We start from the raw sequence: 107,395 nt of genomic DNA, 5'->3' as shown, positions 1-107,395 counted from the left end.
CGGCCAAAAATACGACGGCATTCGGCCGTTGAAAAAAGAAACTCAACTCGCGCTTTGGATCAGCCTGGGCACCTTGTGCCGGATTGGCGAGTTGCTGCAGGCCGAATGGAAAAATGTCGATCTGGACCGGCAAACGTGGTTCCTCCCCAGTGAAAACGTCAAAGGCTCCCGGGGCAAGAAACAGGACCACCATGTCTTCCTCTCCCCCTTCGCCCTGCATTTCTTTCAGGAGCTCAAGACCCTCACGGGAGACTCCCAGTGGTGCTTCCCCAACAAGCAGGATGATCAGCATGTGGATGTGAAAGTGGTGAGCAAGCAAGTAGGCGATCGTCAGGCCCGGTTCAAAAACCGTAGGGCTCTCTCCAGACGGCGTCACGACGATACGCTGGTCCTGGCCGACGGCCAGAACGGTGACTGGACACCGCATGACTTACGCCGCACGGGCGCGACCATGATGCAGGCTTTGGGTGTCAGCCTGGACGTCATCGATCGTTGCCAAAATCATGTGCTGGCCGGCTCCCGGGTAAGACGCCATTACCTGCATCACGATTATGCCGAAGAGAAAAAGCGTGCTTGGAATCTGTTGGGCGATCGACTCAGTACCGTGTTGTCCTCAACCTACGAGCACCCACCGACCGAGTCGATGCTGTCTTTTCCAGCGTTCGCGACTACAGAGTCGCGGCCACTTTCATAGGGCTGTTGCACCCAGAGCACTCTGGAATTTACACCCGCGACAACCCGTGTTGTGACCTAAAACTCATTGAAACCGAACTATTTGGAGTGGAAAAAGGCGCCTACACCGGAGCTCAACAATCTCGCATGGGCCGCTTCGAGCGGGCACATGGCGGCACGCTGTTACTCTATGAAATCGTCGAGCTGACGCGTTTTGCAGGAGGGGGAACTTGAACGGGTGGGCGATAGCCAGACCCGCAGTGTCGATGTGCGCGTCATCGGTGCTGCAAGGTGCTATGGAGCGCACTGGGCAAAATGTCTCAGAAGCTGCGCGTCTGCTGGGTATGACCCGGCCTGCACTAGCCTACAGGCTGAAGAAGTTGCCTGATGACCCGGATCTCCGAGGCCCGCATCAGGTAAGTCACTACCGGCTCCTTGATCGGAGGCAACTGCGTGAGACGCTTGCCAAACATGGCGCTACAAACTGGCGCCCAGACACAATGCCCGATGGAGTGCATCAGGCATTGTGGTGGAACAGGTGCATACCTGTTTCAGGACTAGACAAATGTCTTTATTGAGGACCGTCCAGTAGAACCCATTGCTGGTTTTGCACGCTGACAAGCGCACGGGCGCGTTCATCGTGCCCGAAGTGGTCAGTTGGGCTTAAGTTGTAAACTCCATGGGTGCCGGCAACGTTGTCGGTTTTTTCAAGCTGATCACGCAAGCTTTGACGGAACTCGGGGCTTCCGGGCTGCGCGGCTTGCAGTGCACCCGGAACTGCGGCTTCCACCAGGCGCATGGCGTCATACAAATAGGCGCCAAAAGGAGAAAGGCTATTGGGACCAAACTGTGCTTCATAGCTTTGGGCGTATTGGCTCGCGATAGCCTTGGAGGGATGATTGGCCGGTAGCTTGTCCCACACCACTACCGGACCGACGGGCAGGATGGCCCCATCGAGGGCTTTGCCCCCGATCCGCAGGAAGGCGCTATTGGCAGCGCCATGAGTGTGGTAAATCGCGCCCTTGTAGCCGAGCCTGCGCAGTTCGGTATGGGGCAGCGCAGCAGGAGCGCCGGCAGCACCGATCAGCACTGCGTCAGGTCGTGTGCCGATCACTTTCAACGCCTGGCCACTGACAGAGGAGTCAGTACGGTTGAAACGCTCATCGCGCACCAGTGTGATACCGGCTGCGGGAGCCAGTTCGCCGAGGGCCTTGAACCAGTCCTCACCCCAGACGTCGTTGAAGCCGATGTAGCCCAGTGTTTTTACGCCGTTGTGCTGCATGTGCTCGATGAGCGCCTTGGCCATGAGGGTATTGGTTTGAGCGATCGTGAAGATCCAGCGATTTTCGTTGTTTGGCGGGACGTAAGGAGCAAGGGCGATCTGCGCTGTGCTGCTTTCCTTGGCGACTTGGGCGACCGCCGAGGAGGTTGGCACCGTGGTGGAACCGATCAGCAGGTCAACCGCATTTTCGCTCACCAGTTTGCGAGCGTTTTTGGTGGCCGCGGTACTGTCGCTACCGTCGTCAAGGACGATGTAATTAACGGTTTGACCGGCGATCTGTTTGGGCAGTAGTTGCACGGTATTACGTTCTGGAATGCCCAGAGAGGCACCGGGTCCGGTTGTCGAAAGGATGATGCCGATCGAGAGGTCGGCATGAGCGGCTGTTGTCATCGATGCAGCTAAAAACAAGGCGATGTGGCGTTTCATGGAAGCTCCAGGTGGTTTTGTTGTTGTTCTATGTGCGGGGGACTTTGATCAGCAGGTTTTTGCTTTTATCAAGCATCGACCGCCTCGGTTTTTGGGGGGCCGAATGTAGTGGGTTTACGGCCGAGGTAGGTCTCAACGACTTTTGGATTCTGCGCCAGGTCTTCAGCTCGACCTTCCAGAACCAATTCGCCTAGTTCCATGACATACCCGTAGTCCGAAATCTTGAGCGCAGCTCTTGCGTTTTGCTCCACCAAGAGAATCGAAACGCCGCTGCGCCGCAGGTTCTCGATAATCGAGAACGTCTCGTTGATCACCCTCGGAGCAAGACCCAGGCTGGGTTCGTCGAGCATCAGCAATCGGGGTTTGCCCATCAATGCGCGCCCAATGGCAAGCATCTGCCGCTCGCCGCCGGAGAGGGTGCAGGCTGCCTGCTGGCGACGTTCATGCAGTCGCGGAAATAACCCGAACACCTCATCGAGGCCTTGGGCGTGATCCCGCAGCCCGCGACGATGGCGGCTGAACGCGCCCAGTCGCAGGTTGTCTTCCACGCTCATCGGGCCGAACAGTTCGCGGCTTTCCGGCACCAGCGCCATGCCCATGCCAACACGTTGCGCAACGCCCTTGTGGGCCAACAGCGGTTGGCCCAAGTAGCGCACTTCGCCGGTAGCGGGCAGCAAACCCATAAGGGCTGCCATCAAGGTGGTTTTACCCGCTCCATTCGGGCCGATCAGGCTGACGATCTGGCCTTCCTCGACATGCAGGTCGAGCTTGCGCACGGCTTCGACCTTGCCGTGACTGACCGATAGATTACGTACTTGCAGTAGATGGCTCATTCCACCCCTCCGAGATAAGCGGCCAGCACCGCCGGGTTGTCCTGTATTTCATCGGGGGTCCCGGCAGCAAGACGCTGGCCGAACTCCATCACTACGACGTGGTCAGCCAGACGCATGACGAAGTCCATGTCGTGCTCCACCAACAGCACGCCCAGGCCTTCGCGGCGCAGTTGTTCGAGCAGACCGGCCAACGCTTGTTTTTCGCCATATCGCAGACCCGCCGCGGGTTCGTCGAGGAGCAACAGCAAGGGATCGCTGCACAGGGCACGAGCGATCTCGACAATGCGCTGCTGTCCCAGAGCGAGGCTGCCAGCAGGGGCATGAATGAATTGACCCAATCCGACGCGTTCGATTTGGCGCGCAGCTTCGGTCAGGATCCGTTTTTCCTCCTCGCGCTCTGTGTGCAGCAGTGAACGCAGCAGCCCTGCGCTTGCCCGGCTATGGGCGCCCAGCGCGACATTTTCCAGAACACTCATTTCCGGTAGCAGGCGCACGTGTTGGAAGGTGCGGCTCACACCCAGCCTGGCGATTTTGCGTGGCGGGAGGCCGTCGATGCGTTGACCCAGAAACAGGATCTCTCCGGCAGTGGGAGGCAGTACCCCGGACAACAGATTGAACAATGTGGACTTGCCTGCGCCGTTCGGGCCGATCAGCGCTGTGATTTCGCCTGATTTGACCGATAGGCTCATATCATTATTTGCGACAAGCCCGCCGAAACGCTTTACCAGGCCTTCGGCTATCAGCAGCGGGGAGCCATTCGTGGGTGGCTGGCGCCGCGGCAATGCAGTTGCATCGGCGAGGGGCAGGATGGAAGCGCGAAGTGTCGGCAGGCGATTGCGCAAAAGTGGCATCAAACCTCCTCGGGCATACTGCAGTACAAGAATCACCAGCAGACCGAAGAAAATCATTTCGAAGTTGTCGGCATGCCCGAACAACATCGGCAACACGTCTTGCAGCACCTGCTTGATCAAAGTCACAAGCGCCGCGCCAACCAGCGCTCCCCATAGGCTCGCAGTGCCACCCAGGACGATCATGAACAGGTATTCGATACCCATGTTCACCGAAAAAGGTGTGGGATTGACCACTCGTTGCATGTGCGCATAGAGCCAGCCGGATAGCGAAGCAAGCAGCGCTGCCAGCACGAATGCGATCAATTTGCTGCGTGCCGTGTCCACCCCCATCGCCTCGGCCATGCCGCCAGCTTCCTTGAGACTGCGGATGGCGCGCCCCTGACGACTGTGCAGAAGATTGTCGAGCAGCCAGATGCAGGCGATCAGCAAGACTCCGATCAGAAGGCTGAAATCCGCTGCGCTGTCGATCCGCCAGCCAAACAAAGCGATGGTTGGCAGGTCTTGAATGCCGCCAAAACCTCCCAGCCCCGGCAGATTGCCAAACAGGTAATAGATCGCCAACCCCCAAGCCAGGGTGCCAATGGGCAAGTAGTGACCCGCCAGGCGCAAGGTCAGCAGGCCGAGTACCAAGGCAACAACAAGGGTCATACTCAAGCCGGCCAGAAGCCCTAGCCAGGGTGATAACCCCAGTGTGGTACTGAGTACTGCGGTGGCATAAGCCCCGATGCCGACGAATGCTGCCTGGCCGAACGACGTCAGGCCGCAGACCCCCGTCAATAACACCAGGCCCAACGCAACCAGGCTGTACAAGCCGATGTAGTTAAACAGGCTGACGTAAAAGGACGGCAATATCTGAGGGGCGATACCGGCCGCCAAGAGCAGAAGAAACAGCGGTATGAGACGACGGGCCATTAGTGTTGCTCCTCAATGTTGGGGTGTTTCAGCGAGAGCCAGAGCAACACGGGTATGACCAGTGTAAAAACGATGACCTCCTTGTAAGCCGATGCCCCGAAGGTCGCGAAACTTTCTAGCAGGCCTACCAGGAAGGCACCTGCGGCGGCCAATGGATAGCTGATCAGACCGCCAATGATTGCGGCAACGAAGCCCTTGAGGCTGATGAGGAAACCGGAGTCGTAATACAAGGTTGTCAGTGGGCCGATGAGGATTCCGGAAATTGCCCCAATGAAGGCTGCCAGCGCAAAAGCGCTTTTGCCGGCGAGTTGAGTGGGAATGCCCACCAGTTGCGCGCCAGTGCGATTGAATGCGGTGGCTCGCAGGGCTTTGCCATACAAACTGTGGCCAAAGAAAACGTAAAGCAGGCCGATCAACAGCAACGCACAACCAACCACCAGCAGACTTTGCAGGCTGATCGAGAGTTCACCGAGCATCAGACCGGCATCACTGTAGGCCTCAGTTCGTACCCCTTCAGCACCGAACATCCACAGGGCGGCCCCGATCAGCACGATGTGCACAGCGACCGAAATGATCAGCAGCACTAATACCGAACTTTGGGCAACGCGCTGATAGACCAGCCGGTATAGCAGTGGTCCCAACGGTGTAACGATCGCCAGTGCAACAATGATTTTTATCAGTCCTGGAAGGCTTTGCAGGTCAAAAGTGCTGAGTATTACAAGCAATGCAAGTGGCAGTGCCAGGTAGCTGAGCGCGATTCGTGGCAATTGCCATGGTTGCCGCTGTTTCAATGCGATTGCACTGTCGAGCAGGCATGCCGCGATTGAGCAACCGATCAACAACCACAACGTGCCGGGCAAAAGTCCGGACTGGAGCGTGGCTAGTGTCAGGGCGCTGAAGGTCACGAACTCGCCCTGGAAAACCAGGATCGTGCGAGTAACCGAAAACACCAGAACCAGTGCCAGAGCCACCAATGCATAAATAGCGCCTGTGGTCAGCCCGTCCTGGGTAAGAAATGCCAGAATTGAAAAGTCCATGAGTGACCCTCAGTGGAATGCGAGCAGGACGGATGTGGCTTCGGAGTGCGGAGCGCTGTAGGTGCAATAACCGGAAGGACTGTTAGGGAGAGGCGCCGCGGCCATTCGATTTCGATGTGTCGGAACGTCGTATCCACGCTGCTGCATGATCAGTAATCCAATGTTGTTGTTCTTGTTGGGGTGGGCGGGCGCGGCCAGGCGCCGTTCGGCCAGGCGCTGCCTGGACTACCAGAGCGCCAAGGTGTAATCGATGTTCACCCGTGTCTCGTTGTCATCGCGGAAGGAAGCCGCCGGGGCGAAATCGTTGCGATACCAGGCATGACGCAGACGTACGCTGACCCCTTTGAAAGTGCCCGACTGCACGACATAGGACAGTTCGACATCTTTTTCGCTTTCACTGAGGCCATCGCCACCCAAAGCCGTCGGCAGTTGGATATTGCTGCCTTCCAGGTAGCGCACCATGCCTTTGAGGCCCGGCACTGCGACGCCCGCAAAATCGTAGTCGTAGCGCACTTGCCAACTGCGCTCCTTGGGGTTGAGGAACTCGGAACTGAGCGACCCTTCGGACACTACCAGGGGTTCGGTCCCGGTCAGATAAGGCATGGCGGTAGCGCCGTTGAGTTGCATATAACCGGCCCCCAGGCTGTGGGCGCCCACCGAATAAGTGAACATCATCCCCAGATTGCGGTTGTCGACATGCCCAGCCTTGGCCGCGCCGTCTTCCCCTGTGATGAAATAGCGCACATCCGTCTTCAGCTTCCCGGGACCGATAGGCTGTATCTGCTCAAAGCCGAAGTAGTCCTTGCGATACATTTCGTCCAGCACAGCGTGGTAGTACTTCAGGGTCAGGCTATCGGACCATTTGTAATCACCGCCCAGAAAGACGAACCGGTCCGATTCTGCGGTGGGGTTGAAACGACCGTTGGGCGATGCGACGGTCATTTTTTGGTAACTGGTGGAATCGCGCAGATTAATGCGGTCCAACCAGCCTGCATTCAACGTCAGGTTGTCCAGATCCTGCGAGCGCAAATAGGCACCACGAAAGGTCTGCGGCAACAAACGCGTGGGGCTTGCGAAGGCGATTGGCAGAAACGTACTGATGGTCCCGGCTTGCAGTTCCGTCTTCGAGATTTTCATTTTTCCAGTCAGGCCAAGCTCCGAGTAATCGTCGCGAGGTTCTCGGCTGGGCACGTCGTACGGCAGCAAACCTGTGCCAGTACGATCCGGCGATGAATCGAGCTTGACGCCCAATAGCCCCACGGCATCCATACCGAAACCCACATGTCCCTGGGTGAACCCTGAACTGTATTTGAGAATGAAGCCTTGGGCCCACTCGCGGGCTGCCGATTGCGCGGACGTGCCTTTGTAGTCGCGGTCGAAGTAGTAATTGCGCATCGTCAGACTGGCTTTACTGTCTTCGACGAAACCGGCTGCCCTTACTTGCCCAGCAAGAACGGAGAGAACAAAACAAACAGCGATACTCGAGGGAACGCGAACTTGAGCTTTCATGGTTTTCTCTATTTTTATTAGTATTGAACGGGTCCTTACTGCTGGCGTGTACCTGCCCCCGAACCTGTTGAGCGACCACGCAGGCGTGCCCAATAAAGTTCGGGTGTTGCTCGTTCTAATCCGTTAGTTAACGTTGTTGCGGTTATACGAATGCATCAGCGTAGAAATTGGTTTCCAGCAACTCTCGCTGCCCGATAAAGTCTCGACGGGCGGAATCCACGACGATCGGTGCTCCACAGGCATACACTTCAAAACGCTTCAACGAAGCAAAGTCGGACAGGACCTGCTGGTGTACAAATCCGCAAGCGCCTTGCCACTGACAGGCATCATTCGGTTCCGAGAGCACCGGGATGTAGTTCAACCAGGGTAATTCGGCCTGCCACTTGAGCAACTGCTCGTGATGGTAGAGATCCTTGCGCTGCCGGCCACCCCAATAGAGATAAACCGGACGAGTGTTATTACCCTGTTCACGCAGTTGCTCCAGCAACGCCTTGATCGGCGCAAAACCGGTACCACTGGCGAGAAAGATCATCGGTTGATCGTTCTCACGCAGATAGAAAGAACCATAAGGGCCTTCCAGACGAAGCAGTTCGCGCGGTTTCAATGCATTGAATACATGCCCGCTAAAACTGCCCCCTGGCATATGACGGATATGCCACTCAAGTTGATTGTCCACTGTCGAACGTGTCGCCATCGAATAACTACGACGGGTGCCGTCCTTGAGCAATACTTGCGCATATTGGCCGGGGTAATAATTGAACGTGACCGTCGGCGGCAACATTAGTCGCACGACGATGACATCGTCGGCGACCTTTTCGATGCTGGCCACGCGGGCGGCCGTCTGCTGAATCGAAATACCGCGCAGTTCGGTTACTTCCGGAGCATCGATGACCAGGTCCGAGGTCGCCTTGGCACAGCAGAACAAGGCGAGTCCGGCAGCACGTTCCTCTTCGCTCAGAACCTCCAGCGGACTATTGGCATGATCGACACTGCCGCTTACCACCCTGCCCTTGCAACTGCCACACGTCCCTTCACGGCAGCTGTGCTTTAGCATCAGCCCGTCCGCCAACGCACCATCCAGGATGGTCTTGCTCGCATCCAGATCGAATTGTTGCCCAGCTGGTTGAATATCTATGTGATAGGTCATGGCATTTGCTCATTCACTGTGTGATGAAAAATTAACGGCGCTGGGCCGTCAGCAGGTCGAGCGCGACGTCGACGATCATGTCTTCCTGGCCGCCGACCATCCGGCGTTTGCCCAGTTCGACGAGGATGTCGAGGGTCTTGAGGCCATACTTGGCGGCGGCGATTTCAGCGTGGCGCAGGAAGCTGGAATAGACGCCGGCGTAACCCAATGCCAAGGTCTCTCGATCGACCCGAACCGGACGGTCCTGCAGTGGGCGCACGATGTCGTCGGCCGCGTCCATCAACGTGTAAAGGTCGGTGCCGTGGTTCCAGCCCAGACGCTCGGCGGCGGCAATGAACACTTCCAGCGGCGCATTACCGGCACCGGCACCCATGCCGGCGAGGCTGGCGTCGATGCGGTCGCAACCTTCCTCGACGGCAGTGATCGAGTTCGCCACGCCGAGCGACAGGTTGTGGTGAGCGTGCATGCCGGTCTCGGTTTCCGGCTTGAGCACGGCTTTGAAGGCACGGAAACGGTCGCGGATGTCCTGCATGTTCATCGCGCCACCGGAGTCGGCCATGTACACGCAGGTGGCGCCGTAGCTTTCCATCAGCTTGGCCTGCGCGGCCAGCTGCTCGGCCGGGATCATGTGGCTCATCATCAGGAAGCCGACGGTGTCCATGCCCAGCTCACGGGCGTACTCGATGTGCTGTTTCGACACGTCCGCTTCGGTGCAGTGAGTGGCGATGCGCACCACTCGCGCTCCGGCGTTGTACGCGGCTTTCAGGTCGTGCACCGTGCCGATGCCAGGCAACAACAGGGTGGTGATCTTGGCGTGGCTGATGACGTCGGCGGCCGCTTCGATCCACTCCAGGTCGGTGTGCGCGGCGAAGCCGTAGTTGAAGCTCGACCCTTGCAGACCGTCACCGTGGGCGACTTCGATCGAATCAACCTTGGCCTTGTCCAGGGCGCGGGCGATGTCCTGCACGTTCTGCAGCGAGTACTGGTGACGCACCGCGTGGCTGCCGTCGCGCAAGGTCACGTCGGAGATGTAGAGTTTCTTGCCGGGATTAATAGTCATGTCGGTTTCCTCAGGCGTTCAGCATCGACTGCGCCATGCGCTCGGCGGTGGCCAAGGCTGCGGAGGTCATGATGTCAAGGTTGCCGGCATACGCTGGCAGATAATGGGCGGCGCCTTCGACTTCGAGGAACACCGAAGTCTTGAGCCCGGAGAATGTGCCCAGGCCGGGAATGTGCAGCGGAGCGTCTTCAGGGATGACGTCGAATTGCACTTTTTGCTTCAGGCGATAACCCGGCACATAAGCCTGTACGGCTACGGCCATCTCGAGAATGGACGCCTCGACCTCAGCCTGATCGGCTGCCTCGGACAACACAAACACCGTGTCGCGCATCATCAACGGCGGTTCGGCCGGGTTCATCACGATGATTGCTTTGCCCTTGGCCGCACCGCCAATCGCTTCGATGGCCTTGGAGGTGGTTTCGGTGAACTCGTCGATGTTGGCGCGAGTGCCGGGGCCGGCAGATTTGCTGGCAATCGAGGCGACGATTTCCGCGTAGTGCACCTTGGCCACGCGCGACACGGCCGCAACCATCGGGATCGTCGCCTGACCACCGCAAGTGACCATGTTGACGTTGAGCTGAGCGAGGTTCTGCTCCAGATTGACCACCGGCACGCAGTACGGGCCAATGGCCGCGGGCGTCAGATCAATCAGGCGGATGCCGGGTTTGATCGAGCGCAGGAACGCGTCGTTCTTTACATGGGCGCCCGCCGAAGTGGCATCGAAGACGAAGTCGATGTCCTTGAACACGTCCAGGCGGGTCAGGCCTTCGACGCCTTCGTGGGTGGTGGCCACGCCCATGCGCTGGGCGCGGGCCAGACCATCGGAGGCCGGGTCGATACCGACCATGACCGCCATTTCCAGGTGTTCGGCGTTACGCAGGATCTTGATCATCAGGTCGGTGCCGATGTTGCCGGAGCCGATGATGGCGACTTTCATTTTTCTGGAACTCATTTTCTTTCTCCATAAGCTTCGTCGAGAAGGATCACGGCCGGGTCCAACGTCTCGGCATACAGACGCTTGACCGCATCAGCACGCAGGCCCAGTGCAGCGCGTTGGTTGATGTAACCTTTGTCAGTAATCTCCCCATCATCGAGGCTCGGCGGTGAGTCGAGGATGACCATGCGCACGGCATGCTGCGAGGACGCAGGAAACTGCTGGGCCAGTGTTTGCAAGCCCGCACTCAGGGCCCTGCGAACGGCAGGTTCCAGAGCCAGTTGCTCAGCGGTCATGCGCTTGCCGGGGGCTCCGGCCAAGGCGCGCAACGCCGGCGTCGGATAGATCAATGCGCCGATCACGTCTCGATCGTGACCGCAAATGACAGAGTCAGAAGCGTAAGGCGCCAAGGCACTCACCAGCCGTGGGCGCAACGTGCCGACGGAAACCCACGTGCCAGTGGTCAACTTGAAGTCTTCAGTGACCCGACCATCAAACACGATGCCTTTCTCCGGGCGCTCGGGATCGAGCAGTCGACCGGCATCGCCAATCTGATAGAAGCCCTGTTCATCGAACGCTTCAAGGCTGCCTTTCGAGTCATTGAAATACTGCTGAAACACTGAGGGTCCGCGCACACGCATTTCCAGCTTGTCGCCGCTGGGCACGAACTTGATCTCTACGCCCGGTACTGGCAGGCCGATGTTGCCTGGCTTGTCCAAACGGTAATGAACATTGGTGAGCACTGGAGAAGTCTCGGTCGCACCCCATTCGCTGGTAAAGAACAGGGGCTTGTCCCGCACCTTTTCCGCACAGGCCATCAACCGGTCCCACGTGTTCTGTGGCAAAGCCGCAGCGGCATAGAACAGCATGTCCAGGCGACCGAAAAGTGCTTGCGCCAACTCCTCGTCGCGCTCCAGATAAGGCAGTAGCGCTTCATAGCCACGAGGGACGTTGAAGAACACCGTCGGCTGGACGGATTTGATATTTTCCACCGTCCGCTCGATGCGCCCGGTCACCGGCAAACCATCATCGATATAGAGCGTGCCGCCATTGCGCAGCACCATATTGAAGTTATGGTTTGCGGCGAAGGTATGACTCCATGGCAGCCAATCCACCACGACCATTTCGCTGCCTTCGAGGAAGCGCCAGCACTGGGCGATCGATTGCTGATTGGCGCACAGCATGCGATGGGTATTGATCACCACCTTGGGCGTGCCAGTGGAGCCGGAAGTCAGCATATAGCGGGCGGGGACATCGCCATCGAGGCGCAGATAGGTCTCCATGACCTGCGCACTTTCGACCCGGTAAATCAGGGGCAGCGGCAGCGCGCCAGGAACGGCCTGGGCGTTGCGCGCAACCACCACGGGACAGTCCGGTTGAATCAATTCGATGGCGCGGCGATAGGTGTCGCCATCGTTGATGAAGATCAACGCCGGTTGCAACTGCGCCACGATAGACTTGAGCTTGCTGCAGCCGCTCTGTGTATTGCGCGAATAAGCGACCGAAACGGTGGCCACCGCAATTCCGACATGCATGGCCGCCAGTGTAATCAATGCCTGGTCGATGTCGTTTTCCGACAACACCAGCACCGGTCGACCGGGCACCGTATCGAGCTCCAGTAAACCCTGAGCCAGGGCGCCGACGCGTTGGCGAACCTCGCTGTAGTTCAAAGTGAACCAGACGCCATTGCGACGCTCGGCCAAATATGGGCGCAGTGGAGCCTCGCGCGCCCATTGCTCCAGCCACTCGCCGATACAACGCGCATAGGGTTGCAGTTGTTCACCGGATCTCAGTATGAAACTGCCCGCCTCTCCTGGCTCGAGAATCACGTGAGCAGGGGCCAACTTGGCAGGATCGTCAAAAAAGTCGTACACGGCACGCCCTCACGAGATCAACAGACAGGGCTGCAGTCTCATCATCATTATTTTTGTTGTTACGAGTACCGGTTCAACAACCCGGCCCCCTGTCGCATGACACCAAACGGTCAGCGCATCACGCTCATACGAATCGGCAGTTCACTTCACCCAGTCGGGTCAGTTTCAAGCGCAGGCTGTCACCGGCAGTCACCGGCACCATGGGGCCCAGGGCTCCGGATAAGAGCACGTCGCCTGCGCGCAATGGCCGGCCAAATTCGGCCATGGTCCGCGCCAGCCACAGGCAGGCATCCAGCGGGTTGCCGAGGCAGGCTGCGCCCACACCGATCGACGCCTGAGTGCCATTTTTTTCCAGCAGCATGCCTTCCAGCGCAAGGTCCAGATTGGCCAGGCGCACGGGACTCTTGCCCAGGACGTAGAGGCCAGAAGAAGCATTGTCGGCCACCGTATCGACCAGGGTGATTTTCCAGTTCTCAATTGCCGAATCGACAATTTCCAGCGCCGGCACCAGGTACTCCACTGCGCTCATCAGCTCGCCCAGTGTTGTGTCCGGATTGGGCAAGTCACGCCCCAGTACGAAAGCGATCTCACCCTCAGCCTTGGGCTGAATCAGGCGAGAGCTGTCAATGGCCTCACCATCGCCGTATTCCATATCGGCAAACAACATGCCGAAGTCTGGCTGATCGACGCCCAACTGCTCTTGCACGGCCAGCGAGGTCAAACCGATTTTACGCCCGCTGAGACGGCGACCGGCGGCCAGCGCGACCTGGGTATTGAGTTCCTGTACGGCATAAGCGTCAGCCAGAGTGGAAATCTGGAAGCGCTCGGAGATACGACCGCACGGGGTTCGTGTCATGCGCGCTTGCGCCAGAACCGAGGCGGCAGCCTGGATGGAATCGTGGCTCACGGAATAACTCCTCAATAGATGGTGATGGACGCTCAATGCGAGCGGTGCTGACTTGCCAGGTAACCCTGATGCAGCTCATCGACCAACTCGACGACGCTGTAGCTGCGCTTTATCTGCCCTACTCCCTGACCGGCCGACCACACGTGTTTCCAAGCCTTGTTGGCAGAGGCGATGTCACCGGAAAAATCGATGGCGGTACGGTTGTCGGCGGCTGGGTCGATACCGGCCTTTTCCAACGAGGGTTTCATCCAGGTGGCGAGTACGCCACTGACCGCTTTGGTTGTAGTTACGTCATCCATGGAGCAGTCCACCAGCATGTCTCGGTAGGCGTTTTCGGCCAGGCTCTCGTGGGCCGCGACCAAACGGGTGCCCACCAGAGCGAAATCGCAACCCAGGACTTGCGCCGCATGGATGTCGCGCCCATTCGAAACAGCACCGGCCAGACCGAGTGGCCCGTCCCAGAACTCACGGACTTCTGCGACAAAGGCAAAGGGGTTGTAGCTACCGGTGTGGCCGCCAGCACCGTTACAGACCAATACCAGACCATCGACACCCGCATCGACTGCCTTGCGTGCCAAGGCCGGAGTGATGACGTCAGCGATCACTACGCCGCCATAACCATGGACACTGTCCAGCACACGCCTGGGGGTGCCCAAGGCCGTGGAAACGATCGGCGGCTGGTAGCGTTTGACCAGTTCCAACTCGGATTCGAACCGATTGTAGGTGCTGTGCACGATCATGTTCAGCATCCAGGGTGCCCAGACCTGGCCTTGTGTTTTGGCGGCCGCACGCTCGACAACAATCTGCGCCAGCCACTGGTCCAGTTGCTCTACGGTACGCGCATTGGGTGCTGGCATGCTTCCGACAATACCTGCCTGACAACAGGCATTGAGCAGCTGCGGCCCGGAGACCAGGAACATCGGAGCGGCCAGGATAGGCATCGGTAAACCAGCGAACAGATCCAGCAACTTCTGTTGGGGGGCGCTCAAGGAACGGCTGTAGACGCTCATCGGTCATTTCTCTTGTTATGGGTACAACTACACGTCTGTCTTCAGACCTTTCTGTGACTGGCCGCGCCCGGGCTGCGAACTTCCCAGCCACCATCGCTATGGATGATGTTGGCGGTGGTCAACCCGGAGTTTTCACTTGAGGCCAACAGCACATAGTGCCCCGTGTGATCCTCGGGTTCAGCGATGCGCTGAAGCGGAACCGCCTGCGCAGCGCCTTGCTCGAAACCCGGGATCTGGTTGAGCGGAACACTTCGCGCATTGAGCCCATCGAGACTCTTCATAGGCGTATTGGTCGCCCCTGGCGCTACGCCATTCACGCGGATATCCGGTGCCAGTTCGTAGGCCAGCTGACGGATCATGCCGACCAGCGCATGTTTGGCGGTCACATATAGAATGCCTCCACCGCCAGCGTAGAAAGCACTGTTGGAGAGGGTGAAGATCATGCTGCCGCGACTGGCGCGCAAGGCATCAGTACTGCAACGTGCGCCCAGCATGTAGCCCTGAACATTGATGGCGAACAAGCGCTGAAATGCACTTTCAAAATCTTCAGGGGCGATGCGGTCCAGGCAAGTGAAGTAATCAAACACCGCCGCATTGCCGACAAACGTGTCGAGCTTGCCGAACGCATTCAGTGTGGCCGCCACCGCGCGTTGATTGTCTTCATATTTCGAGACATCGCCCTGCACCGTGATGATGGCGTCGCCCAGTTCGCTGCGCAGTGCGCTCAGCTGTTCGTCGTCACGCGCCATGACGCACACCCGTGCACCTTCGTTCACATAGCGCCGAACGATGGCGCTACCGATGCCGCCGGTACCGCCAGTGACCAATGCTGCTTGTCCTTCGAGCCAACCCATGTGCGTGCCCTCAGAGGAAAGTGTTGATGTTCTTGCACAACAACATCGCGTTTGGAATCAGGATTTTGCGCTTCAATAACTTCAGCCCGTCGGCCTCGCGACGCAGCACATCCTCACGGCGTCCGACCAGTTGATGGGACTCGTCCAGACCTCGGCTGCGGATGTTCATGAAGCACGAGAACGCAATGAACTCGCCTTCCTGTTCACCGGCAAACACCTCGATATTGCTGATCAGGTGAACGTTGCGCGTCGGTGGGTTTTCAGCCCAGGCCGACGGCTGCTTGAACCGCGCCACCCGACGCTGCAGATCACGCATGCCGTCGTCGAAGAAGGCCATGTGTTCCAGCCTGTAGGGGCCCGACTTGTCTTCGCGTCGGCGGTTCTCGATACCGGGCATCCAATAGTGGATGGTCTCGCTGAGCGACTGCAGCCACTCATCCCAGCACTCGTTGTCGAGCAGGCGGGCCTCACGCAACAAGAAGGCCTCGACGGCGCGTGTGTCTTCTAATGCAACGGGTTGTTCCATTGGCAAAGCATTCATCTTCGGTCCCCTCAACGCATCTTGCCGTTACGATCTGGTACGTCCGCCCAGGTGGGCGATTGCAACAGGTCTTTCCAGCGCTGGTAGAACGCACGGGAGTTGCATTCGTTGAGTTGCCCTTTGAACACATTGCCGGGCAGTTCGCTGTTTTCGATGCGTGTGTCCATGCCAAGGCCGACGTACAGATCCTGATAGCGCGTGACCATGCCGCGGCTGGTCTTGGTGCAGTATTCCCAGTTCTCGCCATCGTCCATTTCGAACACGCCGGTTGGGGAGAAGGTCATCATCGCGCCACGGCGCCATTTGTCCTTGATGTCCTGCGGCGCATTTTTGTTGACGATGACCCAGGTAAACAGCTCGATCTTGTGTGGCCCGCGCGGTTGCCAGATGCGAACCGTGTTCTGCCCCGGCAAAAAGGAGAAGTTGGGGAACACGGTGAACGATGAAATCGAACCGATCAGCTTGGAGCGGAACTCGCCCAGACGCTCCGCCACTTTCGGGCGCAATACGTGCAGGTATTTGTTGATGTCTTTCTCGCCCAGGGTAGCGGCGTTGCCCACCACATCGGTGGCGAATTCGTAGCCGTGGCCATTCCAGTTCACCGAGTAGGACTCGGGAAGGTCGCCGACATTGGCCACCGGCCCACCCAGCATCGCCTTGGCCGCGGAATCGTGAGTCCAGCCACCGTGGAGAATATCGCCGACGAAATTTTCCGCCGCGACTTTCCAGTTGCATTCGATGGTGGAACGAATACAGCCACCGAGGAACTCACTGCCGCCCTCGTCCATGTCGAGCATGACATCCAGGTACCAGGTCATCGGCCCCAGGTAGTCTTCAAGTGTCGGTGCATCGTCGGCAAAAGTGGCAAACACCAAGCCCTTGTAAGTCGCAACACGCGCTTCGCGTAGTCCATGTTTGGACTTGTCGAAATTACTTTCCTCATAGCACTTGGATTCATGCATACCCAGCAACCGGCCGCCATCGGCGCCGAATGACCAGCCGTGGTAGTTGCAGATAAAGCCCCGTGCATTGCCCGCCTCGGCGAAACAGATCTTGTTGCCACGGTGTGGGCAGGCATTGAGGAACACCTTCAGCGATGCGTCCTTCTGACGTACCACCAGGACCTCGTCCTCGCCCATGCTGGTGGCGAGATAGTCACCAGACTTCGGCAATTGCGATTCATGGGCCACGAACAGCCAGCAACGCGCGAAAATCTTCTCGAGTTCCTGTTCGTAGATGGCCTGGTCCCAGAACACCTTGCCGGACAAGCGGCCTTCCTCCATGTCGCACACCCGATCAAGGTTCGGCAGGCTGGGTGTAGGCTCAATGGTTCTGAGTGGTATGTGTTTGCAGTTATCCATTGCTCTAGACTCACAAGGAATACGGTGGGAAAGACAGGCCTTGGTACTGGGCGTCAGGCGTCGGCCAAGGCGGCATCGCTGGCATGTTCGATATCGGCATAGACCTCTTTGTCAGTGACGATGATCCGATACGTGCGAAGGTGCTTTTCACAGGGAAAAGTCACTGCCTTGCCCGTTGGAATGTGAAACTGCCCCCAATGCACCGGACAGGTGATCAGGTCGTCTTCCAGATCGCCTTCTGCCAGGGAGGCCGTGGCGTGTGTGCACATGTCCGAGGTGGCATAGAACGTGCCGCCCAGGTTGTACACGCAGATAGCTTCGGCAGCGCCATGGCTGACTTTTTTCAACTCGCCCGGCGACAGTTCATCGCGCTGGCACAGCAATACACGGCTCATGACCACTCCTCCGCGGAAAACAACTGCAAGAAACCCAACCCGGTGACCCAGGCAGGTACGGCTTCATAGGCGATGACTTCACCGGCCGGATTGGCGACGGCAGCCATGGCACAGGCGAAATTGCGGATTTCCATGGCGCCATTGCCGGCTCGACGCAAAATCTCTTCATCGGAATAGGCGCACAGCGCTTGCAGATCGCCGTTGACGCCATGGGCGAGAATCTCCCGGTCGAAGTCCTCGGCAACCCGGCCCATTTCCGCTGTCCCTACCCAGTGACTGATTCCGCCGCTACCGATAATGACGACGCGCTCGTCAGCATCGAACGACTCCACCGCAGCACGGATCTGGCGACCCAGGTCGGCAGCTCGCTTAAGCGAAATGTAAGGATCCACGCCACAGGCCAGGTACACAGGAATAGTCGGCAACTCTCGACCGAGAAGTTTCTCTGCCGGCTTGACCGTCAGTTGATGTGGAATCGAGAACGAGTGATCCACAGTGAAGCTGCGTGCCACCGTCCAGTCGATGCCCTGCCCCTCGCCATGCGAGACGATATGCCCGGCCAGTTTTTCCTGGTTGCGTACCACTCCTCGCTCCAGCCCCGGCAAGCGATCCAGTGGACCATCGACATCACCGGTACCGATGACATAACGAGGCAGGCACTGGGTGCCGAACAGGATGTAATGATCGCAGCCCACGATGATCACCGAGGTCGGTGCCAACTGCGCCAGGCGCTGAGCACATTGCTCGTATGCACCCCAGACAGCATCACCCTGGGCCGGCGACGGCGCGTTGGGGGCGACGAACATGACCGGGTCATGGGGCATCCAGAACCCCCCTACTATCTTGCCCATCGGATCACCCCTTGAGTGCGGCGGAGAAAGCCGCGCGTTGTTCGTCGGTTGCACCCAGGCGCTGCTTGTACAGCGACATGCTTCGCTGAGGTGCCAACTCCTGCCAGAAGCCCATGGTCAGCATCGGATTGACCCCGACCGCTTGCAGAGCGGCGACATCGAAGCCCACGACCATTTCAACTTCTTCTTCACTCAATGCGAAACGCCCGAGAAAGCCTTTGGGGTCTTCGCGAAAACGCTCTTTGGAGGCGCGATCAACTGAGAGTTGCCACAGCGCTCGCTCCAGAAGATTTCGGCTCATATCGATCACTCGCTCAGGAAGTCGCGAACCAGCGCCACGAAGCGGCGCGGTTGCTCGCTCTGCACCCAGTGGCCGCAACGGCCAAACAGATGCAAATCGGCATTCGGTACGCTATTGGCGATCAGCATTCCGCAGGATGGCGGCACCACGCGATCTTCACGGCCATGCACAACCAGAGTCGGCGCGATGATCTTGGCCAATGCCGCGGCAGGGAAACCCTTGACCAGCGTTTCGCCCTCGGCGGCTGGCTTGGGAATGAGCTTGCGCAAGGCTTCCTGGGAACCGGCGCGGGCACTGGCTTCGTAACGCGCCTTGACCAGCTCGGGTGTGATCAAGGCCTCGTCGTATGGGAACAGCGCCATCAGCCGCTGCATGTTTTCCAGGGATGGTTCGTACTCCCATGCACCGCGTAGCCCCGGCGTCTGCACAAATTCACCGGCAGGCGTTCCCAACAGGACCAGCTTGTCGACCCGCTCCGGAGCGAACACCGCGAGGCCAATGGCGACCGCGCCGCCAAAGGAATTGCCGACGAAAGAGGCCTTGGCAATATCCAGCGCATCCATGATGCCGACCAGGTGGTTGACCCACAATTTGATGTCGTACTTGGCCTCTTCCTGGAACTCGGTGAAACCGAAACCGGCAATGTCCGGCACGATGATCCGCCATTTGTCAGAGAAGGCCGACATGCTCCGGGACCAGTTGGTCCAGCCCGAAACGCCAGGACCGGAGCCATGGAGCAGAAACAGAGCATCGCCCTGACCTGCTTCGTGATAGTTGGTCTTGTGTCCTGCTGCCAGCAGGGTTTTTCCAATGCCGTCCATAAGGCCTCCGGTTGTTTTTATTTATGAAGATACAGATGTGTATCTGTATGCTAGAGAGGAAACCCGGACACGTCAACACGCAAAATACAGACATGTATGTCAGTGCTGGGCGCAGAATCAGGTGCTAGAGCGGAAAAATGGTTTTCCTGATAGGATACATTTCTGTATCTTTATGATGGACGGTCAGCCGGATACAAAAAAGATCTGTTCAATACACCTGTGAATTGCGGCTGCCTGGGCAGCCGCCAGGCGTTAGAATGTGTTTCCTTGCCCGAGGCGCCTTACCCGCCCCCGGCACTCATCCAGTTGGTTGGACAAGGCCCTAGCACAATGTCAACACGCACCAGTCTCACTCGAGAAGATTGGATTCATGCCGCACAGCATGTCCTGGTTACCAGCGGCGTAGACGCCGTTCGGGTCGACACTTTAGCCAAGGAGTTGAAGATCACCCGTGGCAGCTTCTATTACCACTTCAAAAGCCGTGGTGAATTACTCGAAGGCATTCTGGGCAACTGGCGGTCCCGTGCGACCGAGGATGTAATTCTTCAACTGCGTACCGCGCATACTTCACCGCTGCAGCAATTGCAACGCCTGTTGGAGCTGCCATCCCACGGCCAGACGGCTCGCGACGCCGCCGCCATTGAATTGGGGATTCGCGCCTGGGCACGCCGGGACGACAAAGCCCGACAAGCCATCGACGAAGTCGACCGCTATCGCCTGAACTATATCGAGGGCCTGTTGATACAAGCGGGCGTGACGCAGAGCGAAGCCTGCGATCGCGCTTATCTGATCTATGCCTATCAAATTAGCTTGTCATTGCTGTACTGCGACGACACTGTGCAGGATCGCAAGGATCGCAGCGCTCGCATGGCAAACATTCTGATTCCTGAATTACTACCTGCGTGACATGGACAGCGGTGGCCCCCCACACATTCAGGCACTCATAGGCGCTCCCCCCTAAAACCCAGGGAAGAATGAACCCTGCAAATACCTCTCGCGCGCCCGGCAGAAACGACGTTGCGGCCGGACCAGCAAGTCAGCACCGGCAAACATGTGATGAGGAATTATCGACAGGCAGGCAAGGCCCCGGATAGGCGCTGGTGGCGAACGGGCTTTTCAGCAAAACCGCAAAACAGAACCCTGTGAGTTGACTGTCAGACGCAGGCGACATCAACCCAATTGAACCTGGATCTGTTTCACTACGCCCTGCATCGCGGGCAGATAACGGCGCGCAGCTTCCTCAATGGGCATCGCCTTGGCGATGTAGACCAGATTCAGGCAGCCCATCACCCGTTCCTCGTGCATGACCGGGATCGCAATGGCGGCGATCTTGCGCTCCTGGCCCCAGTGTGAATTGTTTTCGCCATACCCCTTGGCCAAGGTGTGTTCCACCAGTCGCTCGACAAAACGACGGTCGGCGGCCAGCGGTGATTGTTCATCTTCGCGGCCGATCATCAATTCGATCAGCTCTTCCCGCTCGGCGGGTGGGCAGAACGCAAAGTATGCACGTCCGGTCGCGGTCATCAGCAACGGCAGGCGCCGGCCAACCATGGATCGGTGAAACGACAGGCGGCTGAAGCGATGGGTGGTCTCGCGAATGACCATGGCATCGCCGTCCAGCGTGCACAGGTCGGTGGGCCAGATGACTTCCTGCAACAACTCGCCGAGCAAGGGGGCGGCGATGGAGGAAATCCATTGCTCATCGCGAAAACCTTCACTGAGTTCGCGAACTTTCAACGTCAATCGATAGCTGTCATCCGACTCGCTACGCCGTACATAACCTTCAGCCTGCAAGGTCTCCAACAGCCTGCGCACGGTGGTGCGGTGCAGCCCGCTCTGCTCCGCCAGTTGCGCGGTGCTGGCGCCGCCGTCGAAGCGGTTCAAGCCGTTGATCAGTGCCAGACCTCGCATCAGACCACGCACGGCTTTGTATTCGGTCTCGCTCATGGCTGGATCCTTTGTTGTTGTAAATCAATCATGTGCACTCAGTGCACACTAACAAGGGTTGTCGTTGTCGACCAGCCTTGTGATTTCCATACTGCGCCCAACAAGAAATCCAAAAGCGCTGTACGGAGATGACCATGAGTTCTGCACCCACTCCTTCCACATTGGACCTGACCACCGACGTCGCCATCGTTGGTGCCGGACCTGTCGGCTTGATGATCGCCAATTACCTGGGCCAATGTGGTGTGAACGTCACCTTGGTGGAAAAGCTCGACAGCCTGATCGACTACCCCCGCGCCATCGGTCTGGACGACGAAAGCCTGCGTACTTTCCAGGCCGTCGGTCTGGCCGACAACGTGCTCCCGCACACCACTCCCTGGCACGCCATGCGTTTCCTGACCCCAAGGGGTCGCTGCTTTGCCGATATACAGCCCAAGACCGATGAGTTCGGCTGGTCGCGCCGCAACGCCTTCATCCAGCCCTTGGCCGACCGCGTACTGTTCGAAGGCCTGCAGCGTTTTGACAACGTCAAGGTGCTGTTCGGCCGTGAGCTCGAAGGCTTCGAACACAGTGACAGCGGCGTAGTGCTGAACCTCAAGGATCACAACGGTCGCGGCGAGCGCCTTCAGGCCCGTTATCTGATTGGTTGCGACGGTGGCAACAGTCTGGTGCGACGCAGTCTGAACATCAGTTTCGAGGGTAAGACCGCGCCTAATCAGTGGATCGTTGTCGACATCGCCAACGACCCGCTGAGCACGCCCCATGTTTACCTGTGCTGCGACCCGGTGCGCCCTTACGTTTCAGCCGCCCTGCCCCACGCTGTTCGCCGTTTCGAATTCATGGTCATGCCTGGCGAGACTGAAGCCGAACTGAGCAAACCCGAGAACATGCGCAAGCTGCTGGCCAAGGTGCTGCCAAATCCGGATCGCATCGAATTGATCCGCAGCCGCGTCTATACCCACAACGCTCGCCTGGCCGGGCGGTTCCGTGAGGGCCGGGTGCTGCTGGCCGGCGATGCCGCGCACATCATGCCGGTATGGCAGGGACAGGGTTACAACAGCGGCATGCGCGACGCCTCCAACTTGGCCTGGAAACTGTCACTGGTGATCAAAGGCCTGGCCGCCGACAGCCTGCTCGACAGCTATGAACAGGAACGCCGTGACCACGCCAAGGCGATGATCGACCTTTCGGTGCTGGCCGGCCACGTGCTGGCACCGCCAAAACGCTGGCAAGGCACCTTGCGTGATGGTGTGTCGTGGCTGCTCAACTATGTGCCGCCCGTCAAACGCTACTTCGTGGAAATGCGCTTCAAGCCGATGCCGCAATACACCGAGGGCGCCTTGATCGTACCCGGCGAAAAAGGCTCACCCGTGGGCAAGATGTTCATTCAGCCCCCGGTACTGACCGAAGCTGGCGAAACCGTGTTGCTGGATGAGGTGATCGGCGAGAACTTCGCGATTATCGCCTGGGGCTGCGACCCGACCTGGGGCCTGACGCCTGCACAGATCGATCAATGGCAAGCACTGGGCACGCGTTTTATCCAGGTACTACCGGACGTCCAACTCAAAGCCGCCAGTGACGTCAGCCAAGGGGTGATCCGCATCGGTGACAGCACCGGCCGCCTCAAAGAATGGTTCGCCCGCGGCTCGGCCTCGATTGCCCTGGTGCGTCCGGATCGCTTCCTTGCCGGCCTGGCCATACCGCAAACCGTCGGCCAGGCCTGTGATGAATTGGCCCTGGCAATCAAGGCCCTGCCGCAACCCGAAGTGGCGATCCCCGCCAGCAAGGTGGCCTGACATGAGCGCTTATCTGCATTGCCTATCCCATACGCCGTTGGTGGGCTACGTCGATCCGACGCCCGACGTGCTGGCCGAGGTCGATGGCATGATCGCTGATGCCCGTGAGCGCATCGCCCGCTTCGAGCCGGAGCTGATCGTGCTCTTCGGCCCCGACCACTACAACGGCTTTTTCTACGACGTGATGCCGGCCTTCTGCATCGGCATGGCCGCCCACGCCATCGGTGATTTCGACACCGCCGCCGGCCCCTTGGATGTGCCCAAAGCGCTGGCCGAATCCTGCGCCCAGGCGGTCCTGGATGCCGGTGTCGACGCTGCCGTTTCCTATCGCATGCAGGTCGACCACGCGTTCGCCCAACCGCTGGAGCTGTTGCTGGGCGGTTTAAGGGAATGCCCGGTGATTCCGGTGTTCATCAATTCGGTCGCCGTGCCGTTGCCCGGCTTCAAGCGTGCACGCCTGCTCGGTGAAGCGATCGGCCAGTGGGCGCAGTCGCTGAACAAGCGCGTGCTGTTCCTGGCTTCCGGGGGACTGTCCCATCAACCTCCGGTGCCGGAACTGGCCAAGGTCGATGCGCGTATGGCCGATCGACTGATGGGCAGCGGTCGCCAATTGCCGGCTGATGAGCGACAGGCGCGCCAGGAGCGCGTGATCCAGGCCGCCCGGGATTTCGTTGAAGACCAACGCAGTCTGCATCCGCTTAATCCCACGTGGGATCAGCAGTTTCTCGACACCCTGGAACAGGGTCGCCTGAGCGACCTCGATGCCCTGGGCAATGACGAACTGTCGTCACTGGCCGGCAAGTCCACTCACGAAGTGAAAACCTGGGTCGCCGCCTTCGCGGCCCTTTGCGCCTTTGGCCCTTATCAGACCGAAGGGCGCTACTACCGTCCGATTCCCGAATGGATCGCAGGCTTCGCCGCCCTTGGCGCCCAGCCGCTGAACAACAACCACTGAATCCGAGGAACACTGCCATGACTGCCACTGCGCCAGCTTTCACCGAAGCCTCTACCAGCCGTTTTGTCGACATCAGCGAAGGCGAGTTGAAGCTGCGACTGCATTACAACGACGTGGGTCAGGGAGCCGAAACCGTGGTCATGCTCCACGGTTCCGGACCCGGTGCCAGCGGTTGGGCCAATTTCCATCGCAACATCGAACCGTTGGTTACCGCCGGTTACCGCGTGATCCTGATGGATTGCCCGGGCTGGAGCAAAAGTGACCCGATTGTTTGCGACAGCTCGCGCTCAGACCTCAACGCCCGTGCCCTCAAGGGGCTGGTTGATGCACTGGATCTGGACCGTGTGCACATCATCGGCAACTCCATGGGCGGCCACAGCACCGTAGCCTTCGCCCTCGCCTACCCTGAGCGCATCGGCAAACTGATACTGATGGGCGGCGGCACCGGCGGCCCAAGCGCCTTAGTGCCGCAACCTACCGAAGGCATCAAGCTGATCGGCGCGCTGTACCGCGAACCGACCATTGAAAACCTGAAGAAGATGATGAACGTCTTCGTCTTCGACGCCAGCAGTCTGACCGAAGAGTTATTCCAGACCCGCCTGGACAACATCCTGGCGCGCCGCGATCACCTGGAAAATTTCGTCAAGAGCAGCACCCTCAATCCCAAGCAATTCCCGGACTTCAGCCACCGCCTGCACGAAATCACCGCCCAGACGCTGCTCGTCTGGGGCCGCGAAGATCGCTTCGTGCCCATGGACACCGGCCTGCGCCTGCTGGCCGGCCTGCCCCAGGCACAACTGCACGTGTTCAATCGCTGCGGCCACTGGGCCCAGTGGGAACACGCCGAGACCTTCAACCGCATGGTCCTGGACTTCCTGACCCACTGATCACCGAGGCTGACATGAACCCTATTCAAGACACCCTGGAACAGCTCGCCGCCGACCTGCGTCAGGCCGAAGCCCGCCACGAAGCCATTGCGCCCCTGCGCGAGCAGATCGGCGAAGACAACGCCGAGGCCGCTTACACCATCCAGCGGCTCAACGTCGCCCACGGCGTGGCCAGCGGCCGACGTGTAGTCGGGCGCAAGATCGGCCTGACCAATCCCAAGGTCCAGGCGCAACTGGGCGTCGATCGGCCGGACTTCGGCACCCTGTTCGCCGACATGTGCTACGGCGATAACGAAACCGTGCCGGTGGGCCGCGTGCTGCAACCGAAGATCGAAGCTGAAATTGCGCTGATTCTGGAGCGTGATCTACCGCGTGCCGACACCACGTTTGCCGACGTGATGGCGGCTACCGGCTGGGTCGTCCCGGCATTGGAAATCGTCGGCAGCCGCGTCCAGGGCTGGAACATCCGCTTCGTCGATACCGTCGCCGATAACGCCTCCAGTGGCTGCTTTGTATTGGGTGGCCCGGCGCGGCGTCTCGACGGCCTGGACCTGCGCCAGGCCAGCATGCGCATGACCCGCAATGGTGAGGAAGTGTCCAGCGGCAGTGGCGCCGAATGCCTCGGCCATCCACTCAATGCCGCCGTGTGGTTGGCGCAAACCATGGCGCGCCTGGGCGATCCGCTGCGGGCCGGCGACATCATTCTGACCGGGGCACTTGGGCCGATGGTGGCGGTGGCGGCGGGTGATCGGTTCGAGGCCGAGATCGAAGGCATCGGTCGTGTCGGTGTTCAGTTCAGCGCCGAGTGATCGGCGACGTGCGTGCAAATGAGGCAACAACAATGAACAAACTCAAAGTCGCCATCATCGGCTCCGGCAACATCGGCACCGACCTTATGATCAAGATCCTGCGTAACGCCAAGCACCTGGAAATGGCGGTCATGGTCGGCATCGATCCGGCCTCGGATGGTTTGGCCCGCGCATCGCGCCTGGGCGTGGCGGTGACCCATGAAGGCGTTGAAGGCCTGACCCGCATGGACGTATTCAAGGACATCGACTTCGTGTTCGATGCCACCTCGGCCGGTGCCCATGTGAAGAACGACGCGTTCCTGCGCTCGATCAAACCCGGCATCCGCCTGATCGACCTGACGCCTGCAGCCATCGGTCCGTACTGCGTGCCGGTGGTGAATCTGGAACAGAATCTCGGCCAGCTCAACGTCAACATGGTCACCTGCGGTGGCCAGGCGACGATTCCTATGGTCGCGGCCGTGTCGCGCGTGGCGAAGGTGCATTACGCCGAAATCGTTGCTTCGATCGCCAGTAAATCCGCTGGCCCTGGGACTCGTGCCAACATCGACGAATTCACCGAAACCACCTCCAAGGCCATCGAGGTCATTGGCGGTGCAGCCAAGGGCAAGGCGATCATCGTGATGAACCCGGCCGAACCGCCGCTGATGATGCGCGACACGGTACTTGTGTTATCCGAAGCGGCGGATCAGGCGCTGGTCGAGGCCTCCATCGTCGAGATGGCGGCGGCCGTGCAGGCTTATGTGCCGGGTTATCGCCTGAAGCAAAAAGTGCAATTCGATGTCATCCCCGAGGACGCGCCGCTGCACATCCCCGGCCTGGGCACATTCTCCGGGCTCAAGACATCGGTGTTCCTCGAAGTCGAAGGCGCCGCCCATTACCTGCCAGCGTATGCCGGCAACCTTGACATCATGACCTCCGCTGCCTTGGCCACCGCCGAGCGCATGGCGCAGTCGATGCTCACCGCCTGAGGAGACCGACATGACTATTAATCCCGGCAAAAAACTCTACATCTCTGACGTGACCCTGCGCGACGGCAGCCACGCGGTGCGTCACCAGTATTCGCTGCAGAATGTGCAGGACATTGCTCGCGCTCTGGACACGGCCAAGGTCGACTCGATCGAAGTCGCCCACGGTGACGGTTTGCAAGGGTCGAGTTTCAACTATGGCTTTGCGGCGCACACCGATCTGGAATGGATCGAAGCGGCGGCCGATGTCATCAGCCACGCCAAAATCACAACGCTGTTGTTGCCTGGCATCGGCACGGTGCATGACCTCAAAGCCGCCTACAACGCCGGAGCGCGAGTGGTGCGCATCGCCACTCACTGCACCGAAGCGGACGTGTCGAAACAGCACATCGAGTACGCCCGTGAACTGGGCATGGACACCGTCGGTTTTCTGATGATGAGCCACATGATCCCGGCCGAGGAGCTGGCCGCTCAGGCCAAGCTGATGGAGAGCTACGGCGCGACGTGCGTGTACATGGCCGACTCGGGTGGCGCGATGAACATGCAGGATGTGCGCGAGCGCTTCCGTGCGTTCAAGGCGGTGCTCAAACCGGAAACCGAAACCGGCATGCACGCTCACCATAACCTGAGCCTGGGGGTGGCTAACTCGATCACCGCGGTCGAGGAAGGTTGCGACCGAATCGACGCCAGCCTCGCCGGCATGGGCGCTGGGGCTGGTAACGCGCCGCTGGAAGTGTTCATCGCCGCCGCTGAACGTCTGGGCTGGAACCACGGCACCGACCTTTACACGCTGATGGACGCGGCGGACGACATCGTGCGCCCACTGCAGGACCGGCCGGTGCGGGTCGATCGAGAGACCTTGGCATTGGGTTACGCCGGCGTCTATTCGAGCTTCCTGCTCCACGCTGAAATCGCCGCCGCCAAGTATGGCCTCAAGACCCTCGACATCCTCGTCGAACTGGGCAGGCGCCGGATGGTCGGCGGCCAGGAAGACATGATCGTCGATGTCGCGCTGGACCTGCTCAAACGCTGACCGAGCACCACACCGGCTGACCGCCCACGCAGCGGTCCGTCCGCCCTGTTTTGCCCATACAACAATAAAACGGGTACTGCCCATGACAACGCTCAACCTGACAACACCGCTACACATGACGCGGACCATCGGTCTGTGTTTCCTCGTGGCCCTGATGGAAGGCCTTGACCTACAGGCTTCCGGGATCGCTGCCCAAGGCATGGCGGCCGCGTTCGAACTGGATAAATTGCACATGAGCTGGGTGTTCAGTGCCGGAATTTTCGGCCTGCTGCCCGGTGCATTCGTGGGCGGCTGGCTGGCCGATCGCATCGGTCGCAAGCTCGTGTTGATGGCGTCGGTGGCGCTGTTCGGAGTGTTTTCTCTGGTCACCGCCCAGGCTTGGGACTTCAATAGCCTGCTCGTCGCCCGGTGCCTGACTGGCGTTGGTTTGGGGGCCGCCCTGCCAAACCTGATTGCCTTGACCAGTGAAGTGGCCGGCCCGCGCCTGCGTGGCAGTGCGGTGAGCCTGATGTACTGCGGCGTGCCGTTAGGCGCGGCGCTGGCGGCGACGATGGGTATTGCCGGCTCTTCGGGCGACTGGCAGGCAGTGTTCTACGTCGGCGGCCTGGTGCCTCTGTTGATCGTGCCTCTGCTGGGGCTTTATCTACCGGAATCGGCGCAATTTCGCAGCGTCCAGGACGTCGCTCCCATCGGCGTGGTCCGAGGTCTCTTCCGCGAAGGCGCGGCCCTGCCGACTGCGCTGATCTGGGTCAGCTATTTCTTTACCCTCATGGTGGTTTACATCCTGATCAACTGGCTCCCAAGCTTGCTGATCGGTCAGGGTTTCAGTGGCCGCCAGGCCAATTGGGTCATGCTCGCGCTTCAGATTGGCGCGGCAGTCGGTACCTTGATGCTGGGCTGGGTGATGGACCGCTTGCCGGCTTGGGCACTGTCCGCACTGATCTATGTGGGTATTCTCGCTTCGCTGACCGCTCTGGGTATGGCCAGCCAGCTGGAAAGCATGCTGGCGGCCGGTTTCGTCGCCGGCTTTTTCGCCACCGGCGGGCAATGCGTGCTCTATGCCTTGGCACCGCATTTCTATCGCCCGTCTGTGCGCGCCACGGGCGTGGGCACCGCGGTGGCTATCGGCAGACTCGGCGCAATGAGCGGCCCGCTGGTGGCCGGCAAGATGCTCGCTTTGGGCACCGGCACCGCAGGGGTGATGCTCGCCTCGGCGCCGGGAATCGTCATCGCCGCAGTGGCGATGTTTTACCTGTCGGTTCGGCGCAACGGCGCTCGGTCTGACTGACAACTCCCGCGTAACAACCCGTGCCGGAAACGGTGCGGGGTCACCTCCAACAACAATAAAAGTGAACACCGGCATGCTCAAGATTTCTCTTCGGGCGTTCAGCGCCTGCACCTGCGTTTTATCCCTTGGCCAGGCGTGTGCCAGCGGTTTTGTCGAAGACAGCCACGCCGATCTGACGATGCGCAACTTTTACTTCGATCGTAACTACGTGAACGCCACCCCCCAGACCGCCGCCCGCGAGTGGGCCCAGGGTTTCATTCTCAACGTGCGTTCAGGTTATACGGAAGGGCCAGTGGGGTTCGGCCTCGACGCCCAAGCCTTGCTGGGGGTGCGCCTAGATTCTTCACGCGCTCGCACCGGCACCGGCCTGCTGCCGTACAGCGCCACTACCCGCGAGCCGGCCGATGAATATTCGGAGCTAGGTCTGACGGCCAAGGTCAGGGCATCGAAAAGCGAGCTGCAATTGGGCACTATCAGCACGTTTCTGCCGATCGCTTTCGCCAGCCCTACCCGCCTGCTGCCACAGACCTTTCGCGGCGCGTACCTCAAGTCCCAGGAAAGCGACAACCTGACCCTGCACGCTGGCTGGCTGGATCGCATCAACCTGCGCGACTCCACCGATTACCAGAAAATGTCGGTCGGTTCACCTAACGGACGCTTCAATGGCGCCGCCGAGTCGGACCGTTTTTCTTTCGTCGGCGGAGACTATGCCTGGTCGCCGCAACTGACGCTGAAGTACTACCACGCAGAACTCGCTGACCTGTACCGCAAGGACTTCTACGGCTTTGTCGACAATCGCCCGATGGGCCCCGGCAGCCTGAAAAGCGATTTCCGCCTGTTCGTCACCGACGAGGATGGCGCGGCAAAAGCCGGCGCGGTGGACAACCGCAATGCGGCACTGATGCTGACGTATGCCCTGGGCGCCCACAAATTCGGTGCCGGCTACATGCAACTGACAGGCAAGACAGCCATGCCATACCTGTTCGGCACCGAACCGTTAGTGATCACCGAAGGCACTCTGAGCTCTGAGTTTCTCAACCCCAAAGAGCGCAGTTGGCAGGTACGGTATGACTACAATTTTGCAGGCCTAGGCGTGCCGGGACTGAATGGCATGCTGCGCTACGTAAGTGGCGACAATATCGAACTGGCTAAGCTGGGAGGCTCCAACCTGACAGAGAGCGAAAAGGATATCGAGGTGTCCTATGCGGGTTCTGATGTTTGTCGAAGTTCTCGACCTGGATGAAGCGCTTCCCGCCGACGGTGTAGCGAGTGATGAAACCTTCAGATGCGAGCCAGGCCAGCAACCCTTCGGTATCGATGCCATCACGATAGGGAAACAGTTCACCCTTGATACGCAGAGGGCGATCCTCAAGGCGCCCTGCTTTGTCAGCGAGCAGCCAGAGCCCTTCGAACAACAGCGTCAGCATTGGATCGGCTACGCCCAGGACTTCGTTCTTGAAGAGGGCCGGTTTTATGTTTCTTGCGCGGGCCATGATCAGTGCCCTCCGAAAATAGGGACTGAACAGAAGCGCGACACGTTTTCAGAATTCGAAAAACGTGTCGCGACATTGTTGGGGGTATTGATAAGTGGCGCGGTTTGCATATAATCGTTCCCACAGCGTGTTTTAAGAGAGCCGGGTCACTACCCCGGCTTTTTTTCGTCTCGGATTTGGCAGAGGCCCTCTCAACTACCCTGAAGAGTCCCTGCAAGAGGCCCTGATTGGGGTCACCAACTGAAGCACCTTGGCCTTCCTCCGCCCAACGACCGAAAGCGCCCCAGCTGCAATGGACGCTTCCACCATTTCGTTCAATGCCCGCTCAAGGCTCCAGCCGTTGTTGTTCATCAACCTCTGGATTTCTTGCCTGTGAGCCGGCGGCAGTTTTTCAAGAATTACGGTCATTCGGCCCTCCAAAGGGGCTTCACCCCGCGATATCTTCTTGTTTGTCCTGCATGAGTTCGTCGATCACGCCGTTGGCAACGGCCCACTCGATGATTTCGTAGAGGTAGGTCGCGTGCTGCATGCGGGTTTTTGTGGCGGCCTTGCGTAGGATCCGATCCAGCACAGGTTCGAAACGAACCTTCACCGGAATGGCGCGCTTTTGATTGGGGTCCATGTACATACGGGTCGTGCTCCTGGCTGTTGAAATTGGGTTAAGCGGCAGATTTTTGGGAGGGGAACGGACGCTGCTCTTGGGCCGACAGGCTGCCGTCATCCTCGAGGGTCACGTACACATCGCGGCCTACTCGGATCGCCTTACTCAAGGCGCCTTGCGTACAGCCGAGCAACTGCGCGGCTTTCGTATGGCCGTGCTCTTTTGCAAATTCGGTAAGCGGGATACGGCGCATGGCGTCGTCCTCTACATAGATTTTCACGCCAAGTATGACCGCCGGTATTGTTGATAGTCAATACCGGCGATATTGGTTAAGCAAATACCGCAGGTAATATGATCCGCTGATGAAAAAAGACTCCCGAAGGCTTCCTCTCTCTGATTGGCAGCTGCAAGACAGCGAGCGGCTCAAGGCGATCTTTCAAGAGAAGCGCGGCGCCCTCAAGCTCACCCAGGAAAAGATTGCCGCCGAACTTGGTGACGGCGTCACCCAGGGGGCTGTCAGCCACTTCATGAACGGGCGAACTGCTCTGAGCATCAAGGCAGCAACAGTCTTCGCCAGAATGCTTCAGGTTCCGGTATCAGAGATCAGCCCTACCCTGGCTACTCAAGTGCAGAAGATGGCGTCCTCGCTGGATGGAGGTCGAGATGTACCTCCATCGACTCTCACGTCAAAAGAGGCCGCAAATACGCCCCTCCCTGCCGGCGAAGATATTCACGAGCCAACCGATGAGCGTTATGCGTTTATCCCTCAATACACGGCTCGCGCGGCTGCGGGGGGCGGGCACGATAATCCGCACGTCGAGATTCGAAGCACCCTGGCTTTCAAAAAAGAATGGCTACGCGTTAAAGGGCTAAATCCCAAGAGCCTGAAGGTTATCTATGCCGACGGCGACAGCATGTGGCCGACGGTAAGCGACCATGACGTGCTGCTGGTAGACGAATCACGGATCGAGCCCACAAGCGGCCATATCTACGTGCTGGCGAGCGCTGACAAAGGCGTGATAGTAAAACGCTTGATTCAGGCCGCGCTGGGCAACTGGATCATCCGTAGCGACAACGAGGATAAGGGCGAATTCCCTGACCAGGTGCTGTCTCGCAATGAGATCAATGAGCATCGAATTATTGGTCGAGTGGTTTGGCGTGGCGGGGATTTGTAACGCCTGTTTTGAATCACGAATGAAAAGAACGTGGTTTTTAATGAAGGGAATCTGTCGAGGTTTTAATGAGTAAGAGACCAACAAACCGCTTGCAGACTGAAAGCGAAAAAAACGACATACGAGCAGAATTGCTTGTGACACCACTACAGCTTCATGAGTTCTTGAATGCTAAGAACGCGGATGTTAAGTGTTCCTTTTGCGGCGTCGGCGACTATGGAATTGCTGCGGATCCTACCGGCGAGATGGCTCCTTTGGTTTCCACGCCAGTCCCCCATGTTAAAGGGCTGGGCCTCTGGCTTTACACTGCGGCGTGCATGAACTGCGGTCATGTCGTTTTCTTTCATGCCCCATTCGTGGCGTCCAAGATCCAGGGTAAGTGAAATGGCCATTGAAAAGTGCATGGATGCTAGTGTTTTTTTCAGCCCGGCGTTCCACACGCAAAAACCGAGATCGCAGGTGGTAAATGCCGACGTAGCAATGACAGCGCTGGGTGGGCAGGATCAACATTTGCTGCCTTTCTTTGCTAAGATCACAAATGTAGAAGTGAACGTTCAGGTCATAATGCCAATCTATGTTTATGACCACGCGCAGAATCGGAGGGTGCTAGACATGAGCAAGCTCTTGTCGTTTGATCTGCATGACGTTCCAGTCATGCTTGGATCTGCGTCTTTTGTTGGGTCCGTGGCGGGCGTTTTCTGGAGCATCGCATTCTCTTCACCCGCTCCCTCGTCACTGATCATCGTTGCTGCCACTGCTGGCCTTGCCTGCGGGCGAATGATTTCGCTTAAATCCAAGGCGCACCGATGACCCTAGCTGAGGCGGCAAGCTTATATTTCGAGTTTCTACAGCCAATCAATATCCTTGCTGGAGCACTTGCATGCGGCATTTCGTTTTTTAAACGCAAAGGATCCGAAGCCTTTGCGATTGACTCCATTGCAAAGGGCGCCACGTTTTGCTCATTTCCCAGTGGCGTGGCATTTCTAATATGTGCAGCCTTTCCTAGCTATGTTCCGTCGGTAGCAGACGCGACCCTGGCTTTCTTTGTCGGAGGATTGGCACTGATGATGATACCGTTTCTCGACATGCGAAAATTGTTTCAATCGCCATAGCTGGAATCAGACTACCTGCCACAGCCCGCCACTGAGCGGGCTTTTTGTTGTCTGTGTGATGGCTGGTAGCCAGAGTGGTAGAGTTGGGGTTTTCTCAGGGAGAGCCTCATGCGGAAGTCCTTCTACGCCACCCTCGTCGCATCGACCATCACTGCAACAATCTGGTCTGTACTCGCTAACGCCGAACCTACCTACATACAGAAAATGAATGGGTTGCCGGCTGTATGCAGCATTGAGGATGCCTACCAGCAAACTGAGGTAGACGCGGCCGCCAAAAAGTATGGTGAAGGTAAACCAGGATGGTCAAAAGCCTTCCAGGCTCGCCTGGATGCCGTGCGAACGTGTCTGGATAGCGCGCGAGATAAAGGCAAGGCCTTCTATCGAGATGAGATTGCGAAGCACCCAGACCTCAAGCCTCAACTTTCCGATATGTATGTCGCATGGCTCGCTCATCTGGACCACTTCATTGATGATGAGCAGGATGATTACGAGCGTGCATACGAGAAGTCAGCGAATCGCTTGCAAGCGGAAATTGACGCCAGATAAGGCCTAGGGAAATCGCAACATGGAATCATCAGAAAGGAAATGCCCATACTGTGCCGAGGACATCAAGGCCGAAGCGATTCGATGCAAGCACTGCCAAGCCGATTTAACGCAGAAGATCGTCCTCCCACCAGGATTCGTCGATAAGCCGCAAGGTATGGGGGTTCTTTCCAAGCTTTCAATCATGGCTGTCGCTCTAACGGTGGCGTTCTTGTCCTTCGGTGCCTATGTGGGCAGTACGCCGGAGGGGAAGGCAAAGGCAAAAGACAGAGCTGCTATTGACCTTTGCCATGATCGTGAGTCTGAGTTTTTGGGATCGGCAGAAGCCCGCAACATCATAAGTGGCGCCTGCAGAATGCTCGAAGCTGACTTCCGAAAGCGCTTCGGCCACGCACCATAACTTCGCCCTACCGCGTAGAGCCCGCCATTGAGCGGGCTTTTTGTTGCTCGCCCATCGCAAGAGCACAAATGTACTCCGCCCACTGTTGCCAATTTCGACTCGCTAAAATACTGTACGCACATACAGCAAAGGAGCACTGTGATGGCAAAGGCAAAGCAAGCACCAAAACCCCCGACCTCTTATGAGTTGCTCGGTATGCGAATCCATAAAATCATCAACACCCCTCGATCGCAGGCATCAAAGTCTGCCCTTTTGGAACGAGCTGCGAACGACTCGCCCGAGGACTGGGATCGCATCCTGGAAGAGATCGCCGAAAACGATAACGTGACCATTGCCCACCGCGATGATGGTGCAGTGCATATTTTCTGGACGGTACCCAAGGAAGACTGAATTCACCCACCCCTCTTTGCCCGCCGCTGTGCGGGCTTTTTTTGGATCGTCGAAAATAATATGACCGGAGGTATTGACCAATACACAATACCGGCGGTATTGCTCACCCATCGCAGCGCTACAGGGACTGCGAAGGACCTCAACAGGCCCGCCACACGACTGGTGAAGCCGCCAGGTAGCACGGGATCAGCGAAGTGATCTCCCAGCCCCCAACCGGGGACCGACTGGAACAAAGATCTTTAAGCAAGACGGAGAGTTGAGCTGGGGCGAATCGAGGAATCGGCGCCAATGGTGAGACGGGATATTTGATTCAGTCCGGAGACCGACGCCAGTAGCGGGTCACGGCGGAGAGCATCACTGGAGCGCCTTGGTGACAGGGCGTTCTGGGATGACTACCAGGAGGTAACTGAAAGGTGTTTTCTACTTGCGCTTACCAAGTCCTGGGGCTCCCCCAGGGACAATCGTTATATCGGTGAACATCGGTTCCCTCGAAGACCTAAGCCCCAAGTCGAATTGCCCATCGCGTGATCTGCACCGTTCGCACCGAAGTGGTGATAGCGAGATGTGTTCGCCAACAAGAACTGGCCGACCGCACTCTCTGCAGTCGCGATACTTAGCTGCTAACGCCTTGTCCGCTTTCAGCCGTGCCCTGAGTTTTTGAGTTTCAAGAATTTCTTGCCGCTGCTTCTTGTGACTGGCGGGGTGATTTATCGGCTTGGGAGTCGGCTCCTCTGGAGGCTTGGCCTTCGAGGTTTTTCTCTTCTTTGTCTTATTTGATTTTTTTGGTTCGGGATCGGTTAACGATCTGGCAAGACTTTTAAGCCATGAAACTGAAAGCGGTGTTCCAGACGGATCAGCGGCCACTTGCGCCTGCATGCTTTCGCGCAACTGCTGAAGCACTGCGAGATTCTTATCGTCCATGCCATGAGATCTCTTGTTGATCTGGCCGAGATTATCAGTAGTGACCCGTCGGCGCCATGCCAGCTCTGGAACTGGCCGGGCTCCCTACAAGGGAGAACGCGAAACCACGCAAGCCAGCCAGGAAGAACACCGAACACGAAATGTGTGACCTGGCCAGAGATATGAATCGGGCGATGCGCGTGGTGGAGATGAAGCACCAACAGATTTACTGATGCCGCTTCTATGAGGCGGCATTGGAAATCAACGGAGGGCAGGACGATGACGCAAACATTTGAACAGGGCTGGGCTGCTCGATCGTTCGCCGAGCAGTTCCCGAGCATGGATACAAAAGAGGCTGAGCGCCTTGATCGCCTGAATCATGCGATTACAGATCTGTACATGGCGGACATGCTGACGGATAGCCAAATCAAGGCGATCAGGGAGAAGAAAATGCCCAAAGTCGTCAGCAAAGCGGTGGCAAAGATGAAGGCAAGCGCCACGTCAGCCTGACGATAACTGCCCGAGCACCTGGTACTCCCCAGCACCAGGCCGCATCGGAGTGTGATCTGAATCCTGCCGCCAAGCAGCGAGCTTCCACGCAGCGAAGTCCGAGCAATGAACAGGGCTGATGCAGAGATTGGCACCTGCCAGATCACACCCCGATGCGGACGATTCTGCACCGCGCAACGCGGCCCCCTGCAATCACAGCTTGATAGGTGGCCGCTGCCTTCCCAGTGAGCGAACAACGGAGATCACCACCATGGACTAGCCCAATTCCTGCCCGACGCCCCATGCGCCCGGCAGGCTCGTCATGAAAGAGAGGTAAGCCCGGGTCGCACCGGGCTTTTTATTACCCGCCTTTATCCGCCAGCACTCACCCCGCGCCCAACGGCAATCAGCGGGAGGCATGAGTGCTGACGAATGCAGGTGAACCAACGAATGGAGAAAGTCATGAGTGAGCAGCGCGCTCCACTTCCACGCTCGGCGGACAACGCTGACCAAATGAATTTGCCAGATGGCAAGACCTGCGGCGACTGCGTGCATTGCCGCCGCTGCACGCTGATGTTCGGCCACATCCCGGTTGATGAGTCTTGCGACTGGAGCCCGTCTCGTTTCCGCGAAGCCTTACCGGCCGCTCCTGCCGCATAACCCGCCGCCACCGGAGGCGACCATGACCGTCACATCATCACAGGCTGTCGTCTTCAAAGGCGGCGGTAGGCGCTACCTCACGCTGAAATCAGCATGCAAGGCCGAAGCCCGAGCGCTGATCAACACCCGCTGCGATTGCGAGTATATGGATCACGGCTCGATGGGTGGCGAATGGCTCACCTGCTGGCACCACGAAGAAGAACGCAACGCCGTACTCATGCGGCGCCTGACCGGCGGCTATATGCGCCGCTACCGAGCGCAAAACCCGAGGGTCAAGCCATGAACGCAGCACTGAATATCTGTCAGGCCATGCACGAAGCGAAGTTGCCGCCTCCAGTGAGCGAGAGCAGCCGGGAGCGTGCTCGATCCGAATGGCTGTACAACGCCGCCGAAGACCTGCTTCGAGGCTCTGGCGTGGCCTTCCAGCGCCGCATGCGCAAGCCTCAAGGTGTGACCGCCGAACAGTTCGCCCTTGCTGTCGATGAGCACGTGAACAGGCGCCTTGCTGATTGCGAGGTCGAGACATCGGCACTGGGATGGCTGCTCATCACCGCGGAGCGCGGCAACGTCGACAAGACATCGACGGCGGAACTGCTGGGCCGCAGCGGACACCCACTGGGCATTCTCGGTGAAATTGCAGAGGGCCTACTTCGGCCCCTTGTCGATGATGCGCTGATTGCCCAGGCAGAGGACGAAGAGCTATGAGCCCGTACATCCTCATCGATGAGGCCCTGGCCGGGCTTGAGCATCCCGATTGCCCGCCCGGCAACAGCATTCTGGTCCAGCAGATCATCACCAACCTGATGACCGACCAGTTGATCACCCTCGAAGAATTCAGCCACTACTGCCAGCGTCTGCTGAAGCATTGCAGGCAGCGCAAGGAGTTCGCATGAGTACGCCACCGGTTAAAACGCTGATCGACGAGCAGATCGAAGAGCTGGCCGCCGACCGCATGATCCTGGCCTTTACCCACACCAAATGGCTGGGCGCCCTTTCGCTGGCTCATGACGCTGGCATCCCAAACGTTCACGCCTGGAGTGGTCGGGCCTGCATGTGCGGTGAGTGGACTGTCGCGTACAAGGTGAAGGCGTGAGCTTTTACGAAGACAACATCGAGGACGGCAGCCACTGCATGAGCTGCTGCCAGCTCATCGGCGAGGATGTTGGTTATCCGCGCTGCTGCCGGAATTGTGGCGGCGAAGGTAGCGAGCCGAACCCCGAAGGTCATAAAAAGCGCATGAAGGCCGAAGCCATGCAGCGCTTTGAAGGCTGGCTATCCCGGACCGGCATTGCCCACAAGAAGCACAACAACGGCTACCACGTCGTGCTGACGCTTCCCGACGGGCGAATGATCGACTGCTGGCCCAGCACGAAAAAGTGGCAGCTTCGTGGGCAACGCATCAGCCGCGACGGAAAGGCGCTTCATGAACTGGTGCTTCAGCAACTGAGGCCATGGCCATGACCTCCTACCAGCGCGCCAAGCGCTACTGCTTCTGGCGAGGCTCAGCCATCACCCTTCTCCTCTTCACTGCCTGGATGCTGGCAAGCGCCTACTCCGGCCAGCTCACCCAATAACTCGAACTCATACGCCGCCTGCATGGCGGAAGGAATCCCCGTGTCTGATCTAACCGTCAAGCAAAGCTTCAGCCTTACCCCTTCGTCGCTGAGCGAGGCCATGCAGTTCGCTGAGATCCTGGCCAAGTCGACCATTGTGCCGAAGGAGTTCCTCGGCAACCCGGGCAACATCCTGGTGGCAATCCAGTGGGGTTTGGAATTGGGACTGCAGCCACTGCAAGCGATGCAGAACATCGCGGTCATTAACGGGCGCCCGGCGCTCTGGGGTGATGCAGTTATTGCCCTGGTGCGCGGCTCGCCTCTTTGCGAATACGTGTACGAGGAAGACGACGGCCACACAGCCACTTGCCGAGTGAAGCGCCGCGGCGAGAACGAGCAGGTGCGGATCTACACCATGGATGACGCCAAGACTGCCGGCCTCGTCGGTAAGGCTGGCCCATGGACGCAACACCCAAAACGCATGCGCCAGATGCGCGCCCGTGCCTTCGCCCTGCGTGACGTGTTCCCTGATGTGCTGCGCGGCATGCCGGTCGCCGAAGAACTGCAGGACATGCCGAAAGAGCGGGATAACGGCCAGCCGCTCGCCAGCGTAGCCAAGATCGCTGCGCCGACCAAGCTTGAAGCATATCCGGATGAGAAGCTGACCGAGAATCTGCCGAAGTGGCGCAAGGCGATCGAAGACGGCAAGTCATCGCCTGAGCACCTGATCGCCACCGTCAGCAGCAAATACACGCTTACCGCCGAGCAAATCGACGCCATCAACCAGCTGAAACCACTCGAAGGAGAAGCAGCATGATCATCCATAACGTAGCCCAGGGATCAGCCGAGTGGCACGCCCTGCGCGGCCAGCACTTCACCGCATCCGAAGCGCCGACAATGAAGGGGGTCTCGAAGTACCAGACTCGCACTGACCTGCTGACGCTGAAAAAGACCGGCATTGCTCCTGACGTGACCCCGGCGCAGCAGCACATCTTCGACAGAGGGCACGCCACTGAGGCACTGGCCCGGCCGCTGGTGGAAGCGATGATCGGCGAAGAGCTTTATCCGGTCGTAGGTACCCTGGGCAACCTGCTTGCCTCGATGGATGGCGCGACGATGCTCGGCGAGACGCTGTTCGAGCACAAGCTCTGGAACGAATCGCTGGTGGCTCAGGTGAAGGCGGAAGACCTGGCCCCGCACTATTACTGGCAACTCGAGCAGCAGCTTCTGGTGAGCGGCGCCGAGCGCGTGATCTTCGTGTGTTCCGACGGCACCGCCGAGAACTTCGTCAGCATGGAATATCGCCCGGTTGCCGGCCGCGCCGCGCAGCTAGTCGAAGGCTGGAAACAGTTCGAGGCGGATCTCGCCGGCCACGAATTGGCAGATGCCCCGTCTATCGTCGTCGGCAAGGCCCCGGACGAGCTGCCAGCGTTGCGCATTGAACTGACCGGCATGGTTACCGCCAGCAATCTGAAAGTGTTTGAGGAATCGGCTCTGGCGGTCATCGATTCGGTGAAAACCACGCTGACCACCGACCAGGACTTCGCGGACGCGAAAAAGGCTGTGAAGTGGTGCGGAGATGTTGAGGACGCGGTCACGACGGCGAAGAAGCAGGCGCTGTCACAAACCCAGACCATCGACGAACTCTTCTGCTCGCTGGACCGCATCAGCCAGCACGCCCGGGAAACGCGCCTGAAGGTCGACAAGCTGGTGAAGGCTCAAGAGCTGCTGGTGAAGACCAACATCAAGCAGAAGGCCGAACACGCACTGACGGATCACGTCGCAGCCATCAACAAGACCCTGGGTAAAGTGACCCTGCCTGCGGTGACCGCCGACTTCGCCGGCGCCATGAAGAACAAGCGCACCATCGCGAGCCTACAGGATGCCGTTGATACCGAGCTGGCCCGAGCGAAGATCGACGCCAGCCAGATGGCCGACCACATTCGCCTGAGCCTCGAAAGCCTGCGCACCCTGGCCGTCGACCATGCCTTCCTGTTCGTCGATGCTCAGCAACTGGTAATGAAGGCCAACGACGACCTGGTCGCGCTGATCAAGGTTCGGATTGCTGAGCACCAGAAAGCCGAAGAACAGAAGGCCGAAGCCCAGCGTGAGCAGATCCGCAAGGAAGAACTGCAGAAGATCGAGGATGCCAAGGCGAAGCAGGTGGTAGAGCCTGTCACTGAGCCTGCGCCAGTTGTGACGCCGGCCCCGATCAAGTCCGCACCGGTGGCACAGTCGGCACCCAAGTCGGTGACCGCGCCAGCGCACCAGGCGGTGAACCTTCAGGCCGAAGTATTCGACCTGCTGGATCTGGTCAAAGCCGTGGCCTATGGGCAGGCGCCTATCTCTGTGCTGACCGTCAACTGGGAAGCGCTCGATGCGATGGTTGCTGATCAGGGTCAAAACTTCAGCATGGCCGGCGTGAGGCTGGTGCAGGCGGCAGCATGATCAGCAACCTCAGATCGGATATCGAGTTCCGGCGCGAGAAAGCGCTGGAGCTTTCTTTTCAGGTCCAGCAACACCTGGCAGCGGGCGGGAAATACACCATCGGTAAAAGCCCGGTGATTAATCCAGATCCCGCCAAACGCTCGGAAAAGATCGACCCCGAAACCATCCTCAAGCGCCGCAAGCCTCCAATTTCAAGGGCTGAGCGTAACGCGCTGCGCAAACTCGCGGAGGCATTATGAGCAAGCGCAAACCCCACAACCTAAAAGCCCGCATTGACCGGTCCTGCCGGTCGCTGCTGGCCGCCAATCACGTCGCAGTGGTGAACATCGACCCCAGCGGCCGCCAGGGCATGATCAATTACAAGTCACTGAAGAACATCGCGCCGGGGAAGATCGGCCAGGCGGTTTGCGGCATTGCCCATCGGTGGACGATCTACCTCAGCGCTCTCTGCATTGATGTCCGCGGCGACCGCTACAGCAAATCCATTGAGGTGGCGCCCGATGGCGTCTACCTCTCCGACCACCTGGAAGACGTGATCGAGCATTGCTACAAGAATCTGCGCGACTCGGCCAATCAAAGCCAGATGGTGGCTTCTGGCTGGATCGCCATTCCCGAATCAACGTCGCTCGACGAGGATCACGCCGCACGGATATTTGAAGCGGTTGGTGCCTGGAACCAGCAGAAGGTCGCGGCATGAAGCGATTCGCCCGCATCCAGCAACGCAAACGACAAACCTGGCTCGCACTGCCGGCCAGCGATTTACAGGAGGCCGGACATGGCTGCCGCACAGAAAGACCGATCAGCTAAGACTGCGGCGAAGCGAAAGAGCCGCGGCGAGGAAGAAATCCGGCTGCATTGCATGGCCGGCACCCGCCAGGCCCTGGCTGAGCTGATGGCCTGGAGCGGCATCGAGGAACAGGGCGAGGCCATCACGCTGATGATTCACCGGCTACATGAGTTAGGGCCTCAAAAGTGCCTGCCGATGCTTGATCCGCCGCGACACGTTATTGAGGTGTCCCAAAACGTGTCGCTGGCTTTTCACCGGAAGAGCCTGCAGATGATTCAGCAAGATCCTGGCGATGAGGTGCTTCCACCTACGCATTACACATTTTCAGTATCTGAACAGAGATAGCTTCGCTCATTCTGCTTTCTTTCAATGTATTTGATGGTCAAAACAGCTTCATCGAAGAGAGTGTTGACCGCAGTTTTAAACATTGGCGCAGTCATTCTCGAACCATCCAGAAGCGATTTCCAACGAGGCAAAGATCTTTTGAGGATTCTCAGGGAAACAGGAAAATACTCAGGAAAGTTTCTCATCTCGAACACTACGGCCAGCTGCCTATCAATGAACGGGGCATCACCTTGAGGGCTAATGTTCAGGTCTTCTAACAACTTGTGGTATCGGTCGTATTGCCGTCCGCGCTCCTCTGCTCTTTTGATCGAAAGGTAATGAAATAGCCCTATCAGGCCAATCGCAATCGTGACGATCACGCCGACTATCCCACTGTACTTCTCACTGAACACCACTAAATCCACTCACAGTTCCTCTTATCCGGCCCCATACCGGCCACCCGTAATACCCCAACCCAAACCAAATTGCCACCACCGGTCACGGGGGGCGGCGCCTGACTGGAAATCACTTATGACCATCACCGCACCGGTCATCCGCTACCACGGTGCCAAGTTCCGACTTGCGCCCTGGGTGCTGCAACACTTCCCGCCGCATACCTGCTACGTTGAATCCTTCGGCGGCGCGGCCGGGGTACTGATGCAAAAGCCTCGAGCGTATGCCGAGGTGTACAACGATCTGGACGGCGACATCGTCAATCTATTCCGTGTCCTGCAGGATCCGGTTACGCGATCGGGACTTACAGAGCGCCTTGTCTTCACGCCCTACTCCCGCGAAGAGTTCGAATTGTCATGGGAGATGAGCGCCGAACCGATCGAGCGAGCGCGGCGAACGATCATCCGAGCACAGATGGGTTTCGGGTCCGCCGGCGCAACCAAAGGTGTTACAGGCTTTCGCATCGACACGAAGCGGCAGTACGGCACAGCCCAGGCACTGTGGGCGGCGTACCCAGAACAGCTTGCCGAGGTTGGCCAGCGCCTCAGCGGTGTTCTGATAGAGAACCGACCGGCGATCGAGGTCATCACCGCCCATGATGGCCCGCAAACCTTGCACTACGTCGACCCGCCCTACGTGCACGAAACCAGGTACAAAGGCGCGTCGAGCGGCCGGTACTACAAGCATGAGATGGACGATGCGGCACACCGCGACCTGCTCGGCGTTTTGCTCGATCTAGAAGGAATGGTCGTACTGTCCGGCTACCCCAGCGAGTTGTATGCCGAGCTGCTACCGGGATGGACCAACTACAGCACATCAGCACGGATATCTGCTGGACGAGGAACTGCCAACCGAACGGAATGCATCTGGCTGAACCCGGCTTGTGTCAATCGGGTCAGCCAGATTGGCTTGGATCTCGGCCTCGAACATGAGCAACTCGCGTGTCCTAGGCCCTAACTCGCGGCGGAAGCTCAACAAGAGTTTTGACGTAGTCCCTTAAATCCGTGACGAAGTGAGACATGGTGCCAACTGAGTTTTTGTGGTCCGCAGGGTTAATAAATTCAAAGAAGGCCGTGTTCTCACCTAAGGTCGATCCAACAAGGTTATTGAACAAACGATTGCCATCGTCATACGTATAGTTACCAAAATCATCGAAGTTATGCGCTGCAAACTTGCTCCGGATCGTAAACAAGCTCTTTTCTGCTGCGTAGCGCCTAAATGCTTTAATTTCCGCCTTAAGCTCGTCAGGAAACTTGGAGATTGCGCGACCATTATCCCTCAGCGCATCATGAAGCTTGCATAACGCGATGATGACTGAAAACTTACACATCCTCGCGACCCCTTGGAACATCAGCCCATTCTTCGGAATAGCCTCATGGCTCAGATAATCCCTGAACACCACCGCCGCTACGGATAGATCATAAATTAAATCAACTAACAACCAGCCAAAGTGCTGGAGCTTCTCTTCTTCAGTCATACAAATCTCACGTCGATAGATCGCATTGCCGTAATACCTCATCTCAACGAATCACGGCAGCCGGCGAGGTCGGCGTCTGACCCGCCTCACCTATTGAGCTGAGCTTGATGCTTACTTCGGTCTGGCTCCGCGAGCCAACCACTCACCATGACCGATACCGTGCTGGATCGCCTGATAGTCAGAATCGTCCGAGATATCGAAAACATGCTCCGAGTGTTTTGCCCCACTGGGATGAAACAGCTGGGTCAGCATAATGCCTTCATGCTTGCTCTGGCGTCTGAGCCTTACCGTGATGACAAAGCCACGCTCTGCGTCGTGCTTATGGCAAACGTCCGAAGGATCATCGCCCCAAAGCTCTGACTGCCAATACTTGTTGGACATCTCCGCTCCTTGAACCGGCCCTGTGCCGAGTTATCAAGCAATAGCCCACAAATTCAAATCACGCCACCGCCCGGGCATGCCCCGGCATAGGACGCCCCATGAGCAACTTGAACCAATCGAAAGAGGAACTGGATGCATTGCTGCACTGGCGCGGCAAGCATGCCCAGGCAATCCGCGAGCGTGACGCCCTGCAGCTGCGCCTGAACGCAGCGGATCAGCGGATTGATGAACTGGAACGCGACAAGCACCGGCTGGACGCGCTGGAATCGAATTGCTGGGATGTCCGCTTCGACAGCAGCCCTAACGGCGACGCCGGCGATAGCAACATCAACATCGAGGTCGTCGGCCATTGGATGGATAAGCCGTTCGAGCGCGTCATTGGCGAGAACTACAGCGAGAATCTTCGCGCAGCCATTGACCAGGCGATGACCGCTCCTGCCTATCCGCCGGCCCGCCCTGAATATCCAGAACCAGAATCCATAAAGGATGATGACTGGCATATGAACCCGTGCAAATAAGGGCACCGCGATGTCGGCGCCTCTGGCGGTGTGGCGGCGTGCAACCAGTGCGACGAGAAGATCGAAGCAGCTACGACGTAGGAAGCCTTCGAACGTTGGAACGAGACACACCCAGCCATCGAATCGGCCTAATCCCGACAAGAGTACATCTGTACTCCACCAGCAAATCTACTCCCTCCCCCTTCAAAGTCAGCCGCTATAGCGGCAAAGGACGAAGTCATGCCTGAAGAAAAAGTGGTGATGTATGAATCCCAGGAAGCAGCCAGCATTCAAACCGTCACCGGCTGGGTTGGCGCCGACGGCCGTTTCTGGGGGAGCGATGAGCATATGGCCCGCTGGTGCGGCGCCACCCATCGCCGCTGCGAGAAAAACCCGGATCACCCGATCTACGAAATACGCAGCTACTGCCAGCAGTGCTACCAAGAAAGTCGCCAGGCGAAGTTCGCGGGGATGCCGATCAAGGAATGGGCTGGCGAGCCGCTGGTTATCTTCGACGGCGATGAGTACTTCTTCGACGAAGACAGCCTGCGCGACTACATCCTGGACAGCGACATCGACCTTGCCGACCTGAAGCTTTGCATCTGCGAGCCGAACATGCCCCGCGAGATCGATCCGTCTGACGTTTTCAGCGACGACCTGCCAGAGGATGGCGAGGTCCGTGATCAGCAGTTGGTGGCGGCGTTCGAACTGCTTAACGAAATGATCCGCCAGTCAGAGCCACTGTCATGGTCGGAGGGGAAGTTCGCCGCCTCGCTGCCGCAGCCATTCATTGATGGGGTCATGGCTGCACGGGTGGCGGCATGAAGCTGACAGAGAAACAGCAGAGCGTCCTAGACGAGTTGCGCAAGATCGGCCGGAAAAATGCCTACCTCTATCGCGACACCCAGCCATATCTGCACCAGAAGGATTGCGAGAAGTTGGCACTTGGTGACCAGGCGTGCGTGTTCGGCATGGGCGGCCTTACCTTTCAGGTTGGGCACCGCCTGGGCGTATCGGCACCATCTGTGCTTAGCATCTTCAAGGCTCTTCGGCGTAAAGGGCTGGTGATTCGCGAAGAGAGCTATCCGGACTACCAGCGAGCGCGGTACTGGTGGCCAGTCGGTTTGGCTGCGGAGCTGGCCGGCGAGCTCTTGCCTGCCAGCGAGGTTAAACCATGATCGCCCTCGCCTGGTTCGCCTACGTGTACTGCTACAAGGGGCCGCGGCGATGACACATCAACCCAAAGGCGGCATGTGTCGCACCTGCACCCATGCCCACCGCAACTGCAGCCACCTTCCATTCAGCACCATGCCGGCGCTCGCCCGGGACGCTCAAACCGTGATCGTCCGCTGCACTGACTTCCAGCGCCGCAAGTAACCCCTCTTCCCCCTACCAGCCTGCCGGTGAACGGCGGGCGAGGAATCCCTATGTCCAATCGAAGCGCGGCCCAGGTCGCGCCCATCCTCCCGCGCTTCATTCGCGCCGGCGAAGCCTATGGCTACCTTGGCATGTGCCGGGATGAATTCAACAAGACGGTCAGGCCAAACGTTCGGGAATTCCCGATCGGGAAACAGGGCATCGGCTTTGACCGACTGGAGCTCGACGCATGGGCAGATGCCTACGTCGAGAGCAAGTCGATTGAAAAGGCGGCCAATCAGGACAACAATCGCCCTCGCAGCGAGCGCCAGGGCAAGAAGCAAGGAGAAACGCCGTGGCCCAAAAAGCAATCACCGGCCTCCAGCAAATGCCGAACGGCATCTGGAAGATCGACAAAAAGTACAGAGGAGAACGAATTCAAGAGAGTACTGGCACTTGTAACCGCGCCGAAGCAGAGCAGTACCTGATCCACAAGCTGGAGCAGTTGCGCCAGCAGAAGGTCTACGGCGTTCGGCGGGTGAGGACTTGGCGGGAAGCGGCAACGCGCTTCCTGCTTGAGGTGAAGGATCAAGCCTCAATCCACATCTCGGCCACTTATATGAAGCAGCTCGACCCGTTTATTGGGGAAATGCCGCTCACCCATATAGATGACGACGCGCTCGCCCCTTACATTCGGTCCAAGCTTAATCCGGCCGAAGGGAAGCCTGTCACGAATCGAACGGTGAACATTGCACTGCAGCGAGTGATCCGGGTTTTGAACCTGTGCGCCCGTAAGTGGCGTGACGAGGAACGCCGGCCACTGCTCGACGTCGTACCGATGATCTCTTTGCTGGACGAGAAAACGAATAGCCGAAAGCCCTACCCGCTTTCGTGGGAAGAGCAGTCGATTCTGTTCGCGGAGCTTCCGGCGCACCTTCAGACCATGGCCATGTTCAAGGTCAACACCGGGTGCCGCGAGCAGGAAGTTTGCAAACTTCAGTGGAATTGGGAGATTGCGGTACCGGAACTGGGGACGAGTGTGTTCCTGATCCCAGCTGGATTTGGAGGGAGGAGTGCCAGGTCTGGCGTGAAAAACCGAGACGAGCGTCTGGTCGTGATGAATGACGTTGCCAAGTCAGTGATCGAGAAGCAGCGCGGCAAGCATCCGCTCTACGTGTTCCCGTTTGGCAAGCCAGATGGCGAGGGGGATGAAACGACTGTTCACCGTATGAATGACTCGGCCTGGAAGAAGGCGCGGATCAGAGCGGCAAAGAAGTGGCAGGAGAAGTTCTTGCGGCCGGCACATGACGGCTTTACCAGGATCCGCATTCACGACTTGAAGCACACCTTTGGGAGAAGGCTACGTGCGGCAGGTGTGACAGAGGAAGATCGGAAAGCGCTGCTCGGCCACAAGAACGGAAGCATCACCAGCCACTACTCGGCGGCGGAACTAGATCAGCTTATTGCGGCGGCAAACAAGGTTTCAGCAACCGACTCGCGCGCACCAGCGCTGACGATTCTGAAAAGGAGGGAAGCATGAACGAAAACGCCAGGGTCACTCGGAAAGTCACTATGGCAGAAACAACAAAGCCGCTCGAAAGCGGCTAAGTCATTGAAAAATATGGTCGGGACGGAGTGATTCGAACACTCGACCCCTAGCACCCCATGCTAGTGCGCTACCGGACTGCGCTACGCCCCGACTAGGCGTGTTACCTGTTGCTGTTCTCGACGAACGCTCAAGAATATAACGCAAGCTTTTGAAAACTGGAAGTATTTAAAAGCAGAATTTTATTTCTTGAGGACCACCAGCACATCTTCGAGTTCGGAGATCATCTGGCGGATCATTTGTTTGTACTGGGTGGTGTCGTCTTTGGCTTCATCGCCGGACAAACGCAAGCGTGCGCCGCCGATGGTGAACCCCTGGTCATAAAGCAACGCGCGGATCTGCCGGATCATCAGCACGTCTTGGCGCTGATAATACCGGCGGTTTCCGCGGCGTTTGACGGGGTTGAGTTGAGGAAACTCCTGCTCCCAATAGCGCAGTACGTGCGGTTTTACCGCACATAACTCGCTGACTTCACCAATGGTGAAGTAGCGTTTGCCTGGGATGACGGGAAGCTCGTCGTTATGACTTGGTTCCAGCATAAGCCTCAACTCGGGCCTTCAACTTCTGCCCTGGACGAAAGGTGACCACACGGCGAGCCGTGATCGGGATTTCTTCTCCCGTTTTCGGATTGCGGCCAGGCCGCTGGCGTTTGTCCCGAAGGTCGAAGTTGCCGAAACCGGACAACTTCACCTGTTCGTTGTCTTCAAGAGCGTGCCTGATTTCTTCAAAAAACAGTTCGACCAATTCCTTGGCCTCCCGTTTGTTCAGGCCCAGCTCTTCATACAGACGTTCCGCCATTTCAGCTTTCGTCAGAGCCCCCATACGTCACTTCCTTAACGTGGCGTTCAACCTTTGTTCGAGCGAGGTGAGGATGTTTTGCGTCGTGGTATTCACCTCATCGTCATTAAGAGTGCGCGATGGATGCTGCCAGGTCAAGCCAACTGCAAGGCTTTTTCTATGAGGATCAATGCCTTTACCCTGATAAACGTCAAAGAGCCTGAGGTCTGTCAGCCATTCGCCTGCATTTTCACGGATTACATCCATGACGGCACTGGCGGCAACGCCTGCGTCGGCCAGCAACGCGAGGTCACGGCGTACTTCAGGAAAGCGCGATAACTCGTGGAATTTAGGCATTTTGCCCAAGGCCACTTCGCCCAATACCAGCTCGAAGACGAACACCGGACGGTCGAGACCGAGGGTTTTCGACAGTTCGGGGTGCAGCGCGCCGATGAAACCGACTTCGCGACCTTCACGCTCGATGCGCGCGGTCTGACCCGGGTGCAATGCCGGGTGGCTGCCAGGGGAGAAGGTGAACGAGTCCAGTGCACCGGCGAAGCCCAGCACTGCTTCCACGTCTGCCTTGACGTCGAAGAAATCCACCACGTCGCGACCCTGTGCCCAGCCTTCCGGCAGACGGCTACCGCAGACTACACCGGCGAGCATCGGCTCTTGCTTCAGGCCTTCCAGCTGACCGACAAAACGCAGGCCGCTTTCGAACAGGCGCACGCGATCCTGCTGACGGTTCAGGTTGTGCTGCAGGGCTTTGACCAGACCAGGCCACAAGGACGAGCGCATGGCTGCCATGTCGTTGGAGATCGGGTTGGCCAGCAGCAGCGGTTCAACGCCCGGATTGAACAGTTCAAACTGTTTCGGATCGATGAAGCTGTAGGTGATCGCTTCCTGGTAGCCACGGGCTACCAGCAGACGACGTAACTCAGGCAGGTCGCTACGGGCTTCGGCCTTGGCTTGTGGTGCCAGGCGCGCTTGTGGGTAACGGACCGGCAGGCGGTTATAGCCGTACAGGCGGGCCAGCTCTTCGATCAGGTCGACTTCCAGGCTGATATCGAAGCGATGGCTTGGCACTTCAACGCGCCACTGCCCTGCCCCGTCCGCCGCGATGGTCAGGCCCAGGGCGCCGAGCAGACGCTCGACCTCGACCGGATCCATTTCCATGCCGAGCATCTGGGTGATGCGCTGGGCACGCAGAGTGATCGGCGCGATCGACGGCAGATACTGCGCGTTGAGGGTCTCGATGATCGGGCCGGCATCGCCGCCAGTGATGTCCAGCAGCAGGCCAGTGGCGCGCTCCATGGCTTCACGGGCCAGTTGCCAGTCCACGCCGCGCTCGTAGCGGTGCGAGGCATCGGTGTGCAGGCCGTAGGAACGGGCCTTGCCAGCAACCGCGATTTGGTCGAAGAACGCGCTTTCCAGGAAAATGTCCCGCGTCGTGGCGGATACGCCACTGTGTTCGCCACCCATCACACCGGCGATTGCCAGGGCACGGGTATGGTCGGCGATGACCAGGGTGTCGGCGCGCAGGCTGACTTCCTGACCGTCGAGCAGGACCAGTTTTTCGCCTTCTTCAGCCATGCGCACGCGGATCCCGCCGTTGATTTCGGCAAGATCGAAGGCATGCAGCGGTTGGCCCAGCTCGAGCATCACGTAGTTGGTGATGTCGACGGCGGCATCGATGCTGCGCACATCGGCGCGGCGCAGACGCTCGACCATCCACAGCGGCGTTGGCTTGGACAGGTCGACGTTACGGATTACCCGGCCCAGATAACGCGGGCAGGCGGCGGGTGCCAGCACTTCTACCGAGCGCACTTCGTCGTGCACGGCAGGCACGGCAGCAACCACCGGACGAGTTACCGCAGCGGCGTACAGCGCGCCCACTTCACGGGCCAGGCCAGCCAGGGACAGGCAGTCGCCGCGGTTCGGGGTCAGGTCGACCTCGATGCTGGCGTCTTCCAGGCCCAGGTAGACCCGGAAGTCTTCGCCCACCGGCGCATCGGCCGGCAGTTCCATCAGGCCGTCATTGCCCTCACCCACCTGCAGTTCGGCTTGCGAGCACAACATGCCGTTGGACTCGACGCCACGCAGCTTGGCTTTCTTGATCTTGAAGTCACCTGGCAGTTCGGCACCGATCATGGCGAACGGAATCTTCAGGCCCGGGCGCACGTTCGGCGCTCCGCACACGACCTGGAAGGTTTCGGCACCGTTGCTGACCTGGCACACGCGCAGCTTGTCAGCGTCCGGGTGTTGCTCGGTGTTCAGCACCTCGCCCACTACGACGCCATTAAACACACCGGCGGCCGGGGTAACGCTATCGACCTCAAGACCGGCCATCGACAGACGAGCAACCAGCTCGTCGCGACTTACCTGCGGGCTTACCCAGCCGCGCAGCCATTGTTCACTGAATTTCATCCTGCTCTCCTAAAAATTCGTTACGACTAGCGAAATTGCGCAAGGAACCGCAAGTCGTTGTCGAAGAACAGACGCAAGTCGTTCACGCCGTAACGCAGCATGGCCAGACGCTCCACGCCCATGCCGAAGGCAAAGCCTGAGAACTCTTCCGGATCAATGCCGGACATGCGCAGCACGTTCGGGTGCACCATGCCGCAGCCCATCACTTCCAGCCAGCCGGTCTGCTTGCAGACGCGGCAGCCTTTACCGCTGCACATCACGCATTCCATGTCGACTTCAGCGGATGGCTCGGTGAACGGGAAGTACGAAGGACGGAAACGCACGGCCAGTTCTTTTTCGAAGAACACCCGCAGGAACTCTTCGATAGTGCCTTTGAGGTCGGCGAAGTTGATATCGCGATCGACCAGCAGGCCTTCGACCTGGTGGAACATCGGCGAGTGGGTGATATCCGAGTCGCTACGGTACACACGGCCTGGGCAGACGATGCGGATCGGCGGCTGTTTCGACTCCATGGTGCGGACCTGTACCGGCGAGGTATGGGTGCGCAACAGCATGTTGGCGTTGAAATAGAAGGTGTCGTGCATCGACCGGGCCGGGTGGTGGCCTGGGATGTTGAGCGCCTCGAAGTTGTGATAGTCGTCTTCGACCTCAGGGCCTTCGGCAATGCCGTAGCCAATATGGGTGAAGAACTGTTCGATACGTTCCAGAGTCCGGGTAACCGGATGCAGACCGCCTGAGGTCTGGCCGCGGCCAGGCAGGGTCACGTCAATGGACTCGGCGGACAGTTTGGCAGCCAGGTCGGCGGCTTCAAACAGCACCTTGCGCGCATTGAGAACCTCTGTGACACGCTCCTTGGCAACGTTGATCAGGGCGCCGACTTGCGGACGCTCTTCTGCTGGCAAATTCCCCAGGGTCTTCATCACCTGAGTCAATTCGCCCTTCTTGCCAAGGTAGTGAACCCGGATTTGCTCCAGGGCATTGATATCTTCAGCGCTTTGCACAGCCTCTAGTGCTTGAGAGACGAGCGCATCCAGGTTTTCCATGTACAGACTCCAGATACAAAATAGGGGAAGAGCTTGAAGGCTCTTCCCCTATTTATGACGTTTACCACCTTGGGCTACAGGAGTAACCCAGGGTGACTGTCGGGGGTACTTAAGCCAAGGTGGCTTTAGCTTTCTCGACAATCGCAGCAAACACCGCTTTTTCGTTCACGGCCAGTTCAGCCAGAACCTTACGGTCGATTTCGATGGACGCTTTTTTCAGGCCAGCGATGAAACGGCTGTAGGACAGACCGTTAACACGAGCACCAGCATTGATACGAGCGATCCACAGAGCGCGGAACTGACGTTTTTTCTGACGACGGTCACGGTAGGCGTATTGGCCAGCCTTGATTACCGCTTGCTTGGCAACACGGAATACGCGTGAACGCGCGCCGTAGTAGCCTTTAGCAAGTTTCAGAATTTTTTTGTGACGCTTACGGGCAATGACGCCACGCTTTACACGAGCCATGAGTTACTTCCTCTATTCTTGACTAAAATTAACGAAGGCGCAGCATGCGCTCGACTTTTGCCACGTCAGACGGATGCAGCAAGCTGCTACCGCGCAGTTGACGCTTACGCTTGGTCGACATTTTAGTCAGGATGTGGCTCTTGAAAGCGTGCTTGTGCTTGATACCGTTAGCAGTTTTCAGAAACCGCTTAGCAGCACCACTTTTCGTTTTCATTTTTGGCATGTTCGGATACTCCGCATTCAGTTGATAAACATAATCAGAAGGCCTGCCGTGCCCTGATGATTACTTCTTCTTTTTCGGGGCGATGACCATGATCAGTTGGCGTCCTTCCATCTTAGGATGCTGTTCGACCGAACCGTACTCGAGCAAGTCACCTTCAACTCGCTTGAGGAGTTCCATCCCCAGCTCCTGGTGGGCCATCTCACGGCCGCGGAATCGCAAGGATACCTTGGCCCTGTCCCCATCACTCAGGAAACGTACCAGGTTGCGCAGTTTTACCTGGTAATCCCCTTCCTCCGTCCCTGGACGAAACTTGATTTCTTTAACCTGGATCTGCTTCTGGTTTTTCTTGGCCGCAGCAATCTGCTTCTTCTTTTCGAAGATCGACTTGCCGTAGTCCATCAGCTTGCAGACAGGAGGTACTGCATCGGCGGAAATTTCCACCAAATCGAGCTTGGCTTCTTCAGCCTTAAGAAGCGCGTCTTCAATTGACACAATCCCAAGCTGCTCGCCCTCAGCCCCAATTAACCGAACCTCGCGTGCCGAGATATTCTCGTTGATCGGGGCTTTCGGTGCAGCTCGTTTATCTTGTCTCATTTCACGCTTAATAATAATTACTCCGAATCTGGGCGACCACGCCGGGAAACCGCTTGCGCGAGAAACTCAGCGAACTGGGCGACGGGCATCGAGCCCAGGTCAGCACCTTCACGAGTACGCACAGCGACAGTCTGCATCTCGACTTCCCGATCTCCGATAACCAAGAGATAGGGAACCTTGAGCAAAGTATGCTCGCGGATTTTAAAGCCGATCTTTTCATTTCTCAAGTCGGACTTGGCACGAAAACCGCTTTGATTGAGAGTTTTTTCAACTTCAGCGGCAAAATCTGCCTGTTTATCAGTGATATTCATGATCACTGCCTGGGTCGGAGCCAGCCACGCAGGGAACGCACCCTCGTAATGCTCGATCAGAATCCCGACAAATCGCTCGAAGGAACCCAGGATCGCCCGGTGCAACATGACCGGGTGCTTGCGACTGTTGTCTTCGGAGACATATTCGGCTCCCAGACGGATCGGCAGGTTAAAATCGAGCTGCAAGGTACCACATTGCCAGACGCGACCGAGGCAATCTTTTAGCGAGAACTCGATTTTCGGACCGTAGAACGCACCCTCACCCGGCTGCAGATCGTACGCAAGGCCCGCGCTGTCTAGCGCTGCGGCCAGTGCCGACTCGGCGCGATCCCACAGTTCGTCGGAACCGACGCGTTTTTCCGGACGAGTGGACAGTTTCATTTCGACTTCGGTGAAGCCGAAATCGCGATAAACGTCCATGGTCAGCTTGATGAACGCAGCGGACTCGGCCTGCATCTGCTCTTCGGTGCAGAAGATATGGGCGTCGTCCTGAGTGAAGCCGCGCACCCGCATGATGCCGTGCAGCGCACCCGATGGCTCGTTCCGGTGGCAGGCACCGAACTCGGCCAGGCGCATCGGCAACTCGCGGTAGCTCTTCAGGCCCTGGTTGAACACCTGCACGTGGCATGGGCAGTTCATTGGCTTGATGGCGTAGTCGCGGTTTTCCGACTGGGTGGTGAACATGTTGTCGGCGTAGTTGGCCCAGTGCCCGGATTTCTCCCACAGGCTACGGTCAACGACCTGCGGAGTCTTGATCTCCAGGTAGCCGTTGTCACGCTGCACCTGGCGCATGTACTGCTCGAGCACCTGGTACAGGGTCCAGCCGTTCGGGTGCCAGAACACCATGCCCGGCGCTTCTTCCTGGAGATGGAACAGGTTCAAGCGTTTGCCGATCTTGCGGTGGTCGCGTTTCTCGGCTTCTTCGATACGCTGGATGTAGGCTGCCAGTTGCTTCTTGTCAGCCCAGGCAGTGCCGTAGACGCGCTGCAACTGCTCGTTCTTTGCATCACCGCGCCAGTAGGCGCCGGACAGCTTGGTCAACTTGAAGGATTTCAGGAAGCGGGTGTTCGGCACGTGCGGACCGCGGCACATGTCGACATATTCTTCGTGATAGTACAGGCCCATGGCCTGCTCGTTCGGCATGTCCTCGACCAGGCGCAGCTTGTAGTCTTCGCCACGCTGGGTGAACACGTCGATCACACCGGCACGCGGGGTGACTTTCTTGATTACGTCGTAATCTTTCTCGATCAGCTGGTGCATACGCTGTTCGATGGCCGCCAGGTCGTCCGGAGTGAAAGGACGCTCGTAGGCGATATCGTAATAGAAGCCTTCGTCGATGACCGGACCGATCACCATTTTCGCCGTCGGGTACAGCTGCTTGACCGCGTGGCCAATCAGGTGCGCGCAAGAGTGGCGAATGATCTCCAGCCCCTCTTCATCTTTGGGCGTGATGATTTGCAGGGTGGCGTCGCTGTCGATGACATCACAGGCGTCGACCAGCTTGCCGTTGACCTTGCCGGCCAGGGTGGCCTTGGCCAGCCCAGCACCAATGGATGCGGCGACTTCAGCTACGGATACCGGATGATCGAACGAACGTTGACTGCCGTCGGGAAGAGTAATAGTGGGCATGGCGCCTCCTCTCCTAGTGGTGACCCCTACCAAAGGTCACGTGGGTTGGGATGAGCAGCCAGTACGCGATTCAGTCCAGGCCATCCAATGATGAACGCCTGCCTTACAGCGGCAGGAGCCTTGCGGCCAACCGGGAACCGAACCAGAGTGACTGGAGATCAAATCAGGGTTCTTCGGGTATCAACCGCGCCTGGCGAATACATCGTCCAGGGCCTGAAAATTCCCAAGCGTGGGATGCTAGCACAGATGAACGGTCATCGCCGCGCGCTTGTTGCGTTGCCGCGGATTTGCGCGGATTTGCCACCACAAGTGAACTTGAGATGTACGAACCCCCTCAAATGCCCTGAGAATCGCGACACCTTACTGACCCACAGGAGTTCCCGTCATGCGCCTTAACCGTCTTTTTGCCCTTGCCGCGCCATTGGCCATGCTGCTTCCGCTGAGCGCCCAAGCAGCCTGGCCTGCAGGCGCGCGTGATGCCTTCATGAAGGATTGCACCCCGGCTGCCGCCCAAACCATCGGCGAGGCAAACGCGAAGAAACACTGCGCCTGCGGTGCCGACGAGTTGAACAAGAAGTTCACCACCCAGGAAATCACTCAACTGATGAGCAAGCAGACCCCGCCTTCACCTGAACTGGTGAAAAAGGCGCAAGTCGCAATTGCCGCCTGCAAGGCCCAGTAAACAGCGTTTCGAGGGGGTGTTTTTACCCCGAAAAGTGGCCTGAAACGGCGAAAAAACTGCCAGAACCAACAATTTATGCAGGTTTTACAGCTTTTTTTATCGCTTTTATTTTTGGCTGAAACCCTTGTAAACCGGGGCTTTCAGGCAATTTCAGCGAGAAAGAAAGCGCAACGGCAGAGCAAACCGTGCTGCTGGGGGGGTTCCAAGTCGAACATTTCGACTATGATACCCCGGTGTGCCCAGTTGGCCTGAGCAGCACAGTACTACTGAAAATATATGTTTCTTGGAGATACACCATGTCTAATCGCCAAACCGGCACCGTTAAATGGTTCAACGATGAAAAAGGCTTCGGCTTCATCACTCCTCAAGGTGGCGGTGACGACCTGTTCGTACACTTCAAAGCTATCGAAAGCGACGGTTTCAAAAGCCTGAAAGAAGGCCAAACCGTTTCCTTCGTGGCTGAGAAAGGCCAAAAGGGTATGCAAGCTGCACAAGTTCGCCCAGAGTAATTTCCAGGCGCACTAAAAAAACCCCGTCCATGTGACGGGGTTTTTTATGGGCGTTATTCCAGCCGCTGCGCTGTCAGCCGCAGTTGACCCGGGTAATTACCAGGCCAGCATCGGTGTTCAGGTTCAAGCGATCGGAACGGTATTCCAGGGTGATCATGTCGTTTGGCCGCAGGATCCGCGCGCTCTGTGAGCCGGAACGGGTGCGAGCCTCTTCGAGCAATTGTGGCGAAGCTTTCTTGCCGATGGTGAATTCGGCGGCTTTGGCCTCACAGCGACCGCTGCCCGCCCCTGCCACTACGGGGTCTTTTGCCGACTCGGTGGTGCTGCTGCAACCTGCCAACATGACCGCGGCCAGCACAGTACCCAATGACGCGAGCTTCCAAGGCATGAAGCCTCCTTACAATAATTAAGCTGAATTCGTGCGACAACCGACCACCATTGAGACGTTTGGTTCATGGTTGCGGCCATCACCTTGCCCTCAAACGCGTCGAGCGCGCAAGTTTGCACGAGCCATAGAGCGCTGTTCAGCGCACAATCGTCACTGAATATGAACAGGTCTCAATAGACGTCGATGTAGTCGTAGGGCGGATTGGGCCAGTTCTCCTTCAGCGCGTTGAAGATCTGCATGACCCACACTTCATCGCTGGCGGCGATTCGTCCGACGTAACCCGAGCCCTTGGCCCAGGTCTCCAGGCGAAACAGCAGGCCGTCGATCTCGCTGCCGCCGACAACGCCCGAGGAAATGTAGGCGATACCGCCCTTGGTCACCCGCAATTGGGTGTGCTCATCGTCGCTGGCAGCCGCGAGCAACTGGCGTACCGCCTCCAGGCTCAAGCCGTCCGGGGTGTTCAAATCAATCTGCACAGCAGGGTCCTTGGACAGTGATCAAAGACCAAGTGTCGCATAGCCCTCCTTTGATGCCTAAGTCGGAGTGCCAAATGCGCGGCAAAATGGTTAACTCCTCTCTCAGACTTTTCCGACTTCACGAGCGCCATCATGACCACCGTAAGTATCGACGCCGACATCAAAGCCAAATGGCCACAGGGCCATAGCTCCTACAGCCCTGGCAGTCCGGAAGAGCTTGCAATCATCAGTATCGATCTACTGGTCAAGGAACTGGGGGCCGACGCGGCCCACACCTTCATCGCCCAGATTTTCGAGAAGTACCCTTCCGAGCACAAGGGCAGCAGCGCCTTGGAGCGCGAGTAACCCCCGCAGGCGGGTACCCACGGGGACAAGCCTTATTTCAGGCGCGCCAAACGCTCGGTCAACAGATCGAAGAAGCCCTGGGCATCGCCGCTTTCCACCCAGAAGGCATTTTTTGGCGCCTTGAGGCCGTCATACCAGTCGACGATGGTCTGGCCGAAGGTCGGGCCTTCGCGGCTGTCGACCACGACATTCACGGCGCGCCCACTGAACAGCTCAGGCTTGAGCAGGTAGGCGATCACGGTAGCGTCATGCACCGGGCCGCCCGTCATGCCGTAATGCTCCATGTCGCCCTTGACGTATTCATTGAGAATATCGCCCACCAGCTTGCTGGCCTTATTGTTCAGCGCGGCAATCTGCTGCAGGCGCGCCTCGCTGGTGAGGATCTTGTGGGTCACGTCCAGCGGCAGGTAGGTCAGCTTCACGCCGCTCTTTTGCACCACCTCGGCCGCCTGCGGGTCGGCGAACAGGTTGAACTCGGCCACCGGGGTGATGTTGCCGCCATTGAAGTGGGCACCCCCCATCACCACCACTTCCTTGATGCCCTGCGTGATGTCCGGAGCCTGGATCAGTGCCAGTGCCAGGTTGGTCTGCGGCCCCAGCATGGCGATGGTAATGCTGTGAGGCTTGGCGGCACGCAGGGTGTCGATCAGGTAGTTGACCGCATGGCCTTCGGTCAGCCCGGCCTTGGGCTCATGCACCGCCACCCCGGACAAGCCTTCCTTGCCATGAATGTCCTCGGCATAGATCGGCGTGCGCAGCAGCGGCTTCGGCGCGCCGGCATACACCGGCACCTCTTCGCGCCCTGCCCACTCCCGGGCCAGCCGCGCGTTGCGCGAGGTCTTGTCCAGGCGCACGTTACCGGCAACGGTGGTCAGGGCGCGAATGTTCAGCTCCTCGGGCGATGCCAGGGCAAACAGCAGCGCCACCACATCGTCGGCACCCGGGTCGGTGTCGATGATCAGGTCAATCCGGGGTGCCGCGTGAGCAGCTGTAGCGGTAAGCAGGGACAAAAGCAGCAGGCTCCTGAGCACATGATGAATCTGTTGAGCATAGCGGTGCATGGCGCACTCCTTGTGCGTGAATGAAACGGATCAGGTTCAGAACGTCACCCCGGCCACCAGCACGATGTTGCTGTACGGCTGGCATTCGCCGGTGCGCACAATCGCCCGTGCCCGGCGGCTGAGTTGCTTGAATTCTTCGTGACTGAGCAAGCGCCGCTCGCCGATCGCTCCCTCGGCCGTCAACGCCTCGAGCACCGGCAGTGCCAGCGGCTGCTTGAGCAGGATTTCTTCGGCCAGCACGTGGCTTTCGACCTGCATCTCGCTGAGCACCACCTTCAAGGTGCTGACAAAATCAGGAATGCCCTGGGTCAGGGCCAGGTCGATCAATTCGACACCGGGCGGCACCGGCAGACCGGCATCGCCGATCACCAGCATGTCGCCATGCCCCAGCGAGGCGATCAGCCGTGACAGGGCGACGTTGAGCAGTGGGGTCTTTTTCATGGCGCGACAAATCCTTGAACGTCGGACAGGCGAGGAATCGAAGGTTGCGCGCCGGCACGGGTCACCGACAGCGCAGCCGCCACTTGACCAAAACCAATGGCCTCGGCTTCGCCTTTGCCGCTGGCCAATGCCGCGGCAAAACCACCGACAAACGTGTCGCCGGCTGCCGTGGTGTCGAGCGCCTTTACCCGCGGTGCCGGGAAGTGCTGAAAACCCTGGCCATTGGCAAACAACGAACCCTCGGCGCCGAGGGTGATGATGACCTTGCCGGCCCCCATGGCGATCAACTGGGTAGCCGCGGCCTTGGCGGTCTGCAGAGAATCCACGGGCAGCCCGCTGAGCGCCGCGGCTTCGCTCTCGTTGGGAATCAGGTAGTCGATGCTCGCGTACCACTCCGCCGGCAGCGCACCGCTGGCAGGTGCCGGATTGAGGATCACCGTCTTGCCCAGTTCGCGACCACGGCGCAGCACGTGCCCCACCGTGTCATACGGCACTTCCAGTTGACAGATCAGCACATCGGCCGCCTGCAGGACCGCGTCAAACTGATCGACCACGGGCGGCGTCAACGCGCTATTGGCACCGGCTACTATCACGATTGCGTTCTGACTGAGGTCGTCGACCACAATCAGCGCCACGCCACTGCTACCCTCGACAGTGCTGAGCGCCTGGCAATCAATCTGCTCGGCCAGCAAAGCCTCGCTCAGCTCCCTGCCATAGGCATCGCTGCCAACACAACCGACCATCGCCACCTGCGCCCCCAGGCGTGCCGCGGCCACCGCCTGGTTGGCGCCCTTGCCGCCCGAGACCGTGGCGAACGACTGCCCGATCAAGGTTTCGCCGCCACGGGGCAAGCGCGGCGCACGGGTCACCAGGTCCATGTTCAAACTACCTACAACCACTACTTTCGCTGGCATGTATCGATACTCATCAAGTCGCTTCAGCGCAAAGAGTCGAAGACGCCAGACAACGGCGCAGTCGACTCTCGCAGGACAATGCTGGGCGTCACGATCTGCTGATCGGTCGCCAATTGGGGGGCCGCGATCCGGCGCAACAGCACTTGCGCCGCCATCTCTCCCAGTTGCAGGATCGACTGGCCGACCGTGGTCAGCGCCGGATAGACGTAGCGGCTCATTTGAATGTCGTCGAAACCGATCACCGACAGCTCGCTCGGCACCCGGATGTTGCGTTCAGCAGCCGCGCGCAGCACGCCGATGCCCATCATGTCGTTGCCGGCGAAAATCGCCGTCGGTGGGTTGCTCGCCAGCAGCGTGGCCGCCGCGTTGTAACCGCCGGTGCTGGTGAAGTCGCTTTCGAGCATGCGCTCGGTCGGCACCTGCACCCCCGCCTCTTTCAGCGCCCGGCAGAAACCGGCCAGGCGCATCTGGGCCACGCTGGTGTGCGCCGGACCGCCGATGCTGGCGATGTCACGATGGCCCAATTGCAGCAGGTGCTGGGTTGCCAGGTAGGCTCCGTACTCGTGATCGATGCGCACCAGGTCCGCATCCAGCCCTTCCAACCCGCGGTCGATAATTACCATCGGCGTACGCACGCCCGCCAGGCCCTGGGCCAGCCCGCTGTCACCACCGGCGGAGGCGACGATCAGGCCGTCGATGCGCTTTTCCAGAAGCACCCGCAGGTAGCTGCGCTGCTTGTCCGGGTTATCGTCGGAATTGCACAGAATCACGCAGTAGCCATTACGCTCGCAGTAGTCCTCGATGCCCCGGGCCAATTCCGCGAAGTACGGGTTGAGGCTGTTGGGCACCAACAGGCCGATGGTCGCGGTGGTCTTGGCCTTGAGCGAGCGAGCCACGGCGCTGGGCACGTAGTCCAGGCGCTGGATCGCCGCCTCGACTTTCAGCCTGACCTCCTCGCTCACCGGACGGGTCTTGTTCAGTACATGCGACACCGTGGTGTAGGAAATCCCCGCGAGCGCCGCCACATCCTTGATCGTTGCCATGGTTAGCTCCGGCGCCGGGCGCGTTGGCTGCGATAGGTGTCGAGCACCACCGCGATCACGATCACGGCACCGGTAATGATGCGCTTGGTCGGTTCAGTGGCGCCAATCTGCGCGAGCCCTGCTGCCAGTACGGAAATGATCAGCACGCCGAAGAAGGTACTGATCACCGAACCGCGCCCGCCCATCAGGCTGGTCCCGCCGATCACCACGGCCGCGATGACTTGCAGCTCCAGGCCGGAACCGGCATTCGGGTCAGCCGCCTCCAGGCGCGATATCTGGAACAGCGCCGCGACTCCAGCCAGCAACCCCATCAGGCTGAACACCAGAATCTTGTACGGCTTGGGATTGATCCCCGCCAGGCGCACCGCCTCTTCGTTGGTGCCGATGCCAATCAGGTAGCGCCCAAACACGGTACGAGTCAGCACCGCCTGGGCGATGAAGATGATCAGCAGGGCGATGATGAACGACGGCGAGATACCAAAGGCTATTGGATTGGACAGCCAGGCGAAGGCATCGCCGATGTAGGCGGTACGCGAGCCGGTCATCTGGTAGGCCACGCCGCGGGCCATTTCCAGCACCCCCAGCGACACGATGAACGAGGGAATGCGCCAGGCTACGGTGATCGAGCCGGTAATGGTTCCGGCCAGTGCCGCAGCGGCCATGCCCAGCAGCGCTGCCGGCAGGACACTCCAGCCCCAGCCGAGGATCGCCACGCTGACCGTGGATGCCGCCAGGGCCAGCACCGAGCCCACCGACAGGTCGATCCCACCGATGATCAGCACGAACGTCATGCCGACCGCCAACACCATCAAGTCGGGAATCTGGTTGGCCAGGGTGCTGAAGGTGTCGTACGACAGGAAATGACTGCTCAATGCCGAGAACAGCGCAATCATCGCCAGCAAGGCACCTGCCAGGCCCAGATAGGTACCCAGACCGTAAAAGTTGCCACTACGTTTGCCAGCGGACACTGCAGTTTTCATGGAAGATCCCTAGGCGCTGCTTCGTTGAGCAACGCATCACGTTTTTGGTAGCCGGCAAAAGCGGCGGCAAGCAAATCATCCTGGCTCCAGCTGTCGCGCTCGAAGGTCTCGACCAGCCGCCCCGCCGACAACACGCCGATACGGTCACAAATCAGCATCAGTTCACGCAGGTCGCTGGAAACCACCACCAGCGCCTTGCCTTGACGCGTCAGGTCGCCGAGCAAGGCGTAGATATCAAACTTGGCCCCTACGTCGATACCGCGAGTCGGCTCATCGAACATCAACACCGTACACTCGCGCTCGAGCCAGCGGCCGATCACCACCTTCTGCTGGTTACCGCCGGACAGCTCGCCCACCAGTTGGGTCGGGCTGGAACTGCGAATGCGCATGGCATCGATCTGCCGTTGTGCCAGCGCGGTCTCTGCGCCCGGATTGACGATCCCGCCCCTGGAAATCTCCGGCATGTTGCCCAAGGCGATGTTGGCACTGATCGACTGCGTCAGCAGCAGGCCCTCACCCTTGCGGTCCTCGGTGATCAGCGCGATCCCGTGGCCCACCGCATCGGCCGGCGAGCGGATGCTCACCACCTGCGCAGGAGAGCCCAGGGCCACCGTGCCGCTGTCCGCCGCGTCGGCGCCGAAAATCAGGCGCAGCAACTCGGTACGCCCGGCCCCGATCAAGCCGGAAATGCCGAAGATTTCCCCGGCGCGCACCGTGAAAGACACATCCAGCACCTTGTCCGCCCGACTCAAACCGTTGACGGTGAGCGCCGCGGCACCCATCTGCCGAGGCCCCAGGTCAATGTGCTCGCCCAGCTCGCGGCCGACCATCAGGTTGACCAGTTGCTCGCTGTTGTAGTTGGCCATCGGCTCGACGCAGACCAGTTGACCGTCGCGCAACACCGCAATGCGCTGGGCCACCCGTGCCAGCTCTTCGAGCCGATGGGAGATATAAATGATCGCCACGCCCCGGGCTTGCAGGCGACTGATCTGTTCAAACAGCATCTCGACTTCACGGGCCGTCAGCATGGCTGTCGGCTCGTCGAGAATCAGCACATGGCAGTCGCCAATCAGGTTGCGGGCAATTTCGACCATTTGCTGATGACCAATGCCCAACTCCCCCACCAGCGTGTCCGGGTCGATTGCATCGAGGCCGACCTGCGCCATGGCCTCGATCGCCGCACTGCGCAGGCGCTTGCGACTGATCCAGCCGCCGTTGCTGGGCAGGTTGTCGAGAAACAGGTTTTCCGCCACCGACAAGGTTGGTAGCAGGTTAAGTTCCTGCATAACCATGCGGATCCCCAAGGCTTCGGCCTGGGCACGACTGCCCGGGCGATACTCCTGGCCCTGGAACTGCATATGCCCGGTAGTCGGGGTGACCAGGCCGCCGATAATCTTCGACAGCGTGCTTTTGCCGGCACCGTTCTCACCGGTCAGCGCCAGCACTTCGCCGCGCATCAGCGTCAGGTCAATGCCGGCCAACACCGGTTGCGCATACGTCTTGCCGATACCGCTGACCGCAAGGACCGCGCTCGAGGCACTCACTGACATAACAAACTCTCCATGCGCTCGCCCGCACGGGCGAGCGCTATTGTGATGCCAGACGGGTTATTGGGTGACCAGTTCAACCGGCGTTTCGATCACGCCTTGTGGGCCACTGTCGACCTTTTCGCCCTTGAGGATTTTCAGCGCGGTTTCGATGCCAAACACCGCCTGTTTCGCTGCGAACTGGTCGGCGGTGGCCAGGACACGACCGTCCTTGAGCATCGGTTTGATGGCATTGATGTTGTCATAACCCACCACTTGCACCTTGCCCGCCTTGCCGGCTGCTCGCACTGCGGAAACGGCGCCTACCGCCATGCTGTCGTTACCGGCCAGCAGGGCCTTGATCTGTGGGTATTCGCTGAGCATCGAGGAGGCAACCTGATTGCCCTTGTTGATCTCCCAGTCACCGGATTGCAGAGACACCACCTTGATCTGCGCCGCCTCCATCGCATCCTTGAAGCCCGCGGTACGTGCCTGGGCGTTGGTGGTGGTGGAAACCCCTTCGATGATGCCGACTTCGTCACCGGCCTTGAGTTGCTTGGCCAGGTATTCCCCAACCAGGCGTGCGCCCTTGCGGTTGTCCGGACCGACAAAAGGCACGCTGATGTTCTTGCTCTTGAGCACATCCGGGTCGAGCTGGTTATCAATGTTGATCACGGTGATACCGGCGTCGACGGCCTTCTTGATCACCGGCACCATCGCCTTGGAGTCGGCGGGCGCAATCACCAGCGCATTGACCTTGGAAACGATCATCTGCTCGACAATACGAATCTGGTTGGCGGTGTCGGTTTCGTCCTTGATCCCGTTGGAGACCAGGTCAAAATCGCCAGGGTGTTGTTTCTGGTAGGCCTTGGCACCATCTTCCATGGTCAGGAAGAACTCGTTGGCCAGGGATTTCATGACCAGGGCGACCTTGGGTTTTTCAGGGGTGTCGGCGAAAGCCGAAGAGAGGGGCACAGCGGTGGCGGCGGCAGCCAGCATAGCGACAGCAAGAAGACGTCCAGCGAATGGCAGCTTCATGGGTTCACTCCGATCTTATGATTATTGTGAGCAACGCGTGCATCGCCCGCAGCACCACAGCCATTGCTGTTCTTCACAGGCACCGCTGCGCAAACGTTTGCGTAGACCGAACTATGCGAACCCTGCCGCTATTTGTCAACGACTGGCCAAGGCCTGGACACTCAAGCGGTGGTGTTGACCAATCCGCCGGACGAACCTTTGCCCAGCTCCTTGGCCAGGGCCGCCGCGGTTTGCATCAGGGCTGCGCTGGTTGAGGCAATCTGCCCTTGAATGCCCGCGACCATCGTCGCCTTGGCTTCAGGCGCCAGGTTGGACGCAGCCTGGGCAGCAGCCAACTGCTCCTGTTGCTTTTGCAACAACGCCTGCAATTCCTTCATGCGCTTTTGCAGAGCTTGCACCAGGACATTGCCACCGGACTCTGCGGAGGACGGACTTGGCTCGGCCTGCTGCCTGGAGCTGACCACTGGTTTACCAGCGCCCTCCTCCTCGACCGGCAGCACTTCGCCCGAGGCGTTTGCCAGTGCCTTGTCGGACGTCTGGACAATCACCAGGGGTTTGTCGCTGACACGAACCGTCAGGCCAGGGGTTGAACCGATTGCAATGGTCATCTGAGCTCCTTGGAAAAATGATCCTTCAAGGAACATCGGCCGGCGCAGCGTTTTCTTGAGAGTCCTTCATTGCCAGTGACGTAGGAAGATTACCCAAACTCAGTAGGACTTTTCGGACAACCGAACGCCGTTCGCAGATTTCGTCGGAATTCCGGACATGCCTCGTTACATTGCCCTCGAGGATCTATATTTAATCGTTATAAATCAATTATTTATAAGTTTATTGAGTCTTCTTCACGGCTGGTACAAATCCTGCTCTAACCCCCTACCCCCGGCATACAGATCGGCCTGGGGGAATCTAGATGAACCTGCATCAGCACCGTCATCACTATTAGAGAGAAAATAATGAAATCTGCCTTCAACACCCTTGTTCCGGGCGCCTTGGCCCTCCTGCTGCTTCTGCCGACAGCCCTGCAGGCAAAAGAAGTCGCCAACCAGCAAAAACTGGCGAATGTGGTGATCCTCGCTACCGGCGGCACCATTGCCGGCGCTGGCGCCAGTGCCGCCAACAGCGCGACCTACCAGGCCGCCAAAGTCGGGATCGAGCAACTGATCGCCGGCGTACCCGAGCTGAGCCAGGTGGCCAATGTTCGTGGTGAGCAAGTGATGCAAATCGCCTCCGAGAGCATCACCAATGAAAACCTGCTGCAACTGGGCCGCCGCGTGGCCGAGCTGGCTGACAGCAAGGACGTCGACGGCATCGTCATCACCCACGGCACCGACACCCTGGAAGAAACCGCCTACTTCCTCAACCTGGTGGAAAAAACCGACAAGCCAATCGTCGTGGTCGGCTCGATGCGCCCAGGCACTGCCATGTCGGCAGACGGCATGCTCAACCTGTACAACGCCGTCGCGGTAGCCGGCAGCAAGGACGCACGCGGCAAGGGCGTGCTGGTGACCATGAACGACGAGATCCAGTCGGGTCGTGATGTCAGCAAAATGGTCAACATCAAGACTGAAGCGTTCAAGAGCCCATGGGGCCCGCTGGGCATGGTCGTCGAAGGCAAATCCTACTGGTTCCGCCTGCCGGCCAAGCGCCACACCATGGATTCGGAATTCGATATCAAGACCATCAAGAGCCTGCCTGACGTAGAGATCGCCTACTCCTACGGCAACGTCAGCGACACCGCGTACAAGGCCCTGGCTCAATCCGGCGCCAAGGCGATCATCCACGCCGGCACCGGCAATGGCTCGGTATCTTCGCGCGTCGTGCCGTCCCTGCAAGCCCTGCGCAAGGATGGCGTGCAGATCATCCGCTCTTCCCACGTCAATGCCGGCGGTTTTGTCCTGCGTAACGCAGAGCAGCCAGACGACAAATACGACTGGGTCGTGGCGCATGACCTGAACCCGCAAAAAGCCCGGATCCTGGCCATGGTTGCCCTGACCAAGACATCCGACAGCAAAGAGCTGCAACGGATGTTCTGGGAATACTGATTGAGTGCGTGCGACCCGCCCGGGTTGCACGCTTGCCCTCCTGACTCGCCCGCCCGGGCGAGTCAGCGCCAACCCTGGCGCCAGCACTGCAAAAAAAACCTGCCGACGCACACTAAAACGCAAAACCTGTGGTCTGAGAGATCTTCTTGAATTTTAAGCAGTTGCGAAAATGCTTACAGTTAAATACTGTATGCACGTACAGCTTAATAAGGACTATCCCGTGGCCACCTCCCAAGCAAACAGCAACCCACCTGGTTCTTACGAACGCATGGGTCTACGCATTCAAAAAATCATCAATTCGCCGAACGCACAAAAAGCCAAGGCTGCACTGATCTTCCGTCTCCCCGATGAGCCGATTGATGAGTGGGAACGCCTGCTTGAGGAAATCGCCGAGAACGACAACGTCACCCTCGCCCACCGCGACGACGGTGGCGTGCAGATTTTCTGGGTAGTGCCGAAGGAAGATTGAGTCGATGATGGTTCGTTGTTTTGCTTTGCTGCTACTCCTGGTGGCGGCCAGCGCACACGCGCAGGCGCCACGTACGTTTAACGAAGCGAAAAAGATCGCCTGGACGCTCTACGCGCCGCAGTCCACCGAGTTCTACTGCGGCTGTAAGTACACCGGCAATCGGGTCGACCTCGCGGCCTGTGGCTACGTGCCACGGAAAAACGCCAACCGCGCGGCACGTATTGAATGGGAACACATAGTGCCGGCCTGGCAGATCGGCCATCTGCGCCAGTGCTGGCAGGAAGGTGGGCGGCAGAACTGTACCCGCCATGATCCGACCTACCAGCGCGCCGAGGCCGACTTGCACAACCTGGTGCCCAGCATCGGCGAGGTCAACGGCGACCGCAGCAATTTCAGTTTCGGCTGGCTGCCGGTAAAAAGCGGGCAATATGGTTCGTGCCTGACCCAGGTCGACTTCAAGGCCAAGAAGGTCATGCCGCGCCCATCCATCCGCGGCATGATCGCCCGCACCTACTTCTACATGAGCAAGCAGTACGGCTTGCGTCTGTCCAAGCAGGATCGGCAATTGTACGAGGCCTGGAACAAGACCTACCCGGTGCAAGTCTGGGAGCGCCAGCGTAACCAGAAGGTGGCTTGCGTCATGGGTCGCGCCAACGAGTTTGTCGGCCCGGTAGACATGAAGCTCTGCAGTTAAGACAAGGCCCGGGGCATAGCGCCCCGGGCCCCTGACAAGCTAGCTTCCAGCCTTGTTGTAACGCCAGTACCCCATGAGGTTGAGCATTTGCGCTCACCGACCAAATACTTGCGCACACTCATGACAGCAGCAGTTGCCCCAACTCCATCGGCGGCATCCCTTCAAAACCACCGGCTGCTCGGCAGTGAAACGCTGGTCCGATGCCCAGGTGGCCATGCCGGTCACCATGGGGCCGGCCAGCGTCACGCGCTTCAGATGCGGGCTCAGCTCCTGCTTTCGTTGCAGGACGGCGTCGAACACTGTGTAAGGGGCAGCGCGGGCCATGGGGACCTCCCTGAGGGTGATGAGTCGTTATCCCCTATAGACGGATAACGTCGCTCACCCTTTAGGCAGGCATTACTTGAGGCTGTTGTGCTCGATGACCAGGGTCTCGATGTTCTGTTTCTTCGCCTTGACCAGGGCGGCGGCCACCTGGGCCTGGCGTGACTCAGCCTCAGCCTTGGAATTGAATGGCCCTACCAGCACACGTTGTTTGCCGTCTTGCGTGACGACGTAGGAAACAAAGCTATGCTCGATCAACCACCCGGTCAGATCGCTGACAGCCTGCGGAGTCGAACCTTGCACCAACACATCCCACTGCGGTACAGCGACCTCTGCCGGACTGGCCACAACCGCCGCCTGGGGCTTCTTCGGCCCTTGCCCGGCCTGCTCACCGCACCCGGCCAGCGCCAACACCGCGATCACCCACATCAATTTGCGCACAGCTTTTCCCCCTGAATACCAAAGGCGCAGATCTTATCACTCAAAAAAGCCTCTCAACCCAAGCAAACAGGGGATAAAACAACGAGAATGATGATTGCAGCCTCTGTATAGTCGCACCCCGGGAATTAATGCAGCGTCTACGCGTCAGAAAGAAGCACCCAAACCGTGACACTTCGCACTAATCTATACGTATTACCGACATCTGCACGTGTGTCAGGTGCCCTACAAAGCTATCAAGGAGAAGATCATGCTGATACTCACCCGCAAAGTCGGTGAAAGCATAAACATCGGTGACGACATTACCATCACCATTCTGGGCGTTAGCGGCCAGCAGGTCAGAATCGGCATCAATGCCCCGAAAGACGTTGCGGTGCATCGAGAAGAAATCTACCAGCGCATCCAGGCAGGCCTGACTGCCCCGGAAAAACCGCAAACCTGAGCCTGAACAGCAATCAGTAGCCAGCCTGCTTTTTAGAGTAATGGCTGGCTAAAGATTCTGCGCCTCACCAACAACGTCGATACTAACGGGATCTCCCCAGACGACGCTGTCAGCCGATTCTCTTTTCTCCCGTCGAAACCGACGCCCGCCCAAGCCGTCAGCCGAACGTCACTGCGCGCGCCATGCCCGTGGCCGCTACCACCATCAGCACAATCAACAACGCCTCGACATGACAGATACGGGCAAACAGCGCTGTGCGCCCGACATCGATCGGAGCCTGCCGGCCCAATGCGATCCGCCATTTGATCAACGCCAGCATGGGCGCAATTTCCAGCAGCAAAATGATGATGAACAAACTCATTTTCAGATGGAACAACGGCTGATGCAGATAGTAGTCCGTGCCCTTTTCATAGCCGCCAAAGGCCCGCAGCCCTCCCGTCAGCAACAGGACGATCGCCGAAACGCCCCAGAAGTTGTCGGCCAGCAACACGCTGCGGGCCCCGCCGCCATCGGCCGTCACTCGTCGAAAAGCCGTGGCACGGGCCAGCACCGCCCACAACGCGAGGCCATAGGCCAACAGATGAACCGCCGCAAGCAACCAGTGAACAGCCATGGGTTTGACTCCCCTTTCAGGACGGAAAAAACAGCTGCGTCAGTAGTAGTTCATCGCGTCGGACTTCGCTTGCCAGGCGCTAATCGCAGCCCGATTAAAATCAACACCAAAAATAAAATCCTCCGAACAAAACGACTTGTCCTACATTCTGAGATGGCGTAATGGAACTACGCTTGCCGGACCACCCCTGCAAGGATTTGCAACACTTGTGATCATCTACGCTGCCACCGCATTTTCCACCCTGGTTGTCATCACGCTCGGCATGGCCGCCTGTGGCTGGTACCGCCATCTGCATCATCACGAATACGAGCCGCTGCCTTCCAGCAGCGAACAGGTAAACCTTCGGTAAAAACGGTTGCCCATCGGAATTTCAGCCCACGACCTTGATCTAGTGGCAAGTTGCCGCTATTGCTTAGACTCACGTTCACGCGGGTCAGAGGAGGCGAGCATGGTTCCAAGATTTGTTGTAGTGCCGGCGATTCCTGCCCAGACCCATTCCTTGCGCACAGGCAAACGCTCCTACTGCAAGGCATCCCCCACAGGATTTAACCTCTACGACAACCGGGACAAGCTGCGCTTGCAACACACCTACCCCAGCCGCCTGGAGGCCGAGGCCGCATGCCAGCGACTCAACGCCGAACGCCTACCCCACCTGACGTCAGTGCCACTTAACTGTGACAAAGGCTGTCCGCCAAACGCCTGACCTGCTCAGTCGCAGCCTCGCGAGCCGGTAAATCCTGCGCCTCGCCCAAGATGGTTTTCTCGATAATCACTGCGTGGGAATCACTGATCCCGATAAATTGCAGCCAAGCCGCCACGTAAGGCTCCTGGAAGTCGAAGTACTGTGCCGGCGTGCTCGACTGCGACGAAAAATCCAGGCCGCGGGCGTAGACCACCACGGCCTTCTTGTTATGCAGCAAGCCATACAGGCCACGCTCGGGGTCGAACCCGAACAACAGGTCTTTCTGCGACACCAGGTCGATGAAGTGCTTGAGCTTGTAAGGGATACTGAAATTCCACAACGGCACGGACAGCACCAGCAGGTCTGCACGATGCAGCGGCTCGGCCAACGCCCTCAAGGTGCTCCAGGCGACTTGCTGCGCGGGCGTCAAGGCTGTGCCCGCGAGCCCGGCGTACTTGGCGTCCATGGCATGCTGGTCAAACTCCGGGAGTGCCATGGCCCACAGGTCGAGGGTGACGATTTCGGTGTCCGGGTGATGCTCCTGATAACGCGCGATGAAACTGCGGGCAACCTGCAGGGATGCCGAACGCTGTTTACGGGGCGAACACTCAATATGTACAAGCCTAGCCATGGATGACCTCAAGGATGGGAATCTGGAGGGCATTGCAACATAGCGCCACTTGAAATATAAATCGTAATTAATTGCTCAATTGATCACGAATACAACTATGTTCGACATCCTGCTACTCAAGACTTTTGTCACTGTGGTCGATGAAGTCGGCTTCAGCCGCGCCGCCGACAAACTGAGCCTGACCCAGTCCGCGGTCAGCGGTCATTTGCGACGCCTGGAAGAGCAGATCGGCAAACCGCTGCTCAAACGCACCACCCGCTCCCAGCAATTGACGCCCGACGGCGAACGCCTGATCGGCTATGCCCGCACGATCCTTGCGCTGAACCGGGACGCCTGGGCGGAGCTGACTCGCACGCCCTTTCACGGGCGACTGCGAATCGGGTTGTCCGAGGATTTTGTCGAGGCGCGGCTGTTGCGCACGCTGCAAGCTTTCGCCGCGCAGTACCCGGGCCTGGAAATCGACATCCAGGTGGGCATCCCCGGCACCTTGCTTAACCAGATGAAACAAGGTCATCTGGAGCTGGTGATCGGCTCGGTCTGCGAAACCGACGAACCGGGCCAACTGCTGTGGCAAGAACCCCTGGTGTGGGCAGGTCCGGCGCAGCCCGTGACCTCGCTACCCAACCCCCTGCCCCTGGCGCTCTTCCCAGAGCCGTGCCCTTATCGCGAGGTGGCGCTGACACGCCTGGCCCAGGCGGGCATCCCCCAACGTACGGCAATGTCCTGCACCAGCACTGCCGGATTGCGAGCTGCGGTGTTGGCAGGTTTTGCGCTGGCACCGATGGCGGCCAGTCAATTGGGCCAGGGGTTGGTGGCGCTGGGTGCCGAGCATGGCTTGCCGGACTTGCCTGATGCGCAGTTCCGGCTGTTTGCCGCGCCTGAAGCGGATCAACCGATAGTGGCTGCGATTTCGGCACTGATTGTCGAATATTGCGCGACGCGCAGGGAACCGTAACAGCCCAGGCTTGAGCCCTACAGGGTGATCGACGTTGCCGGATAAAACAGCGTATTGAGCACTAACAGGATCATCCAGAAACCAATCTCCAGGGTTTCGGTAATGGGCTGGATACGCTTCATCGCACCATACACATGCACCACAAACATCAGCGTGAACACCACAAACAGCATGTCAAACGCATAGCTGAAACTGGTGCCGGTAGTTGCAGAACGCAACATCGCCACTTCCACCACCAGGATGAACGCCCCCAGGCAGCGGCCAAAATAGATCGCCAGGTGCCGCTGCTCGGGAATCGTCCAACGCATCGCCCGAGCCCAGGCAATGGGCGCGATAAAGATCGGCAGGGCAAAAAACAGCGTGGTGACGATCATCAAGGTAGTGATGTAGTGCTGACTGTATTGCGCGTAGTGACCGAGCATGACCGACTCCTTTTCCTTGAGGGCAGCCTCTGCGGGCTGAAGCGCAGAATTGCAGCCACCAAGACGGGCGTCCAATGTGAAGTGGTCGCTCAAGACCAAAGAGAATGGGCTTGGGTAGAAGGGATTAGTACTGAAGTCGCTCGCTCTTGTATTCGTCTGCCTCTCCCGGTATTGATCAGTATCAACCCAATGCAGGAAGCAGGCAGTGATCACCATTCGAGAAGCCACCAGGGAAGACATCCACGTACTTCGCAACCTCGGTATCGAGACGTACCGAGAGCACTTTTCTGACCTGTGGACCGCCGCAGGAATGCAGCACTTCCTCAACGAGGACTTCTCAATCTGCGAACTTGAGAAATCCATCGAAGCATCCACCCACCACAACTGGCTCCTGGTATTCGACGAGGAAGGCCGAGCCATAGGCTTTTCAAAGGTCAACTGGTCCAGAGCGATCCCCGTGTCTGGCGAGATTGGCGCTGAACTGCAGAAAATTTACTTCCTCAAGTCTCAGGCGGGCAAAGGCTACGGCAAACAGCTTCTGCAGTTCATTCAGCAGTCAGCAAAAACCCGCAAGGAAAGCGCCCTATGGCTGGATGTGCTGAAGTCCAACAGCCATGCCCAGCGTTTTTATGAAAGTTGCGGATTTCAGGCACTGGGCGAAATTCCCTTCCGTACTGACAAGGCTGACATCGGGATGGTCGTGATGCGCTGCGCGCTTTATCAGTCGGAATGACTAGCTGGCATTAATCACAGACAACAAAAAAGGGCCCACCTTTCGGTGAGCCCTTCTAGACCGCCCAGCAGAGCGGATTTTGTTTGGTAGGCGCGATTGGACTCGAACCAACGACCCCCACCATGTCAAGGTGAACCTTAAACAGGTATAACTTATTGATCTACAAGGAAAAATAGATGATTGTCGCAAGTTACAAAACACCCACATGGTCCTATAAGAATCAATAACTTAGCGTTGTATATTCCTACAGTAGTACTCCCGCCCCAGCGCCCTGCCGAACGACCACCACTTCCAATCTCCCTACTGCGCCGATAACCCCACGGAGGAGGATAAATTCAGACCTGCTCCCCTCCGCACTGTACAAGATCATCGAAAACCAGCTCGCTTCCTAAGAAACCAGGAACGGTTCATATTGGCTAGGTAGAGCCTATATGACCGAGGCCAACCTCACCTTGATCGAATCCGCCAATTGCAAGAGTCACCAGACAATCCCGCACAATAAAATATGGCTCGAGCCCGTATGGGCCTGCTTGCGGTCCCTCCCGGTAGCGTGGCATTTACAGTTCATGAAGATGTGCGCAGCTGACCGGCAATCGTTCGCCGCAGCGGTTGTCAGGATTTCTGAAACGATAGCAGCGCCTGTTCTAGCTCACCAATTGCAGCTTCGATCCTGGCCACAGCCTCCTCCAACTGCTCAAATGTCGCCTGCGGGTCCAGGCACACGGCCTCCAGGCGCTGACAGCATTCGACTAACAACTCACCCTTGACCACCCGCGCAGCACCTTTGATGCGATGCGCTCGCTCATTCAGCTTTTCGACATCACGCTCCTCAAGCAATGCGTTCAAGGTCTGGCAGTCTTTGCGATTGTTATGGATCAGTTCGTCGAGGATCTGCCGGAATTTCACCGGTTCACTGCTGATCAACAGTTCCAGAGGCCCCAGGTCGAGCAGTTTTTTGTGTTCAGATGGTGCAATCAATTGCCCTTGCGGGCGATGCTCAAGCGGTACTGGGTCAAATTCCGCCTCTGGCCCAAGGGCTAGCAGGCGGGCGTCCAGTTCATCCAGGCCGAGCGGCTTGATCAGGCAGTCGTTCATGCCGGCCTGGATGCACAACTCGATCTCTTCTGGCAGGGCGTCGGCAGTCAGGCCGATGATCACCGAAGCCTCTGCGCACCGCTCCCGTTCAGCCTGACGTATCGCCCGAGCGAGATCGGCCCCAGTCATCACGGGCATGTGGCAGTCGGTAATAATGATATCGAAGGGCTGCTCGTTCCAGCGCTCGTAGGCCATCTGGCCATTTTCCGCCTCGCAGACGTCATGCCCAAGAAAATCCAACTGCTCGTGCAACACCTGGCGATTAACCCGGTGGTCATCCACTATCAGTACTTGCAATCGGTGCCTTGACTTGGCCTGGATCAACGCAGGCACCTGGCGCACAGCAATGTACTCAAGGACCTGCAGGCGCATCGCCACATCAACCCGGGTGCCACGCCCCAGAGTGCTAGTCAGCTCCACTCTCCCCCCCATCATTTCGCACAACGAACGGCAGATCACCAGGCCCAAGCCCGCGCCTTCGGTCTGTTGTACATTACGTTGCGCCTGGACGAAGGGCGTGAACAAACGCTGCTGGTCGGCCGGGCTGATGCCAACGCCGGTGTCTTCGACACTGAGCTGGACATTGAGCAAGCTGGCAGGGTCCAGAAGCCCGGAAATACTGATCTTGATCGAGCCTTCTTCTGTGAACTTGATGGCATTGCTGATCAGGTTAGACAGTATCTGCTTGAACCTCAGGGCATCAATCAATACATCGCAATTGATGCTCGAATCGATGTCGAGGAACAGGTTCAGGCGCTTTTGCCTGGCCAGCCCCTCGAACACCCTGGCCACCGACTCGACCAGCTCGCGCAAATTGGCACGCTTGGGCGACAGACTCAGACGTCCCGACTCGATGCGGGCGATGTCGAGGATATCGCCGATCAGCTCCAGCAGACTCTTTGCCGAGGTATGGGCGATTTCAATGCTGGCGCGGTCGATCGGCTGGCTTTCGGCGCGTTTGAGTGCAAGCTCGAGGATGCCGATCACGGCGTTCATCGGTGTGCGAATTTCGTGACTCATGGTGGCTAGGAAACTGGTCTTGGCCCGGCTGGCGTCGTCCGCATGGGTCTTCGCCTCTTGCAACTGTTCCACTAGTTGACGGTGCTCGGTGATGTCCAGCCAGCCGCAGATCACCCCTTTGATCACGCCCTTGGAGTCATGAAAAGGTTGCACCCAGTGGTTGATCCACGCATCCCTGCCCTGCAGCACAACAGCGTGCACTGACTCGATGGTCTGGCCGTCGCGCATCGCCTGCAGGTAGTACCGATGAAAGTCCGGGTGACTCTCAAAGTTCTCTCTGGGTAACTGGCGCACAGTTTTGTTCAGCACCTGGTCGGCGCGCAGGCCGACGCTGTCAAGGTAGCTGCGGTTGCACGACAGCATGCGCCCCTTGATATCGCGCACATACAACGGTGGGGGCATGCAGTCGGTCAGTGTCTCGACAAACTGCAGTTGGTCATTGAGCATGCGTTCGGCCTTGAGCCGAGCCTTGATCTGCCGGCGTAAATAGAACACCCAGACCAGCAACAGCAACAGCAGCAACACGCCACCCGCGACAATTTCGCGGATCAATCGCTCGTAATCGACCCAGGTCTGGCCGCTCATGCCCGGTGGCGAGCGCCAGCGACTGGCAATCGCATTGATCTCATCAGGTCCCACGCTCTGCAAGACCTGGTCGATGATCGATTGCAGCTCAAATTCCCCGCGACGCATCGCAAAATTCACCGTCGCCGGTCCGACATCGAGCACCTGGTTAATGACCAGCTTGTCGCGAAACAATCGCTCAATGTAGTAGCGCGCCGCAGGCATCGACACCACGGCCGCATCGACCTTGCCTTGATAGAGCAGGTTCATTGTGTCCAGTGAGCCGCCGGCCTCTACCACTACCGCTTCGGGGTAACGCTTGCGCAGTTGCTGGATGGCGACGTGCCCGGTGGGAATCGCCACCCGCTTGTCAATCAGACTCTCGAGTTTGCCTTGCTGGTCGACACTGCTGAGTAGCACAAAGGGGCTTGAAAGAAACGGCCTGGAAAAGCGCAGGGTCTCTTCACGCTCGGGGCTTGGGGTCATCAGGGCCAGATCGGCCTCTCCCTTGCGCAGCGCTTCGATAATCTGCGGGAAACCACCACTGCGCGACACCACCTGGAAATGCAGCCCGGTACTCAGGGTTACGACTTCAAGTATGTCGGCGACGCCACCGGAAAACACCCCGCTCGAATCGAAATACGCACCGGGGGCCAAGTCGTCATTGATCACCAATCGAGCGACTGGGTGTCGTTCGATCCAGCGTAGTTGCTCGGTAGTGAGTACGAGGGGGTCTTCGCTGGGAATGAAACTGTTGCCAATCCAGCGCTTGGCAAGATTACGTAGCTGATCTTCACCGATGGCCTTGATGGCGACGTTGATAAGCCGCTGCAGACGCGTGTTGTCCAACTGCAGGGCAAAACTGTAGCCGCCTACGTCGAGGTCGCTGAAACGCTCAAATTGCAAATAGCCGTAATAGGCGCGATTGATGCGGTAATAGGCGCTGTACAGATCATCCAGATAGACATCGGCTTGACCAAAAGAGGCAGCAGCAATCGCCTTGTCATGGTCGGCATATACCCGCAAGTCGGCCCGTGGGAAACGCTGTTTCAACTCCTCGCTGTGCTCTTCGCTAACCGCCACGCGTAGGCCTGCAAGGTCAGCGGGTGAATGCCGTGGTTCAACACTGCGCTTGAACAGGGCCAGGCGGTCTCGTGCGTAGGGCACGCTGAACAGGAGATCCTGGCGCGGCTCAAGACTGCCGTGGCGGCTGATCACATCGACGCGGCCATCTTGCACGGCCTTCTCGGCGTCGCTATCGCTGGCGAACGGAACGATCTTCACTTGCAAGCCCAGCAACTGTGCAACCAGAGCTGTGGTATCAGCGCTGATGCCCTCGTATTGATGGTCTTGGGAATTGACCGAAAACGGTGCTGACTCACTAGGCGAGATACCAACCTTTAGCTCAACCTTGTGTCGCAGCCAATGCCAGTCTTCTGCGGGAATCGGCATATCCTGGCGGTCGATACGCAGTTGGCTGGACAGCACCTGCGGAGCCAGGGGTAAGGATGCAGCCACCGCCGGCGCATTGTCCAACAGTACGCTGACGGAGAAAAAGAAAAGAAATAAATACATGCGAGATCAGAGACCAAAGGTACCTAGGATAAGGGAATCGGTTGTTTGCCTACGGATCATCTAAGAGTAAAAGCGTGATGTAGGCTAGCCGAGTTGGCTGGGGCAATGATAGTTCAAAGCCGTTACGTTGATTCCGTCACATTTACTTGTTCGGTACCTATCTGCCGCTCCAGACAGAAGGCGACAAAATGATTTGCTGGCATCGGTCGGGCAAACAGGTACCCCTGGGCAATGGTGCCACCCAACTCAATCAGCCGCGCCTGCTGCTCGACAGTCTCCGCACCTTCGATAACCAGCGAGATATCAAGGGCCCGCGCCAATGCCACTGCACAACTGATAATCGCGGCACACTTGGGCTGGCTTTGCATCTTATGCACGAATGTACGATCAAGTTTGATTTGACTGAACGGAAGGTCACTGAGCCGACTCAATGAAGAGTAGCCCGCCCCAAAATCATCCATGGCAAGGCCGCAACCGAGCATGCGCAACCGCACCAGGTTTTCCAGACTACTGGCCGGAGCACTCATCAGATCCGACTCAATGATCTCGAATGTCACGCTGGCAGGCGGCACACTGGCGCGCTTGAGCAGCTCAGGTATGCGCTCGATCAACGCAGTGCACGCCAGCTGTGCGGGGTGCAAGTTGAATGCTAGGCCGATCGCTCGGCCTTGCACCGCCATCTGTTGATACAGGACCAAGCCCTGTTCAAATAGTTGCCAGAACATCCTGTCGATCAGGTTGTGCTGCTCCAGTACCGGTAAAAAATGCGCGGGAGCCAACACCCCCCACTGCGGATGCGCCCAGCGAGCAAGCACCTCGGCTCCAACTAACAGTTCCCCCTGCAGCATCATTTTAGGCTGGTAGTAAGCCTCAAATTCACCGTTGTCCAGACCACGCTGCACATCACTCAGGGTTGGCAGTTCAGCGGCTGACAGAGACTTGGGCGGCGCATTGGACCCTTCTCTGTAGCGTTTGACCAGATGGCTGAAGCCCTCTAGATTGAAGGGCTTGCCCAGATCACCGAGGAAGTTCAGCCCCAGGCAATGAATCATCGCCACCGTGGCCTGACGCAGAACCGGTTCCAGCTCGCTGCACAACACTACGGAGCGCACTTTACCGCTACTGCTCGCCTGACGCAGAAATCCCAGGCCATCCATGCCTGCCATTTTCAGGTCGCAGAGAACAATGTCCACGGCACTGCAGTTAGCTAGGACAGCAACCGCTTCATTGCCATCCGCCGCTTGTAAAATGGGGCCTGGCAGGAGTTTTTCCAGCGCAGTCACGGTAACGAGGCGCTGGAAGGGCTCATCTTCCAAGACCAAAATAGTCAAGTCTTGCATTGTTGTTCTACACGCAAAGGGGTGGTCAGTGTGTGTGCGTGTGCAGGCTAGATCCATACGAAATTTCCCACGCCACCCGCAGAAAACTCTGAAATTTGGGTATGGGAAATCAAGACTCCGCTCAATACCGTCAACGGTGTTAATCTTTCACAGCCAATGTAGTCCTGCCCCAAGACAATCTAGAAAAAAGGTTGAATCAAACTATGCATAGCGTACTGATCGTCGATGATCATCCGGTGATTCGACTTGCCGTCAGGGTCCTGATGGAGAAACACGGTATGCGCGTGGTCGGCGAAGCCGACAATGGCCTCGACGCCGTTCAGTTGGTTCAAGAGTTGAACCCGCAGGTGGTCATTCTGGATATTGGCATCCCCAAACTTGATGGCTTCACTGTTATCAGCCGTATCAAGGCGCTTAAAGTGCGTAGTGAAATTCTGGTGCTGACATCTCAAACCGCTGAAGCCATCTGCCGCCGTTGCATCCAGCTAGGTGCCCGTGGATTCATCAATAAAGAAGAAGACCTGGGCAGCCTGGTTACTGCGATCAAGGCTGTAGAGTTGGGGTACAATTTCTTCCCCCCATTGACATCCGACAGTGTCAACTCGGCCGAACAACTGACTGAGCGTGAACAGATACGCTCACTGACTGATCGGGAATTCACAGTATTGCAGTATCTGGCCCAGGGATACTCCAACAAGGAAATTGGTGAAAAACTTTATCTCAGCAACAAGACTGTCAGCACCTATAAAATCCGCTTACTGCATAAACTCGGCGCTACTTCGCTCGTAGAGCTTGCCGAGCTCGCAAAGCGTAACGCATTGATCCCTTAATCGCAGGACATCCCCAGCCCTTCGTAGTTAACACCCTACTGACCAACCCCCCTCTTAGTCTATAGGGTAGCTTTGAAGGTACAGCGCCCCCCCCCAAGTAGCTCGAGCCTATGAATCAGCAAGAACATGCTGATCGCGACATACAGACTGATAACCACCAGATGAGCATGGCCAAGGCAACGCCCTGATCACGAAGTACGCTACCACCCTCATTCACTTTACCCATCACTCAACGCTGATCGCCTCGTGTTTCTTTGCCCAAAACCGAGCAGAAACCGTTGAGCACCTAGGTCTGTATTAGATCAGCAGTACCCGTCACTACCGCTCGTGGGAACTGTGGAAAACTCCATTTGTGTTGCTTCACAATTTTAATTGTGAACGCTTTGCTCGTCAGAAATTTCCTACTCACTATAAGAAATTTCAGCAGGAACTTTGGGAAGTCGGCTATGTGATTCACTAATCGGAAACCCTATAGTTGATGTGTGAACTCGCTCCACACCAGAGCTAATGGTTCACTCATAACAACCCTTCAAAATAGATGAGCAAATCGATGAAAGCTAGCAAACTTCTTCTTGCCCTTGGTATCGCGGGAACCCTTATCAGCGCCGCCCATGCTGCGCCTACAAATACTGTTTCAAAAAAAATCACCTTGACCGCGCAAATTAACGACGCATTGTATGTCTCCAAGCCTGATGGCTCAACTTGGTACAGCACTGAAGAGCTGGAACCAACAAATTACACACAGTCCGAGTTCAAAAAGACTCTGCCGGTCCGAGTATTCAGCAAGAATAGTGAGTTCAACGTCAGCCTTGGCCAGCAACTTAAAATGTCCAACGGCAACTACGAAATGGTCTCGCCAACAGTAACCTTCGGCAGCGCTGCAGGTGACAAGGCTGTAACTTTCGGCGCTCAGCAAAAAATCACACAAAGCACCAAAGTCGGTTCAGATTATGACGAGGTCCACGACCTCAATATCAGTGTGACCGCTCCGACAAAGGTTGGCACGAATAGCACCAACGGTAGTTACAGTGGTGACCTAGTAATGATCTTTGAACCAGTTGCAGCTTCTGGGGGTTAACCTAGTAGCTTTACTTGATCACACTAGCCTCGACTTACCTCGAGGCTTCTTGATGGCGAAATATAAGAAATCTTAGTATGCCCGCCTTTAAAGCTCGATGCTTATTTAGCAGATTTCTGCTAACTACACTACTTGTGGCTTCATCTCCAGCTTTCGCGAAAGTCAAATTTTCATATGGCGTGCCTGAAGGCTTTAGCGAGGCAGAAATGGAACAAGGCGCCAGCTATGTTGGCATTTACAACGGCAGAACTCTTCCTGGAGTAATCACTTACGAGCCATTAAAAAAATCGCTAGTATTCGACGAATATAAATACGAGCAAAATGGAATCTCAAATGAAACGATTCGAAACGTTTCTGCAACGCTAAACAAGTTAGATTACAGCCGCTGCGTAGGTGGATGTGATCTAAAACTCGATGACCACTATATAACCATCGACAAAGTCAAACGCTCAATCAGCATTCGCGATTCATTAAATGATTATCTTGTACCCGACACAGATTGGGGCGTGGTTAATAACCAAACCGTAGATCTACGCGCTTCTTCAGAAGGCTATCGCGCCACAAACATCAGTGGTAATACATGGCTCGGCATGCCTGCGCGCACGTTCGGCTATATGAGTTGGTATGGCGGACACCAGAGCTCGAAAAATTACAGCAGCAACAACTACGACATTTCTACTTTCTATTTACAAAAAAATTTAACCAGCACTTACTTGCGAGCCGGCAAACAGAACAGCATCGACTACACTTCTGGTTCTGTAAACACTCTACTATCTCCCAGCTTTGACAAATTTGTCACCTTTGGGAGTCAAAACCATTTACAGGCCGATCGCAGCGCGAAATCTCTGGTGCTTTACTCCACCGCCGAGGGCAACTATGAGTTTTACCGAAATGGGCGATTGATTCTAAAACGGCCCGCCGCTCTTGGACGCAACGAAATTAGCGAAGCCGATCTCCCCGGCGGTTATTACTCTATGGACGTGCGACTGGTAGATCGAAACGGTAATTTGATTAGCCAGATAACTCAAGAGATCAACAACCTTAACTTTGCGGGCGGCGGAGAGAATTCATGGCACTTGACCGCTGGTGAAAACTTGGACGCGGGCGGACATCTGCTGGAAGGTGGGGTAAGCCGCAACCTGCGACAACTTTTCTTGAATGCCTCTGTCATCAGCGGAAGCGGTGGGCGAATGGCGAGTGAAGTGAACGTCACTCGCCCTGGGCAGATAGGAAAGACGGTATACACCCCAACTGTCGGTTTGCTGAGCGGTGAGCAGTCCACTGGTGGTTACGCAAGTTTTTCTCTAAGCCATCAGAAACTAGGCAATCTCATGGCCAGTCGGTACCAGAACAATAACATATCGCACTTTTACAGAAGTTCGCCTAGTTCGAGTCTTAGCTACAGTCAAAATTTCAGGGGCACCACACTCGCATACAACTATCAAAAATATAGAAGCGGAGAATCACAACAACTCGAGACACGCTGGAACTATCGCCCGAATGGGCTCTGGTCGACCTTCTCTGTAGGTATACAAAAAGGTGGATATCAGCAAAACGGTAACGATTATGGCATTTACGTGAATACTTCCTGGACTTTAGACCGATCACAAGCCACCTTCAGCGCTACCCATTCAGGTGGGCAAACGCACTTAAGTGGAGATTACCGAAAAGACTATCAGGACACTTATGGAACGACAACTGCTGGAGTTACCGCCAATCACATTGATGACCGAAACAGTTTCAACCTCTATGGCGCTCGTTCGGGGACACGAGGTGAAACGTCTATCAATTTGGGACACGACAACCAGGCCAGTAATGCCGACTTTAACTATCGAGGGATGGTCGCGGCTAATACACAAGGTATAGCGATGGGCCGTTATAGCGATAGTGGATCTGCTATGTTACTCAAGACCCCGGAGGTTGCTAATACTCAATATGGTTTTTCCGTCGAAGGCTACCCTGTAGGCGGTAATAGCACCTACGCGGTCCCCCTCAATAGCTACCGTGACGTACCATTCGCTCGCGTACTTAGCGATAGCTCAGATATGGACATGAACATTGAGGTGCCTTCCAACATTATTCGCTCGCACCCCGGACAAGTTTACAATAGTGAGGCGAACGTAAACATTAGCATGATCTACAGCGGATTTTTGGTTGATTCCGCTGGATCACCCATCAGTGGAAACATTGAGGAAACAGGGGACACAGTACATCCCAATGGCTTGTTCTCCATCTTCAGTAAATCCGTGCTTGATAAGATCAACGTCACACAACTAGGACGGCGATATGTGTGCGATCTTAAGCAAGTTAGCGACAGTTATTACCACTGCCTTTAAACGTAATCACAGCAGGGTCATCCACTATGAAATCCCGACTCGCATTATTCTTTATATTTAACATTCACTGGTTTATTTCAACCACTGCCTCCGCCGAAGGCGAACTAATGGTTATGCCCGCCAGCACTAAACTGTTCAACAGCCATGAACAGAAAATCAGCCTCCGTAACATGGGAGACAGCACACTGTACCTGTCCGTGAGCGTGCAAAAAGTCATGAACCCCGGTCAAGTCCCGGAGGAAAAAGTGTCACTAGGTGAATTACCACATCCTGGTCTGATCGCCACTCCTGAAAAGTTAACACTAGGACCAAACCAGAGTAGAGTAGTAACTCTTAAGTCTCTTGGCGAGCCTGAACAGGAAGCACTGTACCGACTCTATGTTGTTCCGGTCCGTTCGATAAAAATCGAAGAAGCTCCGGATGATAAAATTACTGCACCTATGTCCGTATCTATCGGCTATGGAGTGCTCGTCCGCCATATGCCCGCACCGTCAAAACAGCATTCCTCTTGGACATACCGTTGCGAGAATGCCGGTCTTACGCTCGTTAACAATGGTAATGTGCGTCAAATATTGAGTGAGCTGTCTAACTCCTCAGGCACACCAAAGCAGACCATTGCACTGTTCCCAGGAACACCACAACACTTCGTCGACTCGCAATTAAAATTCCAAGTTGATGGGCAACCCCAGACACTAACATGTCCTTGAATAGCCTACGAGCCTTGAGGGCTTTGGTATTGCTTAGTATATTTTGCGTTGGCACGGCGAATGCTGCTGGACTTATTAAGCTATCTCATACTGAGTTATACATTGAGCCAGGCCGCCCGACTAGCGATCTGATTGTGGAAAACATCGGTGATACACCACTCTTCCTAAACATCGAGCAATCTTTATTAAGCAATCCCGGCGATGTTAAAGAGATTCTCACCCCAATCGAAAAAGTTGAAAAGCCTAGTCTATTGGTTGTCCCAAATCGCTTGATCCTTGGGCCCAGCCAAAAATACAAAATGCATCTAAAAATTCTTGACCAGAACGATAAAAACCAAATATGGAGAGTGACTTTTCGCCCACGGGAGCGCATTTCCCTCGCCGCAGAGGCTAATAAAACGAGATCGCCGCCACTATTGGTAAAAATCGGATACGGCGTGGTTATTTATCAAAAACCCAAACACAACTAGAGTGATACAAGGTAAATCCACTCGTCGTTAGGACAGTGTTTACTCAAACATCACGCGAAAAACACCCAAACACACTAGCCCTGGGTAACTGCTATGCATCTTCACTTCTTGGCAAGACTATCTCTCGTCTTTGCCTTTTTTAACAACGTAGCCTTTTCTGCAACTATAGTGAATGGCGATACCAGCAGCAATATTACTGCACACATTACCCAAGCTGACAACCTAACGGTTACCGATGACAAGGGGGGATGGTTCGATCGAGGACTTGAACTCCAACAACTCGGGGGATGGGATACACCTTTCGCAGTGGGAGCTCGGTTACGAATATTGTCAAGTAGCGGCACATTCCAAGTGCGCTTAGATGAACCTTTACGCATTCAGAACACTAATGACCCGTCACAAGTCTTTATTGATCCCGAGATCAAATTTGGCAATGAGGGTGATTTAAGCGTTCCTCTACTGGTGGGAAAAAACTCGTCGTTTCAAAACCCAGTGGCGGAACCTGGTGACGACTCCATTGGCTATTACGACCTGTCCATTACAGCAATGCCGCCAGAAGGCGACTTCAAAACTACTACTGGCACTTACAGTGGAGTGCTTTCTTTAATTTTTGAGCCCGTGGTACGCATTCCATGAAACTCCCCTCAAGCCATTCTATTTATTTAGCTTCAATTATTTGCATAGCAGAACTCCTCAGTATCTCCAACGCGGAGGCAATGATTGATTTACTACCGAAAGAAATCGAGATATCGAATACCCCCGTCACCGCCAGAATCATTAACAATAGCGAGCGTGCGGAATACGTGACGATTTCTTTATTTAGGCTCACTAATCCTGGCGCTCCACTTCAGGATGAGAAACTTGAGCCTGTAAGTTTAATGCCCTCCCCGGCGCTTTATGCATTTCCCTTTCAAATAAGCTTAGCTCCCGGACAGAGCAAAAATATTACGCTAAAGCCCGTGCATTCCGTTCAGAAAGAAACAGTATATAGACTTGAGGTCAAGCCGATACTCAGAATTAAGAATACCGGCCTGGAAAAGGCAGCCGGCATCATCGTCAACCTTAGTTTCAGTGGATTGGTACGTCAATTACCAGTCAAAAAAAATGATGGCATTGAAATTATGTGCACTGCCACTGGAGCGACACTTACAGCTAGCGGCACCCTCCGGCACCGGGTAGAAGATCTGATAATCGATGGAAATCTGATACCTCCCTTCAACGTCTACCCAAACTTCCCCCATAGCGTGCCTGGAAATTCGGTAGGTTTGTCTAAACAACTTCCTTGCCTCTCTCGACCGTTATGAACACCTTCTCCAACTATAAACAGCTGTAAATTCTATCTAGCATAGTGTATAGAACACAAAAAACTTCAATGAAGAACAACCAGACACAACAACTCTCAACCTACACCACACACCACCACACTAGAATGGAAGCACACATGAAGACGTCATGCAACAAAACATCGAAAACAATCAAAAGCTTACTACTTATTGCCACCGCACTAACATCAACCAACACACTCGCACTCAAACTAAACCTCGCTGACGTTAGTAGCGGTTACAGCAACTGCGAGGTCCGCCAATCAAGTCTCGATGCAACTTTTTACACCACTATCAAATACAACCATGCGAAAGGACGCACAGGTCCGCACAGATTTGTCTCCCGCGCATTATTAGTGTACCTCTACGATGCCAATGGTAATCCTAACAACGTCCTAGTAAAGCGAGTTTCACTCAACGATGTTCCAACCAACGGTGGAGACGCTGGTGACTATAAAATTTACTACAATTTATCTAACGTTTTCCCTTGGATGGACGAAGAGGCCGTCATTGCACGTGCAGCGGTTACAGTCGAGAAGTCAAAATTAGCCCAATGGCCTGCGATCAGTATCCGCGCAGGAAACTACACAACCAGCGATGACGTAGGTGACACCACGGGCTCGGCCTACATATCATTAAATGGGAACAACAGTAATTGCAAACTTATCACCGACCCTACACTGCCACCACCTCCCGAAAAGGACATTAGTATATCTGTCACTGCGCCAGACTGGGATCTTGGAGAGTTACCAGTTGGTGAAAATATCAAAACCTTCACTGACACCAAAGATCAATTATGCTTCCACTACCAACCAGACGCAGTTTCTTCTGAGTACTTCGTTATCGACGCGGATAACAAGAACGGCACGGCCAACAATCACTACGTGTTGCGCAACGTTACTGATTCGTCACAAACAATACCCTATCGCCTTACGTTAAACGACGGACGAAACACTCCACTGTTGCTACCCAATACCGGAAACGAACAATTGAAACTTGACAGCAGCGGCCGCACTTGCTTCTCACCCACATTTAGAACTTCCGTCATAAAAACAACAAAAAAAGGGGACTACACCGACGTACTTAACTTTACCATAAAAACACGATCATAAACTATTCCTCCGCGCCAACCAAGCTCGTAGAGATAATGAGATTTACTTATCACTCGCTTAGCTTGTAAGCCATACAAATTTTACCGACAAACCTGATGCGACATTCACTATGGTACAAACAATAAAAAAACTTAGGTTTACGTAGTGCCTCCGTTGCACGAGTCGATTGATTTGACCCTGCCAGGCATTCTCAGATGGCTTCCCCTAACTTCAACCTCGTACCTTTCGACGGGAAGTTACTACCTGACAGGCGATGCTCTCATGTCTATTGGAGAAGTCATAGAAAAGGAGATTTAAATGCCGGAAAAAACCGAGCGTCTTACGATACTGATCGATCATCAAACTAAAATAAAGCTGGATGCTCTTGCTGAGTCGTCTGACCTTACCATGTCACAAATTCTAAGGAGATTAATAAAACTCCACTTGAATCAGCTAGACGACTCAAGTGCATTACCCCAAAAAGCAGATGAAGGAAAATCACCTACAACCTCCACGGAATGAAAACTACAGACATAACATTGATGTACAAACAATTGGAGATTTCGCTTTGAAAAGCTGGCACAGCATTGTCGGAATTTTGCTAATCACTACACTTACGCTACTGAGTTCCGCCCCCACGGAAATCTGGCTGACTTCAGCGACTTTGAGTTTAATATTCGGTGCTACAGCGTTGATTTGCATGGCAACCTCCTGCATATTGGCGAGCCGCTGGCGTATTATCGAGGACTTGTTTGGTGGGCTCGACCGAATCTACCATTCGCATAAATGGCTGGGGATATGGGCCCTGATATTCGCCACATATCACTTTGTGGTTAAGGCCAACCTAGACACATGGAACAGTGCACCTATTCTGGAATTACCCAAGTCCTGGACACGACGGGTACGCCAATTTAGTTACGTTGGCTTGGGTATAGGCGGTGGTGGTAAGAAATGTCCGGCCCACGTTTTCTATTAGTAATTCTTCACTGGTTGAGCTTTAAGTCGCCTATCACTCTATCGAGTCCTTCGGGCATTTGGTTAATCCTGACCTGTGGTTTCGGGGTGGCGGCAGCAGTCTACAAAACTGCGCTCTATCCATTTGTTGCGCGAGCAGAATACATAGTCACTGCGGTTAACCGCGAAAAAGACGCGCTACATCTGACTCTGGCACCAGTACATAATGGGTTTTCATTCAAAGCCGGGCATTTCGCTTTTCTTGCGATAAGGCAAAAAGGCCTGCGTGAGCCTCACCCGCTCACGATTTCCAGCGCCCATGCGGTAAATTGGCAGATCGAATTTCTGATCAGGGCTCTGGGTGACTACACCCAAAGACTGCGCGATCAGGTCAAAATTGGTATGCACGCAGATATATACGCCCCTTATGGACGCTTCAAACGGCAGCCCCAAGCCGAAAGGGAAATCTGGATTGGGGCAGGTGTGGGTATTTCACCTTTTATTTCCTGGTTACAAGACACAAATGCTCAGGACTTCGACAAGGTCACCTTGATCTATTTCTTCAATCCTTCTCGGGCCTTTCCTTCTGCCGGAAAGTTACGAGCTATGGCTGAGATGCGAAACGTACGATTTGTAGGGAATGTTGGTGACATTGGTCACCTGGCCGAAACATTACGCGAGGCAGTTACCTGGACCGAGCCTCAACAGATCCAGATCAGCTTTTGTGGGCCTAACGGGTTACTGATTCAGGTTCGAGAACTGATGCGTGACAACCTGATTCCGCAAGCCAACCTACACATAGAACTCTTTGAGCTCCGGTGAGGTGACGCGTCGACGTTTGATAAGTCACTCCAAGTTCTATCCACATACCTGCCAGGCTGACTCAAGCTCTCGTTTCAATGGGCTAGATGATGGCATGTCGATGCGGGTTAGCCGTCTATACACACTAATGCTCTGATAGATAACTCAGCGCTTCCATTCCGGCACCTTCAGCACACCCATGGACTCGCAAAAGAACTCGTCGCAACGCTTACGCGTGATGCTCACCACTTCGCCGGCGACCACAATCGCTAGGCATTCGCAAAGCAGGTCGTGCACAACGGCTGCCTGGCCGTAGCTTCCCCACGGAGGGATTAGACTCCACACCAACTGCGGCACGCTCGCCCCATCGGTGAGATAGCCAGCCGGCACAGTGACCCACTGCTCACTGTACTGGTCGCCCAGGTAATACCGGAACGGCGTGATCACCCGCCAGTGATCGGCACCGAGGATTTTGCTGGCTTGAGCGTCGTAACGAATATCCAAAGGGGCGGTCAATGACTCCATTGCCACCTCCTTAGGACAGAGTCCCACCCGCCAGGCGGAACTGCTTGATCAAGTCCTCGAGGCGGTGCTCGCGCTGGCCATACCCTGCCCCGGGCAAGCTGGCCCAAATGTTCCGGCACTTCTTGATGGCGGTTTCGATTCGACCCGCATGCACGTCCGGCAGCGCCCGACATTCGCGGACGTGCTGCAGGGCCAGCAGATCCTGGCTGATCGGACTGAAGTCGGGCAGCTTGAGCAGCGCCCGGTAATGCGGCCAGTCCTTGAGCATCTGCTGGTAGCGGCCGGAGGCGTTCGAGGTCAGCCCCTTGCTGTTGATGACCTTGGACTTCCGACCCTTGGCGAAGGGATGATCGCTGAAGTCCTTGAACACCTCCGGCTTCCGGTCGATGCCGGTGACGATCACGTCGTAGCCATCCATGGCCGTGGCCGGTGACGTGCCGGTGCCCTCTGCCCAAGCCAACATATCAAGGAAGGCGAGCGCGTTGCGGCTCCCTGCCCGGCTCTCTGAAAGTCTTGCCATTGCTTATCTCCAGGCGAAAAAAAGCCCGCTCAATGGCGGGCTGTTGCTTACTTGAATTAGGAGGCCAAACCGTTGAACGGCGCGGATGGCCCCGTGTTTCCGGTACCGGGCTCATACTCCTGCACCTCGAAAATCACGTACTGGATGGAGTGAACAACCGGATTGTATCGACGCTGACGGAACAGCTCTGCGGGTGTACAAAGTGCTGTAAACGCTGAAATACGATTCATCGTGCTAACCCCACATTCATTCCAGGCTGCCCATTGCCGCCACTTCGGAGCGAACGGGTCATTTCATCGCCATCGGAAACAACAGCGGCCATTGATGCCCGATACGGATCGACTCAAGCAGCGCCCTCATGTCGCTGTAGCGCGCCGCGTCCGTAGGCGCCTGAATCACCACTGAGACCAACCTATTGCCATTAGGAGCCGAGGTGTAAAGCAGCAGGTTGTATCCAAAGCCTCCCAGCGTGCCGGTCTTTCCACCTAACACGTCATAGTCCCCGTTGGTCAGCATGGTTATTGAGCTGATGATGGTGAACGGGCGAGCGTTGGGGCCTGCCACGTTCATCAAGTAGTTCGGTTTTCCCCAAGCATCCAACATCGCGGGATAGCCCAAAGCGGCGACGCCTAGGCGAGCGATGTCACGCGCTGTCGTATGCATCAACGAGTTATGAAGCCCGGACGGATTCATAAAATGGCTGCCAGTCATGCCTATCTGCGCTGCCTTGGCGTTCATGGCCTGCACAAAGCGCAACTGGGGATCACCGGTCGCGCCCTCGGCGGTGAGCAACATCTTTCCCACCACCCTGGCGACTGCTGTACCCGGCACGACAGCGCGAGACGGTTGTAGATGGCGATCCCCTCAAACATATCGCCACCTGGCGAGTTGATGTACACGGTGACCGGCTTATCCCCAATGGCTCGCAGCGCCGCATCAACCCGCTTTACCGTAACGCCCTCACCCCACCAGTCTTCACCAATGACCCCATACATGGTGATGGTCTCAGTTCCAACTTCAAGCGCGGCGCGGATATCTGGGTTCCACATTTCAAGTGCGCGCGGGCTCAGTTCGCAGTGAAAACTGCCAGCTTTAAGTTTCGGTGGCATGGCTACTCCTGGGGCTGGTCAAGCCAGCTTTTTAACGCGGCCTGAGCGGTCTGCGCATCGGTTGACTGCCCCAACTTGTCGATCGGGGCCAGGTTGGTTTGTACGGTCAGTACCGCGGCGTTTCCACCATGGCGAGGAAGGTTCTCTTTCACGCGGCATTCGTCGCGAGTCATGATCCCGTTCTGGGTCATCTTGCTGTACCACTCGGCCCGCCCAGCGCTATCCGCCTTCAGAAAGGCTTCCAGCGAGAACTCGACGTAATAGCTCCGACGCTCTACAGGCGTGAGCAACCGCTTGTTGACGCATTGCTGAATTTGATTGGTGATCGAGCTGATGCTGAACGTCAAAAACGCAATCATTTGCTGCTCTAGACCCGTTCCCCAGTTACTGCCCGAGTCCGTCTTGCCTACCATCCAGGGCGGAACACCGAACCACCGGCAAATTTCCTCAATGCTGTAAGTCCTCGACTCCAGCAGTTGAGCATCGACCGGATTGATCCCGATTGACTCCGGGGTGATACCTTGCTCAAGGACCGGGGACCGCCCGGCATTCAGCGCACCTGAGACCTGCTTGATGTAGTCCCGGAACTCTTCACGCTGATCTGGGCGCAACACCCGATCAACCTTGAACGCCACTGCCGGCAACAACCCGTTTTTGAACGTGCCATTCGCGGCGTCATCCGCGGACATGGCCGCGCCGAAGACATCAGCCCCATAGCGAATGGCCGAAAGCCCAACCCGCCCATCAAGACTGAACGCCGGAATGTGCAGCATGTTCTGCCGCTCGATCTGACGCCGAGGGCCCTTCCGCGGTTTATACCAATAGGTGATACGGCCATCGTCATCCAGCTCGAGGTCAACGCGTGAAGGCAGGAGAAAATCCAGTGCCACGACCCGGTTTGCCATGCGATGAACTTCCGCATAAGCATTACCCCGCAACAACATCGCAGCCACCATGGCCTGCCAGAACTGGAAGGCCGTCATGTCCTCGTTCGGGCTGGTGTGGATGACGTCATACAACTCAAAGCCCCTGGCATCCTTCCTACCGCCATCGGCTTCACGCTGATAAACACCAAGTGGCAGTCCCGCCACCGAAGTAGAGATGATGCGGACACAGGACCACACGGCCGACAGTTGCATGGCGCTGTCGACTGTAACCGTCTTTCCTGAGCTGGATTGCCCGCCCAGGAATTGTCCCCAGAAACCTCCATCACTCAACTTGATGGACTTGCCGAGCCAGTCACTGATAGAAGCACTGGGCTTGCGAGCCGCCCGACCAATCACGGTCGATAAGGAATTAGTCACCGATCAACCCCTTGCGCAAAAATCCCGCGATTAGAAGTAGTGAACCGGCGCCCGCCAGCAACGCCCAACCCAATCCGGTCAGAATAAATACACCAGCAACCGCCAGGCCGAACCCGCACAGCGCGGTCAGAATGAATACGTGCAATGGGTTCATACGATGATTGGGTTCCGAATGGCAGCCATGAAGTCGTCATTGCCGCGCCCTTCCGGGTTCAGCGAGATCAGGGTCACGGCATTGAATAAAGCCATCAATGGGTCAATTTTGGCCGACCCGCTGGCTTGCTTGGTAATGAGGATGGAGTTGGCCCGAGGCTCTACTTTGGCGTTACCCACGCACCAGGCCATCATCGCCTGGCCGCCGTGCTTCATACCGCCCTCGGCGAGCTTGCGCTCAGCGGTCTTGATTGCGCCGCCAAGCCTCCAGCCCTGGCTCACCGCAACAATCTTTTCGGGCGGGATGTCTCGCTCGAGCATCGCGTCATAAATAGCGCCAATGCCGACCGGGTCGCAGCCCACCTTGTCGAGTAATCCGGATTCCTCGATCCGCTCTACCAGATCGGCCACATCATTCACGTCATCACCGATTCGCTCGGACAACGTCAAATCTCCGTCCTTCTCAAAATCATAGAATCGCGGAGCTTCGGCTTTTCTACGCTCAAGTACCGACGGGTGAGCCCAGGCGTGAGTCCAAACCAGCCAATCGCGAGTGCGTTTATCACGACCCACAGCGGCGAAGCCCAGAAGGTCGTCAAGCCCGCCTCCGTCGATACCGACGTCAATGACTTCGCAACGCTTGATAAGATCTTCAAACGTTAACCCTGAGCTGCACGCCTGCACCTCCCAAAACTCAGCACCGACCCAGTTGTCGGACATCAGTGCCAGGCCAATCTCGATGTTCAGGTGTTTGGCCAAGAAACCGCGCACTTCTGCTTCGCCGTCAATCTCCGCCTGCATGAACAGGCGTTCCAGCGTGGGTCTATCAACCGAGTAATTGATGTTCGGATTTACCAAGTGGAAGTTTTCAGGCTTCCGAGCATCACCGCTTTTGATCATCTCCTGTGAAAATTCGTAGATGATAGGCAGGAAACGGTTGTCATTGATCCGGCCATCCCGCACACCGCGGGCATAGTTCAGCTTCGACCTAAAGACACCCGCCGGTGGTTCGTTCGATTGCGTCGTCAGCCATATGACGAAACCTTCAGGCCTGGACAACAAACCGCCAGTGGCTTCTCGGATCATGTCGGCGGCTTTCGGGCTCTTGCCGAACAACCAGGCTTCATCGATCAGAACTCCGACGGCCTTCTTACCGCCGACCACGTCGCTATCTGCCGCCACAACCTTAAGCGTGGCACCTGTCTCGCGATGGGTGATGAGCCGAAGATGCGGCTGTACGTGCAACAGTGTTTTGAGTTCATCATCTTTATTGACCATGTCCTTGGCTGGGACAAAAGCGTTATCCGCAATTTCCTTGGTGGGGGCCAGGATGATGAACTCAGCCGAGAGCCGCCAGTTGCGCACCAACGCCGTCAGCATGATCGCTGCCGCGATGGTTGATTTACTGTTTTTCTTCGGGATGCAAAGCATGAACTCCCGAATCAATCGTTCACCAGTTTCGCTGTTGTAGCTACCGAATACAGCGCCGGCAAACGCCAGCACCCATGGTGCACATGCGGACTCGATCGTTGGGCTGCCAGGGGCATCGACAATCCTCAGGCCCTTGAAAACCTCAAGGCTTTCCACTGCCTCTAATGGAAACAGAGGCGGCGGAATGATCGATTCACCCGCAGAGAGACGCCGCCACCAGTCCAGGCAAGCAGTAGTCCACTGCATAGATCACCCTTTGACGATAGAGAGAGGCGGTCTGCCCTGGGCGTATTTGCCCTTGCCCGTGCGCTTGGCAGCGTCGGCAATGGCGTCTTTCTTTCCTTGATCAGCGATCTTGCCGTGGATGTACGGCATCAGCGCTTTGGCGGCATCTACCCGAAGTCTTGGCTCGGCACTACGCTCGTTCATAACTGCCGCCAGGAAGTCGCGAGGGTCGGCAAACTCGGCAAAGTCCAAGCCCTCCTCTTGTGTTTCTAAGGTCGGCGACGAGTTAACTTTGCCCGCAGCTTTAACTTCTGCTGGGGTGGCATTCTTCGCTCGAGTCTTGCGCGACATTGCCGCGATGACATCAGGGTCCTTCGCCAGCTTGGAACCCGCCTGCGACGCGGTTCTTTCGGAATATCCCGCGGCGATTGCTGCGTCTCTTTTTGAAACGCCCGACTGCAAAGCGTCAGCAAACCGGCGCTTTTTGTCGGTTAAAGCCATAGTTAACTTTTCCTAAAAACGGAGAAAAATGTGCGCGTGAGAGGGCAAGTGGTGTCCGAGGTAAAAGGTCGTACGGTTTCGACCCGCCCCACCCCTTCCAGCCCACCAAATGACAATGATTGTCATTTCAGATCGGATCGAGGGAAAACCCAGAAAAGGGCTCGACCAGACGTCAACGCGACTCTGCAGGTCGCACCATGCAGCGCAGGCGCCTGGCTCAGGCTCGGCCAGCCCCCTTTGCCGACTCAATGGCAGTCTTGGCTTTGTGGCAAGGGACACACAATGCCTGGAGGTTCGACTCATCATCGGTACCTCCTGCCGCCACGTTGATGATGTGGTCAACCTCTAGATCCAGAGTGACCAGACCGCAGTGGCAGCAGGTGTACTGGTCGCGTTCGAGAATGACATTGCGAATGCGCCGCCAGGGGCGACCACCGCGACCAGAGCCCCAACCATCTGCCCCCTCCGCCGCAACCGGCTTGGCCATCTCACGCTGCGGAGCAGCCTGCATCCTTGGCTTGATCGTGCAAAGCCTAGACATTGCGTACTCGACACATACATCTTCTCCGGACAATCTCGTGCCACGATTTGGCGCATTCGAAAACGTGGCGCGGATTAATCGACCTTCCGACTCGGTAGCTTGAAGTCCGCGAACCGATCGGCAAGGTCGGCGATCTTCTTAACACCCAGGAAGCCGATGAACACACCAGCAGCCGTGGCGAAGTTCTGAGGTAAACCGAAGTACTCAAGCAGCGGGATCAGGCCAATAGTAATCAGCGTGCAAAGCGAAGCTTCAAGCAGCGCCTGGCGTCTGGTGCCACCGCCATAGATGATCCGCAATGCACCCACCACGAAGGACAGTGCGCCGGCATAAATCGTCGGCGCATGCTGGCTCAGCCACGCGAGTACGAGCAGCCAGGTGTCTGGTTTGTCGGGCATGTTTGGCATCCGTTGTCCTCCCCAATCAGGGGGGCGAATAGATTCGGCTCCAGCAGCACTCCCAGCTTGGAGCAATGGGTGTGGCGGAGCCGAAAACGAAAAAGCCCCGGCAAATGCCGAGGCTCGGTGAACAGTAGAAAGCAAAAAGCCCAACTCAATGGTTGGGCTTTGCTCGCGGAAAAACCGCAAAGTAATGTGAAATCTATAGATCGGGACCGGGGGTGTCAAGCTACAGATACAGCCCCATTAGAATCGTAAGAAATCAAGGCGGATCCGTTGAGTCGCCGATGCTCGTAGTATTCTCCTGACGTTTTTGTTCAAGATTAAGGCGTAGAAGCTGTACCTCCAATTCCTTCTTTTCGTTATCGATCTTGGCCGTTCGACTCTCACGACGCTCCTTACGCCACGCAATGCCCGTCGTTAGTAAAAGCCCAATTAGCGAGACCGCCGAAGTAAACATCGAAACCACAGCAATAAACCCGGCACCATCGACGACATTTAGTGGCGGACCAGGTGCCGGACCGGCTACTTGCGGGTTTAGGTTGAGAACTTCTGACGATGTCGCCATCAGTAAAACCAAAGAAACTGCCAGTACCGTTACAAATCTGTTCCGGTATTTTTTGAGATCACTCACGGAAGTAGTCATTTGACCGCCCTGATCACATCAGCGAATGACGGCACGGCGGCTTATTCGGTTGGGAGCCACTATTCCGTCAATCAATCACATGCCCCAAAAGGAGTATCGTAAACTATAGGCATGATTCAATACGGCTCCGGTGTTTCGACAGAATTTCAGGCCGCTTGCCGACGAACATCCAACGCCCCATCAATCCAAGCAATTCCCGCCTTCCAAAGCTGCCTGGTTTTTTCTTCACCGAAACCAAGCCTCTTGCCCACATCCACCAGCGCCTTATCGCGGGAGGTGTAGTACTTCATTATGACGTCGCCACAACCCTTGTAGCGCTGAAGCAAGCGCCCAACCAGAGAGTCGATCATCAAGGCGTCATCATCCGTGATCATAGGCGTGTGCAAATCGTTCTCCCGGGATGCGCAGCACGACACACCCGAGCCCAACACTACCCAACGGCCCCAATGCTCCAGCAGGTCCTCAGCAGTTCGTTCGGTAAAGTTCTTTGTTCTCGCCACGATTCAATCCCCCTTGTAAGTCGAGCGGCCGGCGCCGCGGCTGTTGCTCTGCTGGTATTCATCAACGATGCAGCGCGCTGGTCTCTTGCCGGCCAACTGACTGCGTTCCCGTCGAAGCATCCGACCAAGCTGGACCACCAGATCTTCGATCAACAGCGGCTCCAGGGTCTGGGCATGAACGAAGCCGGATGAATGACAGCCAACGCAATTGAGCTCATGAAACACCCCCTTGATTAGCCCCTTACCGACGCAGGATGGGCATTCAGTGAGCGGGATCAGAGAGCGTACAAGGGCGGGCCCATGAGTCCTTTGGTCCATTTTTAAACCTCGCCCTTAACAAATTGCGGAATCGACTCGCAGGCCGCGCCGTTCAAGGCGTCTACGAGGTTTTGCGAATCTTCATATCTAGCACCTGTCTGCGCGTGGATCGCCTTGAAGCCGCGCTCGTCTAACCAGTTGTGCCACTTCACCAGCGCCAGTCGACGCTGCTCCTTGGCCTGGGTGTTGATGTAGGTCGAGGCGATCTTGCCCAGCGAGTGGTTGAGCAGCATCTCGCCGATGTGCCCGTCCACACCGAGGTCGGTCCAAGCAGTGCGGGCCACCTTGCGCAGGTCGTGACTGGTCCAGGCGCCCTGCCCCAGTCGGGTGAACACGGCACTGGCCTGGTGATCGCTCAGCGGCTTGCCACGGCGGGATGGAAACAGGAATGGCCCCTCGTAACCCTGGGCGGCCTGTTGGTCGCGGTATCGGCGCAGCAATACACAGACTTGGTCGGTCAGCGGCACCCGCAGCTCGGTCTTGGTCTTGGTGTGCTCGGCGGGTAGAAACCACTCACGCTCAGGCAGCGCGATATCGGCCCAGCGCGCCTGCCGGGTCTCGCCGATCCGGGTACCGTGACAAAGCATCATCAGGGCCAGCATGGCGTCGCCAGGCGCACGCTCGAAGCGCTCGGCCAGCAGTTGCACCAACTCGGGCACCTGGACATCACGCAGGCGTGCCGGCTTGGGCAGGATGCGCGCAGTAGTGAAGTTGACGAACTTCAGTTCCGCCATCGGATTGGCCGGGATCAGGTCCAACTTGCGGGCCTGACGAAAGGCCACCGCGAGCAGTCGGTACAGCTGCTGCACGTAGGACAGCGACAGTTCAGCTTGGGCCGGCCACATCAGCAGCTTGTCGAGGGTCTGGGCGCTCACGTCGCGCAGCAGCAGATCGTCCAAGCGCGGCTTGAGCTGGCAGCTGATGGCCGACTTGCCGGCGGCCCGGCGCTTGTCGGATAGCGCGCGCGACTTGGCCATGCGATCACCGAACCAATCGAGCAGCTCGCCCACGGTCACCCAACCCGAAACGCTGGCCGCGCCATCAGCCGCCACGCGCAGACGCACGGCCGGCAAGGCCGCGATCACCTGCTTGGTGTTCAGGTCGGGAAAGCCGCCTATGCGGTGCCAGTGGCGCTTGTTGAGCAGGTACCAGGAGCCGCGCGTGCGGTTCTTGGCAAAGCGAAAGTGCAACGCGGGGTGACCGGCGTCACGCAGGTCGCGCACATGCTCGAGCTTCGCGTTGCGCTGGATCTCGGCGTCCGACAGCTTCACCGTCAGGGTTTTAATTAGAGCGGTCATGCTTGGGTACCTGCTGGGGCCTGTAGGTCGACAACTTCAAAGGTGCTTGGCCACATCGACGCGCCGTAACGCTCGGCCATGGCCCGGTCAACGAACAGCGCCAAGGCGTGATCAGGAGTACTCCCGAGCTCCCACTTGAACGAGCAGCAGAACACCGCGAATCGGTAGTTGGACGGATCGGGAACAGCGAGTCGCCTTGTGCTCATCAGAACGAATCCTTTTTGCGGTAACGGTTGGGCACCGGATCAGATTGCGAAGAAGATCGGAAAGACTCGCCAGCATGTTGAGCAGGTGATGACCCTGGGCAACGCCAATACGGACGTTCAGCAATTAGTTGCGTCTGGCCAAGTCTCTGCGACAACCGCTGTCCAGGTCGTGCGCCAACATGGGGAAGAAGCAGGAAAGGTTCTCGGTGGCGAGCTACAGAAAGCCAGAGCCACAAGTAAATCAAAGGTAACCGCTGGATCAATGCGGGGCCCGAAAGTCCCACGCCAAAAGCTTGAGGCAATCAGGGTGGTGGCCAAGGAGTTGATGGACGCCCTACCCGTTGGCTGCCTGGAATCTTCACCCCCCACCATCACCCTGCCAGCCGAGTTGGTTGAAAGGCTGCATGCCGCCATCAGAGCTGTTGATCACACCGCAATTTGATTGCACTACCAAACAACCACCGCCACGTCAGCCTGACGGTAACTGCCCGAGCACCTGGTACTCCCCAGCACCAGGCCGCATCGGAGTGTGTTCTGAGTACCGCCAGCCAGCGCGAGAGCAACGGATGACAAACGTCATGCAGATCACACCCCGATGCGGACGAACACCCGGCCCAGCGCCGGCCACCTGCATATCACCCACTCAGCACGGAGGATTGGCAATGAATTAGCGCATACCGAAGCCCGCCCAACGGCGGCAAAAGCTTTCACATAGGGAGGTCTGGGTGGAGCACCACGAAAAGCCCGGGAATCCTCGGGCTTTTTTACGCCTGCCTTTATCCGTCAGCACTCCCCTCTGCGCCCAACGGCAACCAACAGGCGGCCAGAGTGCTGACGAATACACGCAACACCATCGAGGAACCGCCATGCACCCATCAATTCAACAGCGCGTCGACGGGGTTGCGGCCCTGCACATCCGCTCAAACATCGCCACCGCCGCGTTCTACGCCCTAATCGGCAAGGATCAGCCAGTGCAAGAAGTTCGCTTCCAGGTCAAAACCAAGGGCAACGCCTATCACATAGTCGAGCGTTCCACCGGCTTGACCAAGGGCTTCCGCTGGAATTGGAGGGAGGCGGTCAACTTCGCACAGGTCCTAGAGGCGCGCGCCGACAGCATCAAGGTCACGCTATCAGGTGAACGGAAATGATCGGCGTGCCAATGCCCAGCCCGCGAGACTCGATCATCGCGGACCTGAACCAGAAGCTGGATCAGTTCTTCGGCGCCGGAAAGACGGTGCAAGAGATCGACAGCGGCGTCAGCGCGGAAATGGTCGGCTATGGCGCATCAACCCATCAGGACCGGCTCAAGGCCGAGCGCGCCAAGCTGGCCCCCATGGTCAAGGCCCAGGCCGACGCAGGCAAGACTGTTGCCGCCGCCGCGGCTGAGCTGAAGATGCGACCCGGCAGGGTGAAGCTCATTGCGCATGAAAACAGCTTCACGTTTTCCGCGCACTCATGAGGCGAATCAGCAAGCTGGTCAGCGGTCGGCGCCGGCCCACCTGGCTGGACTTTCCAGCCAGCGGGATAGAAGAGGCAGGTCATGGCCAAGAGTGTGCAAGAACGGTCGGCGAAAACGGCCGAGAAGCGGATCGAGTACGACGAGAAGGAATTGCGGCACCGGTGCCGGCTCGGTACCCGCAATATTCTTGAAGAGATCATGGCTTGGAGCGAGGATACCGAGCAGGCTTCAGTAATTGAAGGCTGCTTGCGGTACGTTCATTCACTAGGCGCTGACGGTGCGCGGGAGGCACTCAGAGCGCGCCACAAAATCGTGATTAGTGAAAACGTGGCGCGGGACTTTCACAATCAAAGCTTGAGCGAAATTCGCAAAGACCTGAGCGACGAAATCATCGAACTCAAATAAAAAAGGCACCAGCAGATGAGGTGCCTCTAACCGAACTAAAAGACGGCATGTCCCTCTCCGGCCTCATTAGCGTGAGACAAAATCCGCTTGCCGGTCATATTGAGCGTTGAATGAAGATGGCTGCAAGTACACTGAAATTTCTTTGATAGCAGAATCAGCTGCTGATTTGCTGTCAGCGCTTCCCCCAATTGCATCTTGAGCTCCGTCCACAATCAGCCCTTTAGCACGCTGCAGTATTTCGTTCTTATCGTGCCTGGCGGCCTTAAGAAGCGCTGCAATTACAACTTCCAACGCAATTTCACGATCAGTTGCCATTTTTGCTCCTTAATCCGGCCCCTATGCCGGTGACCAATCAATACCCAATCCAACCCCAAATTACCACCTTGCCGCATCCAGTCACGGAGGACGGCCTCCACCCGAGGTAACCACAATGCCTGTTCTCCATAGCATCACTCACAAGATCGACACGAAGCCAGACGGCAACCCGGCAATCCTGCACCTCGGCGGCGAACTGGCCGAGAGCCAGGCTCGCGATGAGTTGATCAACCAGTTCAACGAGAGCTACTACGCCAAGACCGGCAAGGCCAGGGGTTTCTCCACGCCGAATCAGGCGCGTACCTCTTCAGCGGCTAGCTCGGAAAGTAACTGGCCGGAACCGAAGGCTTCGTCGAATTCAACAACACCGCCGTCGAACACCTGGTGCGGCTCATGGAGGAGTCCAACCTATCGATCGGCAGGAACGCCCTCTTCTGCCACTACCAGAAAGCCGTGACTGATTACCTAGTCATTGCCCTGATGCAGGAAACCGAGGCAGTGATCATGACCAACGGACTCACGCTGATGCCGATCCGGCACCTCGATCTGGATCACATCCACTTGACCGTGCGCATCAACCTCCGCGAGTGGGAAGAGCAATCCCAGGTCGCGTCAGTACATCTCGCTTATCCAAAGCAAGAGCGAGTGCAGGGCTAACGACTACTTCTGCGACTTCATTGGCTGCGAGGAAGGAACAATGGCCCAGGCACATCTACACAAAGTCGCGGCAAACCTCACTTTCGCCCCTGCAACCAACCAATCAGCATTAAAGTTAGCCCAAGTGTCAGTAAACTCAACGCGAGGTAACTGAGCGTCGACTCTCTGAGTACCACATTTAGCCCAACACCAAATCCACAGATCGCCAACATCCCGCCGGAGACAAACTTCTGGCTTCGCAACGCCCTATTCATAAACTTCCCTTACAGGCAGCTCCGTTAAACCTTACGTCCATGCCCAAGTTGAAGAGCAGCAGTTGCCGTGGACTCCACAATTACCCAACCGACTGGCGACCTACTCGAGTGAGGGTTGGATAATACAAAAATTGATGTTCGCCCCTCCCCCTTAACCTTCCCTGGTCTGTCCCTGGTCTGTCCCTGGTCCGTCCTTGGTCCGTCCTTGGTCATATCCTGGTCCCACTGACTCCAAAGGGATACAAAGCTGGGCGAACGCAGCAATCTTAAGAACTTAAGTCTATGGGCTCTATCGGACTTTTCTGAAAGAGCCCTAAGAAAACTCCCCTTTTACACTTGCCTACAACCCGCCGGTCAACGTCGGGCGAGGAATCCGCATGCCAGTAATTAAGTGCTTCCACGGCCATGAACAACACATCAGCACCGAGGATTGGGTAGCGGCGCTCACACTCGATCAGCTCCGCTACGCCCGTAAAACCATGGACGAAAAGATCAAAGCGGCCGAGGCCGAGCCAAAGCGCACGGTGTGGCGTCTGTGCCGCGGTGGACTTTGCGTGGCCAACTACCCGGAAGACCAGTACGAGAAGGCAGCCGACCAGCTGCTGCAGATCTACAAAGAGCACTTTATGCCTGAAGCAGAGGACTGGCTCAAGAAGCCATATGGCTATGTGACCTTCGAGCGCGAGATGCCCCACATCACACCGGAACTAGTTACTCAGTTCGAGTACGACACCGAGTGGTTTCCCTCCCAGCCCTAACCCCTCCCCACCTTCTGCTGCCACGCGCGGCATGGAGCATCATCATGGCAAAAGTCCTGGCCCAGATTACGGTCAAGCTGCCGCGCCTCATGGAGGCAGGCGAATACAGAAAGCTGCGGTACGTCGGCGGAAAGCCGAGCCTGCAGCAATTGAAAAAATGGATCGAGGAAGGCGAAGTGATTGGAGAGGTGAAGGGCGGGATGTATTTCGTCGATGTGCAGGCAGCGGTCATGGGATCGAGTGACCCACTGCTGGCCAAGATGTTGGAGATCGGCTGATGGCTGCCCGGCCTCGAACGCTGCAAAACAGAAAGCTACCGCCGAACCTTTACCCGAACGGGAAGTACTGGCGGTATCGCAACCCAGTGACCGGCGTTATGACCAGTATCAACCGGCCTTTGGAGGAGGCAATAAAGCTGGCCAGGGCAGCCAACCTCAAGTTCGCCGAGCTGGTCGTCGATGACGGCTCGCTGCTGGCAATACTGACCGGTGACCGACTACCGATCGTGAGCAACCTACTGACGCGCTTCGCAGAGGAATGGCTGCCCGATCGCTCATACGCTGAGCGCACCCTGGAGGAGATCAAATTCAAGCTCGAGCGGTACCGGCAAGACCTAGGTGATCGGCTGATCGGGCAACTGGACGTGCTGGCCATGGCCGAGTACCTCGACAACTTCAGCAACAACGCCTACACGAAGCACCGCGGGCTTTGGGTGCAGATTTTCGCCTTTGCGGTAGCCAAGGGCCTGGCCGAGCGCAACAACGCAGAGCTCACCCTGGTGAAGAAGGAGGCGGAGAAGAAGCGGCAGCGCCACACGCTCGACGGGTTGAAGCTAATCATCGAGGCAGTGACCACGCCGCCATGGCTGAAGCGCGCAATTCGCCTGGCCCTGGCCAGTCTTCAGCGCCGGGAGGACATCGTGACCTGGCTGAAGTCGGCGGCCGACATGGAAAAGAACACGCTGACCGTGTCACCAGGGAAAACCCAGGGTTACGAAAACCCGGTGCACTTGAAGATCAGCATGGGCGCAGCGCTGCGGGAAGTAGTCGGGGAATGCTTGCGCTCACCACTCGCATCACCCTACCTGATCCACTACAAGCCCAAAGCCCGCCGGCGGGAACAGATCGATGCCAAGGACCACTGGACCTCAGTGACGCCCGACTATTTGACCAAGGAGTTCAGTAAGGCCCGCGACGCGGCGCACGCGTATGACCACGTTCTGACTGGTGAGCGCCCCACTTTCCACGAGATCCGCGCTTTAGGGGCGTGGCTGTACGAACAACAGAAATTCCCACAGGAATACATCCAGGCGCTGATGGGGCATGCGGACGAGAAAATGACGAAGCACTATCAGGAGGGGCACGGCGAGAAGAAGATTGAATATGTGGTGGTGGGCGCCGATTTGGCGTTCTGAAGTGGTAGTTTTGCAAAAGTTTTGCAAAAGTTTTGCAAATCGAAGCCAACAAAAAAGGGCCCACCTTTCGGTGAGCCCTTCTAGACCGCCCAGCAGAGCGGATTTTGTTTGGTAGGCGCGATTGGACTCGAACCAACGACCCCCACCATGTCAAGGTGGTGCTCTAACCAACTGAGCTACGTGCCTGCTGTGAGGCGGCATTCTACGGAATTGCGCAGGGGTGTCAACACCTTTTTTTCACCTAACCCTATGAATATGCAAAATATTTAATTTTGATGCGGTAAACCGGGGTTTGCGCACGCTGGCAGTGGATTTTTAACTCAGGTAGGATCGCTGCATTCGTAAAATATATTAAACAGAGGCTTCGGGATGGCGAACACTCCTTATCCGCAATCCTATTACGCTGCGTCTGCCAACCCTGTGCCGGCGCGCCCTGAGCTGCAGGGTGAGGTAGAAACCGACGTCTGCGTGATTGGCGCGGGCTACACCGGGTTGTCCAGCGCGCTGTTCCTGCTGGAGAGTGGGTTTCGGGTGACGGTGCTAGAGGCTGCCAAGGTCGGTTTTGGTGCCTCGGGTCGCAATGGCGGACAGATCGTCAACAGCTATAGTCGCGACATCGATGTGATCGAACGCAGTGTCGGCCCCAAGCAGGCGCAATTGCTGGGGCAAATGGCTTTTGAAGGTGGGCGGATCATTCGTGACCGTGTCGCCAGGTACCAGATCCAGTGCGACCTCAAGGATGGCGGTGTGTTTGCCGCTATCACCGGCAAACAGATGGGGCACCTGGAGGCGCAGAAGCGTTTGTGGGAGCGCTACGGCCACAGCCAGCTCGAACTGCTCGACAAGACCCGCATCCGCGAAGTCGTGGCCTGCGAGCAGTACGTGGGCGGCATGCTCGACATGAGCGGCGGCCACATCCACCCGCTCAACCTGGCGCTGGGCGAAGCCGCTGCCGTCGAATCCCTGGGCGGCTCGATTTATGAGCAATCGCCGGCGGTGCGTATCGAGCGCGGTGCCAACCCGGTAGTGCACACGCCGACGGGCAAGGTGCGAGCCAAGTTCATCATCGTGGCCGGCAATGCCTACCTGGGCAACCTGGTCCCGGAACTCGCCGCCAAGTCGATGCCCTGCGGCACCCAAGTGATCACCACCGAACCCTTGGGCGAAGCCCTGGCCAACAGCCTGCTGCCCCAGGACTACTGCGTCGAAGACTGCAACTATCTGCTCGACTACTACCGCCTCTCGGGGGACAAGCGCCTGATTTTCGGCGGCGGCGTGGTCTATGGCGCGCGGGATCCGGCGAACATCGAGGCAATCATCCGGCCGAAAATGCTCAAGGCCTTCCCCCAGCTCAAGGACGTAAAGATTGACTACGCCTGGACCGGTAATTTCCTCCTGACCTTGTCGCGCCTACCTCAGGTCGGGCGCCTGGGCGACAACATCTACTACTCCCAAGGCTGCAGCGGCCACGGTATCACCTACACCCACCTGGCCGGCAAAGTGCTGGCCGAGGCCTTGCGTGGCCAGGCCGAGCGGTTCGATGCCTTCGCCGACCTGCCCCACTACCCCTTCCCCGGCGGCCAGTTGCTGCGCACCCCGTTCGCCGCACTGGGTGCGTGGTACTACGGCCTGCGCGATAAGTTCGACTTCTGATCCCACCCTACGGGCGCGGCTTTACAGCTGCGCCCAGGCGTTCAGGAATATACCGGCCAGGTCTCGACGATCTTGCCGCCACGCACCGCCAGCAAATCGCCAAACTGCAACAACACCGACTCGGTCTGGGTCGGTCGCAGGAACACCTGATCATCCACCGCCAGGCCCACCGCCTGCGAGCCATTGACCATTTCCTGATTTGAACTGCGGCCGTACAGCCCGTTGCTCTGCAATCCGGCCGGCGATTCGAACTCGGCCATCCAGTTACCGCCATAGATGAAGTAGGTCTCACGCTGGTTGATGTCCCACCACGACAACAGACTGGACTTGCCGTCCAGTGCGGGAATCTGCACCGCCCCCGTACGTTTCAACACCGGGGTCGCGATCCAGGTTGCCGGCACGTGCTCGACCAGCGAGGGCAAATCGTAATGGGTCGGCTTGAGCATCGCCGTACCCACCGACACCTCGCTGCTCAGCGACTCCTGCTGATGCATGCGATAGCTGGGACTGCCCGCGGTATTGAGCGTCAGGTCCGGGCGCCAGAGGTCGGCAAACTGTTGCCGAGTGAAGTCGACGTAGCCGTTGTACTGAGTCATGACCTTGGCAAACAGCTCATCGGCACTGCCGAGGATACCCGGCACCCCCATGCCGACAAACGGGTCGTAGCCCATGAACCCGGCAAACTGCAGGTGCTGCGCGTTGGCACGGATCAGCCCCAGCATCTGCCCCAGGATGGCCGTGTCTGCCACGCCGCCGCGATGCAGGCCGACATCCAGCTCGATGTTCACCCGCAATTGGGTACCCAGTCCCCGGGCCAATGCCAGGTACTGTTGCAGATGCTCCGGAGTATCGAGCAACCATTGCAACTGCCGCGCCGGATCGAACGCGCCTTTGTGGGCTTGATAGAACAGCTCGGCCGAACGCACCGGCAGCGGCTTGCCCAAGAGGATGTCGGACTCGGGGAAAACCAGTGCATCATGATTGAGAAACGGCTGATGAAACGACATCAGTCGCTGGGTTCCCGCGCGCTTGCAGATGTAGGCCAACAGCCCCGGTGACGGCAGGGATTTCTCCACGAGGCGCAGGTGCTTGCCACCGCGCTTGACCGACTGCATCACCACATCGATGTTGTGGTCCAGGCGATCCAGATCGATCAGCAGCACCGGGCGCATCGGGCCGTGCTCCTTCAACTGCTGATTCAGGGCGCTGAAGTACTCGGAATAGGCGCTGCCCCGGTCGCCGGGGCGCAGCAACGCACCCACGCCCAACAGCAACACGCCAAGCCCTGCGGCCCCAGCGAGGAAATTGCGTCGATCGATGCTCATCCACTGACTCCCAGGATCGATGACAAATGCGCGTTGAGGAACTTGCCGCCAGGGTCTAGCGCATCGCGAACCTCACGAAACTCCTGCCAGCGCGGGTACAGCGCTTGCAGGTTACGCGCGTTCAAACTGTGCAATTTGCCCCAATGCGGGCGGCCGGCGTACTTCCAGAAAATCGGCTCGATGGCCGCGAAGAAGTTGTGATGGTCCATCTGGTAATGCTGATGCACCGAGATCGAACAACTGTCGCGCCCCTCGAACATGCTCAGGGGGATGTCATCGGCCTTGACGTAGCGGTACTCGATGGGAAACCAGGTGCGCAGGTCCTTGTCCGTGATCAGCTTGATGATCTCGCGCAGGCAGGCCGGGCCATGTTCGGCCGGCACCGAGTACTCCATTTCGTTGAAACGTACCGTGCGCACATTGGCATAGATGTCGAAGGAGTCACCGACCCGATCATCAAAATTGGCAATGTACCGCAGGCTATTGAGCAAGGTACGACGAGCATCAGGGAAATCACTGACGTACTTGTCGAACTTCTCGATGAGGTTGACGAATTCATTGCCCCCCTCCTCGTCGGCACTGATCGGCGGGGTCACAGGATCGGTGGTTTCGTTGAGGGCCATCGACAAGGCGTAGTCCGAATGGGTGACCACCAGCATTTCCCAGTGCTGGTTGTCGCGGGTGTGTTTTTCCACGTCCTCCAGCAGTTCTTCAGTCTTGGCGATCCACTGGTGTTCGCGCAGGCGGTAGGCGGGGCGATTCTGCATGCGGATCTTGCTGACCACCCCCAATGCCCCCAGCGACACCCGCGCCGCGTTGAATACCTGCGGGTTGTGGCTGCTGTCGCAGTCAAGCACCTCCCCCGTGGCCGTGACCAGTTGCAAACCGGCGACGTAGGCGGAATAGGAGGGAAACTGCTTGCCGGTGCCATGGGTCGAGGTGGAGATCGCACCTGCCAGGGTCTGGTAGTCGATATCGGCCATGTTGCTCAGGCCCTGGCCGACTTCCTTCAAGGCCAGGCCCATGCGCGACATCGGCGTGCCGGCGCCAAATTCGGCCTGCAGGGTCTGTGGATCATGACTGAG

At 57.4% G+C, this 107,395-nt stretch carries 137 protein-coding genes, 2 tRNA genes and 3 pseudogenes (2 of these 142 running past the window's edge); 70 read left to right on the top strand and 72 right to left on the bottom strand.

Going from position 1 to position 107,395, the window contains the following annotated elements; all coding sequences use genetic code 11:
• The 3 genes and pseudogenes from QMK50_RS24465 to QMK50_RS24455 form a co-directional block, all read left to right on the top strand.
• On the top strand, window positions 1-694 hold the 3' end of the coding sequence (locus QMK50_RS24465; protein ID WP_320334201.1) for a tyrosine-type recombinase/integrase. Its footprint begins 761 nt before the window's first position; only the last 694 of its 1,455 coding nucleotides appear in the window; its start codon lies off the left edge, out of view; the stop codon is at window positions 692-694.
• Window positions 695-756: 62 nt separating this feature from the next.
• Window positions 757-958: pseudogene (locus QMK50_RS24460) on the top strand (sigma 54-interacting transcriptional regulator); the annotation flags it as partial.
• A pseudogene (locus tag QMK50_RS24455) lies at window positions 939-1,007 on the top strand (hypothetical protein); the annotation flags it as partial. The pseudogenes QMK50_RS24460 and QMK50_RS24455, both read left to right, overlap by 20 nt.
• A gap of 63 nt (window positions 1,008-1,070) precedes the next feature.
• Here QMK50_RS24455 and QMK50_RS24450 read toward each other — a convergent pair.
• The 19 genes and pseudogenes from QMK50_RS24450 to QMK50_RS24360 form a co-directional block, all read right to left on the bottom strand.
• A pseudogene (locus QMK50_RS24450) lies at window positions 1,071-1,154 on the bottom strand (DNA-directed DNA polymerase); the annotation flags it as partial.
• A gap of 89 nt (window positions 1,155-1,243) precedes the next feature.
• Window positions 1,244-2,380 carry an ABC transporter substrate-binding protein gene (locus QMK50_RS24445; RefSeq protein WP_223503002.1) on the bottom strand — a complete coding sequence of 379 codons (1,137 nt, stop codon included), beginning with the start codon at window positions 2,378-2,380 and terminating at the stop codon, window positions 1,244-1,246.
• Window positions 2,381-2,448: 68 nt separating this feature from the next.
• A complete protein-coding gene (locus QMK50_RS24440; RefSeq protein WP_320334200.1) occupies window positions 2,449-3,213 on the bottom strand; it encodes an ABC transporter ATP-binding protein in 765 nt (254 codons plus the stop codon).
• Window positions 3,210-4,976, bottom strand: coding sequence for an ABC transporter permease subunit (locus QMK50_RS24435; RefSeq protein WP_223503006.1), 1,767 nt, complete (start codon window positions 4,974-4,976; stop codon window positions 3,210-3,212). Before QMK50_RS24435 ends, QMK50_RS24440 begins: the two co-directional genes overlap by 4 nt.
• A complete protein-coding gene (locus QMK50_RS24430; RefSeq protein ID WP_223503008.1) occupies window positions 4,976-6,013 on the bottom strand; it encodes a branched-chain amino acid ABC transporter permease in 1,038 nt (345 codons plus the stop codon). The genes QMK50_RS24435 and QMK50_RS24430 overlap by 1 nt, the downstream gene beginning before the upstream one ends.
• Window positions 6,014-6,238: 225 nt before the next feature.
• Window positions 6,239-7,522, bottom strand: coding sequence for an OprD family porin (locus tag QMK50_RS24425; protein WP_320334199.1), 1,284 nt, complete (start codon window positions 7,520-7,522; stop codon window positions 6,239-6,241).
• A 142-nt stretch (window positions 7,523-7,664) separates the two neighbouring features.
• Entirely contained in the window at window positions 7,665-8,669 is a 1,005-nt protein-coding gene (locus QMK50_RS24420; RefSeq protein WP_223503012.1) for a CDP-6-deoxy-delta-3,4-glucoseen reductase, read from the bottom strand.
• 31 nt (window positions 8,670-8,700) lie between these two features.
• Window positions 8,701-9,729 (bottom strand): 4-hydroxy-2-oxovalerate aldolase, encoded by a 1,029-nt coding sequence (gene dmpG, locus QMK50_RS24415; RefSeq protein WP_320334198.1) that lies wholly within the window; start codon window positions 9,727-9,729, stop codon window positions 8,701-8,703.
• A 10-nt stretch (window positions 9,730-9,739) separates the two neighbouring features.
• Window positions 9,740-10,681 carry an acetaldehyde dehydrogenase (acetylating) gene (locus tag QMK50_RS24410; RefSeq protein WP_320334197.1) on the bottom strand — a complete coding sequence of 314 codons (942 nt, stop codon included), beginning with the start codon at window positions 10,679-10,681 and terminating at the stop codon, window positions 9,740-9,742.
• Entirely contained in the window at window positions 10,678-12,537 is a 1,860-nt protein-coding gene (locus tag QMK50_RS24405) for a feruloyl-CoA synthase (protein WP_320334196.1), read from the bottom strand. Before QMK50_RS24405 ends, QMK50_RS24410 begins: the two co-directional genes overlap by 4 nt.
• 124 nt (window positions 12,538-12,661) lie before the next feature.
• On the bottom strand, window positions 12,662-13,393 hold the full coding sequence (locus QMK50_RS24400) for a 2-keto-4-pentenoate hydratase (RefSeq protein WP_413787328.1): 732 nt from the start codon (window positions 13,391-13,393) through the stop codon (window positions 12,662-12,664).
• 83 nt (window positions 13,394-13,476) lie between these two features.
• Entirely contained in the window at window positions 13,477-14,454 is a 978-nt protein-coding gene (locus tag QMK50_RS24395) for a nitronate monooxygenase (RefSeq protein WP_320334194.1), read from the bottom strand.
• A gap of 41 nt (window positions 14,455-14,495) precedes the next feature.
• Complete coding sequence (gene hcaB / locus QMK50_RS24390; RefSeq protein WP_320334193.1) at window positions 14,496-15,308, bottom strand: 3-(cis-5,6-dihydroxycyclohexa-1,3-dien-1-yl)propanoate dehydrogenase; 813 nt, start codon at window positions 15,306-15,308, stop codon at window positions 14,496-14,498.
• Between the two features lie 10 nt (window positions 15,309-15,318).
• Entirely contained in the window at window positions 15,319-15,849 is a 531-nt protein-coding gene (locus QMK50_RS24385; protein WP_320334192.1) for a 3-phenylpropionate/cinnamic acid dioxygenase subunit beta, read from the bottom strand.
• Window positions 15,850-15,860: 11 nt separating this feature from the next.
• The gene (locus QMK50_RS24380) at window positions 15,861-17,132 is read right to left on the bottom strand and encodes an aromatic ring-hydroxylating oxygenase subunit alpha (RefSeq protein ID WP_320334191.1); all 1,272 of its coding nucleotides are present in this window, start codon (window positions 17,130-17,132) and stop codon (window positions 15,861-15,863) included.
• Between the two features lie 131 nt (window positions 17,133-17,263).
• Window positions 17,264-17,605, bottom strand: a complete 342-nt coding sequence (locus QMK50_RS24375; RefSeq protein ID WP_320334190.1) for a non-heme iron oxygenase ferredoxin subunit — start codon at window positions 17,603-17,605, stop codon at window positions 17,264-17,266.
• Entirely contained in the window at window positions 17,602-18,456 is an 855-nt protein-coding gene (locus tag QMK50_RS24370; protein ID WP_320334189.1) for a protocatechuate 3,4-dioxygenase, read from the bottom strand. Before QMK50_RS24370 ends, QMK50_RS24375 begins: the two co-directional genes overlap by 4 nt.
• 4 nt (window positions 18,457-18,460) lie before the next feature.
• Window positions 18,461-18,757, bottom strand: a complete 297-nt coding sequence (locus QMK50_RS24365) for an extradiol ring-cleavage dioxygenase (RefSeq protein WP_128607770.1) — start codon at window positions 18,755-18,757, stop codon at window positions 18,461-18,463.
• Between the two features lie 5 nt (window positions 18,758-18,762).
• Complete coding sequence (locus tag QMK50_RS24360) at window positions 18,763-19,578, bottom strand: alpha/beta hydrolase (protein WP_320334188.1); 816 nt, start codon at window positions 19,576-19,578, stop codon at window positions 18,763-18,765.
• Window positions 19,579-19,908: 330 nt separating this feature from the next.
• Between QMK50_RS24360 and QMK50_RS24355 the strand changes: the two genes are divergently transcribed.
• Window positions 19,909-20,484, top strand: coding sequence for a TetR/AcrR family transcriptional regulator (locus QMK50_RS24355; protein ID WP_320334187.1), 576 nt, complete (start codon window positions 19,909-19,911; stop codon window positions 20,482-20,484).
• A gap of 264 nt (window positions 20,485-20,748) precedes the next feature.
• On the opposite strand, the gene QMK50_RS24350 is transcribed toward QMK50_RS24355, so the two are convergent.
• On the bottom strand, window positions 20,749-21,525 hold the full coding sequence (locus tag QMK50_RS24350) for a DNA-binding transcriptional regulator (RefSeq protein ID WP_320334186.1): 777 nt from the start codon (window positions 21,523-21,525) through the stop codon (window positions 20,749-20,751).
• A 134-nt stretch (window positions 21,526-21,659) separates the two neighbouring features.
• Between QMK50_RS24350 and QMK50_RS24345 the strand changes: the two genes are divergently transcribed.
• From QMK50_RS24345 to QMK50_RS24305, 9 genes are all read left to right on the top strand, one after another.
• On the top strand, window positions 21,660-23,318 hold the full coding sequence (locus QMK50_RS24345; protein ID WP_223503038.1) for a bifunctional 3-(3-hydroxy-phenyl)propionate/3-hydroxycinnamic acid hydroxylase: 1,659 nt from the start codon (window positions 21,660-21,662) through the stop codon (window positions 23,316-23,318).
• A gap of 1 nt (window position 23,319) precedes the next feature.
• On the top strand, window positions 23,320-24,273 hold the full coding sequence (mhpB, locus tag QMK50_RS24340; RefSeq protein WP_223503040.1) for a 3-carboxyethylcatechol 2,3-dioxygenase: 954 nt from the start codon (window positions 23,320-23,322) through the stop codon (window positions 24,271-24,273).
• Between the two features lie 17 nt (window positions 24,274-24,290).
• Window positions 24,291-25,160, top strand: coding sequence for an alpha/beta fold hydrolase (locus tag QMK50_RS24335; protein ID WP_223503043.1), 870 nt, complete (start codon window positions 24,291-24,293; stop codon window positions 25,158-25,160).
• Window positions 25,161-25,174: 14 nt separating this feature from the next.
• Entirely contained in the window at window positions 25,175-25,969 is a 795-nt protein-coding gene (gene mhpD / locus QMK50_RS24330; RefSeq protein ID WP_223503045.1) for a 2-keto-4-pentenoate hydratase, read from the top strand.
• 32 nt (window positions 25,970-26,001) lie between these two features.
• Window positions 26,002-26,937, top strand: coding sequence for an acetaldehyde dehydrogenase (acetylating) (locus QMK50_RS24325; RefSeq protein WP_320334185.1), 936 nt, complete (start codon window positions 26,002-26,004; stop codon window positions 26,935-26,937).
• Between the two features lie 10 nt (window positions 26,938-26,947).
• Window positions 26,948-27,967, top strand: coding sequence for a 4-hydroxy-2-oxovalerate aldolase (dmpG, locus tag QMK50_RS24320; RefSeq protein ID WP_320334184.1), 1,020 nt, complete (start codon window positions 26,948-26,950; stop codon window positions 27,965-27,967).
• 82 nt (window positions 27,968-28,049) lie between these two features.
• The gene (mhpT, locus tag QMK50_RS24315) at window positions 28,050-29,255 is read left to right on the top strand and encodes a 3-(3-hydroxy-phenyl)propionate transporter MhpT (protein WP_223503051.1); all 1,206 of its coding nucleotides are present in this window, start codon (window positions 28,050-28,052) and stop codon (window positions 29,253-29,255) included.
• Between the two features lie 73 nt (window positions 29,256-29,328).
• Entirely contained in the window at window positions 29,329-30,498 is a 1,170-nt protein-coding gene (locus QMK50_RS24310; RefSeq protein WP_320334183.1) for an OprD family porin, read from the top strand.
• Entirely contained in the window at window positions 30,458-30,862 is a 405-nt protein-coding gene (locus tag QMK50_RS24305) for a hypothetical protein (protein WP_320334182.1), read from the top strand. The genes QMK50_RS24310 and QMK50_RS24305 overlap by 41 nt, the downstream gene beginning before the upstream one ends.
• A 313-nt stretch (window positions 30,863-31,175) precedes the next feature.
• Here the strand turns inward: QMK50_RS24305 and QMK50_RS24300 are convergent, their stop codons facing one another.
• Together QMK50_RS24300 and QMK50_RS24295 are read right to left on the bottom strand one after the other, a co-directional pair.
• The gene (locus QMK50_RS24300) at window positions 31,176-31,376 is read right to left on the bottom strand and encodes a hypothetical protein (RefSeq protein WP_095111155.1); all 201 of its coding nucleotides are present in this window, start codon (window positions 31,374-31,376) and stop codon (window positions 31,176-31,178) included.
• A gap of 31 nt (window positions 31,377-31,407) precedes the next feature.
• The gene (locus tag QMK50_RS24295) at window positions 31,408-31,602 is read right to left on the bottom strand and encodes a Cro/CI family transcriptional regulator (protein ID WP_028236757.1); all 195 of its coding nucleotides are present in this window, start codon (window positions 31,600-31,602) and stop codon (window positions 31,408-31,410) included.
• 109 nt (window positions 31,603-31,711) lie between these two features.
• On the opposite strand from QMK50_RS24295, the gene QMK50_RS24290 reads away from it, so the two are divergent.
• The 7 genes from QMK50_RS24290 to QMK50_RS24260 all read left to right on the top strand — a co-directional run bounded on the left by QMK50_RS24290 (window position 31,712) and on the right by QMK50_RS24260 (window position 34,966).
• A complete protein-coding gene (locus tag QMK50_RS24290; RefSeq protein ID WP_320334181.1) occupies window positions 31,712-32,524 on the top strand; it encodes a LexA family transcriptional regulator in 813 nt (270 codons plus the stop codon).
• 65 nt (window positions 32,525-32,589) lie between these two features.
• The gene (locus QMK50_RS24285; protein ID WP_320334180.1) at window positions 32,590-32,904 is read left to right on the top strand and encodes a hypothetical protein; all 315 of its coding nucleotides are present in this window, start codon (window positions 32,590-32,592) and stop codon (window positions 32,902-32,904) included.
• A 1-nt stretch (window position 32,905) separates the two neighbouring features.
• Window positions 32,906-33,331, top strand: coding sequence for a hypothetical protein (locus QMK50_RS24280; protein WP_320334179.1), 426 nt, complete (start codon window positions 32,906-32,908; stop codon window positions 33,329-33,331).
• Entirely contained in the window at window positions 33,328-33,633 is a 306-nt protein-coding gene (locus QMK50_RS24275) for a hypothetical protein (protein ID WP_320334178.1), read from the top strand. Before QMK50_RS24280 ends, QMK50_RS24275 begins: the two co-directional genes overlap by 4 nt.
• 108 nt (window positions 33,634-33,741) lie before the next feature.
• Window positions 33,742-34,179, top strand: coding sequence for a hypothetical protein (locus QMK50_RS24270; protein WP_320334177.1), 438 nt, complete (start codon window positions 33,742-33,744; stop codon window positions 34,177-34,179).
• 19 nt (window positions 34,180-34,198) lie between these two features.
• Window positions 34,199-34,576, top strand: a complete 378-nt coding sequence (locus QMK50_RS24265; protein WP_320334176.1) for a hypothetical protein — start codon at window positions 34,199-34,201, stop codon at window positions 34,574-34,576.
• A gap of 141 nt (window positions 34,577-34,717) precedes the next feature.
• The gene (locus QMK50_RS24260) at window positions 34,718-34,966 is read left to right on the top strand and encodes a DUF1654 domain-containing protein (RefSeq protein ID WP_320334175.1); all 249 of its coding nucleotides are present in this window, start codon (window positions 34,718-34,720) and stop codon (window positions 34,964-34,966) included.
• Between the two features lie 420 nt (window positions 34,967-35,386).
• On the opposite strand, the gene QMK50_RS24255 is transcribed toward QMK50_RS24260, so the two are convergent.
• Complete coding sequence (locus QMK50_RS24255; protein WP_320334174.1) at window positions 35,387-35,887, bottom strand: hypothetical protein; 501 nt, start codon at window positions 35,885-35,887, stop codon at window positions 35,387-35,389.
• 258 nt (window positions 35,888-36,145) lie between these two features.
• Here QMK50_RS24255 and QMK50_RS24250 point away from each other — a divergent pair, with 258 nt between their 5' ends.
• The 12 genes from QMK50_RS24250 (at window position 36,146) to QMK50_RS24195 (ending at window position 42,148) form a co-directional block, all read left to right on the top strand.
• A complete protein-coding gene (locus tag QMK50_RS24250) occupies window positions 36,146-36,376 on the top strand; it encodes a hypothetical protein (RefSeq protein ID WP_320334173.1) in 231 nt (76 codons plus the stop codon).
• A 441-nt stretch (window positions 36,377-36,817) separates the two neighbouring features.
• Window positions 36,818-37,015 (top strand): hypothetical protein, encoded by a 198-nt coding sequence (locus QMK50_RS24245; protein ID WP_320334172.1) that lies wholly within the window; start codon window positions 36,818-36,820, stop codon window positions 37,013-37,015.
• Between the two features lie 22 nt (window positions 37,016-37,037).
• Window positions 37,038-37,298 carry a hypothetical protein gene (locus QMK50_RS24240; RefSeq protein WP_320334171.1) on the top strand — a complete coding sequence of 87 codons (261 nt, stop codon included), beginning with the start codon at window positions 37,038-37,040 and terminating at the stop codon, window positions 37,296-37,298.
• On the top strand, window positions 37,295-37,720 hold the full coding sequence (locus QMK50_RS24235) for a hypothetical protein (RefSeq protein WP_320334170.1): 426 nt from the start codon (window positions 37,295-37,297) through the stop codon (window positions 37,718-37,720). Before QMK50_RS24240 ends, QMK50_RS24235 begins: the two co-directional genes overlap by 4 nt.
• Window positions 37,717-37,908: a hypothetical protein gene (locus QMK50_RS24230; RefSeq protein ID WP_302098363.1), complete on the top strand. Its 192-nt coding sequence runs from the start codon at window positions 37,717-37,719 to the stop codon at window positions 37,906-37,908. Before QMK50_RS24235 ends, QMK50_RS24230 begins: the two co-directional genes overlap by 4 nt.
• Window positions 37,905-38,108, top strand: a complete 204-nt coding sequence (locus QMK50_RS24225; protein WP_320334169.1) for a hypothetical protein — start codon at window positions 37,905-37,907, stop codon at window positions 38,106-38,108. Before QMK50_RS24230 ends, QMK50_RS24225 begins: the two co-directional genes overlap by 4 nt.
• Window positions 38,105-38,476, top strand: a complete 372-nt coding sequence (locus QMK50_RS24220) for a hypothetical protein (protein ID WP_320334168.1) — start codon at window positions 38,105-38,107, stop codon at window positions 38,474-38,476. The genes QMK50_RS24225 and QMK50_RS24220 overlap by 4 nt, the downstream gene beginning before the upstream one ends.
• A 153-nt stretch (window positions 38,477-38,629) precedes the next feature.
• Complete coding sequence (locus QMK50_RS24215; protein WP_320334167.1) at window positions 38,630-39,385, top strand: recombinase RecT; 756 nt, start codon at window positions 38,630-38,632, stop codon at window positions 39,383-39,385.
• The gene (locus tag QMK50_RS24210) at window positions 39,382-41,016 is read left to right on the top strand and encodes a YqaJ viral recombinase family protein (protein ID WP_320334166.1); all 1,635 of its coding nucleotides are present in this window, start codon (window positions 39,382-39,384) and stop codon (window positions 41,014-41,016) included. Before QMK50_RS24215 ends, QMK50_RS24210 begins: the two co-directional genes overlap by 4 nt.
• Window positions 41,013-41,255 carry a hypothetical protein gene (locus tag QMK50_RS24205; RefSeq protein ID WP_320334165.1) on the top strand — a complete coding sequence of 81 codons (243 nt, stop codon included), beginning with the start codon at window positions 41,013-41,015 and terminating at the stop codon, window positions 41,253-41,255. The genes QMK50_RS24210 and QMK50_RS24205 overlap by 4 nt, the downstream gene beginning before the upstream one ends.
• A complete protein-coding gene (locus tag QMK50_RS24200) occupies window positions 41,252-41,713 on the top strand; it encodes a hypothetical protein (RefSeq protein ID WP_320334164.1) in 462 nt (153 codons plus the stop codon). The genes QMK50_RS24205 and QMK50_RS24200 overlap by 4 nt, the downstream gene beginning before the upstream one ends.
• Before the next feature lie 78 nt (window positions 41,714-41,791).
• Complete coding sequence (locus QMK50_RS24195) at window positions 41,792-42,148, top strand: hypothetical protein (RefSeq protein ID WP_320334163.1); 357 nt, start codon at window positions 41,792-41,794, stop codon at window positions 42,146-42,148.
• Here QMK50_RS24195 and QMK50_RS24190 read toward each other — a convergent pair.
• The gene (locus QMK50_RS24190) at window positions 42,118-42,552 is read right to left on the bottom strand and encodes a hypothetical protein (protein ID WP_320334162.1); all 435 of its coding nucleotides are present in this window, start codon (window positions 42,550-42,552) and stop codon (window positions 42,118-42,120) included. The two genes, QMK50_RS24195 and QMK50_RS24190, sit on opposite strands and share 31 nt — an antisense overlap.
• Window positions 42,553-42,658: 106 nt before the next feature.
• Between QMK50_RS24190 and QMK50_RS24185 the strand changes: the two genes are divergently transcribed.
• Complete coding sequence (locus QMK50_RS24185; RefSeq protein ID WP_320334161.1) at window positions 42,659-43,537, top strand: DNA adenine methylase; 879 nt, start codon at window positions 42,659-42,661, stop codon at window positions 43,535-43,537.
• On the opposite strand, the gene QMK50_RS24180 is transcribed toward QMK50_RS24185, so the two are convergent.
• Both QMK50_RS24180 and QMK50_RS24175 read right to left on the bottom strand, forming a co-directional pair.
• Complete coding sequence (locus tag QMK50_RS24180) at window positions 43,527-44,057, bottom strand: hypothetical protein (RefSeq protein ID WP_320334160.1); 531 nt, start codon at window positions 44,055-44,057, stop codon at window positions 43,527-43,529. The two genes, QMK50_RS24185 and QMK50_RS24180, sit on opposite strands and share 11 nt — an antisense overlap.
• 111 nt (window positions 44,058-44,168) lie before the next feature.
• On the bottom strand, window positions 44,169-44,438 hold the full coding sequence (locus tag QMK50_RS24175; protein ID WP_320334159.1) for a hypothetical protein: 270 nt from the start codon (window positions 44,436-44,438) through the stop codon (window positions 44,169-44,171).
• Between the two features lie 98 nt (window positions 44,439-44,536).
• On the opposite strand from QMK50_RS24175, the gene QMK50_RS24170 reads away from it, so the two are divergent.
• From QMK50_RS24170 to QMK50_RS24145, 6 genes are all read left to right on the top strand, one after another.
• On the top strand, window positions 44,537-44,956 hold the full coding sequence (locus QMK50_RS24170) for a hypothetical protein (protein ID WP_320334158.1): 420 nt from the start codon (window positions 44,537-44,539) through the stop codon (window positions 44,954-44,956).
• Window positions 44,957-45,175: 219 nt separating this feature from the next.
• Window positions 45,176-45,760: a hypothetical protein gene (locus QMK50_RS24165; protein WP_320334157.1), complete on the top strand. Its 585-nt coding sequence runs from the start codon at window positions 45,176-45,178 to the stop codon at window positions 45,758-45,760.
• Complete coding sequence (locus QMK50_RS24160; protein ID WP_320334156.1) at window positions 45,757-46,113, top strand: hypothetical protein; 357 nt, start codon at window positions 45,757-45,759, stop codon at window positions 46,111-46,113. Before QMK50_RS24165 ends, QMK50_RS24160 begins: the two co-directional genes overlap by 4 nt.
• 49 nt (window positions 46,114-46,162) lie before the next feature.
• On the top strand, window positions 46,163-46,312 hold the full coding sequence (locus tag QMK50_RS24155) for a hypothetical protein (RefSeq protein ID WP_320334155.1): 150 nt from the start codon (window positions 46,163-46,165) through the stop codon (window positions 46,310-46,312).
• Window positions 46,313-46,362: 50 nt separating this feature from the next.
• Complete coding sequence (locus tag QMK50_RS24150) at window positions 46,363-46,779, top strand: hypothetical protein (protein WP_320334154.1); 417 nt, start codon at window positions 46,363-46,365, stop codon at window positions 46,777-46,779.
• Window positions 46,680-47,831, top strand: a complete 1,152-nt coding sequence (locus tag QMK50_RS24145; RefSeq protein ID WP_320334550.1) for a tyrosine-type recombinase/integrase — start codon at window positions 46,680-46,682, stop codon at window positions 47,829-47,831. Before QMK50_RS24150 ends, QMK50_RS24145 begins: the two co-directional genes overlap by 100 nt.
• 82 nt (window positions 47,832-47,913) lie before the next feature.
• On the opposite strand, the gene QMK50_RS24140 is transcribed toward QMK50_RS24145, so the two are convergent.
• The 9 genes from QMK50_RS24140 to thrS form a co-directional block, all read right to left on the bottom strand.
• Window positions 47,914-47,990 (bottom strand) — tRNA-Pro (locus QMK50_RS24140).
• Window positions 47,991-48,079: 89 nt separating this feature from the next.
• A complete protein-coding gene (locus QMK50_RS24135; RefSeq protein ID WP_027620568.1) occupies window positions 48,080-48,436 on the bottom strand; it encodes a MerR family transcriptional regulator in 357 nt (118 codons plus the stop codon).
• Window positions 48,417-48,719 (bottom strand): integration host factor subunit alpha, encoded by a 303-nt coding sequence (gene ihfA / locus QMK50_RS24130; protein ID WP_002553164.1) that lies wholly within the window; start codon window positions 48,717-48,719, stop codon window positions 48,417-48,419. The genes QMK50_RS24135 and ihfA overlap by 20 nt, the downstream gene beginning before the upstream one ends.
• Window positions 48,720-48,722: 3 nt before the next feature.
• Complete coding sequence (gene pheT, locus QMK50_RS24125) at window positions 48,723-51,101, bottom strand: phenylalanine--tRNA ligase subunit beta (RefSeq protein ID WP_320334153.1); 2,379 nt, start codon at window positions 51,099-51,101, stop codon at window positions 48,723-48,725.
• A gap of 26 nt (window positions 51,102-51,127) precedes the next feature.
• The gene (gene pheS / locus QMK50_RS24120; protein WP_095169243.1) at window positions 51,128-52,144 is read right to left on the bottom strand and encodes a phenylalanine--tRNA ligase subunit alpha; all 1,017 of its coding nucleotides are present in this window, start codon (window positions 52,142-52,144) and stop codon (window positions 51,128-51,130) included.
• A gap of 109 nt (window positions 52,145-52,253) precedes the next feature.
• The gene (gene rplT / locus QMK50_RS24115) at window positions 52,254-52,610 is read right to left on the bottom strand and encodes a 50S ribosomal protein L20 (protein WP_003174975.1); all 357 of its coding nucleotides are present in this window, start codon (window positions 52,608-52,610) and stop codon (window positions 52,254-52,256) included.
• Window positions 52,611-52,638: 28 nt separating this feature from the next.
• On the bottom strand, window positions 52,639-52,833 hold the full coding sequence (rpmI, locus tag QMK50_RS24110) for a 50S ribosomal protein L35 (RefSeq protein WP_002553160.1): 195 nt from the start codon (window positions 52,831-52,833) through the stop codon (window positions 52,639-52,641).
• A 60-nt stretch (window positions 52,834-52,893) separates the two neighbouring features.
• Window positions 52,894-53,445, bottom strand: a complete 552-nt coding sequence (gene infC / locus QMK50_RS24105) for a translation initiation factor IF-3 (RefSeq protein ID WP_172435341.1) — start codon at window positions 53,443-53,445, stop codon at window positions 52,894-52,896.
• Window positions 53,445-55,367, bottom strand: coding sequence for a threonine--tRNA ligase (thrS, locus tag QMK50_RS24100; protein ID WP_095169244.1), 1,923 nt, complete (start codon window positions 55,365-55,367; stop codon window positions 53,445-53,447). Before thrS ends, infC begins: the two co-directional genes overlap by 1 nt.
• Window positions 55,368-55,752: 385 nt before the next feature.
• Between thrS and QMK50_RS24095 the strand changes: the two genes are divergently transcribed.
• Together QMK50_RS24095 and QMK50_RS24090 are read left to right on the top strand one after the other, a co-directional pair.
• Window positions 55,753-56,049, top strand: coding sequence for a hypothetical protein (locus QMK50_RS24095; RefSeq protein WP_159994798.1), 297 nt, complete (start codon window positions 55,753-55,755; stop codon window positions 56,047-56,049).
• A 296-nt stretch (window positions 56,050-56,345) separates the two neighbouring features.
• The gene (locus QMK50_RS24090) at window positions 56,346-56,558 is read left to right on the top strand and encodes a cold-shock protein (protein ID WP_003179963.1); all 213 of its coding nucleotides are present in this window, start codon (window positions 56,346-56,348) and stop codon (window positions 56,556-56,558) included.
• Window positions 56,559-56,631: 73 nt separating this feature from the next.
• Here the strand turns inward: QMK50_RS24090 and QMK50_RS24085 are convergent, their stop codons facing one another.
• Together QMK50_RS24085 and QMK50_RS24080 are read right to left on the bottom strand one after the other, a co-directional pair.
• Window positions 56,632-56,946, bottom strand: coding sequence for an I78 family peptidase inhibitor (locus QMK50_RS24085; RefSeq protein WP_095169246.1), 315 nt, complete (start codon window positions 56,944-56,946; stop codon window positions 56,632-56,634).
• Window positions 56,947-57,116: 170 nt separating this feature from the next.
• Window positions 57,117-57,422, bottom strand: coding sequence for a hypothetical protein (locus tag QMK50_RS24080; protein ID WP_166590579.1), 306 nt, complete (start codon window positions 57,420-57,422; stop codon window positions 57,117-57,119).
• A gap of 132 nt (window positions 57,423-57,554) precedes the next feature.
• On the opposite strand from QMK50_RS24080, the gene QMK50_RS24075 reads away from it, so the two are divergent.
• Entirely contained in the window at window positions 57,555-57,767 is a 213-nt protein-coding gene (locus tag QMK50_RS24075; protein ID WP_095169248.1) for a hypothetical protein, read from the top strand.
• A gap of 32 nt (window positions 57,768-57,799) precedes the next feature.
• Here the strand turns inward: QMK50_RS24075 and QMK50_RS24070 are convergent, their stop codons facing one another.
• From QMK50_RS24070 to QMK50_RS24035, 8 genes are all read right to left on the bottom strand, one after another.
• Window positions 57,800-58,828: a nucleoside hydrolase gene (locus QMK50_RS24070; protein ID WP_095169249.1), complete on the bottom strand. Its 1,029-nt coding sequence runs from the start codon at window positions 58,826-58,828 to the stop codon at window positions 57,800-57,802.
• Window positions 58,829-58,864: 36 nt separating this feature from the next.
• Window positions 58,865-59,269 carry a D-ribose pyranase gene (gene rbsD / locus QMK50_RS24065; protein ID WP_095169250.1) on the bottom strand — a complete coding sequence of 135 codons (405 nt, stop codon included), beginning with the start codon at window positions 59,267-59,269 and terminating at the stop codon, window positions 58,865-58,867.
• Window positions 59,266-60,183, bottom strand: coding sequence for a ribokinase (gene rbsK, locus QMK50_RS24060; RefSeq protein WP_320334152.1), 918 nt, complete (start codon window positions 60,181-60,183; stop codon window positions 59,266-59,268). The genes rbsD and rbsK overlap by 4 nt, the downstream gene beginning before the upstream one ends.
• Before the next feature lie 23 nt (window positions 60,184-60,206).
• Window positions 60,207-61,226, bottom strand: coding sequence for a LacI family DNA-binding transcriptional regulator (locus tag QMK50_RS24055; RefSeq protein WP_320334151.1), 1,020 nt, complete (start codon window positions 61,224-61,226; stop codon window positions 60,207-60,209).
• 2 nt (window positions 61,227-61,228) lie between these two features.
• Window positions 61,229-62,206, bottom strand: a complete 978-nt coding sequence (locus QMK50_RS24050; protein ID WP_095169253.1) for an ABC transporter permease — start codon at window positions 62,204-62,206, stop codon at window positions 61,229-61,231.
• Window positions 62,203-63,756: a sugar ABC transporter ATP-binding protein gene (locus QMK50_RS24045; protein WP_320334150.1), complete on the bottom strand. Its 1,554-nt coding sequence runs from the start codon at window positions 63,754-63,756 to the stop codon at window positions 62,203-62,205. The genes QMK50_RS24050 and QMK50_RS24045 overlap by 4 nt, the downstream gene beginning before the upstream one ends.
• Before the next feature lie 57 nt (window positions 63,757-63,813).
• On the bottom strand, window positions 63,814-64,770 hold the full coding sequence (locus tag QMK50_RS24040) for a sugar ABC transporter substrate-binding protein (protein ID WP_095169255.1): 957 nt from the start codon (window positions 64,768-64,770) through the stop codon (window positions 63,814-63,816).
• A 161-nt stretch (window positions 64,771-64,931) separates the two neighbouring features.
• Window positions 64,932-65,378, bottom strand: coding sequence for a hypothetical protein (locus tag QMK50_RS24035; RefSeq protein ID WP_095169256.1), 447 nt, complete (start codon window positions 65,376-65,378; stop codon window positions 64,932-64,934).
• A gap of 345 nt (window positions 65,379-65,723) precedes the next feature.
• Here QMK50_RS24035 and QMK50_RS24030 point away from each other — a divergent pair, with 345 nt between their 5' ends.
• The 3 genes from QMK50_RS24030 to QMK50_RS24020 all read left to right on the top strand — a co-directional run bounded on the left by QMK50_RS24030 (window position 65,724) and on the right by QMK50_RS24020 (window position 67,975).
• Entirely contained in the window at window positions 65,724-66,812 is a 1,089-nt protein-coding gene (locus tag QMK50_RS24030) for an asparaginase (RefSeq protein WP_095169257.1), read from the top strand.
• Window positions 66,813-67,002: 190 nt separating this feature from the next.
• Window positions 67,003-67,281: a DUF1654 domain-containing protein gene (locus tag QMK50_RS24025; protein ID WP_320334549.1), complete on the top strand. Its 279-nt coding sequence runs from the start codon at window positions 67,003-67,005 to the stop codon at window positions 67,279-67,281.
• Window positions 67,282-67,285: 4 nt separating this feature from the next.
• Entirely contained in the window at window positions 67,286-67,975 is a 690-nt protein-coding gene (locus QMK50_RS24020) for an endonuclease (RefSeq protein WP_095169259.1), read from the top strand.
• A 93-nt stretch (window positions 67,976-68,068) separates the two neighbouring features.
• On the opposite strand, the gene QMK50_RS24015 is transcribed toward QMK50_RS24020, so the two are convergent.
• Both QMK50_RS24015 and QMK50_RS24010 read right to left on the bottom strand, forming a co-directional pair.
• Window positions 68,069-68,299 carry a hypothetical protein gene (locus QMK50_RS24015; protein ID WP_320334149.1) on the bottom strand — a complete coding sequence of 77 codons (231 nt, stop codon included), beginning with the start codon at window positions 68,297-68,299 and terminating at the stop codon, window positions 68,069-68,071.
• A gap of 72 nt (window positions 68,300-68,371) precedes the next feature.
• The gene (locus tag QMK50_RS24010) at window positions 68,372-68,737 is read right to left on the bottom strand and encodes an SPOR domain-containing protein (protein ID WP_159994788.1); all 366 of its coding nucleotides are present in this window, start codon (window positions 68,735-68,737) and stop codon (window positions 68,372-68,374) included.
• A gap of 247 nt (window positions 68,738-68,984) precedes the next feature.
• Here QMK50_RS24010 and csrA point away from each other — a divergent pair, with 247 nt between their 5' ends.
• Complete coding sequence (gene csrA / locus QMK50_RS24005) at window positions 68,985-69,176, top strand: carbon storage regulator CsrA (protein WP_008057174.1); 192 nt, start codon at window positions 68,985-68,987, stop codon at window positions 69,174-69,176.
• Between the two features lie 157 nt (window positions 69,177-69,333).
• On the opposite strand, the gene QMK50_RS24000 is transcribed toward csrA, so the two are convergent.
• The gene (locus QMK50_RS24000; RefSeq protein ID WP_159994786.1) at window positions 69,334-69,789 is read right to left on the bottom strand and encodes a DUF2214 family protein; all 456 of its coding nucleotides are present in this window, start codon (window positions 69,787-69,789) and stop codon (window positions 69,334-69,336) included.
• Window positions 69,790-69,997: 208 nt separating this feature from the next.
• On the opposite strand from QMK50_RS24000, the gene QMK50_RS23995 reads away from it, so the two are divergent.
• Complete coding sequence (locus QMK50_RS23995; protein ID WP_159987304.1) at window positions 69,998-70,138, top strand: hypothetical protein; 141 nt, start codon at window positions 69,998-70,000, stop codon at window positions 70,136-70,138.
• A 319-nt stretch (window positions 70,139-70,457) separates the two neighbouring features.
• On the opposite strand, the gene QMK50_RS23990 is transcribed toward QMK50_RS23995, so the two are convergent.
• Window positions 70,458-71,102, bottom strand: a complete 645-nt coding sequence (locus QMK50_RS23990; protein ID WP_159994784.1) for an FMN-dependent NADH-azoreductase — start codon at window positions 71,100-71,102, stop codon at window positions 70,458-70,460.
• 97 nt (window positions 71,103-71,199) lie between these two features.
• On the opposite strand from QMK50_RS23990, the gene QMK50_RS23985 reads away from it, so the two are divergent.
• Window positions 71,200-72,057, top strand: coding sequence for a LysR substrate-binding domain-containing protein (locus QMK50_RS23985; RefSeq protein ID WP_320334148.1), 858 nt, complete (start codon window positions 71,200-71,202; stop codon window positions 72,055-72,057).
• Between the two features lie 17 nt (window positions 72,058-72,074).
• Here the strand turns inward: QMK50_RS23985 and QMK50_RS23980 are convergent, their stop codons facing one another.
• Window positions 72,075-72,479, bottom strand: a complete 405-nt coding sequence (locus tag QMK50_RS23980; RefSeq protein WP_320334147.1) for a hypothetical protein — start codon at window positions 72,477-72,479, stop codon at window positions 72,075-72,077.
• A gap of 205 nt (window positions 72,480-72,684) precedes the next feature.
• Here QMK50_RS23980 and QMK50_RS23975 point away from each other — a divergent pair, with 205 nt between their 5' ends.
• Window positions 72,685-73,212: an N-acetyltransferase gene (locus QMK50_RS23975; RefSeq protein ID WP_320334146.1), complete on the top strand. Its 528-nt coding sequence runs from the start codon at window positions 72,685-72,687 to the stop codon at window positions 73,210-73,212.
• Window positions 73,213-73,824: 612 nt separating this feature from the next.
• Here QMK50_RS23975 and QMK50_RS23970 read toward each other — a convergent pair.
• Window positions 73,825-77,466 (bottom strand): transporter substrate-binding domain-containing protein, encoded by a 3,642-nt coding sequence (locus QMK50_RS23970; RefSeq protein ID WP_413787308.1) that lies wholly within the window; start codon window positions 77,464-77,466, stop codon window positions 73,825-73,827.
• A gap of 122 nt (window positions 77,467-77,588) precedes the next feature.
• Entirely contained in the window at window positions 77,589-78,806 is a 1,218-nt protein-coding gene (locus tag QMK50_RS23965) for an EAL domain-containing response regulator (protein WP_320334145.1), read from the bottom strand.
• A 203-nt stretch (window positions 78,807-79,009) separates the two neighbouring features.
• Here QMK50_RS23965 and QMK50_RS23960 point away from each other — a divergent pair, with 203 nt between their 5' ends.
• The 9 genes from QMK50_RS23960 to QMK50_RS23920 all read left to right on the top strand — a co-directional run bounded on the left by QMK50_RS23960 (window position 79,010) and on the right by QMK50_RS23920 (window position 87,162).
• Window positions 79,010-79,636 carry a response regulator transcription factor gene (locus QMK50_RS23960; protein WP_320334144.1) on the top strand — a complete coding sequence of 209 codons (627 nt, stop codon included), beginning with the start codon at window positions 79,010-79,012 and terminating at the stop codon, window positions 79,634-79,636.
• Window positions 79,637-80,186: 550 nt separating this feature from the next.
• Window positions 80,187-80,714: a CS1 type fimbrial major subunit gene (locus QMK50_RS23955; protein WP_320334143.1), complete on the top strand. Its 528-nt coding sequence runs from the start codon at window positions 80,187-80,189 to the stop codon at window positions 80,712-80,714.
• A 77-nt stretch (window positions 80,715-80,791) separates the two neighbouring features.
• The gene (locus tag QMK50_RS23950) at window positions 80,792-83,050 is read left to right on the top strand and encodes a TcfC E-set like domain-containing protein (protein ID WP_320334142.1); all 2,259 of its coding nucleotides are present in this window, start codon (window positions 80,792-80,794) and stop codon (window positions 83,048-83,050) included.
• 26 nt (window positions 83,051-83,076) lie between these two features.
• Window positions 83,077-83,757, top strand: a complete 681-nt coding sequence (locus tag QMK50_RS23945) for a hypothetical protein (RefSeq protein ID WP_320334141.1) — start codon at window positions 83,077-83,079, stop codon at window positions 83,755-83,757.
• Window positions 83,748-84,227 (top strand): hypothetical protein, encoded by a 480-nt coding sequence (locus tag QMK50_RS23940; RefSeq protein WP_320334140.1) that lies wholly within the window; start codon window positions 83,748-83,750, stop codon window positions 84,225-84,227. The genes QMK50_RS23945 and QMK50_RS23940 overlap by 10 nt, the downstream gene beginning before the upstream one ends.
• A 93-nt stretch (window positions 84,228-84,320) precedes the next feature.
• Entirely contained in the window at window positions 84,321-84,863 is a 543-nt protein-coding gene (locus QMK50_RS23935) for a hypothetical protein (protein ID WP_320334139.1), read from the top strand.
• A complete protein-coding gene (locus tag QMK50_RS23930) occupies window positions 84,860-85,531 on the top strand; it encodes a hypothetical protein (protein ID WP_320334138.1) in 672 nt (223 codons plus the stop codon). Before QMK50_RS23935 ends, QMK50_RS23930 begins: the two co-directional genes overlap by 4 nt.
• A gap of 137 nt (window positions 85,532-85,668) precedes the next feature.
• Entirely contained in the window at window positions 85,669-86,661 is a 993-nt protein-coding gene (locus QMK50_RS23925; protein WP_320334137.1) for a hypothetical protein, read from the top strand.
• A gap of 297 nt (window positions 86,662-86,958) precedes the next feature.
• Complete coding sequence (locus QMK50_RS23920) at window positions 86,959-87,162, top strand: ribbon-helix-helix protein, CopG family (RefSeq protein ID WP_320334136.1); 204 nt, start codon at window positions 86,959-86,961, stop codon at window positions 87,160-87,162.
• Window positions 87,163-87,165: 3 nt separating this feature from the next.
• Here QMK50_RS23920 and QMK50_RS23915 read toward each other — a convergent pair whose 3' ends face one another.
• Complete coding sequence (locus QMK50_RS23915) at window positions 87,166-87,342, bottom strand: hypothetical protein (protein ID WP_320334562.1); 177 nt, start codon at window positions 87,340-87,342, stop codon at window positions 87,166-87,168.
• Between QMK50_RS23915 and QMK50_RS23910 the strand changes: the two genes are divergently transcribed.
• Window positions 87,341-87,616, top strand: a complete 276-nt coding sequence (locus QMK50_RS23910) for a ferric reductase-like transmembrane domain-containing protein (protein WP_320334547.1) — start codon at window positions 87,341-87,343, stop codon at window positions 87,614-87,616. The two genes, QMK50_RS23915 and QMK50_RS23910, sit on opposite strands and share 2 nt — an antisense overlap.
• Window positions 87,592-88,416 carry an FAD-binding oxidoreductase gene (locus QMK50_RS23905; protein WP_320334135.1) on the top strand — a complete coding sequence of 275 codons (825 nt, stop codon included), beginning with the start codon at window positions 87,592-87,594 and terminating at the stop codon, window positions 88,414-88,416. The genes QMK50_RS23910 and QMK50_RS23905 overlap by 25 nt, the downstream gene beginning before the upstream one ends.
• 144 nt (window positions 88,417-88,560) lie before the next feature.
• Here QMK50_RS23905 and QMK50_RS23900 read toward each other — a convergent pair whose 3' ends face one another.
• The 15 genes from QMK50_RS23900 to QMK50_RS23830 form a co-directional block, all read right to left on the bottom strand.
• Window positions 88,561-88,920 carry a DUF1353 domain-containing protein gene (locus QMK50_RS23900; protein WP_320334134.1) on the bottom strand — a complete coding sequence of 120 codons (360 nt, stop codon included), beginning with the start codon at window positions 88,918-88,920 and terminating at the stop codon, window positions 88,561-88,563.
• A 10-nt stretch (window positions 88,921-88,930) separates the two neighbouring features.
• Window positions 88,931-89,440, bottom strand: a complete 510-nt coding sequence (locus QMK50_RS23895; RefSeq protein ID WP_320334133.1) for a glycoside hydrolase family 104 protein — start codon at window positions 89,438-89,440, stop codon at window positions 88,931-88,933.
• A gap of 288 nt (window positions 89,441-89,728) precedes the next feature.
• Window positions 89,729-90,235 carry a hypothetical protein gene (locus tag QMK50_RS23890; protein ID WP_320334132.1) on the bottom strand — a complete coding sequence of 169 codons (507 nt, stop codon included), beginning with the start codon at window positions 90,233-90,235 and terminating at the stop codon, window positions 89,729-89,731.
• Window positions 90,175-90,435 carry an ATP-dependent Clp protease proteolytic subunit gene (locus QMK50_RS27445; protein ID WP_413787327.1) on the bottom strand — a complete coding sequence of 87 codons (261 nt, stop codon included), beginning with the start codon at window positions 90,433-90,435 and terminating at the stop codon, window positions 90,175-90,177. The genes QMK50_RS23890 and QMK50_RS27445 overlap by 61 nt, the downstream gene beginning before the upstream one ends.
• 116 nt (window positions 90,436-90,551) lie before the next feature.
• Window positions 90,552-91,853 carry a phage portal protein gene (locus QMK50_RS23880; protein WP_320334131.1) on the bottom strand — a complete coding sequence of 434 codons (1,302 nt, stop codon included), beginning with the start codon at window positions 91,851-91,853 and terminating at the stop codon, window positions 90,552-90,554.
• Complete coding sequence (locus QMK50_RS23875) at window positions 91,846-92,007, bottom strand: hypothetical protein (protein ID WP_320334130.1); 162 nt, start codon at window positions 92,005-92,007, stop codon at window positions 91,846-91,848. Before QMK50_RS23875 ends, QMK50_RS23880 begins: the two co-directional genes overlap by 8 nt.
• Complete coding sequence (locus tag QMK50_RS23870; protein ID WP_320334129.1) at window positions 92,004-93,683, bottom strand: terminase large subunit; 1,680 nt, start codon at window positions 93,681-93,683, stop codon at window positions 92,004-92,006. The genes QMK50_RS23875 and QMK50_RS23870 overlap by 4 nt, the downstream gene beginning before the upstream one ends.
• A gap of 3 nt (window positions 93,684-93,686) precedes the next feature.
• Window positions 93,687-94,163: a terminase small subunit gene (locus QMK50_RS23865; RefSeq protein ID WP_320334128.1), complete on the bottom strand. Its 477-nt coding sequence runs from the start codon at window positions 94,161-94,163 to the stop codon at window positions 93,687-93,689.
• A 217-nt stretch (window positions 94,164-94,380) separates the two neighbouring features.
• A complete protein-coding gene (locus tag QMK50_RS23860) occupies window positions 94,381-94,650 on the bottom strand; it encodes an HNH endonuclease (protein WP_320334127.1) in 270 nt (89 codons plus the stop codon).
• Window positions 94,651-94,778: 128 nt separating this feature from the next.
• Window positions 94,779-95,111 (bottom strand): phage holin, lambda family, encoded by a 333-nt coding sequence (locus tag QMK50_RS23855; protein ID WP_320334126.1) that lies wholly within the window; start codon window positions 95,109-95,111, stop codon window positions 94,779-94,781.
• Window positions 95,112-95,364: 253 nt separating this feature from the next.
• Complete coding sequence (locus QMK50_RS23850; RefSeq protein ID WP_320334125.1) at window positions 95,365-95,736, bottom strand: hypothetical protein; 372 nt, start codon at window positions 95,734-95,736, stop codon at window positions 95,365-95,367.
• Window positions 95,737-95,894: 158 nt separating this feature from the next.
• The gene (locus QMK50_RS23845; RefSeq protein WP_320334124.1) at window positions 95,895-96,248 is read right to left on the bottom strand and encodes an antiterminator Q family protein; all 354 of its coding nucleotides are present in this window, start codon (window positions 96,246-96,248) and stop codon (window positions 95,895-95,897) included.
• Window positions 96,249-96,251: 3 nt separating this feature from the next.
• Window positions 96,252-96,401, bottom strand: a complete 150-nt coding sequence (locus QMK50_RS23840) for a hypothetical protein (RefSeq protein WP_320334123.1) — start codon at window positions 96,399-96,401, stop codon at window positions 96,252-96,254.
• Window positions 96,402-96,568: 167 nt separating this feature from the next.
• Complete coding sequence (locus QMK50_RS23835) at window positions 96,569-97,864, bottom strand: site-specific integrase (RefSeq protein ID WP_320334122.1); 1,296 nt, start codon at window positions 97,862-97,864, stop codon at window positions 96,569-96,571.
• On the bottom strand, window positions 97,861-98,070 hold the full coding sequence (locus QMK50_RS23830) for a hypothetical protein (RefSeq protein WP_320334121.1): 210 nt from the start codon (window positions 98,068-98,070) through the stop codon (window positions 97,861-97,863). The genes QMK50_RS23835 and QMK50_RS23830 overlap by 4 nt, the downstream gene beginning before the upstream one ends.
• Between QMK50_RS23830 and QMK50_RS23825 the strand changes: the two genes are divergently transcribed.
• The 4 genes from QMK50_RS23825 to QMK50_RS23810 all read left to right on the top strand — a co-directional run bounded on the left by QMK50_RS23825 (window position 98,063) and on the right by QMK50_RS23810 (window position 99,934).
• A complete protein-coding gene (locus tag QMK50_RS23825) occupies window positions 98,063-98,512 on the top strand; it encodes a hypothetical protein (protein WP_320334120.1) in 450 nt (149 codons plus the stop codon). The two genes, QMK50_RS23830 and QMK50_RS23825, sit on opposite strands and share 8 nt — an antisense overlap.
• A 424-nt stretch (window positions 98,513-98,936) precedes the next feature.
• Window positions 98,937-99,218: a hypothetical protein gene (locus QMK50_RS23820; protein ID WP_320334119.1), complete on the top strand. Its 282-nt coding sequence runs from the start codon at window positions 98,937-98,939 to the stop codon at window positions 99,216-99,218.
• Window positions 99,215-99,529: a hypothetical protein gene (locus tag QMK50_RS23815; protein WP_320334118.1), complete on the top strand. Its 315-nt coding sequence runs from the start codon at window positions 99,215-99,217 to the stop codon at window positions 99,527-99,529. The genes QMK50_RS23820 and QMK50_RS23815 overlap by 4 nt, the downstream gene beginning before the upstream one ends.
• Before the next feature lie 81 nt (window positions 99,530-99,610).
• Entirely contained in the window at window positions 99,611-99,934 is a 324-nt protein-coding gene (locus QMK50_RS23810; RefSeq protein ID WP_320334117.1) for a hypothetical protein, read from the top strand.
• A 66-nt stretch (window positions 99,935-100,000) separates the two neighbouring features.
• On the opposite strand, the gene QMK50_RS23805 is transcribed toward QMK50_RS23810, so the two are convergent.
• On the bottom strand, window positions 100,001-100,249 hold the full coding sequence (locus QMK50_RS23805) for a hypothetical protein (RefSeq protein WP_320334116.1): 249 nt from the start codon (window positions 100,247-100,249) through the stop codon (window positions 100,001-100,003).
• A gap of 393 nt (window positions 100,250-100,642) precedes the next feature.
• On the opposite strand from QMK50_RS23805, the gene QMK50_RS23800 reads away from it, so the two are divergent.
• The 5 genes from QMK50_RS23800 (at window position 100,643) to QMK50_RS23785 (ending at window position 103,332) form a co-directional block, all read left to right on the top strand.
• Window positions 100,643-100,906 (top strand): nucleoid-associated protein, encoded by a 264-nt coding sequence (locus QMK50_RS23800; RefSeq protein WP_320334115.1) that lies wholly within the window; start codon window positions 100,643-100,645, stop codon window positions 100,904-100,906.
• The gene (locus tag QMK50_RS27440) at window positions 100,869-101,060 is read left to right on the top strand and encodes a hypothetical protein (protein WP_413787326.1); all 192 of its coding nucleotides are present in this window, start codon (window positions 100,869-100,871) and stop codon (window positions 101,058-101,060) included. Before QMK50_RS23800 ends, QMK50_RS27440 begins: the two co-directional genes overlap by 38 nt.
• A gap of 477 nt (window positions 101,061-101,537) precedes the next feature.
• Complete coding sequence (locus QMK50_RS23795) at window positions 101,538-101,918, top strand: hypothetical protein (RefSeq protein WP_320334114.1); 381 nt, start codon at window positions 101,538-101,540, stop codon at window positions 101,916-101,918.
• A 44-nt stretch (window positions 101,919-101,962) separates the two neighbouring features.
• Complete coding sequence (locus QMK50_RS23790; protein ID WP_034134173.1) at window positions 101,963-102,196, top strand: hypothetical protein; 234 nt, start codon at window positions 101,963-101,965, stop codon at window positions 102,194-102,196.
• Window positions 102,196-103,332 (top strand): tyrosine-type recombinase/integrase, encoded by a 1,137-nt coding sequence (locus QMK50_RS23785; protein WP_320334113.1) that lies wholly within the window; start codon window positions 102,196-102,198, stop codon window positions 103,330-103,332. Before QMK50_RS23790 ends, QMK50_RS23785 begins: the two co-directional genes overlap by 1 nt.
• Before the next feature lie 109 nt (window positions 103,333-103,441).
• Here QMK50_RS23785 and QMK50_RS23780 read toward each other — a convergent pair.
• Window positions 103,442-103,518, bottom strand: a tRNA-Val gene (locus QMK50_RS23780).
• Between the two features lie 183 nt (window positions 103,519-103,701).
• Between QMK50_RS23780 and QMK50_RS23775 the strand changes: the two genes are divergently transcribed.
• Window positions 103,702-104,985, top strand: coding sequence for an FAD-binding oxidoreductase (locus tag QMK50_RS23775; RefSeq protein ID WP_320334112.1), 1,284 nt, complete (start codon window positions 103,702-103,704; stop codon window positions 104,983-104,985).
• A 41-nt stretch (window positions 104,986-105,026) separates the two neighbouring features.
• Here the strand turns inward: QMK50_RS23775 and QMK50_RS23770 are convergent, their stop codons facing one another.
• On the bottom strand, window positions 105,027-106,235 hold the full coding sequence (locus QMK50_RS23770) for a DSD1 family PLP-dependent enzyme (RefSeq protein WP_320334546.1): 1,209 nt from the start codon (window positions 106,233-106,235) through the stop codon (window positions 105,027-105,029).
• 71 nt (window positions 106,236-106,306) lie between these two features.
• Window positions 106,307-107,395, bottom strand: partial view of a D-arabinono-1,4-lactone oxidase gene (locus QMK50_RS23765; RefSeq protein ID WP_320334545.1) — the 3' portion only. It continues 243 nt past the right edge of the window; the window shows 1,089 of its 1,332 coding nt (coding positions 244-1,332); its start codon lies beyond the right edge, outside the window; it ends in the stop codon at window positions 106,307-106,309.

The sequence above is a fragment of the Pseudomonas sp. P5_152 genome, from assembly GCF_033989915.1.
Taxonomy (GTDB): Bacteria; Pseudomonadota; Gammaproteobacteria; order Pseudomonadales; family Pseudomonadaceae; genus Aquipseudomonas.
Note: the sequence above shows the minus strand (reverse complement) of the source record. Positions and strands in the feature narration are given on the sequence as shown.

Coding starts and splice junctions, on each gene's coding strand:
- QMK50_RS24350 (WP_320334186.1), bottom strand. CDS start 21,525: ATGAGCGAGACCGAATACAAAGCCGTGCGTGGTCTGATGCGAGGTCTG.
- QMK50_RS23810 (WP_320334117.1), top strand. CDS start 99,611: ATGGCCAAGAGTGTGCAAGAACGGTCGGCGAAAACGGCCGAGAAGCGG.
- QMK50_RS24375 (WP_320334190.1), bottom strand. CDS start 17,605: ATGAGCCGTGTATTGCTGTGCCAGCGCGATGAACTGTCGCCGGGCGAG.
- hcaB (WP_320334193.1), bottom strand. CDS start 15,308: ATGGGTTGGCTCGAAGGACAAGCAGCATTGGTCACTGGCGGTACCGGC.
- QMK50_RS24400 (WP_413787328.1), bottom strand. CDS start 13,393: ATGACACGAACCCCGTGCGGTCGTATCTCCGAGCGCTTCCAGATTTCC.
- QMK50_RS24070 (WP_095169249.1), bottom strand. CDS start 58,828: ATGCACCGCTATGCTCAACAGATTCATCATGTGCTCAGGAGCCTGCTG.
- QMK50_RS24095 (WP_159994798.1), top strand. CDS start 55,753: ATGCGCCTTAACCGTCTTTTTGCCCTTGCCGCGCCATTGGCCATGCTG.
- QMK50_RS24145 (WP_320334550.1), top strand. CDS start 46,680: ATGCCGAACGGCATCTGGAAGATCGACAAAAAGTACAGAGGAGAACGA.
- QMK50_RS23955 (WP_320334143.1), top strand. CDS start 80,187: ATGAAAGCTAGCAAACTTCTTCTTGCCCTTGGTATCGCGGGAACCCTT.
- QMK50_RS24160 (WP_320334156.1), top strand. CDS start 45,757: ATGAAGCTGACAGAGAAACAGCAGAGCGTCCTAGACGAGTTGCGCAAG.
- csrA (WP_008057174.1), top strand. CDS start 68,985: ATGCTGATACTCACCCGCAAAGTCGGTGAAAGCATAAACATCGGTGAC.
- QMK50_RS24155 (WP_320334155.1), top strand. CDS start 46,163: ATGACACATCAACCCAAAGGCGGCATGTGTCGCACCTGCACCCATGCC.
- QMK50_RS24250 (WP_320334173.1), top strand. CDS start 36,146: ATGACGCAAACATTTGAACAGGGCTGGGCTGCTCGATCGTTCGCCGAG.
- QMK50_RS23970 (WP_413787308.1), bottom strand. CDS start 77,466: ATGTATTTATTTCTTTTCTTTTTCTCCGTCAGCGTACTGTTGGACAAT.
- QMK50_RS23830 (WP_320334121.1), bottom strand. CDS start 98,070: ATGAGCACAAGGCGACTCGCTGTTCCCGATCCGTCCAACTACCGATTC.
- QMK50_RS24280 (WP_320334179.1), top strand. CDS start 32,906: ATGGCCATTGAAAAGTGCATGGATGCTAGTGTTTTTTTCAGCCCGGCG.
- QMK50_RS23870 (WP_320334129.1), bottom strand. CDS start 93,683: ATGCAGTGGACTACTGCTTGCCTGGACTGGTGGCGGCGTCTCTCTGCG.
- thrS (WP_095169244.1), bottom strand. CDS start 55,367: ATGCCCACTATTACTCTTCCCGACGGCAGTCAACGTTCGTTCGATCAT.
- QMK50_RS24075 (WP_095169248.1), top strand. CDS start 57,555: ATGACCACCGTAAGTATCGACGCCGACATCAAAGCCAAATGGCCACAG.
- QMK50_RS23865 (WP_320334128.1), bottom strand. CDS start 94,163: ATGGCTTTAACCGACAAAAAGCGCCGGTTTGCTGACGCTTTGCAGTCG.
- QMK50_RS23940 (WP_320334140.1), top strand. CDS start 83,748: ATGTCCTTGAATAGCCTACGAGCCTTGAGGGCTTTGGTATTGCTTAGT.
- QMK50_RS24420 (WP_223503012.1), bottom strand. CDS start 8,669: ATGACCTATCACATAGATATTCAACCAGCTGGGCAACAATTCGATCTG.
- QMK50_RS24325 (WP_320334185.1), top strand. CDS start 26,002: ATGAACAAACTCAAAGTCGCCATCATCGGCTCCGGCAACATCGGCACC.
- QMK50_RS23945 (WP_320334141.1), top strand. CDS start 83,077: ATGAAATCCCGACTCGCATTATTCTTTATATTTAACATTCACTGGTTT.
- QMK50_RS24440 (WP_320334200.1), bottom strand. CDS start 3,213: ATGAGCCATCTACTGCAAGTACGTAATCTATCGGTCAGTCACGGCAAG.
- QMK50_RS23835 (WP_320334122.1), bottom strand. CDS start 97,864: ATGACCGCTCTAATTAAAACCCTGACGGTGAAGCTGTCGGACGCCGAG.
- QMK50_RS23820 (WP_320334119.1), top strand. CDS start 98,937: ATGCACCCATCAATTCAACAGCGCGTCGACGGGGTTGCGGCCCTGCAC.
- QMK50_RS23965 (WP_320334145.1), bottom strand. CDS start 78,806: ATGCAAGACTTGACTATTTTGGTCTTGGAAGATGAGCCCTTCCAGCGC.
- QMK50_RS24385 (WP_320334192.1), bottom strand. CDS start 15,849: ATGAATGCTTTGCCAATGGAACAACCCGTTGCATTAGAAGACACACGC.
- QMK50_RS24435 (WP_223503006.1), bottom strand. CDS start 4,976: ATGGCCCGTCGTCTCATACCGCTGTTTCTTCTGCTCTTGGCGGCCGGT.
- QMK50_RS24090 (WP_003179963.1), top strand. CDS start 56,346: ATGTCTAATCGCCAAACCGGCACCGTTAAATGGTTCAACGATGAAAAA.
- QMK50_RS24225 (WP_320334169.1), top strand. CDS start 37,905: ATGAGTACGCCACCGGTTAAAACGCTGATCGACGAGCAGATCGAAGAG.
- QMK50_RS24205 (WP_320334165.1), top strand. CDS start 41,013: ATGATCAGCAACCTCAGATCGGATATCGAGTTCCGGCGCGAGAAAGCG.
- rpmI (WP_002553160.1), bottom strand. CDS start 52,833: ATGCCAAAAATGAAAACGAAAAGTGGTGCTGCTAAGCGGTTTCTGAAA.
- QMK50_RS24195 (WP_320334163.1), top strand. CDS start 41,792: ATGGCTGCCGCACAGAAAGACCGATCAGCTAAGACTGCGGCGAAGCGA.
- QMK50_RS23860 (WP_320334127.1), bottom strand. CDS start 94,650: ATGGCCAAGCCGGTTGCGGCGGAGGGGGCAGATGGTTGGGGCTCTGGT.
- QMK50_RS24425 (WP_320334199.1), bottom strand. CDS start 7,522: ATGAAAGCTCAAGTTCGCGTTCCCTCGAGTATCGCTGTTTGTTTTGTT.
- QMK50_RS24395 (WP_320334194.1), bottom strand. CDS start 14,454: ATGAGCGTCTACAGCCGTTCCTTGAGCGCCCCCCAACAGAAGTTGCTG.
- QMK50_RS24040 (WP_095169255.1), bottom strand. CDS start 64,770: ATGAAGCTGCCATTCGCTGGACGTCTTCTTGCTGTCGCTATGCTGGCT.
- QMK50_RS23800 (WP_320334115.1), top strand. CDS start 100,643: ATGGAGGAGTCCAACCTATCGATCGGCAGGAACGCCCTCTTCTGCCAC.
- QMK50_RS23775 (WP_320334112.1), top strand. CDS start 103,702: ATGGCGAACACTCCTTATCCGCAATCCTATTACGCTGCGTCTGCCAAC.
- mhpD (WP_223503045.1), top strand. CDS start 25,175: ATGAACCCTATTCAAGACACCCTGGAACAGCTCGCCGCCGACCTGCGT.
- rbsD (WP_095169250.1), bottom strand. CDS start 59,269: ATGAAAAAGACCCCACTGCTCAACGTCGCCCTGTCACGGCTGATCGCC.
- QMK50_RS24265 (WP_320334176.1), top strand. CDS start 34,199: ATGGAATCATCAGAAAGGAAATGCCCATACTGTGCCGAGGACATCAAG.
- QMK50_RS24290 (WP_320334181.1), top strand. CDS start 31,712: ATGAAAAAAGACTCCCGAAGGCTTCCTCTCTCTGATTGGCAGCTGCAA.
- QMK50_RS24200 (WP_320334164.1), top strand. CDS start 41,252: ATGAGCAAGCGCAAACCCCACAACCTAAAAGCCCGCATTGACCGGTCC.
- QMK50_RS23985 (WP_320334148.1), top strand. CDS start 71,200: ATGTTCGACATCCTGCTACTCAAGACTTTTGTCACTGTGGTCGATGAA.
- dmpG (WP_320334198.1), bottom strand. CDS start 9,729: ATGACTATTAATCCCGGCAAGAAACTCTACATCTCCGACGTGACCTTG.
- QMK50_RS24360 (WP_320334188.1), bottom strand. CDS start 19,578: ATGGACGGCATTGGAAAAACCCTGCTGGCAGCAGGACACAAGACCAAC.
- QMK50_RS23920 (WP_320334136.1), top strand. CDS start 86,959: ATGCCGGAAAAAACCGAGCGTCTTACGATACTGATCGATCATCAAACT.
- QMK50_RS23855 (WP_320334126.1), bottom strand. CDS start 95,111: ATGCCAAACATGCCCGACAAACCAGACACCTGGCTGCTCGTACTCGCG.
- QMK50_RS24445 (WP_223503002.1), bottom strand. CDS start 2,380: ATGAAACGCCACATCGCCTTGTTTTTAGCTGCATCGATGACAACAGCC.
- QMK50_RS24305 (WP_320334182.1), top strand. CDS start 30,458: ATGCGGGTTCTGATGTTTGTCGAAGTTCTCGACCTGGATGAAGCGCTT.
- QMK50_RS23900 (WP_320334134.1), bottom strand. CDS start 88,920: ATGGAGTCATTGACCGCCCCTTTGGATATTCGTTACGACGCTCAAGCC.
- QMK50_RS24230 (WP_302098363.1), top strand. CDS start 37,717: ATGAGCCCGTACATCCTCATCGATGAGGCCCTGGCCGGGCTTGAGCAT.
- QMK50_RS24210 (WP_320334166.1), top strand. CDS start 39,382: ATGATCATCCATAACGTAGCCCAGGGATCAGCCGAGTGGCACGCCCTG.
- QMK50_RS27445 (WP_413787327.1), bottom strand. CDS start 90,435: ATGTATGGGGTCATTGGTGAAGACTGGTGGGGTGAGGGCGTTACGGTA.
- QMK50_RS23925 (WP_320334137.1), top strand. CDS start 85,669: ATGAAGACGTCATGCAACAAAACATCGAAAACAATCAAAAGCTTACTA.
- QMK50_RS24335 (WP_223503043.1), top strand. CDS start 24,291: ATGACTGCCACTGCGCCAGCTTTCACCGAAGCCTCTACCAGCCGTTTT.
- QMK50_RS24270 (WP_320334177.1), top strand. CDS start 33,742: ATGCGGAAGTCCTTCTACGCCACCCTCGTCGCATCGACCATCACTGCA.
- QMK50_RS24410 (WP_320334197.1), bottom strand. CDS start 10,681: ATGAGTTCCAGAAAAATGAAAGTCGCCATCATCGGCTCCGGCAACATC.
- QMK50_RS24235 (WP_320334170.1), top strand. CDS start 37,295: ATGAACGCAGCACTGAATATCTGTCAGGCCATGCACGAAGCGAAGTTG.
- QMK50_RS23930 (WP_320334138.1), top strand. CDS start 84,860: ATGAAACTCCCCTCAAGCCATTCTATTTATTTAGCTTCAATTATTTGC.
- QMK50_RS24255 (WP_320334174.1), bottom strand. CDS start 35,887: ATGGACGATAAGAATCTCGCAGTGCTTCAGCAGTTGCGCGAAAGCATG.
- QMK50_RS23805 (WP_320334116.1), bottom strand. CDS start 100,249: ATGGCAACTGATCGTGAAATTGCGTTGGAAGTTGTAATTGCAGCGCTT.
- QMK50_RS24430 (WP_223503008.1), bottom strand. CDS start 6,013: ATGGACTTTTCAATTCTGGCATTTCTTACCCAGGACGGGCTGACCACA.
- QMK50_RS24275 (WP_320334178.1), top strand. CDS start 33,328: ATGACCCTAGCTGAGGCGGCAAGCTTATATTTCGAGTTTCTACAGCCA.
- QMK50_RS24085 (WP_095169246.1), bottom strand. CDS start 56,946: ATGCCTTGGAAGCTCGCGTCATTGGGTACTGTGCTGGCCGCGGTCATG.
- QMK50_RS24300 (WP_095111155.1), bottom strand. CDS start 31,376: ATGTACATGGACCCCAATCAAAAGCGCGCCATTCCGGTGAAGGTTCGT.
- QMK50_RS23990 (WP_159994784.1), bottom strand. CDS start 71,102: ATGGCTAGGCTTGTACATATTGAGTGTTCGCCCCGTAAACAGCGTTCG.
- QMK50_RS24345 (WP_223503038.1), top strand. CDS start 21,660: ATGAGTTCTGCACCCACTCCTTCCACATTGGACCTGACCACCGACGTC.
- QMK50_RS24285 (WP_320334180.1), top strand. CDS start 32,590: ATGAGTAAGAGACCAACAAACCGCTTGCAGACTGAAAGCGAAAAAAAC.
- QMK50_RS24020 (WP_095169259.1), top strand. CDS start 67,286: ATGATGGTTCGTTGTTTTGCTTTGCTGCTACTCCTGGTGGCGGCCAGC.
- ihfA (WP_002553164.1), bottom strand. CDS start 48,719: ATGGGGGCTCTGACGAAAGCTGAAATGGCGGAACGTCTGTATGAAGAG.
- pheS (WP_095169243.1), bottom strand. CDS start 52,144: ATGGAAAACCTGGATGCGCTCGTCTCTCAAGCACTAGAGGCTGTGCAA.
- QMK50_RS24170 (WP_320334158.1), top strand. CDS start 44,537: ATGAGCAACTTGAACCAATCGAAAGAGGAACTGGATGCATTGCTGCAC.
- QMK50_RS24175 (WP_320334159.1), bottom strand. CDS start 44,438: ATGTCCAACAAGTATTGGCAGTCAGAGCTTTGGGGCGATGATCCTTCG.
- QMK50_RS24240 (WP_320334171.1), top strand. CDS start 37,038: ATGACCGTCACATCATCACAGGCTGTCGTCTTCAAAGGCGGCGGTAGG.
- QMK50_RS23895 (WP_320334133.1), bottom strand. CDS start 89,440: ATGGCAAGACTTTCAGAGAGCCGGGCAGGGAGCCGCAACGCGCTCGCC.
- QMK50_RS24045 (WP_320334150.1), bottom strand. CDS start 63,756: ATGTCAGTGAGTGCCTCGAGCGCGGTCCTTGCGGTCAGCGGTATCGGC.
- QMK50_RS24000 (WP_159994786.1), bottom strand. CDS start 69,789: ATGGCTGTTCACTGGTTGCTTGCGGCGGTTCATCTGTTGGCCTATGGC.
- QMK50_RS24015 (WP_320334149.1), bottom strand. CDS start 68,299: ATGGCCCGCGCTGCCCCTTACACAGTGTTCGACGCCGTCCTGCAACGA.
- QMK50_RS23915 (WP_320334562.1), bottom strand. CDS start 87,342: ATGCAAATCAACGCTGTAGCACCGAATATTAAACTCAAAGTCGCTGAA.
- dmpG (WP_320334184.1), top strand. CDS start 26,948: ATGACTATTAATCCCGGCAAAAAACTCTACATCTCTGACGTGACCCTG.
- QMK50_RS23875 (WP_320334130.1), bottom strand. CDS start 92,007: ATGAACCCATTGCACGTATTCATTCTGACCGCGCTGTGCGGGTTCGGC.
- QMK50_RS24380 (WP_320334191.1), bottom strand. CDS start 17,132: ATGGAGGAAGGCCGCTTGTCCGGCAAGGTGTTCTGGGACCAGGCCATC.
- QMK50_RS24355 (WP_320334187.1), top strand. CDS start 19,909: ATGTCAACACGCACCAGTCTCACTCGAGAAGATTGGATTCATGCCGCA.
- QMK50_RS23785 (WP_320334113.1), top strand. CDS start 102,196: ATGGCTGCCCGGCCTCGAACGCTGCAAAACAGAAAGCTACCGCCGAAC.
- QMK50_RS23950 (WP_320334142.1), top strand. CDS start 80,792: ATGCCCGCCTTTAAAGCTCGATGCTTATTTAGCAGATTTCTGCTAACT.
- QMK50_RS24365 (WP_128607770.1), bottom strand. CDS start 18,757: ATGAGCCGAAATCTTCTGGAGCGAGCGCTGTGGCAACTCTCAGTTGAT.
- QMK50_RS24185 (WP_320334161.1), top strand. CDS start 42,659: ATGACCATCACCGCACCGGTCATCCGCTACCACGGTGCCAAGTTCCGA.
- QMK50_RS24055 (WP_320334151.1), bottom strand. CDS start 61,226: ATGGCAACGATCAAGGATGTGGCGGCGCTCGCGGGGATTTCCTACACC.
- mhpB (WP_223503040.1), top strand. CDS start 23,320: ATGAGCGCTTATCTGCATTGCCTATCCCATACGCCGTTGGTGGGCTAC.
- QMK50_RS23890 (WP_320334132.1), bottom strand. CDS start 90,235: ATGTTGCTCACCGCCGAGGGCGCGACCGGTGATCCCCAGTTGCGCTTT.
- QMK50_RS23960 (WP_320334144.1), top strand. CDS start 79,010: ATGCATAGCGTACTGATCGTCGATGATCATCCGGTGATTCGACTTGCC.
- mhpT (WP_223503051.1), top strand. CDS start 28,050: ATGACAACGCTCAACCTGACAACACCGCTACACATGACGCGGACCATC.
- QMK50_RS23795 (WP_320334114.1), top strand. CDS start 101,538: ATGCCAGTAATTAAGTGCTTCCACGGCCATGAACAACACATCAGCACC.
- QMK50_RS24150 (WP_320334154.1), top strand. CDS start 46,363: ATGTCCAATCGAAGCGCGGCCCAGGTCGCGCCCATCCTCCCGCGCTTC.
- QMK50_RS24310 (WP_320334183.1), top strand. CDS start 29,329: ATGCTCAAGATTTCTCTTCGGGCGTTCAGCGCCTGCACCTGCGTTTTA.
- QMK50_RS23905 (WP_320334135.1), top strand. CDS start 87,592: ATGTCCGGCCCACGTTTTCTATTAGTAATTCTTCACTGGTTGAGCTTT.
- QMK50_RS24050 (WP_095169253.1), bottom strand. CDS start 62,206: ATGAAAACTGCAGTGTCCGCTGGCAAACGTAGTGGCAACTTTTACGGT.
- QMK50_RS24030 (WP_095169257.1), top strand. CDS start 65,724: ATGAAATCTGCCTTCAACACCCTTGTTCCGGGCGCCTTGGCCCTCCTG.
- QMK50_RS24165 (WP_320334157.1), top strand. CDS start 45,176: ATGCCTGAAGAAAAAGTGGTGATGTATGAATCCCAGGAAGCAGCCAGC.
- pheT (WP_320334153.1), bottom strand. CDS start 51,101: ATGAAATTCAGTGAACAATGGCTGCGCGGCTGGGTAAGCCCGCAGGTA.
- rbsK (WP_320334152.1), bottom strand. CDS start 60,183: ATGCCAGCGAAAGTAGTGGTTGTAGGTAGTTTGAACATGGACCTGGTG.
- QMK50_RS24260 (WP_320334175.1), top strand. CDS start 34,718: ATGGCAAAGGCAAAGCAAGCACCAAAACCCCCGACCTCTTATGAGTTG.
- rplT (WP_003174975.1), bottom strand. CDS start 52,610: ATGGCTCGTGTAAAGCGTGGCGTCATTGCCCGTAAGCGTCACAAAAAA.
- QMK50_RS23935 (WP_320334139.1), top strand. CDS start 84,321: ATGCATCTTCACTTCTTGGCAAGACTATCTCTCGTCTTTGCCTTTTTT.
- QMK50_RS24135 (WP_027620568.1), bottom strand. CDS start 48,436: ATGCTGGAACCAAGTCATAACGACGAGCTTCCCGTCATCCCAGGCAAA.
- QMK50_RS24025 (WP_320334549.1), top strand. CDS start 67,003: ATGCACGTACAGCTTAATAAGGACTATCCCGTGGCCACCTCCCAAGCA.
- QMK50_RS23910 (WP_320334547.1), top strand. CDS start 87,341: ATGGCAACCTCCTGCATATTGGCGAGCCGCTGGCGTATTATCGAGGAC.
- QMK50_RS24370 (WP_320334189.1), bottom strand. CDS start 18,456: ATGGGCAAGATAGTAGGGGGGTTCTGGATGCCCCATGACCCGGTCATG.
- QMK50_RS24180 (WP_320334160.1), bottom strand. CDS start 44,057: ATGACTGAAGAAGAGAAGCTCCAGCACTTTGGCTGGTTGTTAGTTGAT.
- QMK50_RS24295 (WP_028236757.1), bottom strand. CDS start 31,602: ATGCGCCGTATCCCGCTTACCGAATTTGCAAAAGAGCACGGCCATACG.
- QMK50_RS24245 (WP_320334172.1), top strand. CDS start 36,818: ATGAGTGAGCAGCGCGCTCCACTTCCACGCTCGGCGGACAACGCTGAC.
- QMK50_RS23815 (WP_320334118.1), top strand. CDS start 99,215: ATGATCGGCGTGCCAATGCCCAGCCCGCGAGACTCGATCATCGCGGAC.
- QMK50_RS23790 (WP_034134173.1), top strand. CDS start 101,963: ATGGCAAAAGTCCTGGCCCAGATTACGGTCAAGCTGCCGCGCCTCATG.
- QMK50_RS23980 (WP_320334147.1), bottom strand. CDS start 72,479: ATGCTCGGTCACTACGCGCAATACAGTCAGCACTACATCACTACCTTG.
- QMK50_RS24035 (WP_095169256.1), bottom strand. CDS start 65,378: ATGACCATTGCAATCGGTTCAACCCCTGGCCTGACGGTTCGTGTCAGC.